Consider the following 115,343-nt stretch of genomic DNA (forward strand, 5'->3'; position numbering starts at 1 on the left):
TAAATTTCTATTTCTAGTCACCAATGATTCTTATATTCATTGGTAACAATCAACAAAAATCCACACAAGTTGTTCTTCATTGCTTTTAATGATTTACTTAGTGACTCGTCATCAGTAAGCTAGGTCGGCTATATTACTCTCTTCTTCGAAGAAGTCAAGCAGTTGTGCTAATTATTTTTCCTCATCTCTAAACTTACTCTTAAACTATAAAGTTCGTCTCTAAAACCAACTCAATAACCCAAGCTATTGTTTATCAACAAGTTTTATCTAACAGCACCGCCGATGGATTCGCATTATAAACCATTCCCAACCCAACGCAACCCCTTTTTTTAATTATTCATCTCGCTTGGTCAGTTACTGTGCGTTTTAAGCCAATTTATGTGTTTTTTGATTAATTTATCTGCGTTAAAAGCAAATTTATTGCTTAAAATAAAAAAAAGCCAAAGTTTCCTTTGGCTTTTTTTATTTGAAAAGCTGCTTTTAATCTGCTGCAACTGCTGGCTTTTTAGCAAAGAACGTTGTTACGAACCCTGATGCAACATAAATTAAGCACACCACCAAAATTCCAACAGGAATATTATATGTAATCGCTGCAAGCACCAAAACAACAGGTAACATGACTATAAAAGGAACTCGTTTACGGTCAACCTGTTTAAACGAATAATATTTCATGTTTGAGATCATCAAAATACCTGTTACCACCATGTAAATAGCATATGCAATTTGGGCAGTTTGGTCTTTGGTATTAAAGAAATGTGGGTAATCTTTACTGACCCATATTAAACAGACCACTAAGATTGCACCAAGTGGGCTAGCAATCCCAATAAAATAGCGTTTGTCAACTGAACCAATTTGCACATTAAATCGTGCCAAGCGGAATGCTGCACAGGCGGTATAAACAAAACAACAAGCTAAACCAATACGCCCTAAGCCATGTAAGCTAAAGCTATACATTAATATGGCTGGTGCTAAACCAAATGCAATCAGATCCGAGAGTGAGTCAAGCTGCTCTCCAAATGGACTTTGCGCACCAATTGCCCTTGCAACACGCCCATCTAATCCGTCTAAACAGGCAGACAAAAAGATGGCATAAATTGCATGCAAATAATGTCCATCCATACTGGCAATAATGGAATAAAAGCCTGACAGTAATGCTGCTGTAGTGATTAAGTTCGGCCACAAGTAAATGCCACGGCGTTGTACACGCTGACCTTCTTGTGTGTCTTCCTCTTCAATGACCTCAAAAGTTAACCCATCATGCATGTCATCTGAATAGTCATGATCTTGCTTTGATGTCTTACTCATACATATCCCCATGTATTGATGAATTATTCGCCAACCAGCCATTTAACTGTGGTTGAGCCACCTAAGTCATGCATTTTCAACTCAGGCGCAAGCCATTTCAGTGACTCGGCAGCTTGTTCTGCAAATTTCCATGGTGGATTAATCACAAGTAATCCACACCCATTTAATCCAACAGGTGTGTCATCTGGCCATACACAAATTTCACAAACCAACTGACGGCGGATGCCTGTTTTACTCATTTTCTTTAAGAATCGGTCAATCATGGCACGGTCTTTAATTGGATACCATACTGCAAAAACGCCTGTAGGCCATTTTTTATGGGCACTTTGCAAAAGTTCAACCAATTGCGGAAAATCTTTACGCTCAATTTCATAAGGTGGATCAATCATCACCAAACCGCGTTTTTCTTTGGGTGGAATAACGCCAAGTAAGCCTTCATAGGCATCACGTTGATGTAATCCTGCTCTTTTATCATAGATATGATGATCAAGCTGTTGAAAAACTTCAGGCTGTACTTCAAAGATCGTGGCTGTATCAACCTCACGCATTTCTTGAAGAGCAAACCAAGGAGAACCTGGATAAGCCCCTTTTCCTTCTTGCTCTCTGAGCTTTTCAACCAATTCTAAATAATGACGTACACCTTCAGGTGCCGTCTTTTTTTGCTGTGCAGATAATTGTGCAAGGCGATGAATTCCAGACAGAAACTCACCTGACTTTTGTGCTGGTGCTTCTGATAAATTGTATTTTCCTGCCCCGCCATGGGTATCGATATAGCGATATGGCTTGTCTTTTAAATTCAAACGGCTAAGCAGTTGAAGCAATAATGTATGCTTCATCACATCAGCAAAGTTTCCAGCATGGAAGTGGTGACGGTAGTTCATAAGTCTATAAATTCCTCATTTCAATCGCCATATTAACATGAAAAAAAAGATCTATGCTGAATCTCAAATTGTTCTAAAATGAGTTCCTTTTGTTTATTGCTGTTTTTTTTATATCTCATGACAGATCACTTAACAACCCATTTAGATACAAATTACATGATAAATCAACTAGATGATTTAGGTTTTGTGATTCTAGATCATGTCTATCATCTTGATTACTTGAAGAATTTATATATTGAATGTGTGCATGGATTAGATCAATTTCGTAAGGCTGCAATTCAAGATGGTATTGCACGCGATATTCGAAGTGACCATATTTTGTGGTTAACTGATACACAAGTTCAAGCACAACAGCATATAGCCATGTTGGCTGAGTTGTCTCAACTATTAAATCAAGCCTTCTTTTTTGGCTTAAACGATATTGAAGCACATTTTGCCTGTTATAACGCAGGCGAAGCCTATGCACTGCATCGTGACAACCCTCAGCAAAAAAACCATCGCGTCATCTCAAGTGTCTTTTATCTTCATCAAACATGGCAACCACATGATGGTGGTGAATTACGGCTACAAGATCGCTCCAATCAATGGCATATGATTCAGCCCCTACCCAATCGCTTGGTAATTTTTGATAGCCATTTATTACATGAAGTGTTGCAGTCACATCAACAACGCTTGTCAATTACTGCATGGCTTAGAAATGATAAAAGCGTATGGTCTTAATGCGTCTTGTTACATTGTTATGCTTTAAATTATTTAAAACCCCCTCATATTAAATAGATTGAGCTGAGAAGGATGCAAAATGAGTCGTGATATTATCGAAAGAATTGGTGCAACAGATCAGTTATATTTAGAAGAAAATTCAGCTGAACTTGCACTAGAGCGTGGCGAATTGCGCTTAGAATTGGTGCTTTTAAGTCAAAATAAACAAGAACAAACTTACTTTTTACATGAAGCTATTGCTATTTTAGAGCAAGCTCGTATTGAGTTTGAAGAGATTGCTGTTCAGCTTTATATTCAAATTTCATTAGAATTAGTGCGTGCTTATATGTTGTATTATGAAATTTCAAAAGAGATTCGATTTGCAACAATTACACAGCAGATCTTAAAACCCATTTCGCATTTACAAGATGCTCATGTTTATTTCATGTTGGCTTATGCACATGCTGTTAAAGACGAAGTTGCTATGACACGCCATTGGCTCAACAAGTACTCAACAACTGATGCTTTTGACCTCCAAGGTGTTAAGCAGCATCCTGCTTTTCAAAAAATGAAAGATTTAACGTGGTTTCAAACATTATTACAGCAAAAAATGCATTAAAAAAAACACCTCAATTTGAGGTGTTTTTTTATGCCAACTTAGCTTAGTTTAATAAATGTGCAATCGCTGCGCGCTCTTCTTCAAGCTCTTGTAAGGTAATATTCATACGCTCACGGCTAAATTCATCAATTTCCAAACCTTCAATGCGTGTATATTCACCATCTTGGCAGGTCACTGGCACACCATAAATCACGCCTTCTGGAATACCATATGAACCATCTGATGGAATACCCATGGTTACCCACTGACCATTTGTCCCTAAAGCCCAATCATGGATGTGGTCAATAGCCGCATTGGCTGCTGAAGCTGCTGAAGATAAACCACGTGCATTAATTATTGCTGCACCGCGCTTACCTACAGTTGGCAAGAAATCATCTTTATTCCATGCAGCATCATTAATTTTATCTTTTAAGCTTTCACCATGTACGATAGCAAAACGATAATCTGCATACATGGTTGGTGAGTGATTTCCCCATACCACAAGCTTTTCAATATCTGCCACTTGAACATTTGCTTTTTGAGCAAGTTGGGTCAATGCACGGTTATGGTCTAAACGAAGCATTGCTGTAAAGTTTTTTGCAGGTAAATCAGGTGCAGATTTCATAGCAATATATGCATTGGTATTTGCAGGATTTCCAACAACCAGTACTTTTACATCACGACTTGCATGATCATTGAGCGCTTTACCTTGTACAGTAAAGATTTTGGCATTTTCTTGTAAGAGATCAGCACGCTCCATACCTGGTCCACGCGGACGTGCACCCACGAGCAATGCATAGTCTGCATCTTTAAAAGCAACATTTGGATCATCTGTACAAATAATATCGGCTAATAATGGAAAGGCACAGTCATCTAATTCCATTTTTACACCTTGCAGTGCTTGCTGTGCTTTTTCAACTGGGATTTCGAGTAATTGTAAAATCACTGGCTGATCTTTCCCTAGCATTTCGCCACTTGCAATACGGAATAATAAACTATATCCAATTTGACCTGCAGCGCCAGTAACGGCAACACGAACGGGTTGCTTCATGTAACTATCTCCAATTGACTTCATTAATCTCATTAAATCAGAACCATATTGTGATTTTCTTGCAAATCACAAACGCAAACAATTGTACTCCAAACTGACTGATGATGTCGTTTTAATCACAATTTTTCACGGATCATTCGCTCATTATTTTAATATGTGCCTTGCACGTTAAAATTATTTGGACAGCTTGAGGCTAAAACACTCTCTGGGCAGTTTTTAAACTGTCCATTGGTTTTATAACACACACTAATATGCGTTAAAAACGTAGATCTGCCCTCTTTTTGACATGTCATATGAATACCTCGTTCAGGTAGTCCATGATTTAGACTTAAAAATTGATTTTCTAAACTTTGCTTTGAAATGCTATGTGATGTGCTATCTGTTAATACAGCAGGTATTTTTAAATTTTGTGCATAGTTAATAATGGTTCTAAAATACTGCGATGCATTCATTTGCATACACCCACCAACGGTTCGCCATAGTTGTGTCCGATATGGCTCATCAGGAATCACATTTGCAACAACTTTGGCTTGTAACGGCGGTAACGTTGGTGATGTTGTGGTCGCACACTCACTGTCCATATTTTCAGGGACTAAACTTCCAATGGTTAATGAATAACCCTCTAAACATTTTCTTTGTTTTTGCTGAGTTGCATCTAATGCACATACTGCAGGTGTCATTTGAATATGCAGAATATATCCTAGTGGTGGTGTTTTTGCTGCCTGTGTATTTACACTTAAACAGCATACCAATGTACCACCGAACAGGATCACCACTTGAAATACCCATGACTGAGAATATTGTTTCTTAATCATTCAGCTCACCTGCCACTCTTTTTCACCTGATAAAGCCACGCTCTGTCCATTTGCTTTACTGCTGTTGTTCAGTGCGTAATGGAATCATTTTCATCCATTTGCTTAAATATTGTTTGCCCTGTCCAAGGACAGCACCATAATGAATTGTATTGGTCATGACATTCTTTACATAATTTCGTGTTTCATCAATCGGAATGCTCTCAACATATTGATCAGCAACAAGGTTTTGATCACTAGGTTGCCATCTGAGCGCACGATTTGGGCCTGCGTTATATCCTGCGGTTGCAAGCACAGCATTATTACTCAGTTGTGACTGAATCATTGACAAATAGTATGTGCCATAGCGCACATTGGTATTCATATCACTGAGTGCAGCAGGGTTATATGTTTCACCCATTTGCCGTGCCACAAGTTTTGCCGTGTTTGGCATAATTTGCATTAAGCCGCCTGCCCCCACATTCGACCGTGCTGTTGTCACAAAGCGACTTTCTTGGCGCATTAGCCCATATGCCCAAGCAGGATCTAATCCAACATTTCCACTGTGTAATACCACCGCAGTTTGGTGAGGTGTTAAATAGCGAAGCGCATAATTGTGTTTATTGACTGTACGTTCTGCAGCATATATTGCGCGATCATACCAACCCATTGCAGCAGCTTTTTGTGCCGCAGCAAGTAATAAACCATCATTTTGCTTTAGATAAGCTTGTCTAACAGCCCAATTCCACTCACGGTTGCTATAAAGCGCAGGTGCCGAAATCGCTTTCAATGCAAATGCGCGGTTAAAATTGATGTCTGCATTCAGCATACTGACATCACTTGGTGTGGGTTGTGCTTGATCAAATCGGCTATAGGTTTCACCTACATGCTCTTGTGCCAATAAGTTGTGATAGTCATCACCACTTTGGGCAAGCGTCTGATAAATGCCTTTGGCTTGCTGCTTTGATGCATCATCTTGACGTTGTTCATAAGCACGTGCTAACCAATATTGCCAACGATCTTCACGTTGCTGATCCACCCCCATCACTGAAATTGCTCGAATTAAACTTTCCCAAGCCCCAAAACGAATGGCCTGTCTTGCATAAATTTCAGCTTCTTCTTGACTAAATGGTATACCATAACTTGAATCAAAATAGTTCAATATAATGCGATTAAAGTTGTTTTTTAATACAGTTGTGCCACCAATATAAGCTACGGTTCGGTATAAATATTTTTGTACATCTGCTGGCACCCCTTCTGCTGCTCGGTTCACAGCACCTAAACCTGCAGTTAAATCACTGTCAGATAGCCGACCTAAAGCAAAAATTAAATAGGCATAATCTGCAGCATTATTTTTTGGCGCAGACCATAGATAACCAAGTGGATTAGCTTGAATTTGAGTTAACTGAGCAATGGTAATATTGACACCCAAATTTTGTGCAACCGAAGTTGCTAATCCAATTTGTCCCGCACGAAGCTGTGTCCATAAACGCTGTTGTTTATCTTCTGTGGTCATTAAAGGACTATTAAGCATCATACGTGTTAAGCCCAAGCATAAATCAGGCATGCTATTGGTGCTTAACCACAAGTCTCGATATTCTGCAAAAACAAGCGGGTCACCTGTTTGCGCACGGGTTTGTGCAACAGCACAGCTTTCTGAACGATCAGGATTGGTAACATAAGGCAGTACAGGCACTGCATCTGCAAACATCATGACCTTGGCTTTTTCTTCCACATAATCTGCTGCTAGTTTTTCTGCCATAGCCGACTGCGGATATTTTTGAGCAAATTGAATAATGCTATTTGGTGACTGCATCACCAAATCAGCATTTAATTTAAAATATTCAGGATAATAGCCCAAGACATCATTTTGCATTGCCAATGCATACTGATCGAGTAATGCCGTGTTTCCACTATTTGAGGCAGTTAAAGCATCTTTGAACTGATCATTTGAAGCAAAAGATACAGTAGCCAATGAACAACCTAACGATAAACCAAAGATCATGGCATTCAGAGGGCATTTATGCTTTTTCTGACGATGTTTTACCTGTAAATTGCTCATAAAAACAAAAATATCCGATCATCAATTTGACCTCATCAGTGTAATCTTTGTGCCCACTTTATTATTGTTATGTTGTGTAATTATTTACAAATTTACAGGCTTATTTACCTGCAATGAACGCGTTACACTACTCGTTTATACAGAAAAATGCTAGTATGCGTGCTCTTTTTTTGCTGTTGTGTGAAGCCATGAGCTTCCCTGCTTAACCTTTGTATTTAGGAGCCTACATGACGGTTCAAACTTTTATTCCTTCGCGTGCCGAAGCTGCCTCAGACAACACTGTTCACCAGCCTTTGCATCCTCATGACGTTTCAATGGTTAAAAAACTTTACATTGAAACACAAGGATGCCAAATGAATGAATATGACAGTCATCGTATGGCCGACCTTTTGGGCGACTCGCATGGATATGTATTAACCAGCAACCCAGAAGATGCTGATATTTTACTGATGAACACCTGTTCAATCCGTGAAAAAGCACAAGAAAAAGTATTTAGCCAATTGGGACGTTGGAGAAAGCTTAAAAATAAAAATCCAGATCTTGTGATTGGTGTTGGTGGTTGTGTTGCGTCGCAAGAAGGTGACAATATCCAAAAACGTGCACCTTATGTTGACATGGTATTTGGCCCGCAAACATTACATCGCTTGCCACAAATGCTTGATCAGCATGAAGAGCAATTGGCTGCGCCCAAAAAACAAAAAATTAAATTGGTTGATATTTCATTTCCAGATATTGAGAAATTTGATTTTTTACCTGAACCCCGTGTAGAAGGTCATAAAGCATTTGTTTCAATTATGGAAGGCTGCTCAAAATATTGTTCTTTTTGTGTGGTGCCTTACACCCGAGGTGAAGAAGTCTCTCGCCCATTAGATGATGTGTTATCTGAAATTGCAACACTTGCAGAAAAAGGCGTACGCGAAGTATCGCTATTGGGTCAAAACGTCAATGGCTATCGTGGTGAAACCTTTGATGGTGGAATTTGTACCTTCCCTGAGCTGTTACGCTTGGTTGCAGAGATTCCTGGCATTGGTCGTTTACGTTATACCACATCGCATCCGCTTGAATTTTCAGATGAGCTGATTGATTGTTATCGTGACCTGCCACAAATGGTTTCGCACTTACACTTGCCAGTACAAAGCGGCTCAAATGACGTGTTACAAGGCATGAAGCGTAACCATACCATTGATGTTTACATTGATAAAATTGCAAAACTACGTCAAGTTCGCCCTGATATGCATTTATCAAGTGATTTTATTATTGGCTTCCCAGGCGAAACAGATGTTCATTTTCAAGAGACATTAGATTTCATTCATGCTCTCGACTTTGACCACTCATACAGCTTTATTTACTCAAAACGTCCAGGTACACCTGCCGCTGAGCTTGAAGATACTTTGCCTGAACTGATTAAAAAAGCTCGTTTGGCTCAAGTTCAAAAAGTCATTAAACAATCGAGTATTGAAAAAACTGATGCCATGCTTGGTACCAAACAACGCGTTTTGGTTGAAGGCATATCTAAAAATGATCCAACGATGCTCACAGGTACGGCGGACAATACCCGTTATGTGACATTTGAAGGCGATGTATCATTAATTGGGCAGTTTGTAGAGGTCGAAGTGATTGAAATTCAAACCTTGAATTTAGTTACTGCGAAACTCTTGAATGTTGAGGCTAACGTGGCGTAATGTAGGGGTATCACTTCATCACCTAATAAAGGGATACTTTTGACTACATCGATTAGACGTACAGTCGCTTTTCCTGGCATTTCAATTGAACATTTAAAAATTATGCTTGGCGCGTATAACAGCCATTTAAAACAAATAGAACAACGCTTAGATGTAAATATTATTCATAGAGGCGATTCGTTTTATGTCGATGGTGACTTAGATACTGTTGCACGTGCTGAGTCTTTATTGAATAAATTATATGAAGAGTCTGAATCATCAAAACAAGTGACTGCAGACCAAATTCACTTATTAATTCAGGCAAGTCAAACTGACGTTGATTTAAGCGAGGACCCTAACCAAGAGCATACAGGCCTTGACGATGTATGGTTACAAACACGTAAAGGTCGCATTACGCCACGTGGTTTAAACCAAAAACGTTATGTCCAACGCATTTTACAAAGTGATATTTCTTTTGGTATTGGTCCTGCCGGAACAGGTAAAACATATTTGGCTGTGGCTGCAGCAACAGATATGCTTGAGCGTAATGAAATACAGCGTATTTTATTGGTTCGTCCTGCGGTTGAAGCTGGTGAAAAACTCGGCTTCTTACCTGGCGATTTAACGCAAAAAATTGACCCTTATTTACGTCCACTTTATGACGCTTTATATGAAATGCTTGGCTTTGAAAAAGTTGCAAAACTGATTGAACGTCAAGTGATTGAGGTTGCACCACTTGCTTATATGCGTGGTCGCACACTGAACCACTCATTTGTCATTTTAGATGAGGCGCAAAATACTACGCCTGAGCAAATGAAAATGTTCCTCACACGCTTAGGTTTTGGTTCACGTGCGGTCATTACAGGTGACATTACTCAGGTCGATTTACCACGCGGCCAACAATCTGGTTTAGCACATGCTTTACGTGTACTTGAACCTGTAAAAGAAATTCACATCACTCGTTTCCATTCTCGTGATGTTGTGCGTCATCAATTGGTTCAAAAAATTGTTGAAGCCTATGAGGGTTGGGACAGTGAACAACAGCGAATTGGTTCCGAAGAACGTGCTGCACGCAAAGCACGTCAAGAAGCATTGATTCGAGAAAATGATGTTGCTGCAGACCATCAACATCAAACCACTTAGGATTGAAATTGAAACTTGAATTAACCTTACAACAAAATGTTTTAGCACCAACTTTGGTGCTAAAACGTGCCTATATTAAAAAAGTCATTGAAACCACACTGCGCTATCTTGAACTTAAAAAAGATTATGAAGTAGGTATTGCTTGTGTGGATGAAGAAGAAAGTCATTCATATAATTTACAATATCGCCAAAAAGACAAACCCACCAACGTGTTGTCTTTTCCAAGCGATTTACCTGATGAATTGCTTGATGTATTAGAGCAAGTTCCTCTTGGTGACTTAGTCATTTGTATTCCTGTAGTCTTAGAAGAAGCAAATACACAACGCAAAACGCCCCTTGCCCACTTTACTCATATGCTGGTGCACGGCGTTTTACACTTGATTGGTTATGACCATGAACTCAGTGAAGAAGATGCTGAAGAAATGGAATACATCGAAATTCAAATTTTACAAAAACTTGATCTTCCGAACCCTTACGATGCCTCTTTTTCAATAGATATGGAATAATTTACTGATTTGCTGCTTTTTAAGCCACAAGTTGAAGTATAATCGCATGGGGTTATGCTTCAATCCTTATAAATTTAATATTAATTGCTTAAAGCAACTGCATATTCAGCCAATTCAAATAGTCAAAATATATAGATTAAGCTGTCTTTTTTTGTTCTAATTCAAATAAATTGTGCGTCATATGACAGTTATTGCGGAATACTTATGTCAACGTTTATTACAAATATTTCTAACTATATACAAGATGTATATCGCAAAGCAGGAGGTTTCATTGAGGACGAACGAGAGTTTGCAGTCTCTCAAGTATTCTTAAATGCAACATTTAAACGCTTTGTTACAGACAATGTCGGCTTACTCAAAGACCTACATGCAGATTTACATGATGATTGGTTACGTTTGTATGCCACAATTGATGTACAAGGCTTACACACCACACTTTCTGTAGACTTAAAAGTCTTAAAAATGGAAATGAACAAAACAACGCAGCTCATTGTGTTTGAACAAATTAGTCAAACCCAAGTCATAGATGCAACATATAAAAATATTCTACAAAAGTGGGCTGTTCAGTCTGCACTCTTTTTCTACCAAAAAGTACTCAAAAAAGATCCGCTTGGCATGATTTTACAGCGCTTTGATGTACTCAAAGTAAAAGATGAATTACTACATTTAGATTTAAATAAATGGCTTGGAAAAAACCAATCAGTTTTAGAGACCTTAAACAAAGTCCGTGTCAAACATGCTGTACTGCGTGAAGCAGAACTTGTCGTCATGGGTAATTTAAATTTAGCTGCACTCATGAATAAAGCGCCTGTAGATGCGAAAGCAGATCCCCAAGATCCGGTTTAAGCTACACTTTCTGCACACTTAGACGCTGAAATTTAAACTTAATTATGAAATGATAATAAAACGGTTATTCCTTTTTATTGGAGTTTTTTGGTTATGGCAGTTAAAACCTATTTTCATACTGGCTTTCTTGCAACGATGCTCATGGCGTCTGCATCCGCATTTGCAATTACTCCATTCCAAGCCACGTATCAATTTTCTTATAATGGGAAAAATATCAGCACTGCCACTCGCGAACTCAAGCAACAAGGTGACCAACGCTGGATTTATACCTTTAATGCCAAAGCAGGATTTATTGCATCTGCTAGCGAAACAAGTGAATTCCATGTCAATAAAGACCAAGTTATTTCTGATCGCTTTAACCGTGCAACAAACTATATTGGTATTTCAGACAGTTTAAAAATCAACTATGACCATAACAGCAACATGGTTTCCACCAATAAAAGTGGTAAAGCACGTTCTTTCAAATTAGAAAATAACCCATTAGACGAGCTGAATGCAGAAATTCAGATTCGTGAAGATCTGAAAAAGAATCAATTAAAATCTGTCTATTACATTACCGATGCCAAAGGCATTGACGCGCGTAAATTTGTCAAATTGGGCGAAGAAACCGTCAAAACCCCTTATGGCAACATCAAAAGCTTAAAATTCAAACTAGAGCATGGCAAACCTGAGCGTAATACACTGTTTTGGCTTGCACCTCAGCTTGACTACTTACCTGTAAAAGTGGCGCATAATGATGGTGGTAGCTCTTATGCCATCTCATTGATTCAATACAAGTGATAACAAATTCATCACTTTTCAAGATTAGGACTTGCATTTTTTATTATGCTTTTTAAAATATCTTCTCGCTTAAAAAGCATTCAATATGTCGAGGTTTCACACCGTGCAAGCACTAGAACAGAAAATCCTCACCGAAGGTATCGTTCTATCCAACCATGTCTTGAAAGTTGATGCGTTTTTAAACCATCAAATTGATCCTGTGTTAATGCAGCAAATTGGTCAAGAATTTGCTGCGCGTTTTAAAGATCAAGGCATCACAAAGATCATTACCATTGAAGCATCAGGCATTGCCCCTGCAGTAATGGCAGGCCTTGAATTGGGTGTCCCTGTTATTTTTGCACGCAAGTATCAATCATTAACCCTTAAAGATGATTTATACCGCTCAAAAGTATTTTCATTCACCAAGCAAACTGAAAGTACTATTGCGATTTCAAATAAGCATATTCATAGTACAGACAAAGTACTTGTGATTGATGATTTTCTTGCCAATGGTCAAGCAGCACTTGGTTTAATTGATCTGATTCATCAAGCCAATGCTGAAATTGTTGGCGTGGGTATTGTGATTGAAAAATCGTTTCAAACAGGTCGAGCACTATTACTTGAAAAAGGATACCGTGTTGAATCTTTGGCACGCGTTGAATCACTCGAGAATAATCAGGTCACTTTTGTTAGATAACACTAAAAAAGACCGCCAAGCGGTCTTTTTTATTTTAACTGACTTGTCCAATCATCAAACATATCATCGACACAATCAAAGCTTGCATGTCCATTTTGCATACTGAGCATTCTTTGTTTTAGATTTTTACAACTTTTATGAAAATCGATACACTGTTTGCATACACAATTATTCATATTAGAAAAATTAGGCGAAGATAGATGCTTCAATACTTAAAAAAACTGCCCTTTTATGAGAAAACATGGTTTCAATTTATTTTATTTGTGATTTCTCGTTTTGAATCAGACCGCTGCCGTGATAAAGCAGCATCTTTAACTTATACCACGCTATTTGCAGTGGTCCCCATGTTAACGGTTTTTTTGGTGATTATCTCATCGATCAAAGCCTTAGAACCTGCACGGCAACAACTCCAGCAATTAATTTATAGTAATTTTTTACCAAAAAGCTCGATTGCATTTGACAAGGCCCTGAGCTCATTTACCGATAAATCTAGCAACTTAACAGTGATTGGTATTTTGTTCTTATTTATTACATCCGTAATGATGCTAAACAGCATTGAAGATGTATTTAATCGAATTTGGCGAATTAAAGAAAAGCGAAGCGGCATTGTTGGCTTCATGCGCTATTGGACCATTATTTCTTTAGGTCCTATTTTATTGGGTACAGCGTTTGTTATTTCATCAGCTGTCACATCATTAAATGTATTAAATAACAACTTTAGTGGCTATCAAATTGACAGCACATTTTTTCTTGCATTAATTTCCTACTCACTCATTGTACTTGGCTTTTTCTTTATTTATTGGACCATTCCAAACCGCTCTATTCCATTAAAATCCGCGTTAACAGCTGCAATTTTTAGCGGTACAGTGTTTCAGCTTCTAAAAACCTTTTTTGGTTATATCATGTCTAACTTCACAAGTTATGAGCTGATTTATGGTGCCTTTGCTGCCATACCTATTTTTCTCCTGTGGATTTATTTATCTTGGAACATTATTTTATTGGGTGTTGAAATCAGCTTTGCACTGACTTCATTTAATACAGGTAAAATCGAAACGCGCCACCCACTTGTAATGATGCTTGATATCTTAGAGCTGTTTTATAAAAAACAAATCGTTGGGGAAACTGTTAGTGAAAAGGACGGTTTAACCGTTTTAGGACGTGGTGAAGTCGGTCGATGGCCAGCCTATATACAAATTTTAGAGCAGCAACAATTTATTAAATCCACCAATAATGATGAATATGTGCTTATTCGTAATTTATCACACATCGATTTTTGGAGTTTTTATAAAGAGCTGCCCTTCACTCTGCCAACCAATGAAGAAATTGGTCATATCCACCCAGATGATGAATGGATGAAACGTTTAGGTCCAAAGTTAATTCAATCTAATCATTATCTTGCTGAAGAATTAGCTATTCCAATGTCTTCTCTTTTTGAAGACAAAAAAGAAGATTAAGGTTACTTGAAACAAAAAAAGCCACATTATTGTGGCTTTTTTTGTTTCATAATCGCTATGCTACATGTGTTTGCCAAGTAAATGTTTGTTCTTGTCCAAATAATATCATGTCTAATTGATCACCATGTTGCAGTGCACCAACGCCTGCAGGTGTACCTGTCATAATTACATCACCTTCATTTAATGTAAATGCTTGGCTAATATCACAAATTAACTCTGCAATTGAGAATAATAGCAGTGCTGTATCACCTTGCTGACGGGTTTCTCCATTAACCTTGAATTGAAAATGAATCTGATCCCAATGTGGTAATAATTGCGGTGCAACCCATTCGCCCAAAATACATGAGCCATCATATGCCTTAGCACGCTCCCATGGCTGACCTTGCGTTTTCATGGCTGTTTGTACATCTCTTAATGTCAAATCTAAGCCTAAAGTCACTCCACCAATCGCTGCCAATGCCAAAGTAGGATCTGTGACTTGGCTTAACGGCGTTTTAATTTGAATAACAAGTTCACATTCATAATGACAACTGCCCAAAGCGGTGTTCCAACGCACACCCTGTGCAAGGCTAGCTAAACTGCTTGGCGGCTTGATAAACAATACAGGTTGTGTAGGTACTGCATTGCCAAGCTCTTTAGCATGCGCGGCATAACTGCGTCCAACACAAACAATTTTTGAGGGTTGAGCGGTCATTTTCTTTCCTTGAATTATTTTTTGAATGTATTTACAAATGCTGCGACTTGATGTGGTTCTGTCATAACACGTTTAGGTACAATGATGACAACGCGTGTTTTTAGTTCAATCACATAAGTCAGCTTCCCTTCTGCGAAATGCTTCACTTCAGAATAAGTATATGTTTTTTGACGACCGTTAGATATGACTTCAAAATAATGCTGAAACAATAAAATAGTCTGTTGATTTTTTCCCAATTGATACTTCACAAATTGACGTTTAAAAATCATGGGTAAAACCACATAACGAACAGCCAATTGCAATGTTAGAAATACCGCGCCTAAACCCACATAATAACGTCCAATTCCTGCAAAGCCTAAATAAAAACCCCACACAATTAAACCGACACTAATTAATGGAGTAATCCATTGTGTAAGCTGCTTTTTCCCTAAAGTCATTAATTTAAAGCCATCTTGCGACTCATCTAAATTTAACAAGTAATCCAAAGACAGTGCAGGTTTTTGTTCAGACATAGTTTCGTTTTCAATCGAGAGTTTAATATGGATAAGAGCATAATGTGGAATACTTAAAATGAACATGATTAATCTTATTTTTATAAGACAATCTCAACATTCATATACAGCATGATCACATGATGTTTTTACAGACACAAAAAAACCGCACAATATGCGGTTTCTTTGTTTCGAATTTGGTGCGCTCAGAGAGATTCGAACTCCCGACCCCTTAGTTCGTAGCCAAGTGCTCTATCCAGCTGAGCTATGAGCGCAGGTATTATTTTATTGACTTCATTGTCATCGTTACATAACATACTTGGTGCGCTCAGAGAGATTCGAACTCCCGACCCCTTAGTTCGTAGCCAAGTGCTCTATCCAGCTGAGCTATGAGCGCGTTAAGTATGTTGGCGGTGAGAGAGGGATTCGAACCCTCGATACAGTTACCCGTATGCGTCCTTAGCAGGGACGTGGTTTCAGCCACTCACCCATCTCACCGTAACGAGACGCAATAATACAAACTTCGTACCCGATACGCAAGCGATGAACGCAATAAATTTAAAAATATTGGTTCAGTTACTTACTTTTTAAACAATTTCACTTAATCTGTTCTTTTTATACACAATAACAGCCAAGTGAAATAGATTAACTGCATAAACTGTATAGAAATTTACAGGTATCCCGTGCAGTCTGAGTCGCTATGACTTATGCTTATCCTATCTCGTAATAAGAAGACAAAGATATGATTAAAAATTGGGTGGACCCTGAAGCTAAAGCTGAATCTGAACGTTATGACAATCCTATTCCAAGTCGTACCCTCATTCTTGAAACGATTAACCAGTCTAAACAACCTTTTTCACATGCTGAATTTGTGGACCATTTTCAAATCCAAGATCAAAAAAGTATTGAAGCACTTAACCATCGTTTAAGTGCCATGGTACGTGATGGTCAATTGGGTAAAGAAGGCATGAAATTTTCTATCTTGCCAGAACAACCTGCTCATGACGCCACGGTTTATATTAATAATAAAGGACTCGGTTCAGCACATATTGATGGTGAAGATGCACTGTTGTTGGCTGAACGCGAATTACGCTTAATCTTTAACGGCGACCGCGTCAAAGTCCGTAAAACGTCAGTAGATCGTAAAGGCAAAGCGTGGGGTTTTATTGAAAGTGTTGAACAACATCGCGTAAAGCAGTTAATTGGTAAAATTTGTGAACATGAAGGCGAATACTTCGTACAGCCTGCAGCGCCTAACCAGCATCAGCCGATTACACTTGAAAAAGAGCTGATTGATCATGCCGGTGCTCAAGTTGGCGACTCTATTCGTATTGCAATTGATGACTATCCAACACGGGAAACCTTCGCAACTGGCCATATTGTGCAGTCGATGGCAGACAAAGCGGATACTGAAATTATTATCCCACAAACGATTTTAGAATTTGGCTTACCGTATGAGTTTCCAGAAGAAGTTATTCAAGATGCTGAGCGTTTTAAAGAACCAACCGCAGCAGATCGTAAAAATCGGGTAGATTTACGCGAACTCCCTTTAGTGACTATTGATGGTGAAGATGCGCGCGACTTTGATGATGCTGTGTTTGCAGAAAAACGCCCAGGTGGTGGTTTCCGTGTTGTGGTGGCAATCGCGGATGTCAGTCATTATGTTCGTCCAGACAAGCCCTTAGATGATGAAGCCAAAGAGCGCGGTACATCAGTTTATTTTCCACATTATGTTTTACCAATGTTGCCTGAAGCTTTATCGAATGGTTTATGCTCGCTCAACCCACACGTTGACCGTTTATGTATGGTCTGTGACTTAACACTATCTCGCTTAGGTCGTGTGACAGGCTATACATTTTATCCTGCTGTGATGCACTCAAAAGCACGTTTAACCTATACCCAAGTGGGTCAGTATTTTGATGGCGACTCACAAGCGATTCCGAATGATCGTGATGTTCAAAAGTCATTAAATACTTTATTTCAGCTCTATGGCATCTTAAAAGATTTACGAGCAAAGCGTCATGCCATGGAATTTGAAACCACAGAAACCTATATGACATTTGATGATTTAGGCGGCATTAAAGAAATCATTCCTAGACAACGTAATAATGCCCATAAATTAATTGAAGAATGTATGTTGCTTGCCAACGTTGCTGCTGCTGAATATGCACTGCAACATGAAGTACCGATGTTGTACCGTGTACATGAAGCACCTGAGCACACAAAAATTCAAAAAGTGCGCGACTTTGTAAAACTGCTTGGACTTCAATTCCCAGAAAATCCAACTCAAGCAGATTATCAAAAAGTCATCGAAGCCACCAAAGACCGTATTGATGCACAAAGTATTCACTCTGTATTGTTACGCTCAATGATGCAAGCCTATTACGGTGCAAAAAATGCAGGTCACTTTGGTTTAGCATATGATGCTTATACCCATTTTACCTCACCAATTCGTCGTTATCCTGATTTACTTTTACACCGTGCAATTAAAGCCCATTTAAATGAACGCCCGGCTCCAATCTCAGGACAAGCATTAGATGATGCAGGTGAACAGTTCTCAAGAACAGAACGCCGTGCAGATGAAGCATCACGTAATGTGACATCATGGCTTAAATGTCACTATATGAAACAGCATTTAGGTGATGAGTTTATCGGTCATATTACCACGGTGACTGAGTTTGGTCTTTTCGTCACACTCAAAGATCTTTATGTCGATGGTATGATTCATATCAGTCAATTGGGAGATGACTTCTTTGTTTATGACATGGCAAGCCAAACCTTAATTGGTCAAAACCATGGTCAAATTTTTGGCTTAGGTGATGAAGTTAAAATTAAAGTGGCAGGTGTGAGCTTAGAAGAGCGAAAAATTGATTTTGAATTGATTAAACAAGTGAGTCATGCTGGTCGTTTGGTTCGTGAGCGTGCACCGCGCCGTAATAGCAAACCTCAAGCACAGCGAGAGGACGTCTTTACACCCACACGAAAAACCACCTCGTCTGAGCATAAAGAGTCCACCGTGATTGATCATACCGCAGCCAAAAAACCACGATCAGCCAAAAAACCGCAAGGCCAAAATAAAAAGTCACATGCAGGAGAAAAGGCAGATAAAGATAAAAAGGCTACGAAAATCTCAAGCAAAGAAAAAAAGAAAAAAATTAAGAAAAAGAAAAAATCAAATGCAAAAACTAAACAGGATTAACTGTTTTAAATGCATGAGACTATTCTAAAGTAATTGAGTGACCCTGATTATAGTGTGTTTAGCTTCTGCTGCCACACTATGATCATAGCCTTCTACTAAAAACCTGCTCGTTAGACCTTCAATCAAGTTATAAGCTAACTCAGCTACATTGACAGAATAACCTTGTTGTTTACAAACTTCATGAATAAAGTTTCGCATCCAAATTTTATGGATCTTTGCTTGTATTGAAATATCCTCTTCAGACTCTGAAGACTCGCCAACAGCACGAACAAATAAACAACCTTTAAAATCCTTCGACTGGAACCATTCAAAATGCCAATCGAATATTGCAATTAGTGCATCCTCCCAATCATGTTTACGAACATATGCTTGCAACTCTTCACGAAAGCGACGATCCCTTAAAATTAAAACTTGCCGAATCAACTCATTTTTATTTTTAAAATGAGTATACAATGTTGTTTTAGAGCACCCCGATTGATCACGGATCAAGTCCACGCCAACACGTGTGAACCCAAGCTGATTAAATAAAAATTCAGCGGTCTCTAAAATTTTTAATGCAGATTTTGACACATTTTCCCCTAGTTGATGTAGATTTTCGAGTTAAAAATCATACACCTTTAAAAAAGTACAAATTTGTACTATAAAATAAATAGCGCATCTGCATGCCATATTTAAAGGAACATAAATATGCTAAATTTAATAAACGGTCAAGAAAAACTCCCTCCAAAAGTACCGCTAAAAGAAATTATGTTGGCATTTTTTGGCGGGTCAATCTGTATTTTATGCCTGTTGTTGCTCACACAATGGAGCCACCATGTCATGATCATGGCACCATTTGGCGCCACTTGTGTTTTACTCTATGCAGCCCCGATGTCACCACTTGCACAGCCTAGAAACATTATCTTGGGGCATTTTATTTCTGCATTCATTGGACTTCTGTTCTTAAAAACCATTGGGGCATCCCTTATCAGCATGTCACTTGCTGTCGGACTTGCCATTGCTTGTATGCAATATTTTCAATGTGTCCATCCACCTGCTGGGGCAAATCCATTGGTATTGCTTTTAACTGCGCATACCACGAGCTATGATTGGTCGTTTTTATTTACTCCTGTACTCTCCGGCTCAATCCTACTTGTCATCATAACTGCTTTTGTTTACGGTATTTTTTCTAAACGCAAATGGCCTTTGTATTGGTTTGCTTTACTCAAAACTTCAGCAAATGACCAGACAACATCAAAAGAACAGAAATAAATTACTATTTTGCCTTGATTTCACGGTGTGGAAGACTTACATCTATCTATAGCACTTCATTATTTTATCAACATAGGTAGACATTCAATGACACAACAAGCAGCTACACTGCCTATTATCGATTTTTCTCAAGTTCAAGTTTCTGAACTTAAAACACAAATTGAACATATTATTCAAAATGGACAATCATTTTTAGATCAGCTCCATGCTGTACCTGAACACTCAACACAACAACTTGATGTCATTACCCAGCTTGATCTTTTCACTAATGACCTAGACAAATCATGGGGAACACTGTCACATTTAAACGCAGTAATGAGCAATGCTGAGACACGTGAAGTTTACCAATCGGTACTACCTAACCTTAGCCAATTCTATACTCAAATTGGGCAACATACCGTATTATTTCAGACCTATCAGCACATTTATGATAGCGAAATTTTAACAACGCTCTCAGATGCACAACAAAGTGCGATTCGACTGTCATTACGTGATTTTAAATTGTCAGGTGTAGCACTAGAGGGTGAAAAAAAGAAACGTTTTGCAGATATTTCTGCACGTCTTTCACAGCTTTCTTCTGATTTTTCGAATCATGTATTAGACGCAACACAAGCCTATGTATTGCCATTAAATGAAGATCAGCTAAAAGGATTACCTCAGAGCGCTGTTGAATTGCTGACCCAGTATGGTGAACAGCATAAGCTTACTCAGCCTGCGGCCACCTTAGAGTTTCCATCTTACCTTGCGATTATGACGTATGCTGAAGATCGTGAATTAAGAGAGGCTTTATACCGTGCTTATAGCACGAAAGCCTCTGATCAAGGCAATGCACCTGAATTCGATAATACCGAAATCATGGAAGAAATTTTGCAATTACGGCAAGAAAAAGCCAAGTTGCTTGGTTTTAAGCATTATGCTGACCTCTCTTTAGCCAGCAAAATGGCACCTGATGTCAATACCGTGCATCAGTTCCTATTTGATTTAGCAGAACACGCACGAGCACCTGCACAACGTGAAATTGCAGAACTTAAAGCGATTGCGAGTCAGGATGGAATCACAGATTTGCAACCATGGGATACGACATATTATTCAGAAAAGCTCAAGCAACAACAATTTAATTTGTCACAAGAAGCTCTTAAGCCTTATTTTCCTGCGCCTAAAGTGGTTGATGGGTTATTCAGTATCGTAAAGCAAATTTATAATGTGAATATTGTTGAACGTGAAGCGCCTGTTTGGCATAAAGATGTCAAATACTATGAGATTGAAGATCATGGACAAGTGATTGCTGCATTTTACTTTGATTTATATGCTAGAAGTGGAAAACGCGGTGGCGCATGGATGAATGGTGCTTTGTCACGTATGCAAACTCAAGCAGGGTTGCAAAAACCGATGTGTTATATGGTATGTAATTTTACACCGCCAGTGGCCAACCAACCTGCGCTTTTAACACATGATGAAGTACTGACATTATTTCACGAGTTTGGACATGGCTTGCATCATATGCTCACTGAAGTTGACAATATTTCGGTTGCAGGTGTCAATGGTGTGGCATGGGATGCTGTAGAATTACCAAGCCAATTTATGGAGTTTTGGAGTTGGGATAAAACTGCACTTGACCAACTTACAGCACATGTCACAACACAAGATACCTTGCCTCAAGAATTGCTTGATGCGCTTTTAAATGCACGATTCTTTCAGTCTGGTATGCAAACGCTTCGTCAACTTGAATTCGCCTTATTCGATCTTACCATTCATATGCAAGACAAAGCATTAGATCGTGATGAAATTCAAACGCAATTAAATGAAATTCGCGCTCAGATTTCTGTGCTACCGACTGTACCGTATAACCGCTTCCAGCATGGCTTTAGCCATATATTTGCAGGCGGATATGCTGCAGGCTATTACTCATATAAATGGGCTGAAGTATTAGCAAGTGATGCTTTTGAACGATTTGAGCAAGAAGGTGTATTTAATCAAAAGACGGGTCAATCTTTTAGGTCATGTATTTTAGCTGTAGGCGGTAAAGATGAAGCCTTAGATGCATTTATTAATTTCCGAGGAAGAGCACCAAAAATTGATGCCCTACTTAAACACCAAGGCTGGACCACCACGAGTTCTGTTTAACTTAAAATTTTCAATGAGCATCATGGTATGAAAAAAAGATTTATTGCAGGCGTAAAATGCCCTAAATGTAATGCGATTGATCGTATTGTGATGTTCACTGATGATGGTGGAAATGAGCATATTGAATGTATTGAATGTGATTACAATGATAAGCGACCAACATTTGCTGATGTTACCTCAGCGGTAGCGGTTCAGCATACTGCAGATGATATTGGTGTCATTCAATTTAAACCTAAATCTCGTTAATACAATTTGGCATAGACTTTCATCTTACGATAATCACAAGCTGACAATTGATCTTTCCAAATGACTTGTGAGCGAGCAAATATGCCTGTCTCAAAGTAAAATACAAAATATAGATGGTGATCAATAATCTGTGTGACGTTGTAACGCTCAACACAATCATCTTCATACAAAAAAGTCCATGTATGATGTTCTAACATGGCACATGAAAGCATGTGCCTTTGTTTCTTTAAATGATAATACATCGCTAGACTGAAAATGACGGCAAGTAAAATAAGATACGGCCATGGCAAAATATGTAATGCAATCCATTCTATCGTTATGATGAAAAACATATGCATCGCCAATTGCCAATAACTCAATTTACGTTGACACTGAATTTCAGTTGGCTTATCCATGGACATAATGTTTTAATTTTTGGATTAGCATTTTATAGTTAATTGATGGTGGTTCAGCTGCCTCCATAAACCAATCTAATAAATCTGGATCTTCTTCTGCAATTAAGTCTTTAAACACAGCCTGTTCATCTAAATCTGCATGCACATAATGATGTTTTACATAAGGATCGAAATAAATATCTAGTTCTTTTAAACCGCGTCTTGCACGATAAATGACTTGTCTTTGTTCTAATGTCAAATCCATTTTTTAACTCTGCTGTGGCTATCAACCTATAATACCGTTTTGAAGACAATAAAAAAGGCCGGAAAACCGGCCTTTTTTATTTAATTCATTTATTCTGCAGAAGTTGTTACTTCACGCTCTACAAGCTCAACATAAGCCATCGGTGCTGCATCTCCAGCACGGAAGCCTGCTTTAAGCACGCGAGTATAGCCGCCATTACGTTCTTTGTAACGAGGGCCTAGAACGGTAAATAATTTACCAACAATTGCTGCATTACGAGTACGAGCAAACGCAATACGACGGTTTGCTACTGTATCGTTTTTAGCTAAAGTGATTAAAGGCTCAGCAACACGACGAAGTTCTTTCGCCTTAGGTAAAGTTGTTTTAATTAGCTCATGCTCAACAAGTGCATTTGCTAAATTTTGAAACAACGCCTTACGGTGGCTGCTTGTACGGCCTAATTTCACACCACTATTACGATGACGCATGGTGATAGTCCTACTTAATTAACGGCTACGATAGGCAAAACGGTCATCTAAACGAAGACTAGCTGGTGGCCAGTTTTCAAGACGCATACCTAGTTGTAAGCCTTTCGATGCCAACACATCTTTGATCTCTGTTAACGATTTTTTACCTAAGTTAGGAGTTTTTAATAACTCAACTTCAGTACGTTGAACAAGATCGCCAATGTAATAAATATTTTCTGCTTTTAAACAATTCGCAGAACGAACAGTAAGCTCTAGATCATCTACTGGACGAAGCAAGATTGGATCAACTTCTTCACGAGGTTCTTGAGCAACTGGAGTTTGATCTTTTTGAAGGTCAACAAAAATTGCAATTTGTTGTTGCAAGATTGTTGCCGCTTTGCGGATTGCTTCTTCAGGATCAACTGTACCATTTGTTTCAAGATCAATGACAAGCTTATCAAGGTCAGTACGTTGTTCAACACGCGCGTTTTCAACGGTGTATGAAATACGTTTGATAGGGCTATAACTTGCATCTAACTGTAGGCGACCTACAGGACGTGTTTCACCTTCCGGGAAACGCGAGTCAGATGTTTCATAACCACGACCTTGAGCCACTTTCAAACGCATTTTTAACGCGCCTGTAGCACTCAATGTACCAATCACATGTTCAGGGTTAACCAACTCAACATTATGAGGTAAACGAAGGTCTGCCGCAGTTACATCGCCAGGACCTTGCTTTTCTAATGTTAAATATGCTTCATTTTGATCGAACAGCTTGATCGACAATCCTTTAAGGTTCAGCAAGAGCTCGACGATGTCCTGCTGCAAGCCTTCTAAAGTACTGTACTCGTGCTCAACGCCTTCTATTTCAACTTCAACCACAGCAGCGCCAGGTAAAGAAGATAATAAAATGCGACGTAGAGCATTACCAAGAGTATGGCCAAAGCCACGTTCTAATGGTTCAAGAATCACTTTTGCCGAGGTCCCGCTTGCCGCTTCGACCTTGATCGCTTGCGGAGTTAGAAACTCGTTTGCAGTACGCGTCATTATTGCTACCTCAAGGATTATTTAGAATACAATTCTACAATCAAGCTTTCGTTGATTTCAGCAGGTAGATCAGAACGATCTGGTGCAGCTTTAAACGTACCTTCCATTTTAGAATGATCAATCTCAATCCAAGTTGGTAAGCCACGTTGAGTCGCTAGTTCAACTGCGTTTTTAATACGAAGTTGTTGTTTAGCACCTTCATGTACAGCAATGACGTCGCCAGCTTTAACTTGAATAGACGCAATGTTTACACGACGGCCATTTAAAGTGATTGAGCGGTGACTGACAAGCTGACGAGCTTCTGCACGTGTAGAACCAAAGCCCATGCGATACACAACGTTATCTAAGCGGCTTTCAAGCAACTGTAGTAAGTTTTCGCCTGTAGCGCCTTTAACACGAGCAGCTTCTTTATAGTAATTACTAAATTGACGCTCTAACACACCGTACATACGACGTACTTTTTGTTTTTCACGTAATTGTAGTGAATACTCTGATTGTTTTGCACGAGACTGACCATGTTGGCCAGGAGCTTTCGCATGTTTTTTTGTTTTGACATCAAATGGTTTGACGCCAGATTTCAACTGCAGGTCTGTCCCTTCGCGGCGAGAGAGTTTGCATTTTGGACCAATATAACGAGCCATGAATGTTTCTCCTTATACGCGACGTTTTTTGGGTGGACGACAACCGTTGTGAGGAATTGGTGTCACATCGGTAATACTGCTAATTTTATAACCCACTGCGCCTAATGCACGAACCGCAGACTCACGACCAGGACCTGGGCCTTTTACAAGGACTTCCAAGTTTTTCAAACCGTAATCCAAAGCTGCTTTACCAGCAACTTCAGCAGCTACCTGAGCAGCAAACGGAGTTGATTTACGTGAACCACGGAAGCCTTGTCCACCTGAGGTAGCCCAAGCCAATGCATTACCTTGACGATCGGTAATCGTTACAATGGTGTTATTAAAAGAAGCGTGAATGTGTGCAACACCTTCAGAGACGGTACGAGTGACCTTCTTGCGTGCGCGTGTATCTTTAGCCATCTTTTAGCTTCCAGAATCTTACTTTTTAATCGGTTTGCGCGGACCTTTACGGGTACGTGCGTTAGTTTTCGTGCGTTGACCGCGGACAGGCAAGCTACGACGATGACGAAGACCGCGGTAGCAGCCTAGATCCATTAAACGTTTAATGTTCATGGAAATTTCACGACGTAAGTCACCTTCGGTAGGAACCTTGGCAACTTCTGCGCGAATCGCATCAAGCTGTGCATCATCCAACTCACGTACTTTAGTGGTCAAGCCAATACCAGCAGCTGCAAGAATATTCTTTGCAGTGTGGCGACCAACACCAAAAATGTAAGTGAGGGAGATAACAGCGTGCTTGTTATCCGGGATATTTACGCCGGCAATACGAGCCATTCACTTTCTCCAAAAAGGCGGTCGAATCTAGTAACCGCCCATTAAATTTCTTAAGGAGCGGATATTAACTCAATTCACCTACTTAAATCAACAGTCTAAGTTAGATTATTAACCTTGACGCTGTTTATGACGAGGTTCTGCGTTACAAATTACGCGGATAACCCCATTACGACGGATAACTTTACAGCTACCACAGATTTTCTTTACAGAAGCTTGTACTTTCATGATGAAACCTCTAAGTGCGCTTATCCCTTAGGATGAGCTGTCGTTTTTTTCATCAATGTTTGATTGTCATATTGGTGAGATGTTAAATGCGATTGTAATTGAGCCATGAAATCCATCACAACAACCACAACAATTAACAATGATGTTCCACCAACATCCATTGTCATGCCAAAAATATTTTGTAATAGCATTGGCATTAAACAAATGATGGTAATATAAATTGCACCAATAAACGTCAAACGATTGAGAATATGATCTAAATAACGAGCTGTTTGCTCCCCTGGGCGTATACCAGGCACATACGCTCCACTACGTTTTAAATTCTCTGAAACTTCTTTTGGGCTAAACATGAGCGCAGTATAAAAGTAACAAAAGAAAATAATTAAAGCAGCAAAGAGTATTAAATACAAACTATGTCCAGGCGATAAAACCAGCGCTAAATCTTGTAATGCACGCTTAACAAAGCCAGCATTAGGATCTGCACTGCCAACCCACTGTCCTAAACTCGCAGGAAATAATAAAAGCGAGCTTGCAAAAATAGCAGGGATCACACCTGCCATATTAATCTTTAACGGTAAGTGTGTTTGCTGTGCAGTAAATACACGACGACCCTGTTGTTTTTGCGCATAATTTACAGCAATACGACGTTGTGCTTTTTCAATAAACACAATCGCCACTAATACTGCGAGTGCAATTAAAACCATTGCAACAAGTCCAATCAAGCTTGTTTGACCATTTTCAATTCCAGAGAATGATTGCAATACCAAGTTTGGTAAATTTGCAACAATCCCTGCAAAAATAATCATTGAGATACCATTACCAACACCACGTTCGGTAATTTGTTCTCCAAGCCACATTAGGAACATTGTTCCTGCAATTAAAGAGGTCACAGCAGGAATATAAAATGCCAAACCAGAAGTCAGGGTAATACCCTGACCTATTAATCCAGCACACATCCCTGTTGCTTGCACAATGGCTAATACCAAGGTGCCTTGACGTGTATATTGATTAATTTTACGCTTACCCTGCTCGCCTTCTTTTTTCAAAGCTTCGAGTGAAGGAATCACTGTCGACATTAACTGCACGATAATTGATGCAGAGATATACGGCATAATTCCTAAAGCAAGAATAGACATTCTTTGCAATGCACCACCTGAGAATGTATTAAACAAACCGAGAATAGTACCTTGGTTTGCGTTAAACAGTTGCTCAAGTGCTGCATTATTAATGCCAGGTACGGGAATATGCGATCCTAGTCGAAAAACCAATAACGCACAGATCAGAAAGACCATGCGACGAATGATTTCACGATATTTCACATGAAACGGTTGGTTTTTCATCATGTGGACATGACTTGAAGAACTAGGAGACATAGACACTCGTATTTACTCCTCGACTTTACCGCCAGCAGCTTCAACAGCAGCTTTAGCGCCTTTAGTCAAAGCAACACCTTTGACAGTGAATGCACGAGTAACTTCACCAGAAAGCACAATGCGCGCGCGTGTTTTATCACGACGTACAACGTTAGCTGCTTTCAAAGTTTCTAGGCTAACAATGTCGCCTTCCACTTTATTTAATTCAGAAACACGAACTTCAGCAGTTTTTAGAGCCAATTGACTTGTAAAACCGAATTTAGGTAAACGACGATAAATCGCTGTTTGACCACCTTCAAAGCCTGGGCGTACGCCACCGCTTTTACGTGATTTTTGACCTTTTACACCGCGACCACCAGTCTTACCAACACCAGAACCAATACCACGGCCCAAGCGACGGTGTTCACGTTTTGCACCTTCTGCAGGTGATAATTCATTTAAACGCAGAGTCATGGTTTATTCCTCTACACTAACCATATAGTAGACTTGATTGATCATACCACGGTTAGAAGGAGTATCTTGCACTTCTACAGTATGACCGATACGACGCAGACCTAGACCTTGTAGGCAAAGTTTGTGATTTTTCAAACGATGCGAAGAAGATTTAGTCTGGGTAACTTTAATCGTTTTCATGATTGATTACCCTTGAATTTCTGCTACTGTTTTACCACGTTTCGCAGCGACTTTCTCAGGAGAAGTCATATCACGCAGACCATTAAAAGTCGCGTTAACTACGTTAGCAGCATTAGTAGAACCATAACATTTAGCAAGTACGTTGTGTACACCTGCAGCTTCTAAAACAGCGCGCATTGCACCACCGGCAATAACACCTGTACCTTCAGAGGCAGGTTGCATGTAAACACGGCTTGCACCATGACGAGCATTCACAGGGTGTTGTAATGTATTTCCACTAAGATCTACAGTAATCATGTTACGACGAGCAGCTTCCAAAGCTTTAGAGATTGCAGCTGGAACTTCACGTGCTTTACCACGACCAAAACCCACGCGACCGTTACCATCACCTACCACAGTTAATGCTGTGAAAGAGAAAATACGACCACCTTTTACAACTTTGGCTACACGATCAACGGCAACCAGCTTCTCAACGAGACCTTCGTTTTGTTCAACTTTCGCCATGATTAGAACTCCAAGCCGCTTTCACGAGCAGCATCAGCTAAAGCTTTGATACGACCATGATATTTAAAACCAGAACGATCAAATGCAACTTTAGTTACACCAGCCGCTTTAGCGCGTTCTGCAATCAAAGCACCAACTGCGGTCGCTGCTTTAATATTACCTGTTGTATCGCTACGTAAAGAGGCATCTAAAGTAGAAGCTTGCGCTAATACTTTGCCACCATCTGCAGAGATAACTTGAGCATAGATGTGACGCGGTGTGCGGTTGACACACAGGCGAGTCGCACCCAATGCACGAATGTGCAAACGTGTGCTTTTTGCACGACGTAAACGGGATTGTTTCTTTTCGTTCATAAGAACCTCGCGCCCTATTTCTTCTTAGCTTCTTTACGAAGAATAACTTCATCCGAATAGCGAACACCTTTACCTTTATATGGTTCAGGAGAACGGTATGCACGAATGTTAGCAGCCACTTGACCTAACAGTTGTTTGTTTGCTGATTTCAGCAAAATTTCTGTTGGCGTTGGTGTTTCTGCAGTTACACCTTCAGGTAATGGGTAGTCAATTGGATGTGAAAAACCTAAGTTTAAGTTCACAACATTGCCTTTAATGGCAGCTTTATAACCAACACCTACTAATTGTAGTTTGCGTTCAAAGCCGTCACTAACACCCTTAACAAGATTATTTAATACAGCGCGAGCAGTACCAGCTTGCATCCAAGCATCTTGCGAGTTTTTAACTGGAGCAAGTTGAAGTTTACCTTCTTCCTGTTTTAGCTCGACCAGCGCATGCAGGGTGAAAGACAAAGTACCTTTAGTGCCTTTCACTTCGACCTGCCGGCCGTTCTGAGTAACTGCTACACCATTAGGTACAGTTACTGGGGCTTTAGCCACACGAGACATGAGGAATCACCTATTAAGAAACAAAAGCAATAACTTCACCACCGATGCCCGCAGCACGTGCAGCGCGATCAGTCATGATGCCTTTGCTTGTAGAAACAATTGCAATACCTAAACCTTGCTTAACGCTAGGTAGTTTATCTTTACCACGATACTGACGTAGACCTGGACGGCTTACGCGTTTCACAGTTTCGATAACTGGTTTGCCTTCAAAATATTTTAGGGTAATAGTCAAAGTAGCTTTGCCTTCATTATCAGCAACTTCTACATTTGAAACATAACCTTCTTGCTCTAAAACGTTTGCAATCGAAACTTTTAAATTAGAGCTTGGCATAGACACAGTGTGTTTTTTTGCCATTTGTGCGTTACGAACACGTGTTAGCATGTCGGCAACGGTATCTTGCATACTCATATAGTCGCCCCTTACCAGCTAGCTTTCACAACGCCAGGTACATCACCTTGCATTACTGTATCACGTAATTTGTTACGGCTTAGACCGAACTTACGGAAGTAACCATGAGGGCGACCTGTTAAACCACAACGGTTGCGAAGACGTACTGGAGATGCATTACGTGGCAATGCTTGTAATTTTAGCATTGCTTCGAAACGTTCTTCGTCACTTGCGTTTACATTTGCAATTACTGCCTTTAATTCAGCACGTTTTGCAGCAAACTTAGCAACTGTTTTTTCGCGTTTTAATTCGCGATTAACCATACCTTTCTTAGCCATATCGACCTCTTATTTGAACGGAAAGCCAAATGAACGCATAAGCGCACGGCCTTCGTCATCGGTGCGAGCAGTCGTAGTAACAGTAATATCCATACCACGAATACGATCAATCTTGTCAAAATCGATTTCAGGGAAAACGATTTGCTCTTTCAAGCCCAAAGAATAGTTTCCACGACCATCAAATGATTTTGAAGAAAAACCACGGAAGTCACGAATACGAGGGATTGCAATAGAGATCAAACGGTCTAAGAATTCGTACATTTGCTCGCCACGTAATGTAACTTTACATCCGATCGGCCAACCATCACGGATTTTAAAACCAGCGATTGATTTGCGAGCAAGCGTAAGTACTGGTTTCTGACCTGCAATAAGTTGCATATCAGAAAGTGCGCCATCTAATAATTTCTTATCAGCAGCAGCAGCACCTACACCCATATTGAGCGTAATTTTAGTAATGCGTGGAATTTCCATCACATTTTTTAGACCAAGTTCTTCTTGTAACTTTGCCTTGAGCTCTTCATTGTAGCGTGTTTTAAGTCTGGCCATAGCCTGTGTCAACCTATTACTTTGCTGCCGCCACTGATTCACCGTTTGACTTGTAAACACGCGTTTTCACGCCGTTTTCGTCATACTGGTAACCAATACGGTCAGCCTTTTGGGTTGTAGCGTTTAATATTGCCACGTTAGAAATATGAAGCGCAGCCTCTTGAGTCACGATACCACCTTCGGTACCAGTTGCTCGGTTTGGCTTTTGATGCTTCTTCACTAAATTAAGGCCTTCAACCTTAATGCGGTCTTCTGAAACAGACAAAACAGTGCCCTGTTTGCCTTTTTCTTTACCTGCGATCACAACAATTTGATCGCCTTTTCTGATTTTAGCCATGATTGCCTCTTTATAGAACTTCAGGAGCTAATGAAATAATCTTCATAAACTGTTCAGTACGAAGTTCACGAGTCACTGGTCCAAAGATACGAGTCGCAATCGGTGCTTTATTGTTGTTCAACAAAACAGCAGCATTGTCATCAAAACGGATCACAGAACCATCTTGGCGACGAATACCAAACTTTGTACGTACAACAACTGCATTCATCACGTCGCCTTTTTTAACACGACCACGTGGGATTGCTTCTTTTACAGTAACTTTAATTATATCGCCAACTGAAGCATAACGACGGTGTGAACCACCAAGTACTTTAATACATTGTACGCGGCGTGCACCACTGTTGTCTGCTACGTCAAGCATAGTTTCGGTTTGAATCATTGCCCTACTCCAAAACCGAGCATCACCGGTCACAATTTCGAAAGACGCATAGCGTACTTGAAATTGACCGATGATGCAACAAGAACGTCTATTTACTCAACAGCTGCTTCAACTACTTCCACTAAAGTCCATGCTTTAGTTTTAGAAATTGGGCGGCTTTCTTTAATGGTTACAACATCGCCAACTTTAGCAACATTGTTCTCATCATGAGCGTGTAATTTTGTTGAACGGCGGATTGATTTGCCATACAACGGGTGTTGAACGCGGCGTTCGATAAGCACAACAATAGATTTTTCCATTTTGTCGCTTACAACCTTGCCGGTTAACGTGCGGACTATATTTTCACTCATTGTCCGTTCCCCTGTTTTTCGGTGAGGAGTGTCTTAACACGAGCAACTGTTTTACGAGCAACTTGCACTTCGTGCGTTTTGCCCAGTTGACCGGTTGCTTTTGCCATACGAAGACGGAATTGATTAAGCTGTGTTTCATCAAGAATAGCTTGCAATTCCTCTACCGATTTTTCGCGTAGATCATTAGTTTTCATTACATCACCGTCCGATTCACGATAGCAGTTTTAAACGGAAGTTTAGCTGCTGCTAAAGCAAATGCTTCACGCGCTAATTCTTCGCTTACACCTTCCATCTCGTAAAGGATCTTACCTGGTTTGATTTCACAAACCCAATATTCCACACTACCTTTACCTTTACCCATACGCACTTCTAAAGGCTTTTGAGTAATTGGTTTGTCTGGGAATACACGGATAAAGATTTTACCACCACGTTTTACGCGACGGCTAATTGTACGACGTGCAGCTTCAATTTGACGCGCAGTCATACGACCACGTTCAACTGATTTAAGTGCAATCGTACCAAATGATACAGTACTTCCGCGGTGTGCAAGACCTGTGTTACGGCCTTTTTGCAGTTTACGGAATTTTGTACGTTTCGGTTGCAACATGAATTATTCTCCTTTAGCAGTAGAACGATCATTGCGACGACCACGACGCTCTTGACCTTCACCGCCACGACCACGACCGCGTTTCGCTGGACGATCTTCTTGTGGTGCTGGGTTCATGACTTGCTTCATGCCGCCCAAGATTTCACCACGGAAAATCCAAACTTTAACACCAATCGTACCGTAAGTCGTTTCAGCACGTACAGGAGCATAATCGATGTCCGCACGTAATGTATGTAAAGGTACACGACCTTCACGATACCATTCTGTACGAGCGATTTCAGCGCCACCTAGACGGCCAGAAACTTCAACTTTGATCCCTTTCGCACCAGCACGCATTGAGTTTTGAACTGCACGCTTCATTGCACGACGGAACATTACACGCTTTTCAAGTTGAGATGCAATTGCATCAGCAACTAAACGAGCGTCTAAGTCTGGACGATCAATTTCGTTGATGCTGACTTGCGCAGGAATACCCATGATTGCAGTTAATTCGCGCTGTAATTTCTCAATATCTTCGCCTTTCTTACCAATAACGATACCTGGGCGAGCAGTGCTAATAGTCACTTTTGCTGCGCCTGTAGGGCGTTCGATAAGAATTTTGCTGATCATCGCGCTTTTAAGTTTTTTATTTAAAAACTCACGAACTTGAAGATCTTTTAATAAATATTCAGAATATTGTTTCGGACTCGCATACCAATTAGCGTTATGACGTTTCACAACACCTAGGCGGATACCGATTGGATGAACCTTCTGACCCATATCAAACTCCTACCTTAACAGTGATGTGACAAGTACGCTTAGTGATACGATCCGCACGACCTTTCGCACGTGGCATAATACGTTTCAGGCTCACACCTTCATCAACATAGATTGTTGATACTTTTAAGTCGTCAACATCTAAGCTGTTATTATGCTCAGCATTTGCAATTGCAGACTCAAGCGCTTTTTTCACTAAAACTGCAGCTTTTTTGTTGCTGAAGTTTAAGATATCAAGTGCACGTGCAACTGATTTGCCACGGATTAGATCAGCCACTAAACGTGTCTTTTGTGCCGAGATAGCGGCACCGCGTAGTTTTGCAGTAACTTCCATCATAGCACCCTTAACGTTTAGACTTCTTGTCAACACCGTGACCACGATAGGTACGGGTTGGCGCGAATTCACCGAGTTTGTGACCAACCATATGCTCAGAAATAATTACTGGAACATGGTTACGGCCATTATGAACAGAAATTGTTAAACCAACAAAGTCTGGGAGGATCATCGAACGACGAGACCAAGTTTTAATCGGCTTGCGAGTATTATTTGCAACAGCCGCTTCAATCTTAGCGAACAAGTGCGCATCGACGAATGGGCCTTTTTTCAATGAACGAGGCATTAGTCAGATTCCTTTACTTGTTACTTAACGCGACGGTCGCGAATAATCATCTTAGTCGTACGCTTATTGGTACGTGTTTTGTACCCTTTCGCTTTTTGACCCCATGGGCTTACAGGTTGAATACCTTTATTACGCCCTTCACCACCACCATGTGGGTGGTCAACTGGGTTCATTGCCATACCACGTACGGTAGGACGAACACCACGCCAGCGTGAAGCACCAGCTTTACCAAGTGAGCGTAGGTTGCTTTCTTGGTTAGATACTTCACCAATTACAGCACGACATTCAACATGAACTTTACGCATCTCGCCTGAACGAAGACGAAGAATTGCATAAGAACCGTCACGACCCAATAACTGAACTGAAGTACCTGCAGAACGAGCTAATTGCGCGCCTTTGCCGATTTTCAATTCAATATTATGTAGTGTTGAACCGATTGGCATGTTACGTAACGGTAAGCAGTTACCTGGACGAATTGGTGCATCGTTACCAGATTGTACTTTATCGCCAGCACGCAAGCCTTTAGGCGCAATAATGTATCGACGTTCACCGTCAGCATATTTCAATAAAGCAATATGCGCTGTACGGTTAGGATCGTACTCAATACGTTCTACAGTTGCAGGAACACTATCTTTATTACGTTTGAAATCGATAATACGATAGTTTTGTTTATGACCACCGCCTACATGGCGAGTAGTAATATGACCATTGTTATTACGGCCACCTGTTCTTTTTTTACTTTCTACCAACGCAGCAAAAGGGCGGCCTTTGTACAAGTGATCATGAACCACTTTCTCTACAAAGCGACGTCCTGGAGACGTTGGCTTACATTTTTGAATAGGCATAATTCTCGTCCTTATTCCGCTGTGCTTTCAGCGGTATCGCCCAAGTCAGCCATTTCTACATCTTGGCCAGCTTTCAGGGTGACGTATGCTTTTTTAACATCAGAACGACGTCCTAATGTTTTACCAAAGCGTTTAGATTTACCTTTAGTGATTGTTGTATTTACTTTCACAACATCAACACCAAAAAGTTGTTCAACTGCTTTTTTGATTTCAAGCTTAGTCGCATTGATATCAACTTTAAACACTTGAACACCAGCAGTTTCGCCTAAAACTTGTGCTTTTTCTGAAAAAACTGGTCCACGAAGGATTTGATAGATACGTTCGTTGTTCATCCGAGTTCTACCTCAATTTTCTTAGCAGCAGCCACAGACATCACAACTTTATCAAACGCAATCAAACTTACAGGATCGATTGTGCCTGCATCAACCACAGCAACGTGTGGAATGTTGCGTGCTGCAAGATACAAGTTTTCTTCAACCGCATCAGTCACGATTAATGCACGTGGTGCATTTAATTCGCCAAGCTTTGCAATCAATTCTTTCGTTTTTGGTGCAGATACTTGAACATCTTCAACCAAAATTAAACGATCTTGGCGAACAAGTTCAGCTAAGATACATTGCATTGCACCGCGATACATTTTACGGTTAACTTTTTGAGACCAATCTTGTGGGCGAGCAGCAAAAGTTTTACCACCACCTACCCAGATTGGGCTACGAATAGAGCCTGCACGAGCACGGCCAGTACCTTTTTGACGGAATGGTTTAATACCACCACCAGATACATCAGCACGTGATTTTTGAGCACGAGAACCTTGACGACCACCTGCTAAATACGCAGTGACCACTTGGTGTACAAGTGCTTCATTGAATTCGCGTCCGAAAGCAACTTCAGATAATTCAACAGCAGAGCCGGAAACAGTAGTTAAATTCACGTTATTTCCCCTCAAGCCTTGATAGTAGGACGAAGAATCACGTCACCACCAGTTGCGCCAGGGATTGCACCTTTAACAACTACGATAGAACGTTCAGCATCGATAGATACAACTTCAAGACCTTGAACTGTAACGCGATCATCACCTAAGTGACCAGGCATTTTTTTGCCTTTAAATACGCGTCCAGGTGTTTGGTTTTGACCAGTAGAACCTACTGCACGGTGAGACAAAGAGTTACCATGAGTTGCGTCTTGCGTACGGAAATTCCAACGCTTAACACCACCTTGGAAACCTTTACCTTTTGATTGTCCAGTAATGTCAAGAATTTGACCTACTGTGAACAAATCTACTCCGATAGTTCCGCCAATTTCGCGACCTTCAAGCTCAGCTTCCGTTACACGGAATTCTTTCACTAAGCGACCAGCAGCAACGCTAGCTTTTGCAAAGTGACCTTTTTGAGCATTTGTAACGCGTGATTCACGACGTTCGCCAGTAGTTACTTGAACAGCTTGATAACCATCAGTTTCAAGTGTTTTGATTTGAGTGATACGATTTGGATCAACTTCAATCACTGTAACTGGCACAGAAACGCCGGCTTCTGTAAAGATACGGGTCATACCGCACTTACGACCGACTAAACCAATAGCCATGTGTGTAAACCTCTTAAAATGCGGCTTGATTAACAACGTTAATCAACCGACAAGCCTTATCCCAATGCGATCTGAACGTCAACACCAGCTGCTAAATCTAATTTCATCAATGCATCAACAGTTTTGTCTGTTGGTTGAACAATGTCGATTAAACGCTTGTAGGTGCGGATTTCATACTGATCACGCGCATCTTTGTTTACGTGCGGTGAAGTCAGAACGTTGAAGCGTTCGATGCGAGTAGGCATCGGGATTGGACCACACACTTGTGCACCAGTACGCTTTGCTGTTTCTACGATCTCTTGAGCAGATTGATCAATCAGACGATGATCAAAAGACTTAAGACGGATACGGATTCTCTGGTTAGACATACCAGTAAACTCCAAGCCAAATATGTAAAGAATCACCCATGACGCATCTCACCTATAGTTGGTAAGTGTCAAGGGTAGTGAAAATCACTAAGGTCATGATCGATGCCACGACTGTAACGATATGGGAGTATATATAATATTACTCACCACCCCTCTTATTCGAGGGTCACTTAGTATAACCGCTGTTTAATGCTTAAGCAAATTTTTTTAAGCGATTTGACCATAAGTTTTTGTATATTTATTCATCAGCATCTCTATCGCATCATTTCACGTACTATCTGGGGTGAATGCGCTACAACATAGCATTCACCGACTAATCCAGAATAAAATGAATTATTTAAATACACAAAATCCATTTGATTCTAAATCATCATCCATGCTTAGATTCAATCTACAATTCCACACTATGAAATCATTTCAATTATCTTAAAACAAATTCAATAGCTTTCACTAACAGGTCGTTATTTCTTAAAAATGACTCTTTTGCCAATAAAGACTGATAGTCAAATTGAGTTAAATAATCTTCGGCACTATTTTGATGCTCTTCTAAATAGCGATTCAAGTGTTCTGGCGTCATTTCAGGACAAAATTGAAAACCTAAAATATTATTTTTCAGCTGATAGGCTTGGTTTGCACTATCATTACTCATTGCCAAATGAATTGCACCTTTAGGAATATCGAAAGTTTCACCACCATACCACGACATTACATCAATCGATGGCGGAACCTGAAAACAATGCGATGGCAAGCCATTCACACCATGTACTTTCACCCAATTTGGTCCAATACGATCTTGTGGTTTTACCACAGCTGAACCCAAAGCACTTGCAACCAACTGCCCGCCCGCACCTAAGCCAATTAGTGGCTTATTGGCAGCCAAATAACGTCTAATCCAACGTTTTTCAATTTTTAACCAAGGCAAATTAGCCTCATCTTCTACATTTAATTGGCTTCCCATGACCATCAACAAGTCAACATCTGTAGGCAGAGGCAGTGCATCTATTTCAATTTCAGCATCTTGAGGCAAAGCAAAAAATTCCGTAGTGGTGATATGTGCACCATGACGCAACAAATAATCATGCGAGCTAATCGCGCCATCATATATGGCATGTTGAAAACAATGTACCCTTAAATTCTGTTTCATTTTAATTCTGCATAAAACCCTGTTGATGGTATTACCTGCAAAATTAAAGCCAAGTTTTGATCAGTTCAGCGTTTTTTTACAAGTTTGTACAATATGCGATGTCGTGATAACGCTTGAATTCTTTATTATTTTCAATAATTTTTAAATTTAACAATATGCAAAACAGCATTTTCAATCAATAACTTCAAAATTAGTTAAGTTCACCTATAACGAGTTATTCAAAGACAGCATTCACATACAATATAACCACTCTAATCATTCGCTATTTTGCTGGATGAATCTAAATTTTCAGTAATTGCACGATTTGCTTTATACTATGGCAAACCTGTTATTCGTTGTGAATTGTATATGCATCGTTATGCGAAATCTAAAGACACCAAAGCCAAACTTGCACCAAAGCAAAAAATTAGCTATGAGAAACAGCCTGACCCTGCTTTGACAGCATATGCATCGCAAAGTTTAAATTGGCTACGTAGTGCTGAATTTTTAATGAGCGCACCAAAGCTAAGTTTGTGTGTTGAAGATACAGGCTATGAAATTGCTTTTGCTGGCCGCTCAAATGCAGGCAAGTCAAGCGCAATTAATGCTTTAACCAACCAACGACAGCTTGCACGTGCCTCAAAGAGACCTGGGCGCACACAAATGCTCAACTTTTTTAGCTTGGGTAATCCTGATCAACGTCTTGTGGATTTACCGGGTTATGGTTATGCAGCTGTACCTGAGGAAATGAAGCGCGTATGGCAAAAAGAATTAGAAAACTATCTTATTCAACGCCAAAGCCTTCAAGGCTTAGTCCTATTAATGGACATTCGCCACCCCTTACAGCACTTTGACTTGATGATGCTCGAATGGGCATACTCTAGACAGCTTTTTGTACACATTTTACTGACCAAATCAGATAAGTTAAATCGTGGACCTGCCAATCAAGCATTACTTGATGTTAAGCAACGATTAAAGAAAATGAATTTAAATTTTTCAATTCAATTGTTCTCATCTCTAAATAAGCAGGGCTTAGAAGAATTGGCAAGCGTTATGGCAGGTCGATTAAACTATACTTTAGATCAAACATTAGATGGCGTTAAGCTATCCGATATTCCTGAAGCATCTGCTGACGACGAACAATAAAAAAAGGCATGTATATATACATGCCTTTTTATCATGGTTGTGTTTTAGAAGACGACTGTTTTTGTGCCATCTACAATAATACGGTCTTCTAAATGCCAACGCACAGCACGTGCCAAGACATTACGCTCGACATCCTGACCCAATTCACGAAGTTGGTCTACATTATATTCATGCCCAACACGCTCGACATCTTGCTCAATAATTGGACCTTGGTCTAAGTCGGCTGTCACATAATGTGCAGTTGCGCCAATCAGCTTTACACCTTTTTCATATGCTTGTTTATATGGATTAGCACCAACAAACGCAGGCAAGAATGAGTGATGGATATTAATCACTTTCATTGGCCATTTTGACACAAAATCTTCACTCAAAATTTGCATATAGCGAGCAAGCACCAATAAATCATTGCCATCCATAATGCGTTGAATTTCTGCCTCTGCTTCTTCTTTATTGTCTTTTGTTACTTTGACAACGGTAAAAGGTAGACCAAACTGCTCTACTGCTGAACGCAATGTTTCATGATTCGATACAACATGGGTAATTTCACAAGGCAATAAGCCACGTGCATAGCGCCATAGTAGCTCGTACAAGGCATGATCAACCTTAGATACCAAAATTCCGACTTTCTTTAGGTCGCCAACAAATGTTAAATGCCATTGCATTTGGTATCGTGTTGCAACATTACTTTCAAAGGTTTGCAACAATGTATCTTTTCGATTTTGCAAATGCTCAAGCTCGAATTCCACACGCATGAAATATTGTCCGCCCTGCGCTTCTGTTGCATATTGATCAAGCGCAGTAATGTTTGCGCCATGATGGTATAAAAAGCTTGATACGGCTTGTACAATACCTGGCTTATCTTCACATGTAATCAAAAGGCGAGCTGTGTTTGCGGTACTAGTATTCATGTCAATGGATATCACTTATTCATACAAAAAAGTTAGCCGGGTATATTACCCCTTTTTAATCATATTCACACATCATTTTTGTTGTCTGTCATTAACCCATCATTCATGAACCATACATTTTCATCAAAAGAAGCTAAAAATTGCTGATAGGTTTTTTGACTCTCACCAAGTAAATATGGTGACTCTAAGATCACAAGCTGTTTTAACGCAAGCATCGACCACTTTTCTTGTAAATGATTACTGTCATTCAGATGACCTGACATAAATAAGAAGTTGGTCCAATTGGTTAAGATAATCCAAATATTAATAATTAAAGCTTCCATTTCAATAGAAGTCAGCTTCATTAACCCCGCTTGAACAAAGGCCTGATAAAGCTTTTGCACTTTATGCATCACACGCTTAGCAAAATCTGCATAATCTTGATTGAAATGTTGATCTCGCTCAACCAAATGAAATACATCACGATGTAAAAAACGGTATGACCACAATTGATCACTTAGTGCTTTAAAATAAATTATTTTGTCATTTGCTGTGACCGACCGATCATTGGGCAACTCAAGCATCTTTAAGGTCTGTTCTTGATATCGGTCAGTTAATGCTTTAATGATTTCTTGTTTATTGCTGTAATGGTAGTATAAATTTCCAGGGCTCATATCAAGTGCAGCAGCAATATGGTTGGTTGTAACAGCGCGCTCTCCTTTTTCGTTAAATAACGTTAAACTCATATTTAAAATTCGTTGCTTAGTATTTAACTTTTTACCCGCCACCATCCAACTACACCTTCATCAAAGACTGACCTATTATCTATAAAATAGCACCATATATCTAGAGCCTTTACTCTAATTTAACAGTTATATTTAGATAGAATGTAGGAATCATTAAATTCAGACTACAAAAGCTAAAAAGTTTCAGCTATAATTTGCGATCACAAGATTTTTACTTTAAGAGTTCGGTGTTTTTATCCCTGCGCTTAAAGTAATGTAGCATCTCCTAAATTCCGTTATGCCAAGCAACACATCGTTTTAGGACAGTTTATTTAGATGGGATTCACCTGCTTTTTTGAGTTTTAAATAACGAAATAAGCCAGATTGAATCGCCTGTCTAATACCAATAAACCAAGCTACAAGAAATGATCAAGGCATGAGCTATTACGTTGCGTAATACGCTTTTTTATGCAAATTTGCTTGTCTTTTAAGCGCATTTTTGATATAAAACGCCCCTTGAATAAATTCAATCTGTTTGTTTTATGACTGGCCACAGGTTTGCTGTTGGCTAAATCAATGGAGTTCCACCATGTCTAAGGTTTGCCAAGTTACCGGCAAGCGTCCAGTCGTTGGTAACAACGTCTCACACGCAAACAACAAAACCAAGCGCCGGTTCGAGCCGAACCTGCATCACCACCGTTTTTGGTTAGAAAGCGAAAAGCGTTTCGTACGTCTTCGTTTGACAACTAAAGGTATGCGTATTATCGACAAATTGGGCATTGAAAAGGTTATCGCTGATCTTCGTGCTCAAGGCCAAAAGATCTAAGGAGTCATTGCCATGCGTGACAAAATTCGCCTAGTTTCTTCTGCGGGTACAGGTTATTTCTACACGACGACGAAGAACAAACGTACTATGCCGGAAAAAATGGAAATCAAAAAATTTGATCCAAAAATCCGTCAGCACGTGATTTTCAAAGAAGCTAAAATCAAATAATTTTAGTTTTGAAAAAAAGCGACTCATTAAAGAGTCGTTTTTTTTGTCTTTTTATTCTGTAATTGCCCACCTATCCCCTATACTTACAATTCATTTACGTTTGCCAAGGAACCAATCTCATGCCACATAATGTCGACTTGATTGTTTTATTGGCTGTTGGTTTCGGACTTGCCTTATTTTTTGGCTATCTTGCTGCACGATTGAGACTGCCACCATTGGTAGGTTATTTAATTGCGGGAATTGTCATTAGCCCCAATACACCAGGTATTGTTGGTGAAATTACCCTTGCCAATCAGCTTGCTGAATTGGGAGTGATGTTTTTAATGTTTGGTGTTGGTATGCACTTTTCATTAAAAGACTTACTTGAAGTTAAACGAATCGCTGTACCAGGTGCTATTTTACAAATTAGTGTGGCTAGCATGTTGGGTGTTGCAATCACCATGTTATGGGGCTGGTCTTTTGGATCTGCTTTGGTATTTGGTATTTGTTTATCTTGTGCCAGTACCGTGGTTTTGCTTAAAGCCTTAGGTGACCGTGGGTTACTCACTTCTGTGAATGGTAAAATTGCCGTCGGCTGGCTGTTGGTTGAAGATTTAGTCATGGTCTTGGTGCTGGTATTATTACCTGCTGTTGCAGTCTTATTGGGTGGAAAACCTATTGTTGGTCATGAACCAAACCAAGCCATTTGGCTAACTATTGTCATGACACTGCTTAAAGTGTCAGGCTTCATTGCGTTCATGCTGATTATTGGTAAACGAGTAATTCCACTCATTATTCAGTTTGTTGCACGGCTTGGGTCTCGTGAACTATTTACCCTGACAGTGGTTGCTGCTGCAGTGTCTGTCGCATATGGTGCGTATGCAGTGTTTGGGGTCTCTATGGCATTGGGCGCCTTCTTTGCAGGTATGGTGGTCAAAGAGTCTGATTTTAGTCACCGCGCAGAAGAAGAAACGCTGCCGTTAAGAGAGATTTTTTCAATATTATTCTTTGTATCGGTGGGCATGTTATTTGACCCACAAATATTACTTTCTAAACCAATCGAAATTATAGAAGTCATTGCTGTGATTGTCATTGGTAAAACTATTGCGGCTATGGCACTTGTCTTATGCTTTCGCTACCCTCTCAACACTGCATTAACTGTTGGGGCAAGTCTTGCTCAAATTGGTGAATTTTCATTTATTCTGGCCGCAGTTGGAGTCTCACTTGGCTTACTGACTATCGAAGCACAAAATTTAATTTTAGCAGGCGCATTATTTGCCATCACTTTAAATTCATTCATGTTTAAAGCCATTGAACCTGTGCAACAGTGGATTCGACAGCGTTCATACTTAGCTCGGTATTTTGAGCGCAGCAGTGACCCACTTGCAATGTTACCAGATGAAGTCGATCAAGATTACTTACGCGATCAGGTCGTGATTATTGGTCATGGCGAAGTAGGACGCCGTGTCATGCAAACACTCATGCAAAAAAACATTAAAGTGGTGGTGGCTGAGGAAAACCGTGAGATTGTTGAAGAGTTACGAGACAAAGGCATTGCAGCTGTTTGTGGTATTGCGACAGAACCAGGCGTACTCATTCAAGCACATATTCAGCATGCTAGACTTTTGGTCATCTCGCCAATGGATATCATTGATATTCACAGAATAGTAGATATTTCAAAGCAGCTTAATTCAAGAATTCAAGTGTTGGTCTGTGCAGAAAATAAAGAAGAAGCAGAAGCAATTCGAGCAGATCATATTGGTGATGTGTTTTATGCCAAAGAACAAATGGCAATCAACATGAGTCAGCATATTCTTGATCAAATTGATAAGGCACATCATAAAACCGCTTAAAAATACGCTGTGACGTATTTTTAAGCACAGCAAGTGTACTTAAAGCATCAGTAAGCTTTAGCTAAGATACTTTGGTTGCTCATCTACAATTTCAGCATCAATTTGGTTCATTTGCTTTTCAAGCAAACCAAGTAATGCCGCTTGCACCATATTTTGAGCGATAAGGCCAGTTTGATCACCAAGCAACGCTTTGACTTCATCATTAAACTGAATGGTCATTAGAGGTGCTTTTTCTGAATCTGCATTACGTAATGCAAGCTCACCGCTTTCAAGCTGTACCAACTCAAGTACGGCTTCTTGACTACCGAATAAATCTTTTAGTTGCTGTTGGATAGACATCTAACCTCCATATGCACCATAGATGGATGCAATTCTTAACTCTTAGACTAACTTATATTTAGTCATAAATGCAAAATTCAAGTGTGATGAAACGTAATTCTTTTATTAAAATTCAACCATCTCAGCTCTAAAGCTTTCTATCAAATAAGAAAGTTGTTGATGCCAATCACGTAAAATTTCAGTATCTGGCAACCAAGACTGTGGACCTTGGGTTACCTTAATAATTAATTTTGAGGATGTATCTTGCTCAGCTTCAGTCGCCACAGGTTCAGGCGCATATTGGCACATGCGATAAGCACGATTTAGCTCAGCCAAAAAATTGTCTTTTGATAATTGTTTTAATATTGAAATTTCAGGTGAGACTTGACCTTTATCGCTCATGCGTTGTTCTATGGATTTTAAACTGGGTTCAGCATCATGTAAACGATAGTACCGCACCAGTTCTTGTAAAAACGCAAGTACCGCACCTTGTAAATGAAATACAGCAGCTTCTCGGTGCGCTTGAGCTTTTTGCAGATGTGCATCATTTTGTTCAGCATCCACACATGCAAGACGTGCAAAATATAACTTTTGATTGGTTCGATCTGCATGGTAACGCGCAACTCGAGACATGGCTGTTCCTTAGAGGTCAAGTGTGAATTTGGGTATTTTCAATCCAATACATTATTTTTCTGTATCTTCTGCCATTTTGACACGAATTCCAATCCCTTTCACGCGATAGGTGTTTAAACCTTTAATTGCTTTCACAGCTTCACGACCATTTGGCATTTCAACAAAACCAAAACCTTTCGATTTACCTGTCGCTTGATCTTTAACTAAAGTACAGTCACTAACTTGTCCAAAAGGTTTAAACAAATCAAACAACTCTTGCTCTGTAATTGATCGCTCTAGGTTTCTTACTAATATTTTCATCGTTTCACTCAATCATCATAAACAGTATCATCACTGTCTATTTTTTAAAGGTTGCACAGTTTAATCTAAATCTAAACCAAAAGTGATTCTTTTGACTTTAGGCGTTGTATTTTGTCGCGAATATGATCTGATTTATTCACGTTGATGAATTTGTATATCCACCAATGCAGTTGGTAAATCATTTAAAAAGTATTGACTGATTTTACGACCCTGCTCATCGACTTGATCAATACTCCATTGGACAAATTGGTGCTTAGTCAAAATCAATTCATTTTGTGCACGGGTCAAGGCAACATATAATACACGGCGCTCTTCTTCGACAGCATCAAAATCACCTTGAGCACGTGCATGTGGATATTGTCCAACGCTCAGATGAGGCACATAGCAGACCTTTTGCTCCGTACCTTTTGCAGAATGGATGGTGATAATAGTAACATGATCTTGGCTGGTTGCTTGCTGTACTTCCGAAATAGACACCGGCTCTAAAATGTACTCTTCTAAAAATGTTGCAACATGATTATGTTTTGCAGCCAACTGTTTCACCAATTCAACATCTTTTGCTCGGCGCTGCCAATCTTGATTATGATAATTTTTTTCAAGTTGTGGCGCCATCACCTCAAACGCAATACTTAAACATGCAACGACTTCCGTCTCTAATACCGTCAGTTGTTTCATTGCTAACACAACCGATGCAGGAATTTTAGTAACGTGCTGCTCAAGATAATCACAACAGGCCATTAAATCGTTTTGTGCCAATAATGCTGTGGTAATTTTGCTTGCACCGACATCACCAATACCATCCCACAGCGTTAAAAAGCGCATCCATGCAATATCATCTGTTGAGTTGACCACAACCCGTAATACACTGAGTAAGTCTTTCACATGAGCTGCTTCAAGTAGCTTGGTACCACCAATAAAACGATAAGGGATAGACATTTTAATTAGTGCGCTCTCTACATGTCGTGCAGCATAACTTGAGCGTACCAAAATCATATGATCGGCATACTCTGCTTGCTGCTCTTCATGGCGCTGTTTCAAATCTGTTGCTATCCAATGTGCCTCTTCAAACTCATTCGCAAAAATATGCAAGATCGGCACACTCTGCACTTGGCGATGGGCGGTTAATTGTTTGTCATAATGGATAGGACTGCTTTTTAACAGCCAATTGGATACATCTAAAATACCTTGTGTTGAACGATAATTATGTTCTAACCGAAATACAGTGGCGTCTGGAACATGTGTCGTAAATTGATGGATATTTTTAAAATCTGCCCCGCGAAATCCATAAATAGATTGAGCATCATCTCCAACACAAAATAATTGGATTTTTGCAAGTAATGGTGACAATAACGACCACTGTAACGGGTTGGTATCTTGCATTTCATCGACAAGAAATATTGGACTTAACTTGGCAACCCACTGACAAAGTTGCTCTGATGCCTGAAGATGCGCAGCTACAATTGCTAAAATATCATCATAATCTAAAAAACCACGTGCTTGCTTTCTTGATTCATAAGCTTGCATGACCGATTTAATTTCTTCTTTATAATCGATTGCATCAGGTAATATTCTAACAATCGCATCAGATAATTTAGACTGCGTGTTACGGGCAAATGAATAAATATCCGCAAGCTGTGCTGCTTTAGGCAGCACACTATCTCGTCCTTTCCCTCTTAACAACCGAAACATCAACAATTGGTCATCTCGGTCAATAATACTAAACTGCTCTAAGCCAAATGCTTGACGATTTCGTCTGAGTAAATAAATACAAAAGGTATGAAAGGTAGATGCTCTTAAGCCTTTGGCTTGATCTCCTAAATACTGTTCAACACGAGTCACAATTTCATGAGCAGCACGACGAGTAAACGTCAAAATTTGAATTTGGCTTGCAGGCACACCTTGAGAAATTAAATAAGCTGCACGTGCGACGATGGTTTTGGTTTTACCACAGCCTGCACCTGCCAAAACAAGGCTATGCTGAGCATCTGTGGTGGCTGCTTGTTTTTGCTGCTCATTTAACTCAGAAATTAATGACTGTAAACTCATATTGACGCCATGTGAAAGCTATTCTCCTTAGTGTATCAAAATCGTTTCAACTGAATGTAGCGTCTAGTAAAACAATGCATTAGTGCTTAAGTTTAGTTCCACCAATGCGTTGAAATCCAACCTACTTCTTTTGCAGTCTCATCATTTATGACGGTACGCTGTAAATTTCGTGGCATTACACTTTTTTGTTCTGTGATGGGAATATAACCTGCCATCAACTCTGCACGATGTTGTGGTAATAACGGAGATTGCGTTGGATTCGCATAACCTTGCGGATAAATAGGTTGCCCTGTCTTGAGGTCATATTTATCTTTCGCACCAAAAGCATGTAATAATTCATGTGTAATGATCACATTATTTTGTGGCTCTTGTTCTGCATTGGCAAAAATATTGGCAATGCCAATTCGCCCTCGCTCAAGTGCTGTTGAATGTTTTAATGATTTGGTGGCACTTGAATCATAATAATTCAAATACAAAGTCACTGTAGAGTAACCATCAGCGGCTTTTTCTTGCTGCCAAGCGTAATAGCGAAACTTTAAACTCCACAAGATGGTATCAAACACATTGGCATTGGCTTCAACCTTTGGTGGTGCTTCCTCTAGCGTACGACCTAAGACCATCATAAAATCGCCTTTTTTTTGATATCGCTTCGCGGTTTGTGCTAAATAATCACGTATTTCATAAAATTCTGGGGCGCTGAGGTTTTGAATATAAGCAGCTGTTGTTGCACGACCATCTGCATTAATCGGATGTAATAGCACAACTACAGGCTTGTCCCAATTTTGATTGGAATCTTGCCAAGCTTGGAATGCAACATATCCAAGTATAAATAATAAAATAATGACCCTAATTTTCTTCCACATTGCCTTGTCCCAATACATGAAAGCAAAAAAAGCTGGTCATTAACCAGCTTTTATACGATATAGGCCAAGATTAACTCTCAGCCCATTTTCCATCGGTATAAATCAAACTCCACTTGGTCGGTTTGCCTTCTGCATTTTCTGAACCAATATATTGCACTTGGTTCTTACGGCTAAATCGAACAATGGTTTGATTACCTTCTGGATCGCGATCTGGTGCTTCTAATAAAAATTGATATTTTGTGTCGAGTTGATCCGCCACAGTCCGTAATTCTGCCACTTTCGGTGCTCGAGTTTCTCTGACTTTCGGGAACTTGCTGGCTGCCAAAAACAATCCAGCTGCGCCATCTCTCAACACAAAATAATCATCATGCTTGGTTGAGCGAACATGTTCCATCTTAATCGGATCAACACGAGGCGGTGCTGGTTGCCCATTTTTTAATACTTTACGTGTATTTTCACACGCAGTACACGCAAAATATGGACCAAAACGCCCCGTCTTTAACTGCATTTCTGCATCACATTTGTCACATGGGATGCTTGGGCCATCATAGCCTTTAATTTTAAACTCGCCTTCTTCTACTTCAAATCCATCACAATCTGGATTATTACCACAGATATGAAGTTTTCGACCACCATCAATGACATAACTGTCCATTGCAGTAGAACATTTTGGACATCGACGACGAGACATTAAATCTGCGGTTTCTGCACCATCATCATCAGACAATACTGCCAATGATTCCACAGGTGCTAAGTTCAAGGTTCCTTTACAACGTTCTTTGGGTGGTAAGTTATAACCTGAACATCCTAAAAATACCCCAGTCGTGCCCGTTCGAATTTGCATTGGACGATCACATTCAGGGCAATGGACTTCTGCCACTTCAACAGGTTGGTTACGGCGCATGCCATTTTCACCCTGTGCAGTCACTAATCTATTTTTAAAGTCACCATAAAAACTGTCTAATAAATCTTTCCAGTTTTGCTCACCCACCGCAACTTTATCAAGCTGGCTTTCTAAATTGGCAGTAAACGCATAGTTCATCAAGTTATTAAAACTCTCACCTAAACGTTCAGTGACAATTTCACCCATTTTTTCTGCAAATAAACGGCGATTTTCTAACTTAACATAGCCACGATCTTGAATGGTGGAGATAATCGCAGCATAAGTTGATGGACGACCAATACCTTGTTTTTCAAGCTCTTTAACCAAAGATGCTTCGGTAAAACGTGCAGGCGGTTTGGTAAAGTGTTGGCTTGGGTCTAGCTTCTCAAGGGTTAATCGTTCGCCCACTTGAATATTTGGTAACAATACATCGTCATCCGACTTATTGGCACCACGAACTTTAGTGAAACCGTCAAATACCAAGGTACGACCTTTCGCTTTTAAATCCACCTCACCTGCATTAACATGCAAAGTTGATGATAAATATTCGACAGGTGTCATTTGGCATGCAACAAATTGGCGCCAAATTAAGTCATATAAACGTTGCGCGTCACGTTCAGCACCAGGCAACTGATCACCTTTTAAAGCCACATTCGATGGACGAATCGCTTCATGTGCCTCTTGTGCACCCGCTTTATTACCATAACGCACAGGTTGTTCAGGTAAATAACGTGCACCATGCTCTGATTGAATATAATCACGCACCATGTTGACAGCATCATCACTTAAATACGTTGAATCTGTACGCATATAAGTGATAAAACCAGCTTCATAAAGGCGCTGAGCCAAGGTCATGGTTTTCTTCACCGAAAAACCAAGTCGTGTACTTGCTGCTTGCTGCAAAGTAGATGTGATGTAAGGCGCACTTGGACTAACTTTAGTGGGTTTGTCCTCACGTTGTACTACTTTATACTCGACATTTGTTAAAGTTTGAAGAATTTTATCTGTTTCTGCTTTGTTTTTAAGCTTAAGTGTTTTACCTAAGTGTTTTACCGCTTCTAATCGAATTTTAGTATCATCTTTGGCAGTGTCTGCAAATATTTGCCAATATTCATCTGGAATAAATGCTCGAATTTCTTTTTCACGTTCAACTACAAGCTTCACTGCAACAGACTGTACTCGACCTGCTGATAACCCACGTGCAATTTTTTCCCACAGAAGTGGAGAAATCATAAAGCCAACCACACGGTCTAAAAAACGACGTGCTTGCTGTGCATTAACACGGTCTAAATCTAAACGGGTTGGTTTTTTAAATGCATCTTGAATTGAATTTTTAGTGATTTCATTAAACACCACACGGCGATAACGAGAGGCATCACCACCAATCACTTCACGCAAATGCCAAGCAATCGCTTCACCTTCACGGTCCAAATCCGTTGCAAGATAAATTTCATCAGCTTGTGCTGCTAGTTTTTTCAATTCAGCAACAACATTTTCTTTACCAGGTAAAATTTGATATTGCGCTTTCCAATCATGCTCTGGGTCAACACCCATCCGATTAACTAAAGCCTGCTGTGCTTTTAATTTTTTTTCTTCTTCTGTCAATTTCACGCGTGAAATTGGTTTTTTTTCTGCTGTTTTCGATACAGAGCCACCTGTCGGTAAGTCACGCACATGACCTACAGAAGATTTAACAATATATTCAGAGCCTAAATATTTATTTATTGTTTTTGCTTTAGCAGGCGACTCTACAATCACTAAAGCACGTTTTTTCGCAGCCGCTTCAGCCTGAACTGTTGTGCTGTTTGAAGTAGATCGAGACGCATTCGCCATAATCTTATATTTTTCCTATCGCTAAATTAAACTTTTGCTAAAGAAATTAAAAAGGATTTAATGTCTTCTAGCTGGCTTGCCTGCAAATTTGTTTCTTCATCCCAATACATACCAATGCTATTTGCCTGCATATCGATGGCATATACACCTGTGAATGTGACAGGATAGTGTTGGAATTTTTCAGCACCATATACCACATCAAACTGTCCATCTACAATGATGGCACGCATTAATGGCAATGTTGCTTTGGGCAACAGTACACTATAATAAGCCACCATACTGGCTCGATTCTCAGTCATTTTTGGTATCTTTGTCCAGTCTGGTGCAGCAACCAAACGTGGATACAACCCAATCCGCCGTGATAAATCACGCATTTCACCCAGTGCTTTTTCTCTTGGACTGACCCGTAACCCAAAGATCGAACCGACAACAAATACAACAATTAGTGCAATAATCCAAAAACCCATTGCTTGTATTTTCTCCTGTACACACCATTAGAGTGACATGATCTCTATAAAAAAGGCAAATTTTGCGATAAATGTGTAAAGCCTATAGCAAATGCTGTGTATAGTAATGTTGTATTTTAAATTTTCAATATTTATTATGCTTAATAATGCGGTGGTCTATTGGTCATAGGGTCAAATGTGGCAATACCTTCTGATAAATCAGCTGCATCTACACGATGATATAACAGTTGCATTTGTTTTTTTAAATCTGCAATTTCTTGGCTTTGATGAACCAATTGCGTATTTAACTGCTCAACTAAATCATCTAAAAATGCAATTCTGACTTGCAAATCTTCAATAGGTGCGGACAATGGCGTGTGATAATCATCATATGGTGGTTTTGTCATGGTAAGCACTCCTCAACTTTGAGACTTTAGGAAACACGATGGCCTATATTACTTTAAGGGATGTCCAACTTGCATTTGGTGGACCTGCCCTCCTCGACGGCGCAAATTTCACATTAGAACGTGGCGAGCGAGTATGTTTGATTGGGCGTAATGGTGAAGGTAAGTCTACTTTACTTAAGCTGATTGAAGGAAGCCTTCATGCAGATCAAGGCGAAATTTTAATACAAAACGGTTTAACTGTATCCATGCTCACCCAAGATGTACCGATGGATTCAGGCAAAGTGGCTGATATTGTTGCTAGCGGTGCAGGTGAAGCAGCTGACGTGCTTAGAGAGTATAATATTGCCAGTGATGCCTGTGTACTTGGCGACATGGCAGCTTGTGAACACATGGGTGATTTACAACACAAATTGGATCAATTAGATGGCTGGTCACTTGAAAATAAAGTGAATACCATTTTAGGAAAAATGGGCTTAGACCCAAATGTTGACTTGGCAGAACTGTCAGGTGGACGAAAACGCCGTGTTTTATTGGCACGTGCCTTATTAATGCAACCTGATATTCTATTGCTTGATGAGCCAACCAACCATTTGGATGTTGAAAGCATCGAATGGTTAGAAAAGTTTCTTCTTGAGCAAAATAATTTAACGCTTTTATTTATTTCGCATGACCGTTCATTTGTCGATCAAGTGGCGACACGAATTATTGAACTTGACCGCGGTCAGCTCAGAAGCTATGAAGGCAACTACTCACGTTACCTTGAATTAAAAGCGCAGCAGCTTGAAGCTGAAGAGAAACAAAATGCGTTATTTGATAAAAAACTAGCTGAAGAAGAAGCATGGATTCGTCAAGGTATTAAAGCGCGTCGTACCCGTAATGAGGGTCGTGTTCGTGATTTAAAAGCACTTCGCGAAGAATCAAAAGCACGCCGTTCACAACAAGGTAAAGTAAACATGGGCGTACAAGCCAGTCAGCGTTCTGGTAAATTGGTGTTTGATATTGAAAACCTCAATGTCAGTTATGGCGATACTTTGCTTATTCGTGACTTTTCAAGCGTGGTTATCCGTGGTGACCGTATTGGACTTGTCGGCGACAATGGTGTTGGTAAAACTACACTCGTTAAAGCCATCTTAGGTCAAATTGAATATACAGGTAGCGTAAAAACAGGTACACAGCTTGAAATTGCTTACTTTGACCAACTTCGCAATCAACTTGATCTTGAAAAATCAGTGTCTGATAACGTGTCAGAAGGGTCTGATTTTGTCGATGTGAATGGTCAACGCCGTCATATTTTAAGTTACTTACAAGATTTCTTATTTTCTCCAGAACGTGCAAGAACACCTGTTAAAGCACTCTCGGGTGGGGAAAGAAACCGTATTTTACTTGCTAAATTATTGCTTAAGCCATCAAATTTAATTGTGATGGATGAGCCAACCAATGATTTAGATATGGTGACTTTAGAGCTACTTGAAGATATGCTCTCACAATACAAAGGAACCTTGTTGCTGATTAGCCATGACCGTGCATTTATGGACAATGTAGTGACATCTACATGGGTATTTGATGGCAAAGGTCGAGTTGATGAGTATGTTGGCGGTTACCAAGACTATTTAGACCAACGTCCAACTGAACTACGTCAAGACACTGTCAAAAAGGATAAACAAGACAAAGCTTCAAGCAATCCTGTGGCGAAAAAAGTCAAGCTCAGCTATAAAGATCAGCGTGCTTTAGAACAGTTGCCTCAAGAAATTGAAGCTTTAGAACAAGAGCAAGCGACTTTAACTGAAAAGTTAGCCGATGGCTCTTGGTTTGTAAAAGATGCAGATGCAGCAACGAGTGCTAGCGAACGTTTAGCAGAAATTGAAGATGCATTACTTGAGAAGTTAGAACGTTGGGATGAGTTAGAAAACTTAACCAAAGGATAGGTTTTCTAATGTTTTAAAAGGCCACAGCTCATCTGTGGCCTTTTTAATGAAGGCAGGTAAATGCGATCAATTCAGCTTTATTAGATAGACATATTTTAGAAATGATATTAATTAAAAGTGGCAAAAAAAGACTAAAATGTACAAGACCATGTTTATCTAACATTGCTGCTAATGATTCAGTACAAGTACATCTGACCTTTAGTCAACTGCAAATATTTTACTTTGCTAAAATGATTGAATGATGAATTTAATTTTTTATATTAAATGTAACATTCTAAATTTATTATAAAAATACTTTCATATAAAATGATTTGACTCATTTAACACAACTCTATTATGACCTTTTTCAATGCGATTGGTTTGTCTTCAGTATGGTCTCTTATATATTGCACTCTTTTACTATTGGGTATTCGTTTTCTTTTGCAATCTTCTGAATTGCCAACACGAGAAAAAAACTTTCTTTTCAGCCTATTTAGAAGCTCAAGCATCACGGTGCTTATGCTCATGGTATCTATTTTATTATCCAAAGTCTTTCCCCAAAATAGTTTCGTTGACCTCAGCTTTTTTATTCATTGTATTAATGTGGTCTTCACGATATATGTTGTTATCTTGATTTTTATCAACCCTATTCGAATTATTACATTTTTTGATAATAATCAAATATTTAAAAAAGTTTTATATATTATCTTGTCTATTATTACCATCTCGATAATACGGGTCCTTTTTTCTAAGGACAAACTAGGCACTTTGTTTGAAATTGCATACTTGTTCATCATACTAATGCCCTATTTAGCACTATGGCCTGTATTATTATTAACCAAGTTAGAGAAAAACCGTTTATTAAAATATTTTCTTCGTATCCACATCTGTCTTGGCTTCATTACAAGCCTAGTTTTTCTCGGTGATTGTCTAGGTCCTCAAGGAGAGATGGGGCCAGGAATCATAATACTACCTTTTTTATTACCTGCAATTTCAATGGGTTCTTTAATAGCTTATCTTGCCTATATCACTACCTTTTTCGTTGTATTAAAATTATTACACAAGCTATTCAAGCTTAAAGTTTTATATGCACTATGTTCACTTACATTACTATCTTGTTTATATTTTCAATATATTTGGTGGACTGATTATTATACCCCTGTTTCAATTCCAAGACGCGTTTATGGCTGGAATATTATCACGGCGGTTTTTCCATGGTTGGCTGTTGTTTTTGCCATTATTATTGCAAAATATAAAGAAAAAATAATCTTTAAAGCCAAATGTACAATGGTAAATGATGGGGTTTAGAATTGAAATTACTCTTAGCATCAGATCATGCTAGACTATATCTAATTTAATACCACCATTTACAAACCCATGAGCAGTACGCCATTTCGCTATATTCCTGGCCAATTTTATTGGTCTTTTTTACTTCCTAAGTATTGGATGCTTTGGATTGCGATTCTGCTGCTTATGTTGCTTGCCATATTACCATGGGCAATTCAACGGCGTTTAGCTCATATACTCGCCAATATCTGCTGGAAATATCTCAAATCACGGCGTAAAACCACCCTCAAAAATTTAAAAGTTTGCTTTCCAGAGTGGACAGTTGCAAAAAGAGAACAACAAGGAAAACAGGTATTTCATGACATGATGCTTGGCATCTTTGAAACGCTTAATGCATGGTACTGTCCATCTTGGTTTAAACACCGTGTCACCATTGAAGGACTTGAGCATATTACACAGGCTCAACAACAAGGCATGGGCATCCTTCTGATGGGGACACACAGTACACTCCTTGATGCCGGTGGATATATTTGTGCTCAGTTTTTTGATCCAAGTGTCGTTTATCGACCGCAAAACAACCCATTATTAGATATGTTGGTCTATCGCTGCCGAGCCACCATTTATCAGCATCAGATTGACCATGACGATATGCGTGGCCTGATTAAAAATTTAAAAGCAGGGCAAGCCATTTGGTACAGTCCTGACCAGGATTTTGGTTTAAAGCAAGGTGTGATGGCGCCTTTTTTTGGTACGCCTGCTGCAACCGTTACAGCACATCGTCGCTTACTTAAAATTTCAAAAGCTGTAGCTATTCCGTTATACTTTTATCGTCATGGTGATGAATCTGATCCACGGTATACCATTTTAATTGAGCCTATCATTCCAAACCTGCCATCAGATGATGAACTTGATGATGCAACACGGATGAATCAAATTATAGCGCAACAATTGCGTATTGCACCCACGCAATACATGTGGTTCCATCGCCGTTTTAAAACACGCCCTGAGGGTTATGACGACATTTATTAAACTCGATATTTTAAACTGAGCCCTTTATTATGAAAGTGATGCAACTTCTTCCAGAACTCAATAGCGGTGGTGTAGAACGTGGCACACTTGAAATTGCACATGCTTTAGTGAATCAAGGCCATCAATCTGTGGTTGTTTCGCATGGTGGACGTCTAGTACCACAACTTGAGGCTGAGGGTTCAAAACATGTTCAGCTCGCAATTCATAAAAAATCTCTCTCGAGCTTATTGCAAATCCGACCGCTTCGACAACTCATTATTCAAGAACAACCAGATATTCTTCATGTGCGCTCACGTGTTCCTGCATGGCTTACCCACTTTGCATTAAAAGGGATACTCAAATCAAAACGTCCACATTTGGTCAGCACTGTTCATGGTTTTTATTCTGTGAATCGCTATAGTGCGATTATGACGCAAGCTGAAAACGTGATTGCTGTTTCAGACAGTGTCGTTTCATATATCAAAGACAATTATCCTGAATGGCCGAATCGCGAAATTACCCGTATTTATCGAGGTATTGACCCGAAAGCATTTCCACATAATTATCAGCCTTCGGCTGAATGGCTTCAGCAGGTATACCTCGACTACCCTCAACTTGAGAACAAACTACTCATTTGCTTACCAGGACGGATCACCCGCTTAAAAGGTCATGAAACACTACTTCGCATCATGGCACATTTAAAGCAGGCATACCCTCATGTCCATGCCGTGGTAGTCGGCGGTGCAGACATGAAAAAACAAGCTTATTTAAGAGAGCTTGAACAATCTGTGCAGGATCAAGACTTGGTAGATCAGGTAACGTTTGTTGGTCACCGTTCAGATATTCGAAAATGGCTGGCATTGAGTGATCTTGTTTTATCATTATCAAGTCAAGCAGAAACCTTCGGTCGAACCACCTTAGAAGCCCTGTCATTAGGCACACCTGTTATTGGTTGGAACCGTGGTGGAGTTGCTGAAATTTTATCGGTGCTTTATCCAAAAGGCCTCATTGATGTCAATGATCAAACGCATTTAATTCAATGCATTGAAGAACATATTCAGTCAAGACACTCTGTCCCTGTGGTCAATCAGTTTAGTTTAGACGATATGTGTCAGCAAACCATTCAGCTATATCAGAAAATTATAAAATAAATATCAGTTTGTTGGGCGAAAGTACTACTTGCAGTTCATCTAAGGTTTGGTACACTCTTAGTTCATTTTTATTTTTAACACACCGAGGCACAATGACATGAAAGTAGGTCTGGTCGGTTGGCGTGGGATGGTTGGTTCTGTCCTCATGCAACGTATGGTTGAAGAAAACGATTTTGCTCACTTTGAGCCATTTTATTTTTCTACCAGTAACGCAGGTGGTGAAGCCCCTGCTTTTGGCGGTAAAACCGCCCCAGCACTTATGGACGCAGCAGACATTAATAGTCTAAAGCAAATGGATGTCATTATTACCTGTCAAGGTGGCGATTATACATCTTCTGTATATGGCAAACTTAAAGAAACGGGTTGGTCAGGTTTTTGGATTGATGCTGCATCGACATTAAGAATGTCAGATGATGCAGTCATCGTACTCGATCCTGTGAATCAGCAGCATATTCAGACTGCTCTCACCCAAGGAATCACAACCTATGTGGGTGGTAACTGTACAGTTTCATTGATGCTCATGGGCTTAGGTTCGCTATTTCAAAATAACTTGGTTGAATGGATGAGTGCCATGACCTATCAAGCTGCATCAGGTGCAGGCGCGCAAAATATGCGTGAATTGATTTCAGGTATGGGTTACTTATACAACAATACCAAAACTTTACTAGATGATCCGAAATCTGCCATTTTAGACATTGACCGTGAAGTTGCAGCATTACAACGCGGTGAGGGTTTTCCTAAAGATCACTTTGGCGTACCACTTGCAGGCTCATTGATTCCATATATCGACAAACAATTGGAAAATGGGCAGTCTAAAGAAGAATGGAAAGCGCAAGCAGAAACCAACAAAATTTTAGGCAACACAACGATTGTGCCAATTGATGGCCATTGTGTTCGTATTGGGGCAATGCGTTGTCACTCACAAGCATTAACGCTGAAATTAAAGCAAGATGTTCCTTTAGATGAAATTGAAGATATGATTCGTCAATCAAATCCATGGGCAAAAGTTATACCAAACACCCGTGAAGCATCAATGCATGAACTCTCGCCTGTGGCTGTAACAGGGACACTTTCTGTACCTGTTGGTCGTTTACGTAAACTCAATATGGGTAAAGAGTATTTAGGTGCTTTCACCGTTGGTGACCAATTGCTTTGGGGTGCAGCTGAACCTTTACGCCGTATGTTACGTATTTTAATTGATTACAAATCTTAAAATGATCATTTAAATTCAAAAAGCCAATCAAATTGATTGGCTTTTTGTATAAAAAATTTACAAATGCAAAACATCTCGCTACATTAGAGCTTGTCTTTACTTTTATTAAATCAGTGCAATGACCTCTATAATAAAACTTTCTGCTTCTACGCTGTTTTTTTGTTGCTTAGCTCAATTCAGTCATGCATTAATTTTGGGTCAACCGTCTATTCCGAGCACAAAAGAACGCATATTATATATGGAGCTGCCATATACAGAGGCTGTCAACAGCAAGTCCATTCAAGCAGGTTTAGCGGATGGTGAAGACGTTTCTACATTAGGCATTAAAAATAAAGATTTAAATTTTACAGTTCGAAAAACCACGACTAGTCGTGGCGTCATTATCATTACATCCTCAAAACCAATTCGCCATGACCGTGTTAACTTTGTCATTCGAGTGAAAGAGCTAGATACACCTTATTTCAAACGAATTGATGTTCCATTTAAAACGATTCAAGCAAATAAAAATGAAGAACATAGCTTGACGCCAATTAAAATTAGAAGCGAACAGGAAATTTCATCAAACTTACATTCAACTCAAAAAACAGCTGTTGTTGAAAAAGCAGAGACGGTCAAAAGTACCACACCCGCTAAAAAAAACACTTTATTGAGCTACCCAGTTCAATCGGATGAAACTTTATGGTCTATTGCATCTAAAATTTCAGTACAGACCAACCAACCTATTTTTAAAATTTTAAAAACCATCAAGTCAAATAATGTTGATGCATTTACAGAACTTGGTGGTAATGAACTTAAAGAACACACTGTTCTCAATATTCCACGCAGCTATTTTAATAAAAAACAAATTCGTGAAATTGAAAAAAGACAGCAAAATTTTTCTGCACAAGTAAAATCAACAAGTAAAGACACAGCATCATCAGAACCTGCTACAACAAGTGACTCATCTGCATTTGTTACAAAAAATCAATCAGCGGTACAACCAAGCCATTCCAAAATAACGAAAAAAACCAAACCTGTACCAACTGTACGCCAAGAAGTCAGACAAATTAAAGTAAGGATGGAATCACTCGAGCGGGAAATCACTCATTTGGAGCGTGAACTTAAACAAAAAGATGCTAAACTAGATATAATTAATGTCAGATTAGCGCAACTTCGCAAACAGCTTAGAAAATTAAACAGCAGAATTGCGACTTAAGAGACACACTTTTTTTTTATTTCACAACGCTTCTAGCGTGGGGTGCCCATATGTTGACTTACATCCTCCCTCTTGTACTTCTTTTGCTCATAGCCATTGTTGTGGTGATGAAAAAACGTGGTAATACGCAAAAACCTCAAAAAGGTAAAGCGAAAGAGGCTTCATCTTCTGCAGCAAAAGCTGAAGAAACTCAAGCTGTTGAAAAACAGCAAAAAGAAGATGCAGCAATTCAAAAGGAAAATGAAAAGCAATTTCAAACCATTCAAAGTTTGATGGCGCAAGAACAGTTTTATGATGCAGAAGCATTAATTAATCAATCTTTAAATCGTGATCACAAGCAAGGGCATTTATATTCGCTACTACTTGAGATTTATCAAAAGCAAGATAATCAATTGGCAATTAATCAAATTCTGAATGACTTACGTACATTACAGATGTTTGATACATTGCGTGAAATTGAAAATAAAATTGCAGCAAAAAAAGCAGCTGAAGAAAAAGAAGCTCAGCAAAAAGCAGTTCAAGCAGCAAAAGAAAAACAACAAGCTGAGAAAGAACAAGCTGAACGTAAACGTGCTCAAAAAGCAGCTGAACCTGCACCTGTAGTTGCGCCGGTCGTAGAGCAAACAGCGCCTGCTGAATCAAAACCTGATACTGAAAAATCAGTTGAAGAAACCTCAGCAAGTGAAAAACAAGCTGTTCAAGAGAAAACCACTGAACAAGAACGTTCGTCAAATTTTGAGCCTTTAGAGTTTCCATCAAGCTCGAATACGACGACTGCTTCAGAACTAGAATCACATTCGTCTTCTGAAAAACAAGCTGAGAAAGAAGCACCCGCAGCACAACAACATGATCAAGAACACGTGCTTGAATTTGAGTTTGATGCACCAAAAGCAGAAACCAAACCTCAAGCGCAACCAGCACCTGTTGCAGCTGAACCGAAAAAAGATGAACAAGACGCGCACTTTATTGATTTTGATTTCGGCGGTCAAAGCCAATCAGAGAAAAAAGATGCTGAAGTTGAACAACCTGTAAAAACTGAGACAACCAGCCATGGTCAAAGCTTTGAACTTCAATTTGACCAGCCTGCAGAAGCTGCACCAACAGCATCAGTAACGCCACCAGCTGAAAATGAAAAAGCAGATGAATCTCCTGCAATCACACCTGCAGAAACAGATCATTTGTTCTTAGCATTCCCAGAGTTGTCAGAAGTCAGTGAAAATGCACTCAATATTAAGCTTGCAAAGCAATATATTGATATGGGTGAATTTGCTCGTGCATCTGACTTATTAACTGATCCACATCAATCATTTACAGCAGAAGAGCAAACGGAAGTTGATCAATTGCTGAATAAAATTGCATCTTAATTTGACTCAACTTATGATGAAGATTATTTAACTGTATTCTTCATTTAGCATGTCAAACATTGCAATCATTTATATGGGCGGTACATTGGGCTGTGTGGGTTCTCCCCTCAGTCCTATGCCTGAAGCCCAGTTTATCCCCCATTTAAAATCAATTCTTACCCTACATAGCAATTTAGCTGTGGACTGCTTTGCAGCACCAGAAATTATTGACAGCAGTGCTTGCACTGCCAAATCATGGCTATTGCTCATTCAATTAATTCAAAACCTTCAAACACAGCATTATCAAAAGTTTATTATTATTCATGGTACAGACACTTTAAGTTATGCCAGTGCGGTTTTAGCACGATTTTTAAGTCATTCTTGCTGTGTGATTTTAACAGGTAGCCAACATCCTTTACTTGATGAAGCAGGACTGACAGTACGGCAAAATACGGATGCTTTAGACAACTTATTATTTACACTTCAAGAAATACAACAACAAATCTCTGGTGTGTATTTAAGCTTTGCCAATCGCCTTTATCATGCACGCAGCGTGATTAAATGCCATACCACGCAAAATCACGCCTTTGAAGGCATTTCTGCATATGCCCCACTTCTTGATCTTGCACTTAAACCAACTTTAGTTCATCAAGAGCATATAGAACAGGCACAACAACTTAAAATTTTTAATTTTATGCTCCAGCCACTTGAGCTGACATCATGTGAACAACTCTTAAAAAGTATCTTGTCTGATCCGCCACATTTTTTAATACTACAAGGGTTCGGAACAGGCAATGTGCCAGTCAACGCTAAAATCATTCATCAATTACAACAACTAAAACAGCAAGGTTGCTTAAGCGTTATTACAACACAAGTTACCTTTGGTGCAATTGATCAACGTTATGCAGTGAGTGCATGGATTAAAGATGCACAAATTATTGCCACACATACCTTAGGCCATGCGGATTTATATGCCAAAATACTGCAATTGTATTTACAATACCCCGATGTAAACCAATGGTATACACATTGGTTTGATGATCAAATCTGAGGTGATTATGCAGCGCTATGCGATTGGAATTGAGTTTTGTGGCACAAATTATCGTGGTTGGCAAACTCAACAAGCAGGCATTTTGAGTATTCAAGAGACGCTCGAACACAGTTTAAGTAAAGTTGCCAATCATCCTGTGGTTTTGCATGGTGCAGGACGTACCGATGCAGGTGTTCATGCCACAAATATGGTTGCTCATTTTGACAGTGCTTCAGAGCGTTCAGATTATGGCTGGATACGTGGCACCAACAGCCAACTCCCTGATGATATTTCTATTCAATGGATTCAACGCATGGACATGGCGTTTCATGCACGGTTTAAAGCGACAGCACGACGTTATCGGTATGTTATCTACCAAGCAGCACAAAAACCTGCATTATTATACCGACAAGTCACCCATGTTCGTCATCCTTTAGATATTAAAGCGATGCAACACGCTGCGCTTAAATTTGAAGGTACACATAATTTTGAAAGTTTTCGTGCTGCAGCATGTCAATCAAATCAGCCTGTACGCCATGTTAAACACTGCCGATTCACTGCGCATGGTCCTTTTTTGGTCTTAGATATTGAAGCAGATGGCTTTTTACATCATATGGTTAGAAATATTGTGGGCTGCTTATTGGATGTTGGTCAAGGTGTGCATGACATTGATCATATTGATCAGATCTTTGCGGCAGAAGATCGTAAAGCTGCAGGCATTACAGCCCCTGCCGATGGATTATATTTCATTCAAGCCACTTATCCTGAACATTTTCAACTACCACAAGTCATGCTCGGTCCGCAGTGGTTAAATTGGCCAAATTAATTGGACATGTAACCTTTAAAATGCATTTTAATTGCTCCAATATCAGTTTAAGAAAATGATTTACAGCCTCTTTATTTAAAGCCAAGCAATTTTTACAAGAACTGCCGATTTAGACGACAGCTATTTTCAGAACTAGGGTGCTTGATCTTGTGTTTTAAGTTTATTTTGTATATAATTTGCGCCTAATTATTTATTCTTTTAGGTAGGCTATGGCCAATAAAGAGGAACTGATCGAGTTCGAAGGCGTTGTCACCGAAACGCTTCCTAATACCATGTTCCGTGTTCGTTTAGAAAATGGGCATGAAGTCATTGCGCACATCTCAGGTAAAATGCGTAAGCACTACATTCGTATTTTAACTGGCGATAATGTAAAAGTAGAAATGACGCCTTATGACTTAACGAAAGGTCGTATTACTTATCGCGCACGCTAATCTATAGCGCAAGCGAGAAGCCACTTTACAGTGGCTTTTTTTCGTTTGATGCTTTTTAAAAACACCCATAAAAAAAGCTGGCCATGGCCAGCTTTTTTTATGTTTAAAATTAAGTATTCAATGCATTAACGATGGCTTGACCCATTTCTTCTGTACCCACTTGTGTTAAACCTTCAGCATAGATATCTGCTGTGCGTAAACCTAAGTCTAAAACATGCCCTACAGCATGCTCAATCGCGACTGCAGCTTGTTCTTCTTTAAAGCTATAACGTAACATCATTGCAACCGATAAAATGGTTGCCAATGGGTTTGCAATATTTTGTCCTGCAATATCAGGCGCTGAACCATGACATGGCTCATACATACCCTTGCCATGCTCGTCTAAAGATGCTGACGGCAACATGCCAATCGACCCTGTGAGCATCGCTGCTTCATCTGATAAAATATCACCAAACAAATTGCCTGTGACAATCACATCAAACTGTTTTGGTGCACGAACCAATTGCATTGCAGCATTATCAACATACATATGTGACAAAGCTACATCTTGATAGTCATTTTGATGAAGCTCAGTTACTGTTTGCTTCCAAAGCTCAGTCACTTCAAGCACATTGGCTTTATCAACTGAACATACTTTACTACCGCGTAATTTTGCTAACTCAAAAGCAACTTTAGCAATACGGCGAATTTCTGACTCTGAATATACATCCGTGTTATAGCCCTGCTTTTCGCCATTCTCAAGTTCACGTATACCACGAGGCTGACCAAAATAAATACCGCCTGTTAGCTCTCTCACAATCAAGATATCCAAGCCTGATACAATTTCTGGTTTTAAGCTAGATGCATCTGCCAACTGCGGATATAAAATTGCAGGACGTAAATTGGCAAATAAATTAAGTTCACTACGAATTTTTAATAGTCCACGTTCAGGGCGAATTGATCGTTCAATACCATCCCACTTTGGACCACCTACTGCACCCAATAAAATCGCATCTGCTTGTTTCGCTTGTGCGCTTGTTACATCAGGGTAAGGCTGACCATGTACATCAATCGCAGCACCACCAAGCAAACCATGCTCCCATGTTAAACCTAAGCTAAATTTTTGGTTAATGGTCGAAAGTACGCTTTCAGCAGCACGAATAATTTCAGGACCAATGCCGTCACCGGCTAAAATGAGAATATGTTTTGACATACAGCTTCCATGATCTGGTTAAATAATTGTTTCAATATAGCTTAGTTTTTTTGCTCTACAAACTCACCAAGCCCGGTTAGTACATTATAAGGTTTGCAAAAACGACGTACGACACGTTTCTCTTCCATGACTTTGACACATAAAGGGTCAGGAACAGCCGCATTTAATAGATTATTAGCACGCTTTACTCGGTCTCTATACATGGTGAATGTATAGGCTTTATTTGCTTTAAACGGGTGAATCACATGTATGGTTTCTGCACGGTCAATTGAAATTGGATAAAAACGAACCACAACTTCATATTGTTGAGCAGGCACCGTCAAATATAGTGCATTTGACTGTAAGGTTGAGCTTGCTTTTAACCGTACAAAACCCTTTTGAATCGCTTCATTGCTCACCAAATGCGTGGTATCACTGACCACAGGAACATTTCCAATTCGTTCAAATTCACAAGTATTGGTACCAGAACAAAATATCTTGACCGTTGCTTCTGCATTTGGTGTTAATGCTGCATATCGAATTTGTGCCGTTTTAATTGCATGTTGCGTATTTTGGCATGCGCTTAATCCAATAAGACACATGCCCACCAACACACTTTGACCAATAACCTTTTGCATAGATTTTATTCAACCTAGAAACAGTATGCCTTAAATAACAGACTGCATATTATCAAATAGTTGACATTATGTTCTATGTTTTGGTGATGATTATCAGCGTGAAAGCGTTTGAAAAATCCATGGCTTTGATTGTTTTATCCGTTCTTCATAGCTTTCAATCAAATCACTGTCTTGCAAAGTTAAACCAATATCGTCTAAACCATTCAATAAGCAGTGCTTTCTAAATGGATCAACATCAAAGGTAAATATTTGACCTGAAGCCAATCTGACTTCTTGCGATGCCAAATCTACAACCAATTGATAACCCTCTTCAGCCTGACACTCTTTAAAGATGGTATCGACTTCTTCTTCAGTTAAAATAACGGGTAACATGCCGTTTTTAAAGCTGTTGTTAAAGAAAATGTCGGCATAGCTTGGTGCAATCACTGTACGAAAACCATATTCGCTTAACGCCCAAGGCGCATGTTCACGACTTGAACCGCAACCAAAGTTTTTGCGTGTCACCAAAATAGTTGCACCTTGATAACGTGCTTGATTAAGCACAAAATCTGGGTTTTTAGGTCGAATGCTATTGTCTTGACCTGGGTAACCTTCATCTAAATAACGAAGCTCATCAAATAAATTGTCACCAAAGCCTGTTCGTTTAATTGATTTTAAAAATTGTTTTGGAATAATTAAGTCGGTATCTACATTGGCACGATCTAAAGGTGCAACAATACCGGTTTCAACTGTATAGGCTTGCATATTTTGACTCCTAAAAGGTTCGTACATCAACAAAATGACCTGCAATTGCAGCTGCTGCTGCCATCGCTGGACTCACTAAGTGTGTACGCCCACCATTTCCTTGACGACCTTCAAAATTACGGTTAGATGTTGATGCACAATGTTCACCTGACTGTAATTTATCTGCATTCATGGCAAGACACATTGAGCAGCCCGGCTCGCGCCATTCAAAACCTGCATCAATAAAGATTTGATCTAATCCTTCTTTTTCTGCTTGAGATTTGACTAAACCTGATCCTGGCACCACCATGGCTTGTTTAATACTAGCAGCAACTTTACGACCACGAACCACTTCAGCCGCAGCGCGAATATCTTCAATACGTGAATTGGTACATGAACCAATAAAGACTCGGTCTAAATGAATATCTTTAAGTGCTTGGCCTGCGGTTAAACCCATGTACTGATATGAGCGAATCCAATCATTACGTTGTACGTCATCTTTTGCTTGTTCTAATGTGGGTACAGCATGAGAGACTGGAATGACCATTTCAGGTGATGTACCCCAAGATACTTGTGGTTCAATCTCTTCACCTTTTAACACAACCACAGTATCAAAATGTGCATCTTCATCTGAATGCAACGTATTCCAATACTCAACCGCTTTGTTCCAAGCATCGCCTGTAGGTGCATACGGACGGTGTTCAACATACTCAATGGTTTTTTCATCGACAGCCACTAACCCAACACGTGCGCCTGCTTCAATGGCCATGTTACATACAGTCATCCGCCCTTCCATCGACATATCACGGAAAACTTGTCCGCCAAATTCAATGGCATGACCTGTCCCACCTGCTGTGCCAATTTGACCAATAATAGCCAACACCACATCTTTAGATGTCACACCTTGGCCAAGCTGTCCGTCAACACGTACCAACATGTTTTTCATTTTCTTTTGAACTAAACACTGTGTTGCAAGAACATGTTCAACTTCTGATGTACCAATACCATGTGCCAAACAACCAAATGCACCATGTGTTGCAGTATGCGAATCGCCACAAACCACCGTCATGCCAGGCAAAGTTAAACCTTGCTCAGGACCCACAACATGCACAATTCCTTGGCGAATATCATTGATTCCAAATTGAACCACATTGAAGGTTTTGCAGTTGTCATCTAATGTTTGAACTTGAATACGTGATGTTTTATCTTCAATGCCTGCAATTCCCTGATCACGTTCTTTTTTAGAAGTTGGTACATTATGGTCAGGTGTTGCAATATTGGCACTTAAACGCCATGGCTGACGGCCTGCAAGTGCAAGCCCCTCAAATGCTTGAGGAGAAGTTACTTCATGTAATAATTGACGATCAATATAAATTAAGCTCGAACCATCATCACGCTGTTTGACTAAATGGTCATCCCATAATTTGTCATATAAAGTCTTGCCTGCCATGTCGTTATACTCCATTGGACTGGGTGTATTTTTAAATTGGTCTCATTCGATTATATAACGAATGTATTATAAATCTAATTTATCATTTTTATATGTATGTAAACTTTTTGGAATACGTGTGGCAAACATACAAAAAAAAGAACTCAATTCTGTTTAAGTCAGTTAATATACGCGATACAGCGCAATTTTTAATAAGAAATGATTCAAAATACTAATATTACTAAAACGATTACATTAAAAGAGACGTTAATATGAATCTTGCAGCCTTTGAAGCATTTGTAAAAGTGATGGAAATGGGGTCAATTTCCTTGGCAGCAGATCAACTTTTTATTACTCAGCCCGCAGTTACCAAACGTATTCATAGCATTGAAGAGTATTTTAATGTCAGTTTATTTGAATCTGCTGGTCGTGGTATTCAGCCGACACCTGTCGCGCAAGAATTACTACCGAAAGTAAAAAGTTGGTTAAATGAATTGGGTGATATTCACCACAATTTAAGCCACCAACATCAAACTGTACAAGGGTCTCTCAAACTCGGCACCAGTCACCATATCGGTTTACACCATTTGCCATCGTATTTGAAAAACTATGTGCAAACTTACCCACAGGTGTCTTTAGATGTCAAATTTGTTGACTCAGAGCAAGCCCATGAACATGTGTTAAATGGTGATTTGTCAATTGCCTTTTTAACGCTCCCTCCCCACCTTGATGAGCGATTGTCGTATATTGCGATGTGGGAAGATCCATTGGTTTTTGTGGCAGCGCCTTTTCATCCTTTAGCAAAAATGAAAAATTTAACTTTAAGCCAATTGTTGCTACATACTGGCTTATTGCCTGCGGCAAAAACGTATACCAGTCAAATTACTTTAGCTGAATTTGAAAAACATGGTTTACGTCCTAAATTTAGTATGAGTACTAACCCGCTTGAGTCTATTCGCATGCTCACATCCATTGGTTTAGGGTGGTCAGTATTGCCAAAAACCCTGATTAATCAAGATTTAAAGCCACTAGATATTGATATCGAACTCAAACGAACATTAGGTATGGTTTGGCATCCTGGTCGTAGCCAATCTAAAGCTGCCGAAACACTCATTCAATTTGTCCAAGCAGGCAATATATAAATTGATGCTTGGACAAAGCGATTAAATTGACCAATCCACAATATCCCAACCTTTTGATGTCGCCAATTGCTGTAATCTTTCATCTGGATTAACAGCAGTTGCATGGCTTGCATAGTCAAGTAAAAAGCGGTCGTTATACGAATCAGAATAGGCCCAGCTTTCTTCAACAGTTCGCCCATCTAACCATTCATCTAAACGAATTAATTTGCCATTTTGGAAACTTGGTGTACCAAGAACTTTACCTGTGTATTTTCCATTAACCTGCTCTGCAGTTGTGGCAATCACATTAGTGACACCAAAAGCATGAAAAATAGGTGTAGTAATAAAATCATTGGTTGCAGTAATGCCTAGTATTTCATGTCCCAATGCTTGGTGATGCTGAACGGCTTCAAATCCTTTTGGACGTAATTGTGGACGTATCACATTTTCCATAAATTGCTGATGATATTCTGCAAGTGTGTTTTGATCATTTTCAACTAAAAACTCAAAAACAAACTCATTATAAGCAATCGAATCAAGTTGACCCTCTTGATAATCTTGATAAAACTGATCATTCATTTTTTTATGTCGAACCGTGTCAACTAAATTATGTTGGATTAAAAACTCACCCCATGCATGGTCTGAGTCAATATTTAAAAGCGTGTGATCTAAGTCAAATAAAGCCAGTTTCATGAAAGTTCTCGTTTAATTTGAAAAATAAAGAAAAAAAATGTAAATCAATCACCGCTAAAGGCAATAAATTCGTTAAGATCATAGCAATTTTTAACAATATTCTGCGGTCTTTTTTTAACGAAGGTCGAATATGAAAATATTCTAGAACGCAAGATCGCATGAGATAATAGATTAAGGTAGCCAAATGATCGACTCAGAAGGTTTCCGACCCAATGTCGGGATCATTTTGGCAAACGACAATGGACAAGTTTTATGGGCAAAACGCATTGGACACAATGCATGGCAATTTCCACAAGGCGGCATTCAGTATGGAGAAACACCTGAAGATGCGCTGTATCGAGAGTTACGTGAGGAGGTTGGTTTATTGCCTGAGCATGTGGAAATCATTGCTCAAACCAAAGGTTGGTTGCGTTATCGTTTGCCACACCGATACATTCGTTCAGGACCTGAACCCATTTGTATTGGTCAAAAACAAAAATGGTTTTTATTGAAGCTTAAAGCATCAACAAAACATATACAGCTCAATTTATCCAACCCGCCAGAGTTCGATCAATGGCAATGGGTAAGTTACTGGTATCCTTTAGGTCAAGTTGTGAATTTTAAAAGAGATGTTTATCGACGTGCCATGGTTGAACTCTCCATCCAACTCTCCTTTTGAATACGTTATCAATGGATCAAGACGGATTATACTGATCTGATCAATACCACCATGGCTTAACTAGCAAAGGAGTATGCATGAATGTCTAATATGCAATTAGATACATTAAGGCGCATTGTGCAGGAAATTAACGCATCCAATGGCCTCCATGAATCATTAGATATCATGGTGAAACAAGTATCTGAAGCAATGGATGTTGATGTATGTTCAATTTATTTGCTAGATGAGCGCAACCAATGCTATTTGCTCATGGCAAGCAAAGGATTAAATCCTGAATCTGTAGGAAATGTTTCATTACAGCTTGGTGAAGGCTTGGTGGGCTTGGTTGGACAACGCGAAGAAATTGTCAACCTTGAAAATGCATCTCAGCATGAGCGTTATGCTTATTTTCCTGAAACAGGAGAAGAGTTATATCATTCATTCTTAGGTGTCCCTGTCATGTACCGCCGTAAAGTAATGGGCGTTTTAGTGGTACAAAAAAGACAACCTCAAGACTTTAGCGAAGCTGCTGAATCTTTTTTAGTCACGTTGTGTGCCCAATTGTCGGGTGTGATTGCACATGCTCATGCTGTAGGCAGCAGTGATTTATTTCGTAAAGTTGCCAATTTATCCAATTACAAGACCTTTCAAGGGGTTGCAGGCTCTGGTGGCATTGCGCTTGGTCGTGCCATTATCTTGTATCCGCCTGCCGATTTATCAGCAGTGCCTGACCGTGAAGCAGAAGATATTAGTGAGCAGTTAGAGTTACTTGAACAAGCGATTGAATCTGTACGTGCTGAAATTCAATTACTTGATGAAAAGATGCAAAACTCACTCATGTCAGATGAACGCGCCCTCTTTAGTGTCTTTTTACGCATGCTTGATGAACATGCGTTGCCACTTGAAATCCAAGATGAAATTCGTGCAGGAAGTTGGGCACAAGGTGCCGTTAAACGTGTCATTGATAAACATATTGCGCATTTTGCCCAAATGGAAGATGACTATTTACGTGAACGAGTATCAGATTTAAAAGATTTAGGACGACGTATCTTAGCATGTTTACAAGAGGCAGACTCAAGCCATAAAGAACTTAGCTCAGACAGTATTATTGTTGGTGATGAAATCAGTACAGCAGCCCTTGTTGAATTACCTGTTGATAAAATTGCAGCCATTGTTACCAGTGAAGGTGCTGCCAATTCCCATATGGTCATTGTTGCACGTGCACTAGGTATTCCAACTGTAGTTGGCGTCACTGAATTACCTGTCAACACCCTTGATGATGTTGAAATGATTGTTGATGCCTATCAAGGCAAAGTGACCATCAATCCGCCGCGACGTTTACGCCAACGGTATAAAGAGATTCAAAAAGAAGAAGAACAAATTGCTAAAGATTTAAAGCAATATGAAACCAAAGATGCCATTACGCCAGATGGTACAGCGGTTCAATTGTTTGTGAATACAGGGCTCATGATCGATGTGGTTCGTGGCGTACAACGTGGCGCGAAAGGTGTTGGGCTATATCGCAGTGAAATTCCATTTATGCTGCGTGATCGTTTTCCAGGTGAAGAAGAACAGCGGGTTATTTACCGTCAGCAGTTGAGCCACTTTGCCAATAAACCTGTCATTATGCGAACATTAGATATTGGTGCTGATAAAGAGCTGCCTTATTTCACCATTGAAGAGACCAATTCAGCTTTAGGCTGGCGAGGTATTCGTTTTACGCTTGATCATCCTGAAATCTTTTCATCGCAAATTCGTGCCATGTTAAAAGCGAGTATTGGCTTAAACAATTTACATATCTTATTGCCGATGGTTACCAATGTCAGTGAAGTTGAAGAAGTTCTTTACTTACTTGAACGTGATTGGAATGCAGTGCAAGAAGAAGAACAGGTCAAAATCAATAAACCTAAAATTGGTATTATGATTGAAGTTCCAAGTGTATTATTTCAAATAGAAGAATTTTCTGAATTGGTCGATTTCTTCTCGGTTGGCTCCAATGACCTTATTCAATATTTATTGGCCGTAGACAGAAATAATGCCCATGTGTCGAGTGTCTACTCACACTTTCATCCTTCCATTTTGCGTGCGTTATCGCAGCTCAAAAAAGAATGTGAAAAATATAATAAACCCGTCAGCGTCTGTGGTGAAATGGCAGGCGACCCGCTTTCAGCGATTTTACTTATGGCGATGGGTTTTAGTACCCTATCTATGAGCTCAAGCAATATTTTACGGGTAAGAAAGGCAATTTGTCATATTCCAATGCAAGATGCTGAAAAACTGTTAGCCCATGTATTAAAACTCAATAATCCACTGCTGATTAAAAGCTGGCTTGAAAACCATTTTAAAAATAATGGCCTTGCTGATATGGTCAAAACGAATCGTTTAATTACAAGTTAAATAGATATTTAGTTGAGTCAAATTCAGAAACCGATGCTGAGGTCAGTAGCTTGAGCATGGTCAATATTTAGACTAATTACATCAAACACAGATGATATTAAACATAAACTACTTTTATTTAATAAATTATTAGAAAGTGAGATTTATAAAAACACATTTTTATATTTTATTATTTGAAACAATGTGAATAAACTTGGATGTTCATAAGGTGAAAGAGAAGTTTTTAGATGAGTTTTCATCTTTTTTATTTAAGTTAAACAACAATACAAATGAATGGTATTTATCTGATTTTATTGACGTCTCAATTAAACCACTCTCAGCAATGACTTCATTTGAACTTGTGTCTGAGGTTATGTCTATGATTATAGATTTGAATATTCATCGTGAAGATTGCTTTTATGATGCAATATACATTCTTAATGAATTATACCAACACGCAAACACGACAGAACGTCCCTCATTTTTGGTTGAAAATCCAAACTTTTTTACAAAACTAGTCGATCAAACGCATCATCAAGATACAGTTGAATTAGTCAAAAACACTGCCAAGCAATTTCATTTCTAGCATTTCACTTTATAAAAAATGATTAATTTATTGAAAAATTCGGATCTCAATTTTTAACATATCACACAACAATAAAAACCCCAGCTCGGCTGGGGTTTTTATTTATTCAATTATGCTTTGATATCAAAACGATCTGCATTCATGACTTTCGTCCATGCTGCAATAAAGTCTCGGGCAAATTTTTCTTTGTTGTCATACTGACCATACACTTCAGCATATGAACGAAGAATTGAATTTGAACCAAATACCAAGTCAACTCGTGTTGCTGTCCATTTCACAGCACCTGTTTCACGATCACGAATTTCGTATGAGTTTTTACCTGTTGGCTTCCATGTGTTATTCATGTCAGTTAAATGAATAAAGAAGTCATTGGTCAATACGCCTTCACGATCAGTGAATACCCCATGTTTGGTATTGCCATGGTTGGTACCAAGTACACGCATACCACCAATGAGTACTGTCATTTCAGGTGCAGTTAAACCAAGCAATTGAGCACGGTCAAGTAACATTTCTTCAGGCTGAACAACATAATCTGATTTGATCCAGTTACGGAAACCATCATGCTTTGGTTCAAGCTCTTGGAATGAGTATTCATCTGTTTGCTCTTGCAAAGCATCGCCACGACCAGGTGTAAATGGTGCATCAATATCAAAGCCTGCATCTTGTGCTGCTTTTTCTACAGCCGCTGTACCACCTAAAACAATCAAATCTGCAATGCTGACTTTCTTGTCTAATGATGCTTGAATTTCTTCAATTTTGGCCAAGACTTTCGCTAAACGCTCAGGCTCATTACCTGCCCAGTCTTTTTGTGGAGCTAAACGAATACGCGCACCATTGGCACCACCACGATAATCCGAACCACGATAAGTACGGGCGCTGTCCCATGCAGTATTAATTAATTCAGCTGAAGTTAAACCACTTTCAAGTAATTTAGCTTTTAATACCTGGATTTCAGCTTCACTTAATGTGTAATCCACAGCTGGAATCGGATCTTGCCAAATTAAATCTTCACTTGGGTAGGCTTCACCTAAATATCTTGATTTAGGCCCTAAATCACGGTGAGTCAGTTTATACCATGCACGTGCAAACACTTCAGAGAAGTAAGCTTGATCATGATAGAAGCGCTCAGAAATCTTACGATATTCTGGATCCATTTTAAGTGCCATATCCGCATCTGTCATAATTGGATTACGACGAACATTCGGGTTATGGGCATCAATTGGTTTGTCTTCTTCTTTAATATCAATTGGTTCCCACTGCGTTGCACCCGCTGGGCTTTTTCTCAATTCCCATTCATAAGTGAAAAGCAAGTAGAAAAACTCATTGTCCCATTTGGTTGGGTTTGTGGTCCAAGCACCTTCAATACCACTGACCATGGTGTTGGCGCCATTGCCTGTGCCTTCTGAATTATGCCAGCCAAGCCCTTGAAACTCGACATCAGCCGCTTCAGTATCTGCACCGATGTTATCACCACGACCATTACCATGTGCTTTACCGACAGTATGACCACCTGCAGTTAATGCCACAGTTTCTTCATCATTCATCGCCATGCGGTCAAATGTTGTACGCATGTCTTGTGCTGTTTTTAATGGATCAGATTTACCATCAACCCCTTCAGGATTGACATAAATTAAGCCCATTTGTACAGCAGCAAGTGGATTTTCAAGTGATGTTCTGTCTTGATCATCTTCATAACGGTTTTTGGTCACATCTAACCATTGGCGCTCTTCACCCCAATAAATGTCTTTTTCAGGATGCCAAATATCTTTACGACCACCTGCAAATCCATAGGTCTTTAAGCCTGCAACATCATAAGCCACAGTTCCTGCAAGTACGATTAAATCGCCCCATGAAATTTGATTACCATACTTTTGCTTAATTGGCCAAAGTAAACGACGTCCTTTATCTGTGTTAACATTATCAGGCCAACTATTTAACGGCGCAAAACGTTGATTACCTGTGTTCGCACCACCACGACCATCCTGCTTACGGTAAGTTCCTGCCAAATGCCATGCTGTACGCACAAACATCCCAATATAGCTGCCCCAATCTGCAGGCCACCATGCTTGACTGGTATTCATGAGTGCACGAATATCTTTTTTAACAGCATCTAAATCTAATGCATTAAATGCTTTTTCATAATCAAAGTCTGGATCCATTGGATTCGTTTTTTTATCATGCTGCGATAAAATGTCTAAGTTCAATGCATTCGGCCACCAATCTGTATTTGAGCTGGCTACATTGGTATTTGTCCCATTGTCATGAAAAGGACATTTCCCTACATTGGCTTGCGTATCGTTTGACATGTTCACACTCCCATTTTTAAATTTTTGCTATCAGCGAATCATCTATATTGACTAAACTAGACGCTTTGTCTTTAAATTGAAATCAGGATTTATGAATAAAAACAATAGTAAAAGCCAATCACCTTTTTTTGATGATTTCATTGGAACTTAACATGGCTACATTTGTTGGCAATTTATTACCAAGACTTGAAGGCAGTATGATTTATTGCTTCAATCAAACATGAACAACAATCAACGTTCTGTAACATACCACATACTATAATAGGGTTGCTCTTACGCATATCATGCGTAAAATTTAGACGATAAATATATAAATTCGAATTCTTATAACTAATTACAAGTAACAGCAAGCCCGTATCAGGAGTAAGCCATGAGTAAGTGCCCATATCATCAAACAACAACAGCGGGTTCACCAGTCGCTGATAATCAAAACAGCGTTACAGTCGGTCCAAGAGGCCCACTTTTAATTCAAGATTGGCAATTAATTGAAAAATTAGCACATCAAAACCGTGAAAGAATTCCAGAACGTACAGTACATGCCAAAGGTTGGGGTGCTTTTGGTACATTAACTATCACAAAAGATTTATCTGAATATACACGCGCTAAAGTTTTTCATGGTGTAAATAAACAGATTCCAATGCTTGCTCGTTTCTCAACTGTTGCTGGTGAACATGGTGCAGCAGATGCTGAGCGTGATGTTCGTGGTTTCTCTTTAAAGTTTTATACAGAAGAAGGTAACTGGGACTTGGTTGGTAACAATACACCCGTGTTCTTTGTCCGTGACCCATTAAAATTCCCTGACTTCATTCATACACAAAAACGCCATCCAAGAACAAACCTGCGTTCACCAACTGCAATGTGGGATTTTTGGTCATTGTCACCTGAAAGCTTACACCAAGTGACTATTTTAATGTCTGATCGTGGCTTACCAACTGATGTGCGTCATATCAATGGTTATGGCTCACATACATTCTCTTTTTGGAATGATAAAAACGAGCGTTTTTGGGTTAAATTCCATTTTAAAACACAGCAAGGCCATCGTCATTGGACCAATGAAGAATCATTCGAAAAAGTGGGTCAAAGCCGTGAAACCACACAAGAAGATCTATTCTACAGCATTGAAAATGGTGACTTCCCTCGTTGGACTCTTCAAGTTCAAATCATGCCTGAGCTTGATGCAGAAAAAACCTCTTACAACCCATTTGATTTAACCAAAGTATGGCCACATAGCGAATATCCGCCAATTGAAGTCGGCTTCTTTGAATTAAACCGCAATGCTGACAACTATTTTGCACAAATTGAACAAGCTGCATTCTCTCCATCAAATGTTGTACCAGGTATTGGTTTTTCTCCTGACCGCATGTTACAGGCGCGTATTTTCAGCTATGCAGATGCGCATCGTCATCGTTTAGGGACGCATTATGAAAATATTCCTGTGAATCGTCCACATGTGCCAGTACATACATATCACAAAGATGGTTTCATGAATATTCAAGAAGAATTTCCAAATCCTGATGCATATTATGAACCGAATTCATTTGGTGGCCCAGTACAAGCCCCTGAATTTAAAGAACCGCCTTTAAAGTTAAATCAAAGTGTAGTTGACCGTTTTGATCATCGTCAAGACGAAGGCAATAATGACTATATTCAAGTTACTGCATTATTTAATTTATTTGATGATGGTGAAAAATCTCGCCTATTTAACAACATTGCAGGTGCAATGGCAGGTGTACCAAAAGAAATTATTGAACGCCAATTAACACATTTTGGCCGTGTACATCCAGATTATGAAGCGGGTGTTCGTGCAGAATTAAAAGCAACAGGTCACAGCGATTACCAATAAATCGCTCTTATAAAAAAGCCCTCAATTTGAGGGCTTTTTTTATACAATCAGTTTTCGACCTTCATGAATACAATAAAATGGATTCATTAATTTAGATGCTTGAGAGATCGACTCTTCAAGCACTTCTTCTGGTGCTAAACGACCTTCATCTGTTAACTGAAAAGTTCGATAATGTAATGCCACAGAACGATGTGATTGTAAGTCCATATGCGCTTTTAAAGCATCATCTGGGTCCATATGCAGATACTTCATAATTTTTCGTGGTGCATAAGCACCAATCGGCAGTAAAGCCACCCTTGGAGCCCCAAATTTGGCATAAATTTCTTTGAAGTGTGGTGAGTAACCTGTATCACCTGCAAAATAAACATATTGCTCATCTTGCCGCACACAAAAGCCCCCCCACAATGCTGCATTTTGGTCTCGAATACCTCGCCCAGAACCATGCTGTGCTGGGGTATATACAATTTCAAAATCTTTGAACATGGCAGATTGCCACCAATCAAGTTCAATCACATTAAAATGATTTGGTAAATAATGTCCATTACCAAGACCTGTATAAATAGGCATTTTAAAGGCATCATCTAGCCATTCTAATGTGGCAATATCCATATGATCATAATGGTTATGACTGAGTAATACACCATGGATTTCTGGTAAGTTTTCTAAAGCAATCCCTGCAGGACAAACACGGCGTGGTCCAGTTCCAGGCCTTGGACCTGCATGATCAGACCACATCGGATCTGTCAAAAAGTTATACGGCCCTATCTGAATTAATACAGTGGCATGCCCTACAAACCAAACACGCCATTGTGGCTGATCACCTTCATTGGTATGTAAAGTGGTTGGAACTTCATGATCTTGTGCTAAAAAGTTTTTAAACTCCTGATCAATATCTACATTCCATGAATTGTTTTTACGACTCATCAGCCATTTTAAAATTTTGATTCTGCTGTGTTTAATATCTGGCGCATGCTCATTATGAAACCTCCCATTTCGAAAATGAGCAGATGTTTCAAAGGATTGATTTGCTTTTGTTAACGTATGAAACCATGTGTTTTTTACTGGAATTTCATAACTCAATCGCTTATTAGATGTTGTCATATGTTCTTCTTTTATTTCTTATCTGACTCAAGGCGAATCACGTTAGAATGGCTATCTATCTGTGTGTTAAAATGTATAGTACCATCAAGTTTTAAGATTTGTATTATGTATTTTATACAACTACATTTCTGCTACAACATTTATTTTTCAGATTTAAATGAAACAGTTAGTTTCTATTTGATCATCTCTTTTAAATTGTAAGTTTAAACCATACTCGGTAAAACTATAACCATATAAAATAAAACATAATTTAATATTAGGTACTTTAAGCTATACTAGCATTACCTAGTTTTCATCACCGTCGGACAGATATTATGGAACTACGTCACTTGCGATATTTTATAGCTGTCGCAGAAGAATTAAATTTCAGTAAAGCAGCACTTCGACTTTACACGGCTCAACCCTCGTTAAGCCAACAAATTAAAGACTTAGAAGAAGAAATTGGTGTAAAACTTTTTCATAGAACCAAACGTAAAGTTGAACTGACCGAAGAAGGTGCTGTGTTTTTAGAACAGGCGCGTCTCACCATTGCCCAAGCAGATCGTGCAGTTCATTTAACCCAACAAGCCCACTTATCCAAACAACGAATTTTAAAAATTGGATTCTTAACAGCAGCAGAGATTCGGATTTTTCCGACTATTTTGCCAAGTTTCCGTGTGCAATATCCACATTTTAAGATTGAATTTTCTTTGCTTGGTGATGCAGAACAGCATCAGGCATTAAAAAATGCTGAACTTGATATTATTTTTACACGTCAAAAAGTCAATCATAAAACCGTGGTTGATCAAGTGATTTTTAAAGATGAGTTGTCTTTAATCTTACCTAAAAATCACCCTTTGGCACAGCGTGAAACTATTCCACTTGAAGCATTAAAGACCTTGGATTTTATTATGCCAACGTCACCGACATTTTTAATCATGAATCAAGTGGTGCACGAGTTTACCCAAAGCCATCAGATCAATTTAAATGTGCAAAAATATGCAAAAACCATTATTGATAGTTTGACGTTAATTAATTCGGGTGAAGGCTGTTCAATTCTACCGAAATATGTCGATCCTTTTGGTAGCTTACCTAATGTGACTGTTCGACCTTTTGATGTTGAATTGCCAACTTTAGATATTGTAATGAGCTACCGTCAAGATGACACATCGACTGCATTAAAAAGCTTTTTAACTATGCTGAATTCAATTTTAGATCAGCATACTTTGTAGTGAATGAAAGATTAACGCTTCGTCTGAACATGTTGTATTAAATAGTCATGTAAATCTGTTAATGACTGTGCAATATATATAGGTTCATATGACATCAGTTCTTCTACAGCATGTACTCCATAACTGACGCCTATGCGCTTCATGCCGATACGCTGTGCCATCTCTAAATCATATGTGGTATCTCCCACCATCACAGCATGATTCACATCAATTCCTGTATGCTGAAGAATTTCTTCTAGCATGAGAGGATGGGGTTTAGATTTGGTTTCGCTTGCAGCACGGGTGACTGTAAACAGATCATGACTTGCTGTTGTGGTTAAAACACGGTCTAGTCCACGACGACTTTTACCTGTTGCAACCGCTAAAATAATGCCTTGCTGCTTTAAATCATGCAGCATTTCATGCACCCCCACAAACCACTGATCATGCGATGAATGTGCCACATAATGGGTGGCATAGCTCTCTAAAATGGCATCATGCAACTCAGGTACTTGAGGGAATAACGTCTGCATTACCTCAGGCAACCCAAGTCCAATAATATGCGCTGCATCTTCAGCCGTTAAAGGCTGTTGATGCTGTTGTGCAGCAAATTGTAAGCTATCTACAATCTGCCCTGCTGAATCAAATAATGTGCCATCCCAATCAAAGATGACCAACTTAATTGAAGACATTATTTCTCCTTTGCAAGTTGATTTAACACGTCTTGCATATCATCGGGAAGTGGTGCTTCAATCGCAGCATAACCCGGAATCTCTAACCGCATGGCATGCAAGCATAATCGTCTTGGTTTTGGACCTGAATAATTGACGTTATGACCATATTTATCATCGCCTAACAAAGGATGACCAATACTTAAACCATGAACACGGATTTGGTGAGTACGGCCAGATAACGGTGATGCATAAACAAGCGTTGCAGATTTAAAGCGCTGCTCAACCGTCCAAATGGTTTGACTCGATTTACCTTCTTTTGATACCGAAACACGGCGCTCGCCATTGGCAAGCTCATAACGTAATAACGGTGCATCAATTTTTTGTTGGTCTAACAAAACATTGCCTTTTACAATCGCAGCATAAGTTTTTTGAATATCATGCTGTCTTAATAACTCTTGTAAATGTTTTAATGTGCTACGTTTCTTACTAATCATCACAAGGCCTGATGTATCACGGTCAATACGATGAATCAATTCAAGGTATTTTTTGCCTGTAGCAGCACGCAAAGCTTCAATTAAGCCATAGGCAATACCACTGCCGCCATGTACAGCAATACCTGATGGCTTGTTCACCACCAACAACCCCTCATCCTCATACACAATACGGCTTAACAAACCTTGAGCCACGTGTTCACTCATAGGAATGTCTGTGTCTTGCTTTTGCTCATAACGAATGGGTGCTACACGAACTTGATCGCCCGATTGTAAGCGTGTCTCAGCTTTGACACGTTTTTTATTCACTCGGACTTGGCCTTCTCGAATCAAACGATAAATACGACTTTTAGGCACACCTTTTAAGCGTGACATTAAAAAATTATCAATTCTTTGATCGGCTTGATGTTCATTGACATCGAACCAAGTCACACTTTGCCATTGCTGATTGGAATTCATACAGCTGTTTCAACCTTAATTTGATAATTTTGAATAAAATATAAACACTCAGACTATTTATTTCACTATAAACAACCGTTCAACCCATAGGCAGATGCCTCAAGGTTTGCTATAGTCAGCGCACGGATACCCCCGTAAATGAGACCTTGCATTAAAAGCATTCTATCGTTTTAACCGATGAATCTTGCAAGTCATGCTCTCATCGTAAGCTCGGAACGGTCCCAAAAGAATATGCCGACGCCGAAGGCTTTAGTATATCGGCAAATGAGTAGGCTGTTGTGTTAATTCATGCTTTCGCATAAAAAACAGTCTACAACCCAAATATATGTGGCCAACTTAGGTTGGTTTATTAATGTAAACTGAAATGCATCGATGAGTCATTCGCTACGATTTATTAGATTTAAATTGTGATGTCTATACATGCTATTGTTAGTTTAAGTATCTGATACGATGCGTATTTTCCGTATTTGACTTGGCTGAACAAAGATCAACAAGCTGAATTAACAGTAAATTTATCTTAGCAAAATAACAGAACAGAACGACTAATAAATCATTCAGGTGAATTTAACTGATTTCGTAAGATAAATACACCTGTATAAGTAAACGTAAGCATGTATTGTAACCATAAACGAATGTGGAAAATATAATCTCTTAATTGCATACAAGAAGTTAAAAGATTAGTACATGGAGTGCTTAAGTTTACGCCGTCAAGACTGACTGATCGTTGTAATTCAATGATTAGGTATTCACCCATGAAACGTATGCTGATTAATGCGACACATGCTGAAGAAGTACGTGTTGCACTTGTCACAGGTCATCGTCTATATGACTTCGACCTTGAAAACCGTACTCGCGAACAAAAAAAATCAAATATTTATAAAGGCCATGTCACTCGCGTTGAGCCTTCTTTAGAAGCTGTATTTGTTGAATATGGCGCACAACGTCAAGGTTTCTTGTCGATGCGAGAAATTGCACGTAGCTACTTAAATAGTAACCGTGACACATCAAATATCCGTGAACTGATCACAGAAGGTACTGAGCTTTTAGTCCAAGTTGAAAAAGAAGAGCGTGGCAATAAAGGCGCTGCTCTATCGACTTATATTTCACTTGCCGGGCGTTATTTGGTCCTGATGCCAAACAATCCAAAAGGTGGCGGAATCAGTCGACAAATTTCAGGCAGCGTTCGTGAAGAACTCAAAGAAATGTTGGCATCATTAAACATGCCACGTGGTATGAGTGTGATTGTCCGCACTGCAGGTATTGGTCGTAGCCAAGAAGAATTACAGCAAGATTTACAACACTTGCTTGACCTATGGGCACAAATCCAAAGCACCTGCAATTCAGGTCCATCACCGATGCTTGTTCATCAAGAAGCGGGCGTTGTTACACGTGCAATTCGTGATTATTTACGTGATGATGTTTCTGAAATTTTAATTGATAATGAGCAAGCATTTAATGAAGCATATAACTTTGTTAAAGTGGTCATGCCGCGTCAATTGGAAAAACTTAAAACATATACACAAAATGAGCCATTATTTGCACATTTTGGTGTTGAAAGCCAAATTCAAACTGCCTATGAACGTGAAGTAAAATTGCCATCAGGTGGATCAATTGTCATTGACCAAACTGAAGCATTGGTTGCGATTGATATTAACTCAGCCAAATCAACACGCGGTCAAGATGTAGAAGACACTGCATTAAATACCAATTTAGAAGCTGCAGAAGAAATTGCTCGTCAATTGCGTTTACGCGATATTGGTGGCTTGGTTGTCATTGATTTTATCGACATGAGCAAAGACCGTAACCAACGTATGGTTGAAGCTAAATTGCGTGAAGCGACACAAAGTGATCGTGCACGTATCCAATTTGGTCAATTGTCTCGCTTTGGTTTAATGGAAATGAGCCGTCAACGCTTACGTCCATCATTAGAAGAATCGACAGGTTATGTGTGCCCGCGCTGTCATGGCACAGGCATGGTACGTGATGTACGTTCACTGTCGTTATCAATCATGCGTAAAGTAGAAGAAATTGCATTACAAGAGCGTCAAGGTGAAGTTCAAATTGAAGTCCCTGTCGAAATTGCAGCTTTCTTATTGAATGAAAAACGCCATAGCCTTGTCTACTTAGAGCAAAGCTCAAATGTACGTATTACTGTATTGCCTCACCCGCATTTAGAAACACCGCATTACCAAATCCAATATAATCCTGAAGGTTTTGCGCCAACCAGTTATGAACGTACCGAAGCAACACGTTCAAGTGAAGCAGAACTTGGTTACCAATCTTCAGAATGGCATTTAGATGAAGCTGAAAAACCAGCACATGTTGCTCAAGCACAACCTGCCAAGTTGGCTACACAAGCAACACCTGCATCGCAACAGCAAGCAATTAAAGCTCAACCTGCGTCAAGCAGTGCATGTGCATGGTTAGAAAACTTGTTTACCCAAAAGCAAGCACAAACTGTTGATCAAACCCGTACAGCAAACCATGCTGCACAAGCCATTGAACAAATGGTAAATAGTGGTTCTGTGAGCAAAGGTCAATTTGGTTCAATCACAACACCTGTAGAAACAGTGCCTGCAGCTGTAACAACATCACAAAATGCGTATACCGAATCACGGACGCAACAAGCAGCGCCTGCACAAGCAAAAAATGAAAAACGTGAAGAGCGTGAAGAACGTCCTCAACGTAACAATAAAAAGCAGCGCAATAATAAATATAAAGAACAGCGTGAGCCACAAGCTGTAGAGCAAAACACAGCACAAGTTGCTGAGCAAAATGTACAATCACACGCTGCTGTACATGAAGAGGTTGTTCAAGCACCTCGTCAAGAACGTGATGGACGTCGTCAACAAAAACGTCAGCACTCTGAGCGTCAGCAACAGCCTGAGCAAAACACTCGTCATGAACAAACGGATGCTGTACAAGAGCAAAATGCTGCTGTACCACGCCGTGATCGTAATCAACAGCGTCCACAACGCCCACAACGTCAGCGCGATCAAAGTGTATTGCAAGAGCAGTCCCCTGCTGCTACACCTGCCAAAGAAAAAGCTGTGGCAGCAGAACGCAATGATGTACAAGTGAATGTGATTGATGTGCCACGTCATGAAGACTTGCCAACTGCACTTGTTGTCAATATCGATCAAGAAACGCGTGATATTGTTGCGATTAATCCACAGGCACCTGCAACTCCAGCGGTTGTGTCAGCAAAGCCTGCTCCACAACAACAGCCAAAGCCACAAGCGACTGCCCATGAAAAAGTAAAAAATACTGATCATGTGGCAGCAAAAACGCCTGCACCTGCTGTTAAGGAAACAAAAGCTGCTGTTGAAAAAACAGAAGTTGAGACCAAACCAAGCAACCATCGTGCAAGCAATGATCCACGCTCAAACCGTCGTCAGAAGCAAGCACAGCAAGCAAAACAACAGCCTGTTGTGAATAAAATCAGTCCAACAGAAAACCCAGCTTTAAAGCAATACAACATTGGCAGTTTAATTCGTCATGTGTATGGCGAAGATTGTACGGTGTTGATTGAGCAGTTTGGTTTAATTCCGACATTTAACCGTGCTTTAGTGAAGTTCACAGAAAGTTATGTGGCATCATTAAATGAAACTCCACGTGTTCAAGCTGATACCAAACAGCCAATCACACGTGATGTTCAAGTGCCAGTTAAAGCCAATCAGGATCAAGTGACCACTGAAGCATTATCACTTGTACCACCAAAAAGTGAGCAAGTGCGTGTTGCCAATGATCCACGTGAGCGTCGTCGCTTGGCTAAATTGGCTGCAAGCCAAGCCTTAGAGCAAGCAAAAGCGCAGCACATCAAAGAAGAAGCCGTGTCTGCTGAGCCTGTTCAAAATGAAACTGCTGAATCACAAGCAGAAGCCGCTGAACCTGTCGTGACTGAACAAACCACCTCACCTGTGGTTCACTCAGAAACAGAAACTGTAAGCAATGAAACTGTAACTCCAGAAGCAGCAACACCCCCTGCAGCTGAAGCTACAGTCACAAGCTCATCAGCAGAAACAGATGAAAGCGCTTCTGAGCAGACAGCTACAAATACACCTGCTGCTAAAAAATCTAGCGCGACTAAAAAGGCAGAAGCAACTTCTGATGAGCATCGTTCAACAGAAGAAGCACCTGTAGCCGATGCAGGAGATAAAACGTCTGCAGCAAAAACAGCAGCAGAGAAAAAAGAAGCCAAAGAGAAAGCAGCAGACAGTAGCAGTGAAAAAGCAGCTCGTCCCCGCCGCCCTCGTGGTCGTCCACCTAAAAAAGCGGTAACGCCAAAAGCTGAATAACAGCGTTATAAAAGCCACCTTTTAAGGTGGCTTTTATTTTGTTTTATCTTAATAAACAAGCCAATGAGCAATAATAAAAATTTGAATAATCAAAAAATTAACTAAAAAAACCCTTACTTTTTTCAATCTAGTGTATGTTTTTTGATAGATTGTCACCAATTTGTAGTTTTTATAATCAAATGCTTCACTTTTTAAGAATTACCCCTTGTCATGGTCAAATAAATTGCTACAATACGCTCCATCAAGAAAAGATGGGTCGTTAGCTCAGTTGGTAGAGCAGTGGACTTTTAATCCATTGGTCCCGCGTTCGAGTCGCGGACGACCCACCACTCTTTCTTTGATCATTATGGGTCGTTAGCTCAGTTGGTAGAGCAGTGGACTTTTAATCCATTGGTCCCGCGTTCGAGTCGCGGACGACCCACCAGATTCAAAAAAGCCTCTTACACTAAATGTGAAGAGGCTTTTTTTTATGTACCCTTTTTATTCAGGTACACGTTTTAAATAATAGTTTTGCGATGCAAATGGATATCCAGCACGATAGGCTTTTAAATTCACAAGCTTATTACGAGATGTATCCATCAACAGTGAATGATTCGGTTCAACACGATAAAAAACACGCATACCGGTCGAATAAGAGATCACCACATATTTGCTTTGATTAATTTGTGTAATGCCCCAATGATCACGGAAATAGTGTGGTGAATTACGAGAGTCTAATTTGATTGCCCCTAAACCCTTAATAAAACGGTAAACAGTGCCATTCGGCAATAAATTCAAAATAAAATCGACAGAACCTTTTTCGTTTTCTGTACAACGTGCAATAGGGTCTTTACAAGAAATAGTCACTTTATAACGCCCCACCAGCGTTTTTTCTTCTTGATTTAAAATACGACCAATTGGTTTTTCATCTAAAACTTTGGGTGCAGTCGCTTTTCCTGCAATGCTTAATAAATTACCGCTATGCTCAGATGGTACAGGCGCAGGCAAATCACTTTGATTCACAGGTTTAATTTCATGATTTTTTAATTGTTCATTTGAATTACTACAACCGATTAGACCAACTGTACTCAAGAGCAATACATGCAGCACATATTGGGAGCGATATAATCTAAACTGATGCATGACTTACCTCTAATAATAATTACTGACGACAAAGAAAGTAAGTTTTAATCAAGTGACCACTTTTAATGCGAATCTAGCTTTATCGAGCATTAAAAAATACTGACGTATTTTAATAATAAACGCCTTATATTTCGTACAAAATTTACATAATTTAACGCTTTATCTTGCCGAAACTCATTTAAAATTTTTGTCTACCCCCAATCTTATTTAATAAGAACGAATTGTTTGCAATGTGCACTGTAAAGGAGGTTTTCATGGCAAATTTAGGTTTATATCGCTCGCGTAAGCACAATATGATCGCAGGTGTCATGGGCGGTGTCGCAGAACGTTTTGGATGGAATGCCAATTTATTACGCGTCATTTTTGTGATTGTGTCAGTTGCGAGTGCTGCGTTCCCAGGTATTTTAGTTTATCTTTTATTATGGCTTGTTATGCCAAAACAAGATGCTCAACTTAATGCCCCAAGCCAATAAAATTTTAAAATACCTAAATTGAATGGTTAAAGCAACGCTTAAAAAAAGATGCTCTATACTTAGGGCATCTTTTTTATGGTTGTACTAAAACTCAGCAGGCTTTGTTATTTTCTTCATCAATATGCTTTGCCTCAGATTCGTAAAATCCTTATACTGATGGCAATTTTCTTATAATTTAATGGATGCTACATGAGTCGCGCCATCTCTCATATCGATACCTTTCAGGGCCTTATTCTTGCCCTTCAAAACTATTGGGCCGAACAAGGCTGTGTCATCTTACAACCTTATGATATGGAAATGGGTGCAGGCACCTATCATACGGCAACCTTTTTACGTGCATTAGGACCTGAGACTTGGAATGCTGCTTATGTACAGCCGTCTCGTCGTCCTAAAGATGGTCGTTATGGTGAAAACCCAAACCGCTTACAACATTACTACCAGTTTCAAGTGGCTTTAAAGCCGAATCCAAGCAACATTCAGCAGCTTTATCTTGATTCATTAAAGGCCATTGGTATTGATACCCTTGTTCATGATGTTCGTTTTGTCGAAGATAATTGGGAATCACCCACTTTAGGTGCATGGGGTCTTGGTTGGGAAGTTTGGCTCAATGGTATGGAAGTGACTCAGTTCACGTACTTCCAGCAAGTCGGTGGGCTTGAATGCTATCCTGTAACCGGTGAAATCACTTATGGACTTGAACGCCTTGCAATGTATTTACAAGGTGTAGACTCTGTTTACGATTTAGTATGGACCAAAGGTCAATTTGGTACTGTAACCTATGGCGATGTTTTCCACCAAAATGAAGTCGAACAATCCACATATAATTTTGAATACGCACCTGTAGATAAACTGTTTGAGCTGTTTGACTTTTATGAAGCAGAAGCAAATCGTTTAACTGATGCAGACCTGCCCTTACCTGCTTATGAGCAAGTGATTAAAGCATCACATACATTTAACTTATTAGATGCTCGCGGCGCAATTTCAGTGACTGAACGTCAGCGTTATATTTTACGTGTTCGCACACTTTCTCGTGCAATTGCTCAAAGCTATGTTGCAGCACGCGCCAAACTTGGCTTTCCTATGGCTGATGCGACTTTACGTGAAGAAGTCCTTGCCAGTATGCAACTTGAGCAAGATGCCAAAACACAGGCGGAGAAAAAATAATGAATCAACATACTGTCTTATTTGAGCTCGGCTGTGAAGAACTTCCGCCTAAAAGCCTAAAAACATTACGTGACGCATTGGTTGCAGAAACTAAAAAAGGACTTGAGTCTGCAGGGCTTCAATTTGCACATATTGATGGCTATGCAGCACCAAGACGATTGGCTATTAAAATTACTAATGTTGATGCAGCACAATCTGATACTGAAAAACGTGTTGATGGCCCAGCCAAACAAGCGGCTTTTGATGCTGAGGGCAAACCAACCCGTGCACTTGAAGGTTTTATGCGTGGACAAGGTGTCACTGTAGACCAGTTGCAAACTTTTGTTGCAGGTAAAGTCGAAAAAGTATGCTATTACAAGCAGATTCAAGGTCAACCTTTAGAGCAACTTTTACCTGAAATTTTGCAGCAGGCATTAAATCAATTGCCAATTGCAAAAAGAATGCGCTCTGCAGCCAGCCACACTGAATTTGTACGTCCTGTGCAATGGGCAGTATTGCTTAAAGATACCGATATCATTGAAGCGACAATTCAAGATCAACAAACATCAAATATCACTTTTGGACATCGCTTCCATGCCCCAGAAGCAATTAAGCTTGATCATGCCAATGATTATCTAAGCAAATTAGAACAAGCTTATGTGATTGCAGATTTTGAACAACGTCAGACCATTATTCAAAAGCAAATTCAAACTTTAGCTGATGAAGTTAATGCAATAGCCATTACACCTCACAATTTATTGAATGAAGTGACTGCATTGGTTGAATGGCCAGTGGCACTTCGTGCAACATTTGAAGCACGTTATTTGGCTGTACCGCAAGAAGCATTAATTACCACCATGCAAGACAACCAAAAATACTTTTGTTTGGTCGATCATGCAAATAAATTACAACCTTACTTTATTACCATTGCCAATATTGAGTCAAAAGACCCTCAACAAATTATTGAAGGTAATGAAAAAGTTGTTCGTCCACGTTTAAGTGATGCTGAGTTTTTCTTTTTACAAGATCAGAAACAACCTTTGGCATCTCGTTCTAGTAAACTTGCCAACATGGTATTCCAAGCTCAACTTGGTACCTTATGGGATAAATCTGAACGTATTGCACAATTGGCTGTGGCATTGGCTCCAATTACAGCAGCGAATCCAGAACAAGTTAAACGTGCAGCTTATCTTGCCAAATGTGATTTAACATCTGAATTGGTGGGTGAGTTTCCTGAGCTACAAGGCATTGCAGGGACTTACTATGCGCGTATTGAAGGTGAAGATGAAGAAGTTGCAGCATCGCTTGCTGAACAATATTTACCGAAGTTTGCAGGTGATGTATTACCTGCCACCAAAACAGGAACAACCATTGCCCTTGCCGATCGTTTAGATACCCTAGTTGGTATCTTTGGCATTGGACAAGCCCCAACAGGCTCAAAAGATCCATTTGCACTACGCCGTTCAGCGATTGGTATTTTGCGTTTAATTATTGAAAATCAGCTGAATACTTCATTAGACACTTTGATTCAACTTGCAATTCAAGGTTATGGCGACATTATTAAACAGCCTGCTGAGACACTCAAAGATGCCACTGCATTTTTAGAGGGTCGTTATCGTGCTAAATATGAAGACCAAGGCGTGGCGATAGATGTTTTACAAGCTGTACAAGCGCTATCACCAAGTTCACCGCTTGATTTTGATCGCCGTATTAATGCTGTCAATCATTTCCGTACCCTGCCTGAAGCCACAGCACTTGCTGCAGCAAACAAACGTGTTGCCAATATTTTGGCAAAATCACATGTTGATGGTGAAGTAGAAGCTCAGCACTTGGTTGAAGATGCAGAAAAAGCGCTTTATCAAGCCATTCAAGAGATCACACCTCAAGTGACGCCATTACTCAATGCGCAGGACTATACCGCAGCACTTACGCAGTTGGCGGCATTACGTGCACCAATCGATCACTTCTTTGATCATGTCATGGTCATGGCAGATGATGAAACTTTAAAAGCCAATCGACTTAAATTATTGGCTGCATTAAATGCTTTATTTACAGCTGTAGCCGATATTTCGGTGTTACAAGCATAAATTTAAAAGCCCTCAATTTTGAGGGCTTTTTTAGCTTAAACTAAAATAAAATGCGTACTGTCATCTGCCGCAGTGTCAATAAAATGACATACACCATGATCATCGCTACTCAGCGCAAGCCCTTTGTAACTGATCACATAATAATGTTCGTGCTTTTTTAAGACCAAAGGCGTCATATCTAATGACAATGGATCATGTTCTTTAAATAATTTCATCACATGACGGTCATTCATTGCCACCAAATATCTCTCATGGTTAATTTCAACTTTAACCAAACCGCTTGATTTCACTAAAAGCGGAATTAAATATTTGTCATTTAGTCGAATTGAATCTTGTGAGTAGCTTTCAATCTTACTGCTAATCATATTAAAGATTAAAAAGCCTGCATGCTGATCTTGTAGCTGTAAACGAGATTCCTGTGGCAAACTGACTTTAATACCAAGCTTTTGTAAATCTTGTTCAGTCACTTGGCGACGACTCAGCATGACACGGGTAATAAGCTGTTTTAATGTCGGATCTAAATATTGAGCATCAAGCTGTAAATCATTATTTTTTAGAATAAGTCCTAATGCTTTACTGTGACGTGACATCAATTGACTAATCACAGTTCGATAATAAAATTTACTGTTCTTTTTCACCGCACGCATTTGTGCATAAAAATATTGCTCATCTAAATCATGACGGATAAAGTCATTTAATAAACTTGAGCTTGCTAAAACAGACAATGCCTCATGCCCAGTAAAAGGCAGCTTTAAGGTCAAAAGATTGGGAATAAGCGCTTTAATTTTTAAATAATGTTCACGATCATTTGCATAATATGGATCATAAACGATGACATATTCTGTGGTAGCAGATACATCTTCAGCTGCAACGCGCATATCACGGTGCAAGCTCATATCAAAAAACTCCGCATAACGGCGATCTTCGACATCTTGCGGGTCAATACTATATTGCGGCACAAATGCAATCGCACGGGTCATACGAAGCAGCTTAGCGTATTTGAGGACAGCATATCCTCCCATAGAACCGCCATAACCAATGATCTGTTTGTACTGTGCCAAATAAGGCTCAATCGCAGATAACATATTGATAATGCTTTCTAAAGGAAACCATGATTTTTCTTTTGGCATAATGCCAATCACATTATAATCATATTTAATTAACGATTTTTCAGCGTTAATACTCAAGCCTTTCGCACGAGTAATTAAATCACCAAAAGATAAAACCAACTCATCGGAATGACCTGCTAAAAAAATAACTCTGATTTGCTCATCTTCAAAAACTATTTGCTTATCCATTCCACACCAAGGTTTAAATAAATCGTTATCTCAAATTTTAAATCATTGAAATAAGATAAAAAATAATGTCATTGTTGGTTTAAATTAAAATAAATATTTATCAAAGAAAATATAACATGCATCATCTAACTTAATCTGATAAAAAACCAACGCATAATTAAAGCTTCTAGAAAAAAACCATAAAAAATGAATAGTTAATCAATTAATCCCATGTATTAACTTCATGAAATTGTCATATATATTTGTAACAGTATACGCGGAAAAACGATTATTTACCTCTTTATTGGAATTTGGGGAATGCATTACATTAAAACGCCTGAAGGGATCACGGCATTGCAAACGCGTGATCGAATTTTATCCACTAAACAGCGCCAACTTCTTATTTTAATCGGTTGTAATGAATTTGAGAAGTTGTCCGATATTCTCAAAGAAAAACTCTGTACGTCAGATCTCATAGAGAGTTTGTTATCTCTTGGATTTATTAAAAGAGATAGTTTTTCAAATCAAAGTGCTACGCCATCTCAAGCAACTGAGGTGGTGAGCAAAGCAGATGTGGCTGAAATTATTAACCATGTTACTGCGGCTGAACCTGAGGCTACGCCTCTTGTCAAAGAGGCTATTGCCCCTGCTGCACCTGAAGTCAAAACCTATGATGACATTGAGTATAGCTTAGACAACATGAAATCAATGATTTCTACAGCACTCAATACCTATTGTGGTCTTATGGCGCGTGCCCATGCACGTAATGTCAGCAATTGTGCAAGCGTTTCAGAACTCAAGCGCTCACATATGATTTCAATCACCTTACTACAAGAGAGCAATATACCCAAATCAGAGTTGCTCGACTTAACAAAAATTCTAAAAATATTTTATGAAAATAACTAATTAAAATTACCTGTACTACAACATTAAAACCAATTTATACCTCATTGTATAAATTGGTTTTAATTTTTTATCATTTGCATTAATCAAGCGATATCAGTTAGAAATACTCAAAATTAATTTATACCTTAACAAGATATAATTAATGCCCAACTTAATCGCATTGCTGCACGAATAAAAAATGATTTATGATTATTTTAATCTATTAATTCATTTGTAATGATTCATGCAATGTCTACGCAATACAGGTATAGCCTACTTTCATCATCTTTGCATACGCAATATATGGCCATTTAGCATTGTGTGTCTGATTGCGCTTAGTGCTTGTACAAAGCAGCCTCCTGCCGATGCCTTAGAGGCACATTCACACCCACATACTCATGAAGTCGAAACACCTATGCTTCATACTGCATCACCAGCGCGTGATGATTTAATACAATTACAATCCTTTGTGGTTGAATTTAAAGTATTGACTGAACACACAGCAGAAGAAATTCAAGCCCTTAAGCAGCAAAATATGCTTGCACCTGCTTATATTACCCAGCAGCAAGCTACTCAGGCATTGGCAGCCGTCAATATGTTAAATGATCTTGAATTACAAACAAAAAGAGGACAATCCATACAAGCGTTATTATTAGAATATTGGTCGCATCAAGCAATGTATTTTAAACAGCAAGTGAATGAGCATACTGTCGATAGCCAAGCGTATCGACTACCTGCCAATAAAGAGATTTTAGTCAGAGCACATCAAGAAATTTCTACGTGGGAAGCGACACTAAAACCTTAAATTAACTGACTTTAATTCGGCATAACCACGAGTCAGTGGGCTCCATGTCTTTTTCCCATGCACGGGCATGGATTAATTCGATGGCTTCTTCCCCTTCTTTGATGGCTTCGAATTGATATATTTTTTCAGCATTTTGACCAAGCATCGGGTGATCTGCATTGGCATGATGCTTGGCTTTTTGCTCGTATTGATCAACTTGAAACAGTTGCAATGGTTTTGCCACACTCCATGTGTACCCAGTACTCACATTCTCAGGCGCATGAAACATAAGGCTCTGTCCGACTTTCATTTTGAAAAGTACAGGGCATTTTCGCTTTAAGGTAAAAACATGCGTTTTGCCATCTATAGATTGATTGCCGCTATAGCAATTCATCAAAGTTAAAGCACCGATCAATACGCCTATTCTGAATATTAACTTCATACTCAAGCCCACTCATTCAATCGAGTTGATGTAGATACGGGGTTAAAAACATTTATTTTCTCAATATTGCATGAATTAAATATTTGATTTTTCTATCCATTGAATAGAATGAACTCTGAATAACTCGCATCCACCTTCGCCACCATCAGTATTGGTCAGAGATGAACGCCAAACCATGTTACCATCTTTCACCTGAACAAGTTCACCTGTTAGTCGAATCAAATCACCACGACTTGCGCGCTGAATTTGTTTAGCGATTTCAGGGTTCGCAGGAATGATGTGCATATTTGACACCATTTGCATGGCAATTTTTGGTGGTACAGGCAGCTGATTCATTTGCCAATTCAAAAAACGGTCGTATTGACGTACATGAATGTTTTTTGCAATGCTTGGATCTGCAAATAACCCCCAACTGACTGCATAGTCAATGGGTGAAAATTTTGCTTGAATGTCATTTGTATATGACTTGGTGCTTAAAATTCTAAACTCACCTTCAAATGGCTTTAAGGTATCAATGGATTGACCTTGTGCCAAAATTGGTAATCCTCGGGCAACATTGTAAGTTACATCGAGTTGTGATGCAAAAACCTGACTAGTAAAACCAAACAAAAAAATGAAACTTAATAATATACGTTGCATAAAAAACCTTTATTCATACAACCAAGAATAATATCTATAGTATACAGATAAACCAAAAACTAGGTAACAATGGCTTTATTTTAAGTAGTGGTTCTGTACAACACGATCAAGTTATTCTCATTTTCTGAGATTACAACTCGATCCGAACTGTTTCAAAACGTACACGCCCTGCTTGAATGGCATAAGCAATTGCTTTTTGACCTGCTGTTAGTTTGGCATGACCACTTTTAATATCAATAAAAATGACTTCAATATCATCAATGGTACCCACACCATCACGGAACTCGGTATATCCATTAAATACCACATAATCGATAGGATCGCCCATAAATTTTGCATCAGCCGGTAAATATTCAAATTCAGGAAACATCGGTGCAAATTGTTCGGCAAGCTTACCTTTTAAAATGGCTCGGCTAGCATTCACACTGCGCTTTTGTGCCATTTCTAAATCCTGCTCATGTTCTAGCTGAAGCTGAGCAATATAGTGCTCGTACTCTGCTTTAATTTTCCCATTTCGTGTGTGTGAAAGGATCCATGTACTGATCAAGCCACCAAAACATAACCCGATTATAAAAATCATCCAGCCTGACATAAGTTTTCCAAATAATGACGTTGAATCTATTGAATAAAACAATTCATGATGATAGACACATTAGTATATTTTAGACATATAAAAATGTTACAGTGTAAAAAGCATAAACCACTCAGATACCTCATGAAAACAATATTGATCGCGAACCAAAAAGGTGGCTGTGGCAAAACAAATACCGCCATTACGGTAGCTACTGCTTTAGCAGCCAAAGGCTACCAAGTTGCCATTGCCGATGCAGACAACCAAAAGTCGACGTTACATTGGACCAAGCAACGGCCATCGACTGCGTTTAAAATCATGACGTTAGATTGGCGTAATGAAAAATCAATTGGCGAAGCACCAAGCCATATTGATTATTTGGTCATCGATGCTCCAGGCGCTGTTTCAGGTGAACATGCGGAACAGCTCATTAGTGAAAGCCATGCTATTATTACCCCATTACAGCCTTCATTTTTTGATTTACACAGCACCAAATCATTCCTTAAACGCCTAAAAGATATTAAACGTATTCGTAAAGGCAAGGTCGAAATTTTGTTGGTTGCAAACCGTGTAAAATATAACAGTGCTAAATCGCCTGAATTTCAAGAATTCTTCAAAAAAATTGAGCAAGAACCCGTGGTTTGGATTTCTGAACGTAGTGCCTACGGACAATTGGCAATGCAAGGTTTGAGTATTTTTGATCAACATCAAAAGCGTTATCTTGACATTCAAAAACAATGGCAACCTCTTTTAGATGCTATTATTGAAGATGAAACCAAGTGGTTTTAAATAACCATGATCCTCAATAATAATGACATGAAACAATTATACGTTTTTTGGCTCAAACCATCAGGATATTAAGACGACCGTGCAACGCTATATTCCAGGATTACTGCATCGTATTTTATTGCTCAGTTTGATACTGATACTCATCTATTTAAGTTTTAGTGTCTTAAAATATTTTATTATTCCCGTGGTTTGGGCAATCATTATTGCATATATGACATGGCCAATTTATGAGTGGATCCGAAAGAAATGTGGTCCACAGCGTCATACATTAAATGCATCTATCATGCTGTTACTGATCATTTTTACGATTGGGTTACCAATTGCATTCGGTATTATTACAGTGCAGCAAGAGGGACAAAACCTCTATTTCCAAGTTAAAAATCAAATTATGTCAGGCAATTTAAGCCTACCTGATTATATTTTGCATTTGCCAGTCATCGGCCCTGAAGCAGAAAAAATTCTTACTAATTTTAATAGTAATCCTGAGAGTCTCACGCAAAATATTTTTGCTTGGTTGCAAAGTCATTTAAATTATGGACGGTTCGTTGTCGGTGAAATCAGCCGTAATATTGTGAAATTAAGTTTCACCTTATTGTGTTTATTTTTCTTTTACCGCGATGGGAAATCATTATTAAACCAATTTCACTTTGCATTACAAAAAGTTATTGGTACACGAATCAATCATTATATTGAAACCATTTCTGATACCACACGCGCTGTGGTGTACGGGATTGGCTTGACGGCCTTAGTACAAGCTATTTTGGCAGGACTGAGTTATTTTGTCGCAGGTGTACCTAACCCTGTGGTCATTACTTTAGTCACTTTTGTTTTGGCACTGATCCCATTTGGTACACCAATTTCTTATTGCAGTGTTGCATTATGGCTATTTTCACAAGGCCGCGTAGTTGCAGCCATTGCTGTATTGGTATGGGGCTTCGGCATTGTCAGTACTTCAGACAATGTTATTCGTCCGATTGTGATTTCAGGTAAAACAAAAATACCATTTTTATTGATCATGTTTGGTGTTCTTGGTGGAATTACCAGTTTTGGTTTAATTGGGGTCTTTATTGGTCCTGTCATTTTGGCTATTGTGCTTGCAATTTGGCGTGAATGGATTAATGAACCTGAATCTCAGCCGTATCAACCACCTGAATCATAAACCGATATTTGTCATTGAATGTAACAAAGTTATTACACTCTCATGCTTATATTTTTTTAAATAAAAACATATGCTCATGAAGGTAAAGCACATTAAATAAAATACGGAAAATGACTAATAATGAATAATATATTAAAACTCGCGGGACTATGCGGTTTAAGCGGTCTGCTCTTTACAGGCTGTTCAACCATTCATGAACATTACCAAAAACTATCTCATCACAACCATAAAGAACATGTTGCTGTGTATGCTGTATCAGCGCAAGGTGTTGGTGAAAAAATTGGTACAGTCACCCTAGAAGACACCCCACGCGGCTTACAACTTAGCACGGACTTGAAAAAGATTCCGGCAGGTCCACATGGATTCCATATCCATGAATTCGCATCATGCGAATCAACTGCAAAAAATGGTCAAGTTGGTCCTGCACTTGCCGCAGGCAGTCACTTGAATACCAATCATGCAGAACATCATGGTACGCCACTGAGTGGGCATTTAGGTGATCTTCCATACTTAACTGCCAACCAAGCAGGCTATGTCAAAGAAACATCCATTGCACCGCGCTTAAAACTTGCTGATGTCAAAGGCCATGCCATTGTAGTGCATGCAGGTGGTGACAACTATTCAGACACACCAAGCCCACTTGGCGGTGGCGGTGGTCGTTTGGCTTGTGGCGTAATTAAATAATTTGATTCATAAAAAAAGAGGCACATAGCCTCTTTTTTTACATCCAAATTTTATACTGAAGATGTATTTGATTCTGCCAATTCACGCTTTTGCATTTCTTGGATTAATGCACGGCGCGGGAAAGTAAACCACGTTAAAATAATAACAATGCTCGCGACAATATAAGCTGCTATATGGAAATGGCTATATAAAACACGAACAATCTCAATGCCTGAGAAAAAACACAGCATATTTAGCATCGACATAGATGCAGCCACTGTACCTTTAGGACGGTCTGAAGATGAAAACGCCGTACGGAACACCACTGATACAGCAATCCCCTCACCAAAACTAATTAAAGTTAAGCCAATTAACAATAAAGGCAATAACAATGATGGAATGAACAAGCCCACTGCTGCAATCAATGCACCTGCCAACATAATTGGAAAGCCTGCAAAAATAGTTTTACCTAGCGGATAACGATCCACAATTTTAATTAAAACAATATTGCCTAGAATCAATCCTGCAAATACAGGAATTTGGAATAAGCCATATTGTAGGCTAGTTAAACCTAGCTCATCCACCAAGATAATCGGAGAAATCGCAATCCATAACATCAATGGCAACACCACCATTGGCAATGCAATCGCTAAACTTAAAAAGTGATGATCTGCATAAACAGCTTTAAAGCCTTTAAACAATTCAAGCAAAGATTGTGATTGATGTGATGGCGGGATTTCAGGCATGGCACGTTTTAAACCATACCAACTGATTAATGACATAATGGCAATAAAAATGAAGCCCCAATGCCATGAAATATGGTCAATTAGGAAAGCGCCGAGTACAGGGCCGAGTAATGGTGCAAGCAATGAAATATTAGTCATTAACGCCATAACTTTTACAGCATCACGCTCTTGAAATGACTCTTGTACTGCAGCATATCCCACTGCTGAAACAATGGTTAATCCCACGCCTTGTAAAAACCGCAGCAACAAGAACTGTGTCATGCTTTGAGTAAATAGAATTAAAATACAGCAGACTGTAAAAAACAGTACGCCTGACAGCAAGACTTTTTTACGACCAAAACGGTCAGATAGTGGTCCAAATAACCATGCAACACATGCGCCCCCCAGCAAATAAAGTGACATTGCTGAAGGTGCAAGCGTAGTACTTACGCCAAAATGCTGCGTAATTGGTAACATGGCAGGTTGAATTAAATCATTACAGATATATGTTGCCAGCTCAAAGAGAACCAAAGCCAGTGGAAACATTAATGTGCTTCGATTTAATGTTTTTGCGTAAGTATTTTGCATGTTTATCTAAAATAACTAAGGTACAGAGCATGCTTTAATTGATGATCGATCAAAAAAACACATGTGTTGTACATGATTATGGGGACATCTGATCTTGAAACATCACAATATGCCTCAATCTTTAAATTAAGTGCATTGATGCTGAGGTCAATGAACAGACAATGCTATATAGGCATAATAAAGTGCGAAACATAGCATATTTCCACGCAAAGATCGAATCTAGACATTCTTTTAAAGATCAACCTTTTTTCGGCAAAGGACACAAATCACCTACTTGCTGAGATTAGACGAATGAAAAATATCGGTGTATCTTATTGAAATAACGATCGAATGATAAAGTGACTATCAAGCAAAATCATGTTAATTATAATTAATCATTTTATTTTTTAATGCTGACCAAATCAGCGATTCACAGAATTTAGGGTAAAGGTTGATTTTTATGACACAAGTACGATCTACCAATGAAAAAATAAAACAACTCCGCGAGCAAATGACATCGCATCATATCGCGGCTTATATTGTACCAAGTGCAGACCCGCATTTATCAGAGTATTTACCTGAGCATTGGCAAGCACGCGAATGGCTCAGTGGTTTTACCGGTTCAGCAGGTACCTTGGTTGTCACAGAAGAAGAAGCGGGTTTATGGGTGGATGCACGCTATTGGATCCAAGCAGAAAAAGAATTACAAGGCACAGATATTGCTGTTAAAAAGCTCACTTCAGAGCCTGAATCAAATTATATTTCTTGGCTAACACATAAACTTAATAGTAACGATATTGTCTCTATTGATGGGCGTGCTTTATCACTGTCACAGTTTAATAGCTTATCTACAGCGCTTCGAGAATATGACATTGCTTTGCACACCATTAAAGACTTAATTACTCCGATTTGGTCAGACCGCCCTCCTCTGCCTAATGCGCCTATTTATGCGATGGAAGATGGTCTAAATGCCTTATCACGTAAAGACAAAATCACTAAGGTCAGTGGTTATCTCAATGAACACGGTATTGATGGCCATTTTATTTCAAGCTTAGACGATATCGCTTGGATTCTAAATTTCCGTGGTCAAGATGTCGATTACAACCCTGTGTTTTTAGCACATCTTTATATAGCTAATGATAAAACCACAACCATTTTTATTGATGATGAGAAAATCACAGCTGAAGTCAGAGAGTTGCTAGATCAAGAACGTATCGAAATCCGTCCTTATGAGGATACAGGTCGTTTTCTTGCCCAATTGGAAATTAGCCGTATTTTGATCGACCCTGCACGCGTCACCATTTACCATGGCCATGCAATTGCAGATAATGTAGAAATTGTTGAAGAAATTAATCCAAGCACGCTGTTTAAAGCACGTAAAGAGCCAAGTGAAATTGATCACATCCGCAATGCCATGAAAAAAGATGGTATTGCACTGAGCCACTTTTTTGCTTGGTTAGAAAAAGCACTTGCCAATCATGAAGCGATCAGTGAATTGACCATTGATGAGAAAATCACGCAATTTCGTGCACAACAAGATGGCTTCAACGGCCCAAGCTTTCCAACTATTGCAGGTTTTAATGCCAATGGTGCCTTACCGCATTACCGTGCAACAGAAAACGACTATGCAGATATTCAAGGCAACGGTTTATTATTAATTGACTCAGGCGGTCAATATAATGACGGTACTACAGACATTACGCGTGTCGTCCCTGTGGGTGATGTGACTGAAGAGCAAAAATTTGATTATACACTGGTATTAAAAAGTCATATTGCCTTGGCAGAAGCTGCATTCCCTGAAGGCATTGCTGCACCGCTTCTAGATCCAATTGCACGCCAACCACTATGGCAACATCAATTAGATTACCGTCATGGTACTGGGCACGGCGTAGGCTTTGCACTTAATGTTCATGAAGGACCGCAAAGCATTACACATTATGCACCAATCAGTGCCAATGTAGGTATGTATGAAGGTATGGTCACATCCAATGAGCCTGGACTTTACCGCGAAGAAGAATGGGGTATTCGAATTGAAAACCTTGTGGTGAATGTCTATGCAGGTGGTGATGAATATAGCTATGGTAAATTTTTAAAATTCGAAAATTTAACTTTATGCCCAATTGACACACGTTGCATCTTGGTCGATTTACTCGATGCGTCTGAACGTAAATGGTTAAATGCATACCACGCGCAAGTCAGAACAGCACTTGAAGATGAACTTGAAGGCGATGCAAAAGCATGGCTCATTCAGCGTACTGAAGCAATTTAAGCATATAACATTAAGAATAAAAAAGAGCGACGACAGTCGCTCTTTTTTATTTAGTTAAATATCGAATAATTTACCCGGATTCATAATTAAATTGGGATCAAAAATTTGCTTTAATGCTTTCATATATTCAATTTCTTCAGCACTGCGTGTGATATGTAAATAGGGTTTTTTAGTCATCCCAACACCGTGTTCCGCAGAAATAGAACCATTGTATTTTTTAACTGTATTAAATACATGCTCATTAACAACTTGGCATTTAGCAAAAAACTCTTCTTTTGATAAATCATGCGGTTTTAAAATATTTAAATGAAGATTTCCATCACCAATATGACCAAACCAACAAATTTCGAAATCAGGATAGTTACTTTGTACAATCTCCTCAATCTCTTTGATAAAGGCAGGTACATGCGTAATGAGTACTGAAATATCATTTTTATATGGTGTATAAGGTGCAATTGATTCAGAAATGTCTTCACGTAAACGCCATAGACTTTCTACTTGCTCTAAACTTTGACTGAGTACGCCATCAAGTACCCATTCTTGCTCCATACAATGCTCAAAAATCTCCATGGCTTGATCCATAATTGGCTCATAAGGCGCCTCAAACTCAAGCAAAACATAGTATGGACATTCTGTATCAAATGGGCGCTGTACATGACCATGGTCAAGTACTTTTTGCATCGCCAATTCACCAAAAAACTCAAAGGCAGTTAAATCAATTTTACTTTGGAATGCATGCAGAATTGGCATGACTGCATCAAAATCAGGAACACCTAATACCATCACTTGTAAATCATGTGGTTTACGCTCAAGCTTAATTTCGGCTTCCGTAATAATACCTAACGTACCTTCACCACCAATAAATAAATGCTGTAATGCATAACCAGTTGCATTTTTAATCATGCCTTTATTAATATGAAGAATATCCCCTTTCCCTGTCACAACCGTCAGACCCAGCACCCAATTACGTGTCATACCATATTTAATGACTTTAATTCCGCCTGCATTGGTGGCAATATTTCCACCCATTTGGCTTGATCCAGCAGATGCAAAATCTACTGGATAATACATGTCTTGTTCTTCTGCATAACGTTGCAACTGCTCAGTAACCACACCTGCTTGAATACGCACCATCCGATCTGCAGGATAAAAATCTAAAATTTGATTCATTTTATCCAAGCTCAGCACAATTTCACCTTGGCTTGCTACAGCACCTGCAGATAATCCAGTTCGACCACCTGAGGGAGTAATGGCAATATGATGTTGATTGGCAAACTGAACGAGGGCTTGAACTTGCTCAGTGCTTGATGGAAAAACAATCACTGATGGATTCGGTTCAAAGTGCTTGGTGTAATCACTCCCCCAACTTTGCAAACTGGTAGTATCAGTTTTTATTCGATTTTCACCAACAATATTGGTGAGTTCATGGAGTAAATCGGACGATAATTGTACGGCAGTATTCATCTTGGCAAATCCAGCAAGAAATAAACAAGTTGTTACGCAATATGTTATCATACTGCGACCAACATTTGGCCTTTCTAGCGGAGCCGTAATGAGCCAACATCTCTCTCTCGATAAAGATAAAATTCGCTTTTTGTTACTTGAAGGCATTCATCAAAACGCAATTGATGCACTCCATGCTGCAGGTTATACCAACATTGAAACGCATAAAACTGCACTTGAAGGCGATGCCTTAAAAGATGCTGTTAAAGATGCGCATTTCATTGGTATACGCTCTCGTACTCAACTGACTGAAGAGATTTTTGAGGCTGCACCAAAACTAATTGCTGTTGGTTGCTTTTGTATTGGAACCAACCAAGTTGACTTAGATGCAGCCATGAACCGTGGTATCCCTGTATTTAATGCACCATTTTCAAACACACGTTCTGTGGCTGAATTGGTTTTGGCTGAATCTATTCTTTTACTGCGCGGCGTTCCTGAAAAATCAATGCAGTGTCATCGTGGCGGCTGGCAAAAAACAGCCGTTGGCTCATTTGAGACACGTGGTAAAACTTTAGGTATTGTCGGTTATGGATCAATTGGCTCTCAATTGTCTGTACTTGCAGAAAACCTAGGCATGCATGTCATTTATTATGACACAGTGACTAAATTACCAATGGGTAATGCACGCCAAGTTGGTTCACTTGATGAATTACTTGGTGAAGCAGATGTCGTTACTTTGCATGTGCCTGATTTACCATCTACACGTAACTTCTTTACCAAAGCACAGTTCGATCAAATGAAACCAGGTGCCATTTTCTTAAATGCAGCACGCGGTACATGTGTTGTGATTGAAGATTTGGCCGATGCTTTAAAATCAGGTCATTTGGCGGGTGCTGCAATTGATGTATTTCCAAAAGAGCCAAAAGGTAATAATGAAGAATTTATCTCTCCATTACGCGGTTTAGACAATGTTATCTTGACTCCGCATGTGGGTGGTTCAACCATGGAAGCGCAAGCTAACATTGGTTTTGAAGTAGCAGATAAATTTATTGCATATTCAGATAAAGGGATGACGTTATCTGCTGTGAATTTTCCTGAAATTGCAATGCCACTTGCGGCAGGTAAACATCGTTTACTGCATATTCATAAAAATATACCAGGCGTATTATCAAAAATTAATACCCTATTTGCTGAACAACATATCAACATTTCAGGTCAGTCTTTAATGACCAAAGGTGATGTAGGCTACTTAGTGGTTGACGTTGATGCATCAGCATCAAAAGAAGCACTTGATATGCTACATCAAGTTGTTGGTACAATTCGTGTTCGTGTATTGTTCTAATAAATAAGCTATATCTAAACTTAAAGCTAAGCGATAATTACCATATAATCGCTTAGCTTTTTTAATTTGTACCCTGTCTAGTCAAATTTATAAGTTAAGCTAACCCATAACTGAAGCACTTAATCATCCAAAGTAACTCTTTAGTTATTCAGTAAATATATTCATGTCATAATAAGTGAATTAACTTTCATCACTTTGTTTTAAATGATTCATTTTGATTGCTGCATGCATCCAATGTGTTGATGATTGTACATGATTGGCTCTCACGTACTTTGCTACATTTTGAGCAAAATCATCGTAATGGAAAGCATTTATATTTCTAATCACAATACCTTCTTGGCCCGCTTTAACCACTTGATTAGAAATTTCATTTAATATAGTTGATAACCCTGTTCCTATATTTAATTGTTTAATGATTGGCACATGAGTAATACCTAGTAAATCAAACCAATCTTTCGTTGTTTTAACATCTAAACAGATATTATTTTCATCCCAAATAGAAAAACCATAGAAATAAGATGCCAAGTTATCGTAAGAAATAGAATGTGTAGCAAACATATTTTCCCCACAAATCCGCCATCCATCAGGGATATTGTGTGCTATTTCAGCATGAAATCGTTTTAACCAATCCCGTGTTGGATGATAATTACTATCCAGACTACGCGCATGCATATAATTGCGAGCGAGCGTAGAACATTCCCCATCTAATTTTTCAGTGACAAGAATATCTGTGTTTAAAAAATAACTATTAAACTGTTGCTCTGTCAGCATTTTATCATCTGACGTGGCACCAGGACTAAACGGCATATGCCGTGTTCGAGGATACTTATACTTTTTACTTACAATCACAATATACGACCTAAATTAGTTTTCAATTTGAGTCACCCATTTGTTAGAAGTGCTCATGTGTATAATTCATAATATGTTTTTAAAATTAGTGGATTAAATATGTGACCTGATGTGCTTCTGATTGAGTAGGAAGCTGAAAACGTTGAATTTGTTGATCAACAATATGATCAGGCACAGGCATTGCTCTTTTTTTGTTTTGCAAGCGAATGGTAGATTCATATTTTAAGATCACTACAATGTTCACAAAGACATGATAGTTCAAAGCAACATTGATCAATTTATCTCGAAAATCTTTTCTTGTATTCGTTGCATCCCAAATCACATCTTTATTCTCTCTTAAAGCCTGTAATAATCGTTCATTCGCAATAATAAGTACTTTTTTGTTTTGTGATTGATCCGCTCTAAAAGAAACTTCTGCACGAATATCATCTAAACTTATCACCACTGTATTTTTAGTTTTAATTCCTGAAATATAAGTTGACTTACCACTCCCAATAACACCACATAATAATGTTAAAGAGCCTGGACGATTGGTAAACTTATACCGAGATGTAAACTCACTCACATGTGTGACATACCCTTCACATAAACCAAAACGACCTTTCAACATCGATAATTCATCGACCTCAATATCTTGTTGCTGACTTTCCATCAAGCTGTGGCAAATAGCTTTAAATTCCTCTAAATACATCAATTGTAAGTCTAAATCATCACAAATTCTGCCTTTCATATCTGCAACTTCTAAGTAATACAGCTGCATAAAATCACAGTCTCTTATCAACTTATAATAATGTTGATGTGCAAGATTACGAATAACAAGAAACTTTGGCTTTTGATGTTGGCCTACAAGTTCAAGAATTTCTAAATAAACAGATTGATCTAAATTCAATTCAAGCAATCGAAAGACTAAGTAAATTTTTCCAGCTTGTTCATGATTCGGAGATTTAATCCGATTTGTTTCAGAACACGTTATTGTTGTCGCAGGCTTACCAATATCATGTAACAATGCGCCTAAAATCAATGCTTGGCGCTTTTGTGGTGAAAGCGGATGTGTACTTAATAATTGATATACTTCTGACAAGACCCATGCCGTATGAATAGCAACATTCCCTTCTGCATGCCATTTTGGATCTTGTGGGGTCTCTTCTAACTTATAAAGTGCTGGAAAATATGGACCTAATACATCAAGACATTCTTCAAAAGAAGGCGTTGCTGTATACTTTAAATGATCAAGCCACTGCTCAATATTCATTTTAATACTCTACCCAAGAAAGCGTTTAACAGAGTCTACGCTTGAAAATAACTATCACTCTATGAACATCAGTCGGCTGTTTTTTATCTATAAACAACTAATAATTGATTTAATTTTTTGATTTAAATACCCAGTTGAATGAAAAATTCACTAAATTTGAGATCATCTCATTTCAAAATATACGTCTAGTCTCAACATAAAAGTTTTATGCGAATGATGTGATGGCATACACTAAGTACAATGCCTATCCATCCGTGACCAAAGTATCATGCATATGCTAAGGCGCTCTGATGAGCTGATTGTAAATATGCCAAAACAACAAAATTTTCTTACTATCACAATTCACACTGCTGTTGAGCAGCCATTTTAATGACTATACTCAAATATAAATTGAATTATATCACACTTATTTATTATTTATCTATATTTATCACACTTTATAGAGGCTAATATAGGTCACATTGGTATATCAACCATATTGATCATTCAATTATTTAATAGCAAACACTCAAAAAGTATTAATTCGTCGAAGTGAACATACTAGGACTTGTTTTAAAAATATATTTCCTGTGGGTAACTCGATATTAATATGTACTTTTCAGCTATTGTTTTAATTTTGCTCCATTAAAACCTTTATTACATTACCAAAGTTTCAAATTTCTAGTAAAAAGCTTTAGTATCTCTTGTGAAAGATTTTGCCGCTTTAATCATTTATGCAACGTACAATAGATTGCTATAAAGTGGACGAAATATACCTAACCACTCATCTTCTCAATAAATTTGAAGAAAGTTACTTATGCCCAATACATACTTTATGGCAGTGTTCTGTATGCTGTTATCTATGGTGTCTTACCAACTCAGTGCATCCATGGCAAAACAACTGATCGAACAATTAGATCCCATTACTGTTACTATTCTTCGGCTTGGTTTTGCAGCAATTATTGTTGGAATTATTTTTAAATCTTGGCGTATTTTATCGCAACTCTCGCAGTTGAAATGGCGTGATTTATTATGCTATAGCTTTGCACTCGGCTTAATGAATACCCTATTTTATGTTTCATTAGGAAAATTACCTCAAGGCATTGCTGTTGGTTTGGAATTTATTGGTCCTTTAGGATTGGCTTTTTTATCCATAAAACACAAAAATGATTTGTTTTGGGTTTTGCTTGCATGCATGGGTATTGCATTGATGGTGCCTTGGACCATGCTTAATCAACTTGAATTCTCTTTTTTTGGCGCCTCCTGTGCACTTGGTGCAGGATTATGTTGGGCATTATATATTTACTTTGGTCAGCGTGTTGTACAACAAAATATTGGTATGCATGCACTCACTATTGCCATCAGTTTATCTGTGTTGTTTTTATTACCAATTGGCATTGGCCATCATCCTCAAGCACTCATCCAAATTCAATTTTGGCCTCAAGCACTGCTGATCGCAATTTTAGCCACAGCCATTCCCTACTCACTTGATCTGCTCGCTTTAAAACAATTATCAAGCATGAGTTATGGCACACTTTCAAGTTTATCGCCTGTGCTTGCTGCATTGTCTGGTTTTATCTTTTTAAATGAATATTTAACGCTACTACAATGGCTGTCTTTATTTTTAATTATGATGGCCTCTATTGGAATTACATTAAAAGAACATCGACAACAAAAAATGGCTGAATAAATCAGCCATTTTTTTTCGTTATCCAGCAAATGTTTGATAACCGATGCGACAAATAAGCACTGTGACGAGTACTAAAAAGATTTTTCTTACAAAACCGCTTCCATACTTTAACGCCACTCGGACACCAACAACTGAGCCAATAACATTTGCAACAGCCATCATTAAACCAATACCAACCAATACATGTCCTGTTGGTATTAGAAAGCTAAGCGCTGCTAAGTTGGTCATGAAGTTACCAATTTTAGATAAAGCTGATGCATGTAAAAAATCAACACCTAAAACACGAATAAAAAAGAAAATAAAAAAACTGCCTGTCCCTGGTCCAAAAATTCCATCATAAAAACCAATCAATAGACTGCCAATCCCAGCAAAAATAAGCAACTTGGTGGTGATTTCCAATTGTGCATGGACCTGACCAAAATCCTTTTTTGCAAAGGTATAAATTGCAATCACAATCAACATCACTAAAACAAAAGGACGTAAAATTGACTGTGGAATCATAGATAAGCAAGCTGCACCTGCAAATGAACTAATTAAGGCACAAATTGCAATTACGGTAAGTAATTTCCACTGCAAAGATACTTTTTTTAGAAATGTATATGCTGCAGATGCTGTACCAAAAATTGATGACAGCTTATTGGTTCCAATGACTGTTGCGGTCTGCATTTGAGGAAAAGTACTCATTAAACCAGGGATCTGAATTAATCCACCACCACCCACAGCAGCATCAATTGCCCCTGCCGTAAATGCAAATCCAATTAAAGTTACAAGGGTCCATATATCCATATTTGATCACTTATTTTAAATTGAGAACGCGTTTAGGTACTAAACGCTTTTTATCCGTAATTTCCGCCAACCCAAGGCACAGCTCGCCATCAAATACCAAAACCTGTTCTGCTGCCGCATGGTCGATATTGCTTTCTAATCCATTTGAAAAGTAACTTGCTCGTCCTTCTGGTATTTGTACTTGTGTAAAATACGAAATAGGTTCAAATACTGGTAACAATAATGCTTCACGCTCAAGCTCAGTTAAACTTTCTAAATATTCAAGTGTATATTCGGGTATTAAATCAAAATGTCCTGTTGCAGTACGGTGTAAAGCTGTGAGATGTCCACCACAACCTAAAGCATCGCCAATATCCTCACCTAAAACACGAATATAAGTGCCTTTAGAGCATGTCACATCAAGTGTCAGACTATTCGCGGTAAATGAGAGCAGCTTTAATTGAAATATAGTGATGGGACGTGCAATTCGCTCGACATCAATGCCTTGGCGTGCAAGTTCATAGAGTGGACGACCATTTCTTTTTAATGCTGAATACATTGGTGGGATTTGTTCAATATCGCCTCTGAATTTTTCTAATACAGATTCAATCAATGCCTCATTTAAATCAGGTATAACTTGCGTTGCAACCACTTCACCCTCAGCATCTCCTGTGGCTGTGGTAACGCCCAACTTTACCGTTGTTTGATAACGTTTTACTGAGTCAAGTAAGTAATGCGAAAATTTGGTTGCTTCTCCTAAACATATAGGAAGTAGCCCTGTCGCTAAAGGATCTAATGCACCGGTATGTCCTGCTTTTTCTGCCCGAAATAAACGACGAACTTTTTGTAATGCAGTATTTGAGCTTAAACCTAATGGTTTATTCAGTAAAAATACACCATGAATTCGGCGGCGTTGCACTTTTTTTTGTACAGCAGACATACTTGATACCACGATAAAAAGACGAATTATATTAACAAATCACTGCATAAGGATTGAATGAATTTAATGGTTTTTATTAATAAGTCAATTTATCACCATCATTTTAAAGCATTCTTAAAAACAAAAAAAATGCGCTTAACTCAGCGCATTTTTTTCTTCTTACTCGAAAAAGCTTATTTTGCTTTACGAGCAGGTAATTTTTCGCGAATACGCGCAGCTTTACCAGACAACTCACGTAAGTAGTACAATTTAGCACGGCGAACATCACCACGACGTTTCACTTCAACACGTGCAACGATTGGAGAATGCGTTTGGAACACACGCTCAACACCGATACCGCTTGAAATTTTACGTACTGTGAACGCTGAATTCAAACCACGATTTTTCTTCGCAATCACAACACCTTCAAATGCTTGAAGACGCTCACGATCACCTTCTTTTACTTTAACTTGTACAATTACTGTGTCACCTGGTGCAAATGCAGGAATATCTGATCTTAATTGTGCATTTTCAACAGCTTGAACTAAAGGATGTTTACCACTCATTGTGGGAATCTCCAAGAATACGGTTGAGATTTAACTCAATGACCGCTGGGGATAGAGGCTATGGCGCATATCAACCCGTTTATCTTCCCCTTTATCATTCTTCTTGATTAAAAGAATGCATAAAGAGCCTATATCATGAACTTAAATAAATTTAAGTATTTAAATCTTTCAGCCATTTTTTTTGCTGCGGGCTCAACTCAACTTGTTCCACCAGTTCAGGGCGGCGTTCAAGTGTACGCTGATATCGCTGTAAAAAACGCCATTTTTCAATATTGCCATGATGTCCTGACTTTAATACATCAGGCACAGCTAAACCTTCAAAATGGTCAGGCTTAGTGTATTGTGGGCAATCTAATAAACCATCCACAAAAGAGTCTTGCACAGCCGATTGTTCATCAGACATCACATTGGGCAAACGCCGAATTAAACTGTCTAATAACACCATCGCAGGAAGCTCACCACCAGATAAAACGTAATCACCAATTGACCATTCCTGATCGACATACGATTGGATTAAACGCTCATCAACACCTTCATAACGTCCACAAAGTACAATGAGACCATCATATTCAATCAAGCCATGTACTTCATTTTCATGAAGTGTCTTACCTTGTGGAGACATATACACCACAGGTGAGTTGATACAACCTGCTTGCTTTGCAAGCGTTTTGGCATGCAGGATTGCTTTCGCCAATGGCTCAGCCATCATGACCATACCTGGACCACCACCATAGGGACGTTCATCCACTCTTTGGTAGCTGCCCTCAGCAAAATCACGTGGATTGATACAGTGAATCTGCACAATCTCGCGTTTTACCGCACGTCCACTGATGCCATGTGCACTAATCGCTTCAAACATTTCTGGAAAAAGTGTAATGACTGCAAAAAACATTACAGATTCCTCAATTTCCAATTACTTGTTTTAAAAAGATTAATAATCTACGCCCCAATTAACGTAAATTCGACCAGCATCTAAATCAACGTGTTGTACAACATCTTTATGCCACGGAATCATTCGCTCTTCAGAATCAACGCTATCTGGGGTTGCATGAACCACCATCACATCGTTTGCTCCTGTCTCAAACAACTCATAAATGACGCCAAGATTAATATCTTGTTCTTGCTCATCAAGACTTAAAACGGTTAATCCGGTTAAATCTGACCAGTAATATTCATCTACGCCTGCTTTTGGAAGTTGCGACTTTGAAATCCAAACATTTGCACCGACTAAACCATCTGCTGCTGTGCGATCACTCACACCTTTTAGCGAAACAACCAAGCCTTTACCATGTGGTTTCCAACGTTTGACATCCATGACTTGCCAACCATCTTTGGTTTCTACATACCAAGGCAGATAGTCAAACAAATTGCTCATGGGCTCTGTATTTGAATACACCCAAAGCCACCCATTTAAGCCATAAGCTGAACGTAGCTGTCCAATCTGAATGCGATCTTCTGGTACATTCTGTGCTGGTTTCATGGGCAATTTACCACTTATGCTGAAGCAACAGCTTTTTTAGCTTGAGTCGCTAAAGCAGCAACACGCTCAGAAGGTTGAGCACCTTGAGCAACCCAGTGTGCATAGCGATCAACATCTAAACGAAGTTTCTCTGCTTGACCTTGAGCTGTTGGGTTGAAAAAACCAATACGTTCGATGAAACGACCGTCACGTGCATTGCGGCTATCAGCAATGACAACTTGATAAAACGGACGTTTTTTAGCACCACCGCGTGCTAGACGAATTACGACCATGTTCATACTCTCACATGTTAATGAAGCTCTTTAGATTCGGCTGAACCTAAAAGGCGAACATTTTACGACATATTCACAGGAAGTGAAAGATGAATATGTCGCTTATTCTGTAAAAACAATTTAGAAACCTAATTGTCCCATGTTGATGTTGAGCTTAAAGTACAGACTCCTACACCTTTTTGCCAAAACTTTTGCCCTAAATTATCTAAGCACACTACACCATCTCCATCTTGACGCCCTCTTGCAATTGGAGTTGCCGTCAAAGTATAAGACGTTGCTGTAGTCACAGCTAACTCTATGGTATACAAAGGCGTGCCTTGACGTGGATAATTTGATCTATTATTCCCCGTAGCCACTGATGTAATTTGTCCATTAGAATTAAGAGAAGCACCACTAAAAGAATGATTAACTTGTTGATAGGATGTCAACTTTGATGCTATCTGAGTCAACTCAACTTTTACATCTTCACGATTAGCACTTACCATATAGTTCGCATATGAGGGATAAGCAATTCCAACCAGAACCCCAATTATCCCGATCACAACCAACATTTCGATTAAAGTGAACCCTTGATCTTTTACCATGTTTCTCCTCCTGTACCACAATCTGTTTTCGTGATATTAGCAAACGCAGTATTTTTACAACGCACACCTTTATTGGTTATCAGCATAGAAGCTTGTCGTGTATCAGATGTTGTATTTTGAGCAATCAATGACCAAGTTGATCCTGTGCTAGCTGCATTATTTAAGGCATTTCCTTGGTCATCAGTCAGAATTAAGTTATACCCTTGAGGTGCAACTAATACTTCATTAAAACCTTGATAGGTAAAATTTCTTGCCTTATACCGCTCCAGCAGCAAGCTAACCTGTTGTATAGACTGTATAGCACGGCTTTCATTGTTTTGACGTGCAGATTGCTGAAAACTTGGGATAGCAATTGCCATAAATATGGCAATAATTACTACAACAACGATCAATTCAATCAATGTAAATCCTTTCTGATAATTCATTATTAATCACCTTAAGGATTAACTTCACGCCAAGCTTTAATAAAGAATTTATTATTTCTATTATAAGCTTGATTTAAGAATACCCGACTACCAGAACCACCAGTCACAGTACTTCCATTTGTTTCAGTATTCGTTGGATCACCAGTCACTGATGCTGTAACTAAACCAGCACCAATTAAAGTTTCTTCTGAGTCATAGTTATTAGATAGTGAACATTTCCCATAAGGCATGCAAAATGAAGTGACTCTACTTTGTCCTTGAACACCCCCACCACAAGCCCCAGCAATACCTGATGCAGCACTATTAAATGTAGGTACAAATAAATCATTACTTACAACAATTGGCATTTGAATAACTTTTACGCTCTGCAAGCCATTAGTCGGACTTTTCCAAGCATAATACCAGCCACCTGATGCTGATGTATTTGCATCTTTGAATGGCACCATTTTAGTTGCAGCATTTGAACTTTTTAAACTAATATCTTGACTAACCATGGTTTTAGCAGCAGCAGAATACGTATATGTAGATGAACCCTCAGATTTCACCGTATCAAATAAATTACTACGTGCAACATCTCGGTCAAAAATATTATAAATACTGTCGTCTAAGTAACTAGAATTCGTTGTGGTAAATAACGGTGAGCTACGATTTCCAGAGCCTACAGATATTGCTGCAAATACTGAGCTATTAGCAGCTCTATAAATAGAAAAGGCAGGCATTTCATAGAAGCGTGGACTATATTGACGATTATTTAAGTTTAATAATCTTACCGGCTCCTTAGCAAATAAATCCAATGAAGGCGCACTATTATTTAAATCAATACGCCAAACTTGGCCACCTAAATCACCAAAATATAAATGGTCAACTAATCCATCTAAATTACGATCTACCGTTCTAATTTGGCTAACCACACTATATTCCATATTAGGTGCTGTCGTATATTTTACATTTGCACTAGTATTGTCTTTGGTTGCATTTGCGCCTGTCCACCACAGCAATTGCCCTGTGATTGCATCGAACATATATACCCCAGCACCTTTTTTATTGGTCTGATTATATGTTGCAGATTCATAGCCCTCATAACGCTTTTCTTCCCCCTCAAGAACTCCATTACCATCACTTCCACCCGCATCATAGCCACCACCAAGGAACATGACCAAGCGTTTTTCATTATTCCATCGAATCCAGTTGACTGATGGCTTAGACCAGCTTTGCCCCATATATTGTAATTCAGGGTAAAGTGTTCCAAATACATCAGTATTTTTTGAGTAAATACGCTGTGTTTGTGGATCAATATGAAATAAAATTGACGGATTATTCATATCTGAAAGGTTGAGCGCATAATAACTTCTTCCTCCCATACGCAGCCCACCATATACATATTGCTTGCCCTGAGTGTTATTTTCACCTGTACCGACCGTCACTTCGCCTGTAGAGCTATTTTTGGTCACATATTCTGTATAATTCGTCCATGGTGCATCGATGCCATAAAATAGATTACTTATTCCACCATTTACCATTTCATTAAACAAAAAAGCTTTTTTCTGTGAATTCATCATTTCATTCGGTAAAAATGCAAATTTCTCAATACCTGTTCCTGCATCTACTACATGTAACAAACCCTGTGTTGTTCCAAACAAAACGTAATCTTCTCGATTTGATGTAGTAACTTTACCTGAGCTTACCTGCACTTTTCCTTGATTGGTTAACAAAATAGGTGATGAGTGGAGTAATGCACCCATTTGTCTTAATTCTGCGACCTGTTTAAGCTGTGCCAAATTTTTTGGTAACCCATTCAAATCAACTGCAAAACCTAGTGCAGATAATAGGTAACCTCGATCAGGATCACTTGTTGCACCTGATGAGTTGGTTACAAGTGTTAGATTTAATTTTCTTAAACTCGTTTCGTCCGTCTTCACACCTTCTGCTGTAATAGCTCGATCTGTCCAAATTGTTCGATTCAAATTGTCGCCAGTTAGTCTCAAAGGAAGATTCTTTGCTGTACCACCCACAGCATCTCTCTCGCTTTCTGCCCATTCATCATATTGATTTATAATTAAACCATCTTTCAAAACATCTAAATTATTTTTTGTTTTCAAAACACCATTTGTAACTTTGTAAAGTTTTAGATTCCCAAGCCATAGTTGAAAATTTTTATCAGGCGTTGGTATAAACTGAGAAAAATATGCTTTATTGACCAAAGCCAATGGGTTTAAGTTGTCAGACGGTACAGTTGCTGCACCTGTAGTCACGGGTGGAATTGGATCCACTTCATTAACAAATGCTTTAAAACTATCAACTACATCCTTTGAGTTTGTACCAGAATACCACCGCCCTTTAGCATATATTCCCCATTTTGCAGTATTTTTTACATTTACACTTCCCGTAGATGCATCAATTGACGCAATATTGAAGGCTTCACTCTTGCCTTTATCGTATGATGGAATTGATTGAAAATCTTTACCAAAACCAACAACTGCTGTTTTAATTTGACGACCTAGCGGATTTTTATTTTTATCTAGTAATAACTGAGAAAAGTCTGCTATACACAACCACGCACTTGTATCACTAGTACCTGCTGACAACAGTGAAGAAGTACAAGTTAAACCTGATTGCTTACTGCCTAAAGCAGGTTGCATAATGTTTCTTGCAAGCGCTGTACTTGAGTTATTTGGCTCACCATCAGTTAATACATAAATACCTTGACTTGAACATGATGCATTATCTGCACTTAATGAGGCTGGTTTAACGTAGTTTGTACCACTTCTTGTATTTGAAGCAGAAGAGGTAAAACCGCTATATGTTGCACCTACAGTTGTAGTACCCATTAAATAAGCAGCAGTTTCAGCATATGCATGTGCTGTCGGTGTGCCACCTCGTGCCACTAAATTCGCAACTGCTGTTAATAACGTATCCCTTTGTGTAATTGTTTGTCGACCATTCGTACTGACGACATCATCTAAACGTCTCGCAGGAACACTCACATAGCCTCGCCGACCATCTGCATTATAAGAAAAATTAGACAAACCAATCACTTTTTCATCAGATAAAGGTGTTATGGAATCTGATCCTTGTAACAAATCATACATCCCATCCTTTACTTTAGTGATACGGTCATAAATTTTTTCAGGTGTTGTTTCATCAAGATAATAATATGTCGTGTTGACTAAATTTACGGTGCCAGTAGACGTAAATTTATAAGGTCGTAAATTTGGTGTACGTGTTAAAACAATCTTACAATCTTCAATTAAAGTTGATCGACCTGTAACTCCGCACTGATAATAGATGGGTGGGCCATCAGCGTATAATAATCCAAAAAAACCTCTGTAATACTTTTGCTCAACTTTAATGTAATAGTTTCTTTGTAGTGTTGTGGTTTCTCCCTGACAATATACTCTTACATAAGGACGCTCTGTTGTTCCACTTTCTTGATATATATTTGTATCGGTGCTGCTGATACGATAACCTGTTGGTGGATCACATGCATCGGTACCTACTTGATATGCGCTCATACTGCCAGAAATATCAAGCATCATCATTAATGTTGGTATACTTTCCGCAGTTTTATAAATTTCAATATCACTACTATGTACAGCAACTGATGGTATCATCAACAAACTTAATGGTAGAACTTTGACACACAATGTTATCTTCTTAGATTGAGAAGATAAGTTTTTATACGAACTTAAATAAGATAACAATCTCATATCAAGCCCCCCCCGCTTTTTGGAATTCATCTTGAATAAGAAGAAAATCACTAGTTAAAGTGACAAATGGAACCGCTAATACATTCAAACATTGAGAAATTGTTTGTTCAGTACTTACTTGAGATGTCGATGAGTCAGGATTAATCGGATTATTCATAC

General features: G+C 39.1%; 121 protein-coding genes, 5 tRNA genes and 1 pseudogene (1 of these 127 running past the window's edge). 47 read left to right on the forward strand and 80 right to left on the reverse strand.

Annotation, left to right across the window (positions count from 1 at the left end; translation table 11 throughout):
- Positions 1-480 precede the first annotated feature (480 nt).
- Both pssA and CFY84_RS06460 read right to left on the reverse strand, forming a co-directional pair.
- A complete protein-coding gene (gene pssA, locus CFY84_RS06455; RefSeq protein WP_088823412.1) occupies positions 481-1,305 on the reverse strand; it encodes a CDP-diacylglycerol--serine O-phosphatidyltransferase in 825 nt (274 codons plus the stop codon).
- 23 nt (positions 1,306-1,328) lie between these two features.
- Entirely contained in the window at positions 1,329-2,186 is an 858-nt protein-coding gene (locus CFY84_RS06460) for a 23S rRNA (adenine(2030)-N(6))-methyltransferase RlmJ (RefSeq protein WP_088823413.1), read from the reverse strand.
- 156 nt (positions 2,187-2,342) lie between these two features.
- Here CFY84_RS06460 and CFY84_RS06465 point away from each other — a divergent pair, with 156 nt between their 5' ends.
- Positions 2,343-2,906, forward strand: coding sequence for a 2OG-Fe(II) oxygenase (locus CFY84_RS06465; RefSeq protein ID WP_407640201.1), 564 nt, complete (start codon positions 2,343-2,345; stop codon positions 2,904-2,906).
- A gap of 79 nt (positions 2,907-2,985) precedes the next feature.
- On the forward strand, positions 2,986-3,504 hold the full coding sequence (locus tag CFY84_RS06470) for a hypothetical protein (protein ID WP_088823415.1): 519 nt from the start codon (positions 2,986-2,988) through the stop codon (positions 3,502-3,504).
- A 43-nt stretch (positions 3,505-3,547) separates the two neighbouring features.
- Here CFY84_RS06470 and CFY84_RS06475 read toward each other — a convergent pair whose 3' ends face one another.
- From CFY84_RS06475 to CFY84_RS06485, 3 genes are all read right to left on the reverse strand, one after another.
- The gene (locus CFY84_RS06475) at positions 3,548-4,534 is read right to left on the reverse strand and encodes a malate dehydrogenase (RefSeq protein ID WP_088823416.1); all 987 of its coding nucleotides are present in this window, start codon (positions 4,532-4,534) and stop codon (positions 3,548-3,550) included.
- 149 nt (positions 4,535-4,683) lie between these two features.
- Positions 4,684-5,349 carry a ribonuclease T2 family protein gene (locus CFY84_RS06480; RefSeq protein ID WP_088823417.1) on the reverse strand — a complete coding sequence of 222 codons (666 nt, stop codon included), beginning with the start codon at positions 5,347-5,349 and terminating at the stop codon, positions 4,684-4,686.
- Between the two features lie 55 nt (positions 5,350-5,404).
- Entirely contained in the window at positions 5,405-7,330 is a 1,926-nt protein-coding gene (locus CFY84_RS06485; RefSeq protein ID WP_228149622.1) for a lytic transglycosylase domain-containing protein, read from the reverse strand.
- Positions 7,331-7,614: 284 nt separating this feature from the next.
- Between CFY84_RS06485 and miaB the strand changes: the two genes are divergently transcribed.
- The 7 genes from miaB (at position 7,615) to CFY84_RS06520 (ending at position 14,453) form a co-directional block, all read left to right on the forward strand.
- The gene (miaB, locus tag CFY84_RS06490) at positions 7,615-9,069 is read left to right on the forward strand and encodes a tRNA (N6-isopentenyl adenosine(37)-C2)-methylthiotransferase MiaB (protein WP_088823419.1); all 1,455 of its coding nucleotides are present in this window, start codon (positions 7,615-7,617) and stop codon (positions 9,067-9,069) included.
- Between the two features lie 39 nt (positions 9,070-9,108).
- Positions 9,109-10,191 (forward strand): PhoH family protein, encoded by a 1,083-nt coding sequence (locus tag CFY84_RS06495; protein WP_088823420.1) that lies wholly within the window; start codon positions 9,109-9,111, stop codon positions 10,189-10,191.
- Between the two features lie 8 nt (positions 10,192-10,199).
- The gene (ybeY, locus tag CFY84_RS06500; protein ID WP_088823421.1) at positions 10,200-10,697 is read left to right on the forward strand and encodes an rRNA maturation RNase YbeY; all 498 of its coding nucleotides are present in this window, start codon (positions 10,200-10,202) and stop codon (positions 10,695-10,697) included.
- 204 nt (positions 10,698-10,901) lie between these two features.
- A complete protein-coding gene (locus tag CFY84_RS06505) occupies positions 10,902-11,543 on the forward strand; it encodes a hypothetical protein (RefSeq protein ID WP_088823422.1) in 642 nt (213 codons plus the stop codon).
- 93 nt (positions 11,544-11,636) lie between these two features.
- Positions 11,637-12,323, forward strand: coding sequence for a DUF3108 domain-containing protein (locus tag CFY84_RS06510; protein ID WP_088823423.1), 687 nt, complete (start codon positions 11,637-11,639; stop codon positions 12,321-12,323).
- 103 nt (positions 12,324-12,426) lie between these two features.
- Positions 12,427-12,999, forward strand: a complete 573-nt coding sequence (locus CFY84_RS06515) for a xanthine phosphoribosyltransferase (protein WP_088823424.1) — start codon at positions 12,427-12,429, stop codon at positions 12,997-12,999.
- A gap of 200 nt (positions 13,000-13,199) precedes the next feature.
- Positions 13,200-14,453 carry a YhjD/YihY/BrkB family envelope integrity protein gene (locus CFY84_RS06520; RefSeq protein WP_088823425.1) on the forward strand — a complete coding sequence of 418 codons (1,254 nt, stop codon included), beginning with the start codon at positions 13,200-13,202 and terminating at the stop codon, positions 14,451-14,453.
- A gap of 55 nt (positions 14,454-14,508) precedes the next feature.
- Here the strand turns inward: CFY84_RS06520 and CFY84_RS06525 are convergent, their stop codons facing one another.
- From CFY84_RS06525 to CFY84_RS06545, 5 genes are all read right to left on the reverse strand, one after another.
- Positions 14,509-15,147, reverse strand: coding sequence for a fumarylacetoacetate hydrolase family protein (locus tag CFY84_RS06525; protein ID WP_088823426.1), 639 nt, complete (start codon positions 15,145-15,147; stop codon positions 14,509-14,511).
- Positions 15,148-15,161: 14 nt separating this feature from the next.
- Positions 15,162-15,659: a YcxB family protein gene (locus tag CFY84_RS06530; protein WP_088823718.1), complete on the reverse strand. Its 498-nt coding sequence runs from the start codon at positions 15,657-15,659 to the stop codon at positions 15,162-15,164.
- Positions 15,660-15,836: 177 nt separating this feature from the next.
- Positions 15,837-15,913, reverse strand: a tRNA-Arg gene (locus tag CFY84_RS06535).
- A gap of 45 nt (positions 15,914-15,958) precedes the next feature.
- Positions 15,959-16,035: transfer RNA gene (locus tag CFY84_RS06540), tRNA-Arg, on the reverse strand.
- 11 nt (positions 16,036-16,046) lie between these two features.
- A tRNA-Ser gene (locus CFY84_RS06545) sits at positions 16,047-16,136 on the reverse strand.
- A gap of 244 nt (positions 16,137-16,380) precedes the next feature.
- Here CFY84_RS06545 and rnr point away from each other — a divergent pair.
- Positions 16,381-18,837, forward strand: coding sequence for a ribonuclease R (gene rnr / locus CFY84_RS06550; protein ID WP_088823427.1), 2,457 nt, complete (start codon positions 16,381-16,383; stop codon positions 18,835-18,837).
- A 24-nt stretch (positions 18,838-18,861) separates the two neighbouring features.
- On the opposite strand, the gene CFY84_RS06555 is transcribed toward rnr, so the two are convergent.
- Positions 18,862-19,407 carry a TetR/AcrR family transcriptional regulator gene (locus CFY84_RS06555; protein ID WP_088823428.1) on the reverse strand — a complete coding sequence of 182 codons (546 nt, stop codon included), beginning with the start codon at positions 19,405-19,407 and terminating at the stop codon, positions 18,862-18,864.
- Positions 19,408-19,524: 117 nt separating this feature from the next.
- On the opposite strand from CFY84_RS06555, the gene CFY84_RS06560 reads away from it, so the two are divergent.
- The 3 genes from CFY84_RS06560 to CFY84_RS06570 all read left to right on the forward strand — a co-directional run bounded on the left by CFY84_RS06560 (position 19,525) and on the right by CFY84_RS06570 (position 22,458).
- Positions 19,525-20,088: an HPP family protein gene (locus tag CFY84_RS06560; protein ID WP_088823429.1), complete on the forward strand. Its 564-nt coding sequence runs from the start codon at positions 19,525-19,527 to the stop codon at positions 20,086-20,088.
- Positions 20,089-20,175: 87 nt separating this feature from the next.
- Complete coding sequence (locus CFY84_RS06565) at positions 20,176-22,212, forward strand: M3 family metallopeptidase (protein WP_088823430.1); 2,037 nt, start codon at positions 20,176-20,178, stop codon at positions 22,210-22,212.
- Positions 22,213-22,239: 27 nt separating this feature from the next.
- Positions 22,240-22,458, forward strand: a complete 219-nt coding sequence (locus tag CFY84_RS06570) for a YheV family putative zinc ribbon protein (protein WP_088823431.1) — start codon at positions 22,240-22,242, stop codon at positions 22,456-22,458.
- Here the strand turns inward: CFY84_RS06570 and CFY84_RS06575 are convergent.
- The 31 genes from CFY84_RS06575 to CFY84_RS06725 form a co-directional block, all read right to left on the reverse strand.
- Positions 22,455-22,853 (reverse strand): hypothetical protein, encoded by a 399-nt coding sequence (locus CFY84_RS06575; RefSeq protein ID WP_088823432.1) that lies wholly within the window; start codon positions 22,851-22,853, stop codon positions 22,455-22,457. The two genes, CFY84_RS06570 and CFY84_RS06575, sit on opposite strands and share 4 nt — an antisense overlap.
- Complete coding sequence (locus CFY84_RS06580; RefSeq protein ID WP_088823433.1) at positions 22,846-23,097, reverse strand: FAD assembly factor SdhE; 252 nt, start codon at positions 23,095-23,097, stop codon at positions 22,846-22,848. The genes CFY84_RS06575 and CFY84_RS06580 overlap by 8 nt, the downstream gene beginning before the upstream one ends.
- Before the next feature lie 89 nt (positions 23,098-23,186).
- Positions 23,187-23,564 carry a 50S ribosomal protein L17 gene (gene rplQ, locus CFY84_RS06585; protein ID WP_088823434.1) on the reverse strand — a complete coding sequence of 126 codons (378 nt, stop codon included), beginning with the start codon at positions 23,562-23,564 and terminating at the stop codon, positions 23,187-23,189.
- 18 nt (positions 23,565-23,582) lie between these two features.
- Positions 23,583-24,590, reverse strand: a complete 1,008-nt coding sequence (locus CFY84_RS06590; protein WP_088823435.1) for a DNA-directed RNA polymerase subunit alpha — start codon at positions 24,588-24,590, stop codon at positions 23,583-23,585.
- A 17-nt stretch (positions 24,591-24,607) separates the two neighbouring features.
- Positions 24,608-25,231 (reverse strand): 30S ribosomal protein S4, encoded by a 624-nt coding sequence (gene rpsD / locus CFY84_RS06595; RefSeq protein WP_088823436.1) that lies wholly within the window; start codon positions 25,229-25,231, stop codon positions 24,608-24,610.
- A gap of 12 nt (positions 25,232-25,243) precedes the next feature.
- Positions 25,244-25,630: a 30S ribosomal protein S11 gene (gene rpsK / locus CFY84_RS06600; RefSeq protein ID WP_088823437.1), complete on the reverse strand. Its 387-nt coding sequence runs from the start codon at positions 25,628-25,630 to the stop codon at positions 25,244-25,246.
- Positions 25,631-25,648: 18 nt separating this feature from the next.
- Positions 25,649-26,005, reverse strand: a complete 357-nt coding sequence (gene rpsM, locus CFY84_RS06605; RefSeq protein ID WP_088823438.1) for a 30S ribosomal protein S13 — start codon at positions 26,003-26,005, stop codon at positions 25,649-25,651.
- A gap of 108 nt (positions 26,006-26,113) precedes the next feature.
- The gene (rpmJ, locus tag CFY84_RS06610) at positions 26,114-26,230 is read right to left on the reverse strand and encodes a 50S ribosomal protein L36 (RefSeq protein WP_017395330.1); all 117 of its coding nucleotides are present in this window, start codon (positions 26,228-26,230) and stop codon (positions 26,114-26,116) included.
- A gap of 20 nt (positions 26,231-26,250) precedes the next feature.
- Positions 26,251-27,570 (reverse strand): preprotein translocase subunit SecY, encoded by a 1,320-nt coding sequence (gene secY, locus CFY84_RS06615; protein ID WP_171289064.1) that lies wholly within the window; start codon positions 27,568-27,570, stop codon positions 26,251-26,253.
- Between the two features lie 45 nt (positions 27,571-27,615).
- On the reverse strand, positions 27,616-28,056 hold the full coding sequence (gene rplO, locus CFY84_RS06620; protein WP_088823440.1) for a 50S ribosomal protein L15: 441 nt from the start codon (positions 28,054-28,056) through the stop codon (positions 27,616-27,618).
- 3 nt (positions 28,057-28,059) lie between these two features.
- A complete protein-coding gene (gene rpmD / locus CFY84_RS06625; RefSeq protein WP_088823441.1) occupies positions 28,060-28,236 on the reverse strand; it encodes a 50S ribosomal protein L30 in 177 nt (58 codons plus the stop codon).
- Positions 28,237-28,242: 6 nt separating this feature from the next.
- Positions 28,243-28,740, reverse strand: a complete 498-nt coding sequence (rpsE, locus tag CFY84_RS06630) for a 30S ribosomal protein S5 (RefSeq protein WP_088823442.1) — start codon at positions 28,738-28,740, stop codon at positions 28,243-28,245.
- Positions 28,741-28,742: 2 nt separating this feature from the next.
- On the reverse strand, positions 28,743-29,093 hold the full coding sequence (gene rplR, locus CFY84_RS06635; protein ID WP_088823443.1) for a 50S ribosomal protein L18: 351 nt from the start codon (positions 29,091-29,093) through the stop codon (positions 28,743-28,745).
- 14 nt (positions 29,094-29,107) lie between these two features.
- Positions 29,108-29,641, reverse strand: coding sequence for a 50S ribosomal protein L6 (gene rplF / locus CFY84_RS06640; RefSeq protein ID WP_088823444.1), 534 nt, complete (start codon positions 29,639-29,641; stop codon positions 29,108-29,110).
- A 13-nt stretch (positions 29,642-29,654) separates the two neighbouring features.
- Positions 29,655-30,050 (reverse strand): 30S ribosomal protein S8, encoded by a 396-nt coding sequence (rpsH, locus tag CFY84_RS06645; RefSeq protein WP_088823445.1) that lies wholly within the window; start codon positions 30,048-30,050, stop codon positions 29,655-29,657.
- Positions 30,051-30,061: 11 nt separating this feature from the next.
- A complete protein-coding gene (gene rpsN, locus CFY84_RS06650) occupies positions 30,062-30,367 on the reverse strand; it encodes a 30S ribosomal protein S14 (protein ID WP_088823446.1) in 306 nt (101 codons plus the stop codon).
- 9 nt (positions 30,368-30,376) lie between these two features.
- Entirely contained in the window at positions 30,377-30,913 is a 537-nt protein-coding gene (gene rplE, locus CFY84_RS06655) for a 50S ribosomal protein L5 (RefSeq protein ID WP_088823447.1), read from the reverse strand.
- Between the two features lie 16 nt (positions 30,914-30,929).
- Positions 30,930-31,250 carry a 50S ribosomal protein L24 gene (gene rplX / locus CFY84_RS06660; protein ID WP_088823448.1) on the reverse strand — a complete coding sequence of 107 codons (321 nt, stop codon included), beginning with the start codon at positions 31,248-31,250 and terminating at the stop codon, positions 30,930-30,932.
- Between the two features lie 10 nt (positions 31,251-31,260).
- A complete protein-coding gene (gene rplN / locus CFY84_RS06665; protein WP_088823449.1) occupies positions 31,261-31,629 on the reverse strand; it encodes a 50S ribosomal protein L14 in 369 nt (122 codons plus the stop codon).
- Positions 31,630-31,721: 92 nt separating this feature from the next.
- Positions 31,722-31,979: a 30S ribosomal protein S17 gene (gene rpsQ, locus CFY84_RS06670; protein ID WP_088823450.1), complete on the reverse strand. Its 258-nt coding sequence runs from the start codon at positions 31,977-31,979 to the stop codon at positions 31,722-31,724.
- Positions 31,976-32,173 carry a 50S ribosomal protein L29 gene (rpmC, locus tag CFY84_RS06675; protein ID WP_088823451.1) on the reverse strand — a complete coding sequence of 66 codons (198 nt, stop codon included), beginning with the start codon at positions 32,171-32,173 and terminating at the stop codon, positions 31,976-31,978. The genes rpsQ and rpmC overlap by 4 nt, the downstream gene beginning before the upstream one ends.
- Positions 32,173-32,586 (reverse strand): 50S ribosomal protein L16, encoded by a 414-nt coding sequence (rplP, locus tag CFY84_RS06680; RefSeq protein WP_088823452.1) that lies wholly within the window; start codon positions 32,584-32,586, stop codon positions 32,173-32,175. The genes rpmC and rplP overlap by 1 nt, the downstream gene beginning before the upstream one ends.
- A gap of 3 nt (positions 32,587-32,589) precedes the next feature.
- Entirely contained in the window at positions 32,590-33,345 is a 756-nt protein-coding gene (gene rpsC / locus CFY84_RS06685) for a 30S ribosomal protein S3 (RefSeq protein WP_088823453.1), read from the reverse strand.
- Position 33,346: 1 nt separating this feature from the next.
- Positions 33,347-33,676 (reverse strand): 50S ribosomal protein L22, encoded by a 330-nt coding sequence (rplV, locus tag CFY84_RS06690; protein ID WP_088823454.1) that lies wholly within the window; start codon positions 33,674-33,676, stop codon positions 33,347-33,349.
- Positions 33,677-33,686: 10 nt separating this feature from the next.
- Complete coding sequence (rpsS, locus tag CFY84_RS06695) at positions 33,687-33,962, reverse strand: 30S ribosomal protein S19 (protein ID WP_088823455.1); 276 nt, start codon at positions 33,960-33,962, stop codon at positions 33,687-33,689.
- A 20-nt stretch (positions 33,963-33,982) separates the two neighbouring features.
- Complete coding sequence (gene rplB / locus CFY84_RS06700; RefSeq protein ID WP_088823456.1) at positions 33,983-34,807, reverse strand: 50S ribosomal protein L2; 825 nt, start codon at positions 34,805-34,807, stop codon at positions 33,983-33,985.
- 11 nt (positions 34,808-34,818) lie between these two features.
- Positions 34,819-35,139, reverse strand: coding sequence for a 50S ribosomal protein L23 (rplW, locus tag CFY84_RS06705; RefSeq protein WP_088823457.1), 321 nt, complete (start codon positions 35,137-35,139; stop codon positions 34,819-34,821).
- On the reverse strand, positions 35,136-35,738 hold the full coding sequence (gene rplD, locus CFY84_RS06710) for a 50S ribosomal protein L4 (RefSeq protein ID WP_088823458.1): 603 nt from the start codon (positions 35,736-35,738) through the stop codon (positions 35,136-35,138). Before rplD ends, rplW begins: the two co-directional genes overlap by 4 nt.
- Positions 35,739-35,749: 11 nt before the next feature.
- Complete coding sequence (gene rplC, locus CFY84_RS06715) at positions 35,750-36,388, reverse strand: 50S ribosomal protein L3 (protein WP_088823459.1); 639 nt, start codon at positions 36,386-36,388, stop codon at positions 35,750-35,752.
- A gap of 56 nt (positions 36,389-36,444) precedes the next feature.
- On the reverse strand, positions 36,445-36,756 hold the full coding sequence (rpsJ, locus tag CFY84_RS06720) for a 30S ribosomal protein S10 (protein ID WP_000070912.1): 312 nt from the start codon (positions 36,754-36,756) through the stop codon (positions 36,445-36,447).
- 421 nt (positions 36,757-37,177) lie between these two features.
- Positions 37,178-37,900 carry a type 1 glutamine amidotransferase gene (locus tag CFY84_RS06725; RefSeq protein WP_088823460.1) on the reverse strand — a complete coding sequence of 241 codons (723 nt, stop codon included), beginning with the start codon at positions 37,898-37,900 and terminating at the stop codon, positions 37,178-37,180.
- A gap of 348 nt (positions 37,901-38,248) precedes the next feature.
- On the opposite strand from CFY84_RS06725, the gene yihA reads away from it, so the two are divergent.
- Positions 38,249-39,025 carry a ribosome biogenesis GTP-binding protein YihA/YsxC gene (yihA, locus tag CFY84_RS06730; RefSeq protein ID WP_088823719.1) on the forward strand — a complete coding sequence of 259 codons (777 nt, stop codon included), beginning with the start codon at positions 38,249-38,251 and terminating at the stop codon, positions 39,023-39,025.
- Between the two features lie 44 nt (positions 39,026-39,069).
- Here the strand turns inward: yihA and purU are convergent, their stop codons facing one another.
- Together purU and CFY84_RS06740 are read right to left on the reverse strand one after the other, a co-directional pair.
- Complete coding sequence (gene purU / locus CFY84_RS06735) at positions 39,070-39,933, reverse strand: formyltetrahydrofolate deformylase (RefSeq protein ID WP_088823461.1); 864 nt, start codon at positions 39,931-39,933, stop codon at positions 39,070-39,072.
- A gap of 65 nt (positions 39,934-39,998) precedes the next feature.
- Positions 39,999-40,703, reverse strand: a complete 705-nt coding sequence (locus CFY84_RS06740; protein WP_088823462.1) for a TetR/AcrR family transcriptional regulator — start codon at positions 40,701-40,703, stop codon at positions 39,999-40,001.
- 523 nt (positions 40,704-41,226) lie between these two features.
- Here CFY84_RS06740 and rpmB point away from each other — a divergent pair.
- The 3 genes from rpmB (at position 41,227) to CFY84_RS06755 (ending at position 43,463) form a co-directional block, all read left to right on the forward strand.
- Entirely contained in the window at positions 41,227-41,463 is a 237-nt protein-coding gene (gene rpmB / locus CFY84_RS06745; RefSeq protein WP_031952295.1) for a 50S ribosomal protein L28, read from the forward strand.
- A 12-nt stretch (positions 41,464-41,475) separates the two neighbouring features.
- Positions 41,476-41,631 carry a 50S ribosomal protein L33 gene (rpmG, locus tag CFY84_RS06750; protein ID WP_001205031.1) on the forward strand — a complete coding sequence of 52 codons (156 nt, stop codon included), beginning with the start codon at positions 41,476-41,478 and terminating at the stop codon, positions 41,629-41,631.
- 119 nt (positions 41,632-41,750) lie between these two features.
- Positions 41,751-43,463 carry a cation:proton antiporter gene (locus CFY84_RS06755; protein ID WP_088823463.1) on the forward strand — a complete coding sequence of 571 codons (1,713 nt, stop codon included), beginning with the start codon at positions 41,751-41,753 and terminating at the stop codon, positions 43,461-43,463.
- 57 nt (positions 43,464-43,520) lie between these two features.
- On the opposite strand, the gene CFY84_RS06760 is transcribed toward CFY84_RS06755, so the two are convergent.
- The 8 genes and pseudogenes from CFY84_RS06760 to CFY84_RS06795 form a co-directional block, all read right to left on the reverse strand.
- Complete coding sequence (locus tag CFY84_RS06760; RefSeq protein ID WP_088823464.1) at positions 43,521-43,802, reverse strand: hypothetical protein; 282 nt, start codon at positions 43,800-43,802, stop codon at positions 43,521-43,523.
- 105 nt (positions 43,803-43,907) lie between these two features.
- Positions 43,908-44,414 carry a DUF6586 family protein gene (locus CFY84_RS06765; protein WP_088823465.1) on the reverse strand — a complete coding sequence of 169 codons (507 nt, stop codon included), beginning with the start codon at positions 44,412-44,414 and terminating at the stop codon, positions 43,908-43,910.
- Between the two features lie 51 nt (positions 44,415-44,465).
- Positions 44,466-44,714, reverse strand: coding sequence for an RNA recognition motif domain-containing protein (locus CFY84_RS06770; protein ID WP_088823466.1), 249 nt, complete (start codon positions 44,712-44,714; stop codon positions 44,466-44,468).
- Positions 44,715-44,774: 60 nt separating this feature from the next.
- Positions 44,775-46,760 (reverse strand): annotated as a pseudogene (locus CFY84_RS06775) (ATP-dependent helicase).
- Between the two features lie 92 nt (positions 46,761-46,852).
- A complete protein-coding gene (locus CFY84_RS06780; RefSeq protein ID WP_088823468.1) occupies positions 46,853-47,623 on the reverse strand; it encodes a hypothetical protein in 771 nt (256 codons plus the stop codon).
- A gap of 70 nt (positions 47,624-47,693) precedes the next feature.
- Positions 47,694-50,339, reverse strand: a complete 2,646-nt coding sequence (gene topA / locus CFY84_RS06785) for a type I DNA topoisomerase (protein ID WP_088823469.1) — start codon at positions 50,337-50,339, stop codon at positions 47,694-47,696.
- Between the two features lie 26 nt (positions 50,340-50,365).
- The gene (locus tag CFY84_RS06790) at positions 50,366-50,815 is read right to left on the reverse strand and encodes a hypothetical protein (protein WP_088823470.1); all 450 of its coding nucleotides are present in this window, start codon (positions 50,813-50,815) and stop codon (positions 50,366-50,368) included.
- 131 nt (positions 50,816-50,946) lie between these two features.
- Positions 50,947-51,192, reverse strand: a complete 246-nt coding sequence (locus CFY84_RS06795) for a SlyX family protein (protein ID WP_088823471.1) — start codon at positions 51,190-51,192, stop codon at positions 50,947-50,949.
- A gap of 38 nt (positions 51,193-51,230) precedes the next feature.
- Between CFY84_RS06795 and CFY84_RS06800 the strand changes: the two genes are divergently transcribed.
- The 10 genes from CFY84_RS06800 to infA all read left to right on the forward strand — a co-directional run bounded on the left by CFY84_RS06800 (position 51,231) and on the right by infA (position 62,580).
- Positions 51,231-53,117 (forward strand): ATP-binding cassette domain-containing protein, encoded by a 1,887-nt coding sequence (locus tag CFY84_RS06800; protein ID WP_088823472.1) that lies wholly within the window; start codon positions 51,231-51,233, stop codon positions 53,115-53,117.
- Between the two features lie 747 nt (positions 53,118-53,864).
- A complete protein-coding gene (locus CFY84_RS06805) occupies positions 53,865-54,404 on the forward strand; it encodes a hypothetical protein (protein ID WP_143218771.1) in 540 nt (179 codons plus the stop codon).
- A 69-nt stretch (positions 54,405-54,473) separates the two neighbouring features.
- The gene (locus CFY84_RS06810; RefSeq protein WP_088823474.1) at positions 54,474-55,412 is read left to right on the forward strand and encodes an LpxL/LpxP family acyltransferase; all 939 of its coding nucleotides are present in this window, start codon (positions 54,474-54,476) and stop codon (positions 55,410-55,412) included.
- Between the two features lie 29 nt (positions 55,413-55,441).
- Positions 55,442-56,542 carry a glycosyltransferase gene (locus CFY84_RS06815; protein ID WP_088823475.1) on the forward strand — a complete coding sequence of 367 codons (1,101 nt, stop codon included), beginning with the start codon at positions 55,442-55,444 and terminating at the stop codon, positions 56,540-56,542.
- Positions 56,543-56,639: 97 nt separating this feature from the next.
- Positions 56,640-57,755 carry an aspartate-semialdehyde dehydrogenase gene (gene asd, locus CFY84_RS06820; protein WP_088823476.1) on the forward strand — a complete coding sequence of 372 codons (1,116 nt, stop codon included), beginning with the start codon at positions 56,640-56,642 and terminating at the stop codon, positions 57,753-57,755.
- Between the two features lie 118 nt (positions 57,756-57,873).
- Positions 57,874-58,950 carry a type IV pilus assembly protein FimV gene (locus CFY84_RS06825; RefSeq protein ID WP_456049142.1) on the forward strand — a complete coding sequence of 359 codons (1,077 nt, stop codon included), beginning with the start codon at positions 57,874-57,876 and terminating at the stop codon, positions 58,948-58,950.
- 50 nt (positions 58,951-59,000) lie between these two features.
- Entirely contained in the window at positions 59,001-60,314 is a 1,314-nt protein-coding gene (locus CFY84_RS06830) for a prolipoprotein diacylglyceryl transferase (RefSeq protein WP_143218772.1), read from the forward strand.
- A gap of 49 nt (positions 60,315-60,363) precedes the next feature.
- Complete coding sequence (locus tag CFY84_RS06835; protein ID WP_088823479.1) at positions 60,364-61,344, forward strand: asparaginase domain-containing protein; 981 nt, start codon at positions 60,364-60,366, stop codon at positions 61,342-61,344.
- A 7-nt stretch (positions 61,345-61,351) separates the two neighbouring features.
- Positions 61,352-62,149, forward strand: a complete 798-nt coding sequence (truA, locus tag CFY84_RS06840; RefSeq protein ID WP_088823720.1) for a tRNA pseudouridine(38-40) synthase TruA — start codon at positions 61,352-61,354, stop codon at positions 62,147-62,149.
- A gap of 209 nt (positions 62,150-62,358) precedes the next feature.
- Entirely contained in the window at positions 62,359-62,580 is a 222-nt protein-coding gene (gene infA / locus CFY84_RS06845; protein ID WP_004718087.1) for a translation initiation factor IF-1, read from the forward strand.
- Between the two features lie 109 nt (positions 62,581-62,689).
- Here infA and leuB read toward each other — a convergent pair whose 3' ends face one another.
- From leuB to leuC, 4 genes are all read right to left on the reverse strand, one after another.
- Positions 62,690-63,772 carry a 3-isopropylmalate dehydrogenase gene (leuB, locus tag CFY84_RS06850; protein WP_088823480.1) on the reverse strand — a complete coding sequence of 361 codons (1,083 nt, stop codon included), beginning with the start codon at positions 63,770-63,772 and terminating at the stop codon, positions 62,690-62,692.
- A gap of 41 nt (positions 63,773-63,813) precedes the next feature.
- Positions 63,814-64,389, reverse strand: coding sequence for a hypothetical protein (locus tag CFY84_RS06855; RefSeq protein ID WP_088823481.1), 576 nt, complete (start codon positions 64,387-64,389; stop codon positions 63,814-63,816).
- Positions 64,390-64,482: 93 nt separating this feature from the next.
- A complete protein-coding gene (leuD, locus tag CFY84_RS06860; RefSeq protein ID WP_088823482.1) occupies positions 64,483-65,133 on the reverse strand; it encodes a 3-isopropylmalate dehydratase small subunit in 651 nt (216 codons plus the stop codon).
- Between the two features lie 10 nt (positions 65,134-65,143).
- Positions 65,144-66,562, reverse strand: coding sequence for a 3-isopropylmalate dehydratase large subunit (gene leuC / locus CFY84_RS06865; RefSeq protein WP_088823483.1), 1,419 nt, complete (start codon positions 66,560-66,562; stop codon positions 65,144-65,146).
- 251 nt (positions 66,563-66,813) lie between these two features.
- Here leuC and CFY84_RS06870 point away from each other — a divergent pair, with 251 nt between their 5' ends.
- Entirely contained in the window at positions 66,814-67,683 is an 870-nt protein-coding gene (locus CFY84_RS06870) for a LysR family transcriptional regulator (protein ID WP_088823484.1), read from the forward strand.
- 21 nt (positions 67,684-67,704) lie between these two features.
- Here the strand turns inward: CFY84_RS06870 and CFY84_RS06875 are convergent, their stop codons facing one another.
- Positions 67,705-68,355 carry an HAD family hydrolase gene (locus tag CFY84_RS06875; RefSeq protein WP_088823485.1) on the reverse strand — a complete coding sequence of 217 codons (651 nt, stop codon included), beginning with the start codon at positions 68,353-68,355 and terminating at the stop codon, positions 67,705-67,707.
- A 184-nt stretch (positions 68,356-68,539) separates the two neighbouring features.
- On the opposite strand from CFY84_RS06875, the gene CFY84_RS06880 reads away from it, so the two are divergent.
- From CFY84_RS06880 to CFY84_RS06890, 3 genes are all read left to right on the forward strand, one after another.
- A complete protein-coding gene (locus CFY84_RS06880) occupies positions 68,540-69,013 on the forward strand; it encodes an RNA pyrophosphohydrolase (RefSeq protein WP_088823486.1) in 474 nt (157 codons plus the stop codon).
- Between the two features lie 81 nt (positions 69,014-69,094).
- Positions 69,095-71,389 carry a phosphoenolpyruvate--protein phosphotransferase gene (gene ptsP / locus CFY84_RS06885; protein ID WP_088823487.1) on the forward strand — a complete coding sequence of 765 codons (2,295 nt, stop codon included), beginning with the start codon at positions 69,095-69,097 and terminating at the stop codon, positions 71,387-71,389.
- Positions 71,390-71,597: 208 nt separating this feature from the next.
- Complete coding sequence (locus tag CFY84_RS06890; RefSeq protein WP_088823488.1) at positions 71,598-71,954, forward strand: hypothetical protein; 357 nt, start codon at positions 71,598-71,600, stop codon at positions 71,952-71,954.
- A gap of 110 nt (positions 71,955-72,064) precedes the next feature.
- Here the strand turns inward: CFY84_RS06890 and katG are convergent, their stop codons facing one another.
- Entirely contained in the window at positions 72,065-74,260 is a 2,196-nt protein-coding gene (gene katG, locus CFY84_RS06895; protein ID WP_088823489.1) for a catalase/peroxidase HPI, read from the reverse strand.
- A 370-nt stretch (positions 74,261-74,630) separates the two neighbouring features.
- Here katG and CFY84_RS06900 point away from each other — a divergent pair, with 370 nt between their 5' ends.
- Positions 74,631-76,103, forward strand: coding sequence for a catalase (locus tag CFY84_RS06900; RefSeq protein WP_088823490.1), 1,473 nt, complete (start codon positions 74,631-74,633; stop codon positions 76,101-76,103).
- Positions 76,104-76,142: 39 nt separating this feature from the next.
- Here CFY84_RS06900 and CFY84_RS06905 read toward each other — a convergent pair whose 3' ends face one another.
- Positions 76,143-77,204 (reverse strand): MBL fold metallo-hydrolase, encoded by a 1,062-nt coding sequence (locus CFY84_RS06905; protein ID WP_088823491.1) that lies wholly within the window; start codon positions 77,202-77,204, stop codon positions 76,143-76,145.
- 314 nt (positions 77,205-77,518) lie between these two features.
- On the opposite strand from CFY84_RS06905, the gene CFY84_RS06910 reads away from it, so the two are divergent.
- Positions 77,519-78,415, forward strand: coding sequence for a LysR substrate-binding domain-containing protein (locus CFY84_RS06910; RefSeq protein WP_088823492.1), 897 nt, complete (start codon positions 77,519-77,521; stop codon positions 78,413-78,415).
- 11 nt (positions 78,416-78,426) lie between these two features.
- Here CFY84_RS06910 and CFY84_RS06915 read toward each other — a convergent pair whose 3' ends face one another.
- Together CFY84_RS06915 and CFY84_RS06920 are read right to left on the reverse strand one after the other, a co-directional pair.
- Positions 78,427-79,089, reverse strand: a complete 663-nt coding sequence (locus tag CFY84_RS06915; RefSeq protein WP_171289065.1) for an HAD-IIIA family hydrolase — start codon at positions 79,087-79,089, stop codon at positions 78,427-78,429.
- On the reverse strand, positions 79,086-80,018 hold the full coding sequence (locus tag CFY84_RS06920) for an RluA family pseudouridine synthase (RefSeq protein WP_088823494.1): 933 nt from the start codon (positions 80,016-80,018) through the stop codon (positions 79,086-79,088). Before CFY84_RS06920 ends, CFY84_RS06915 begins: the two co-directional genes overlap by 4 nt.
- 752 nt (positions 80,019-80,770) lie before the next feature.
- Here CFY84_RS06920 and CFY84_RS06930 point away from each other — a divergent pair.
- The 3 genes from CFY84_RS06930 to CFY84_RS06940 all read left to right on the forward strand — a co-directional run bounded on the left by CFY84_RS06930 (position 80,771) and on the right by CFY84_RS06940 (position 84,740).
- Positions 80,771-84,316: an Rne/Rng family ribonuclease gene (locus tag CFY84_RS06930; RefSeq protein ID WP_088823495.1), complete on the forward strand. Its 3,546-nt coding sequence runs from the start codon at positions 80,771-80,773 to the stop codon at positions 84,314-84,316.
- A gap of 253 nt (positions 84,317-84,569) precedes the next feature.
- Positions 84,570-84,645 (forward strand) — tRNA-Lys (locus CFY84_RS06935).
- A gap of 19 nt (positions 84,646-84,664) precedes the next feature.
- A tRNA-Lys gene (locus tag CFY84_RS06940) sits at positions 84,665-84,740 on the forward strand.
- A gap of 56 nt (positions 84,741-84,796) precedes the next feature.
- Here CFY84_RS06940 and CFY84_RS06945 read toward each other — a convergent pair.
- Positions 84,797-85,438, reverse strand: a complete 642-nt coding sequence (locus CFY84_RS06945) for a hypothetical protein (RefSeq protein ID WP_088823496.1) — start codon at positions 85,436-85,438, stop codon at positions 84,797-84,799.
- A gap of 254 nt (positions 85,439-85,692) precedes the next feature.
- Between CFY84_RS06945 and CFY84_RS06950 the strand changes: the two genes are divergently transcribed.
- The 3 genes from CFY84_RS06950 (at position 85,693) to glyS (ending at position 89,141) form a co-directional block, all read left to right on the forward strand.
- Positions 85,693-85,911: a PspC domain-containing protein gene (locus CFY84_RS06950; RefSeq protein ID WP_088823497.1), complete on the forward strand. Its 219-nt coding sequence runs from the start codon at positions 85,693-85,695 to the stop codon at positions 85,909-85,911.
- A gap of 189 nt (positions 85,912-86,100) precedes the next feature.
- The gene (gene glyQ, locus CFY84_RS06955) at positions 86,101-87,075 is read left to right on the forward strand and encodes a glycine--tRNA ligase subunit alpha (RefSeq protein ID WP_088823498.1); all 975 of its coding nucleotides are present in this window, start codon (positions 86,101-86,103) and stop codon (positions 87,073-87,075) included.
- A complete protein-coding gene (gene glyS / locus CFY84_RS06960; RefSeq protein ID WP_088823499.1) occupies positions 87,075-89,141 on the forward strand; it encodes a glycine--tRNA ligase subunit beta in 2,067 nt (688 codons plus the stop codon). Before glyQ ends, glyS begins: the two co-directional genes overlap by 1 nt.
- 35 nt (positions 89,142-89,176) lie before the next feature.
- Here the strand turns inward: glyS and CFY84_RS06965 are convergent, their stop codons facing one another.
- Positions 89,177-90,439 carry a hypothetical protein gene (locus CFY84_RS06965; RefSeq protein WP_088823500.1) on the reverse strand — a complete coding sequence of 421 codons (1,263 nt, stop codon included), beginning with the start codon at positions 90,437-90,439 and terminating at the stop codon, positions 89,177-89,179.
- A 297-nt stretch (positions 90,440-90,736) separates the two neighbouring features.
- Between CFY84_RS06965 and CFY84_RS06970 the strand changes: the two genes are divergently transcribed.
- Both CFY84_RS06970 and CFY84_RS06975 read left to right on the forward strand, forming a co-directional pair.
- The gene (locus CFY84_RS06970) at positions 90,737-91,324 is read left to right on the forward strand and encodes a hypothetical protein (protein WP_088823501.1); all 588 of its coding nucleotides are present in this window, start codon (positions 90,737-90,739) and stop codon (positions 91,322-91,324) included.
- 298 nt (positions 91,325-91,622) lie between these two features.
- Positions 91,623-92,108 (forward strand): hypothetical protein, encoded by a 486-nt coding sequence (locus CFY84_RS06975; protein WP_088823502.1) that lies wholly within the window; start codon positions 91,623-91,625, stop codon positions 92,106-92,108.
- Between the two features lies 1 nt (position 92,109).
- On the opposite strand, the gene CFY84_RS06980 is transcribed toward CFY84_RS06975, so the two are convergent.
- The 3 genes from CFY84_RS06980 to CFY84_RS06990 form a co-directional block, all read right to left on the reverse strand.
- Positions 92,110-92,529 (reverse strand): protease inhibitor I42 family protein, encoded by a 420-nt coding sequence (locus tag CFY84_RS06980; RefSeq protein WP_088823503.1) that lies wholly within the window; start codon positions 92,527-92,529, stop codon positions 92,110-92,112.
- A 75-nt stretch (positions 92,530-92,604) separates the two neighbouring features.
- Positions 92,605-93,168 (reverse strand): hypothetical protein, encoded by a 564-nt coding sequence (locus CFY84_RS06985; RefSeq protein ID WP_088823504.1) that lies wholly within the window; start codon positions 93,166-93,168, stop codon positions 92,605-92,607.
- Positions 93,169-93,298: 130 nt separating this feature from the next.
- On the reverse strand, positions 93,299-93,760 hold the full coding sequence (locus CFY84_RS06990; protein ID WP_088823505.1) for a Holliday junction resolvase-like protein: 462 nt from the start codon (positions 93,758-93,760) through the stop codon (positions 93,299-93,301).
- 123 nt (positions 93,761-93,883) lie between these two features.
- Here CFY84_RS06990 and CFY84_RS06995 point away from each other — a divergent pair, with 123 nt between their 5' ends.
- The 3 genes from CFY84_RS06995 (at position 93,884) to CFY84_RS07005 (ending at position 96,371) form a co-directional block, all read left to right on the forward strand.
- Complete coding sequence (locus CFY84_RS06995) at positions 93,884-94,528, forward strand: ParA family protein (RefSeq protein WP_088823506.1); 645 nt, start codon at positions 93,884-93,886, stop codon at positions 94,526-94,528.
- A gap of 79 nt (positions 94,529-94,607) precedes the next feature.
- Positions 94,608-95,687, forward strand: coding sequence for an AI-2E family transporter (locus CFY84_RS07000; RefSeq protein ID WP_088823507.1), 1,080 nt, complete (start codon positions 94,608-94,610; stop codon positions 95,685-95,687).
- Between the two features lie 120 nt (positions 95,688-95,807).
- Entirely contained in the window at positions 95,808-96,371 is a 564-nt protein-coding gene (locus tag CFY84_RS07005; protein WP_088823508.1) for a superoxide dismutase family protein, read from the forward strand.
- Positions 96,372-96,421: 50 nt separating this feature from the next.
- Here the strand turns inward: CFY84_RS07005 and CFY84_RS07010 are convergent, their stop codons facing one another.
- A complete protein-coding gene (locus tag CFY84_RS07010) occupies positions 96,422-97,663 on the reverse strand; it encodes an MFS transporter (RefSeq protein ID WP_088823509.1) in 1,242 nt (413 codons plus the stop codon).
- 439 nt (positions 97,664-98,102) lie between these two features.
- Between CFY84_RS07010 and CFY84_RS07015 the strand changes: the two genes are divergently transcribed.
- Positions 98,103-99,911 (forward strand): aminopeptidase P family protein, encoded by a 1,809-nt coding sequence (locus CFY84_RS07015; RefSeq protein ID WP_088823510.1) that lies wholly within the window; start codon positions 98,103-98,105, stop codon positions 99,909-99,911.
- 54 nt (positions 99,912-99,965) lie between these two features.
- Here CFY84_RS07015 and CFY84_RS07020 read toward each other — a convergent pair whose 3' ends face one another.
- A complete protein-coding gene (locus tag CFY84_RS07020; RefSeq protein WP_088823511.1) occupies positions 99,966-101,375 on the reverse strand; it encodes an FAD-binding oxidoreductase in 1,410 nt (469 codons plus the stop codon).
- A gap of 88 nt (positions 101,376-101,463) precedes the next feature.
- Between CFY84_RS07020 and serA the strand changes: the two genes are divergently transcribed.
- Positions 101,464-102,696 (forward strand): phosphoglycerate dehydrogenase, encoded by a 1,233-nt coding sequence (gene serA / locus CFY84_RS07025; RefSeq protein WP_088823721.1) that lies wholly within the window; start codon positions 101,464-101,466, stop codon positions 102,694-102,696.
- A 180-nt stretch (positions 102,697-102,876) separates the two neighbouring features.
- On the opposite strand, the gene CFY84_RS07030 is transcribed toward serA, so the two are convergent.
- The gene (locus CFY84_RS07030; protein WP_088823512.1) at positions 102,877-103,503 is read right to left on the reverse strand and encodes an RNA ligase family protein; all 627 of its coding nucleotides are present in this window, start codon (positions 103,501-103,503) and stop codon (positions 102,877-102,879) included.
- Positions 103,504-103,630: 127 nt separating this feature from the next.
- On the reverse strand, positions 103,631-104,797 hold the full coding sequence (locus tag CFY84_RS07035; protein WP_088823513.1) for an AAA family ATPase: 1,167 nt from the start codon (positions 104,795-104,797) through the stop codon (positions 103,631-103,633).
- Between the two features lie 796 nt (positions 104,798-105,593).
- Between CFY84_RS07035 and CFY84_RS07040 the strand changes: the two genes are divergently transcribed.
- Positions 105,594-106,466 carry an EamA family transporter gene (locus tag CFY84_RS07040; protein WP_088823514.1) on the forward strand — a complete coding sequence of 291 codons (873 nt, stop codon included), beginning with the start codon at positions 105,594-105,596 and terminating at the stop codon, positions 106,464-106,466.
- Between the two features lie 18 nt (positions 106,467-106,484).
- On the opposite strand, the gene CFY84_RS07045 is transcribed toward CFY84_RS07040, so the two are convergent.
- The 10 genes from CFY84_RS07045 to CFY84_RS07090 all read right to left on the reverse strand — a co-directional run.
- The gene (locus tag CFY84_RS07045) at positions 106,485-107,252 is read right to left on the reverse strand and encodes a sulfite exporter TauE/SafE family protein (protein WP_088823515.1); all 768 of its coding nucleotides are present in this window, start codon (positions 107,250-107,252) and stop codon (positions 106,485-106,487) included.
- Positions 107,253-107,262: 10 nt separating this feature from the next.
- Entirely contained in the window at positions 107,263-108,171 is a 909-nt protein-coding gene (gene truB, locus CFY84_RS07050) for a tRNA pseudouridine(55) synthase TruB (RefSeq protein ID WP_088823516.1), read from the reverse strand.
- Positions 108,172-108,344: 173 nt separating this feature from the next.
- Positions 108,345-108,716, reverse strand: coding sequence for a 50S ribosomal protein L19 (rplS, locus tag CFY84_RS07055; protein WP_088823517.1), 372 nt, complete (start codon positions 108,714-108,716; stop codon positions 108,345-108,347).
- A 151-nt stretch (positions 108,717-108,867) separates the two neighbouring features.
- Positions 108,868-109,608, reverse strand: coding sequence for a tRNA (guanosine(37)-N1)-methyltransferase TrmD (trmD, locus tag CFY84_RS07060; protein WP_088823518.1), 741 nt, complete (start codon positions 109,606-109,608; stop codon positions 108,868-108,870).
- A 39-nt stretch (positions 109,609-109,647) separates the two neighbouring features.
- Positions 109,648-110,196: a ribosome maturation factor RimM gene (gene rimM / locus CFY84_RS07065; protein ID WP_088823519.1), complete on the reverse strand. Its 549-nt coding sequence runs from the start codon at positions 110,194-110,196 to the stop codon at positions 109,648-109,650.
- 14 nt (positions 110,197-110,210) lie between these two features.
- Positions 110,211-110,468, reverse strand: a complete 258-nt coding sequence (gene rpsP / locus CFY84_RS07070; protein WP_088823520.1) for a 30S ribosomal protein S16 — start codon at positions 110,466-110,468, stop codon at positions 110,211-110,213.
- Between the two features lie 128 nt (positions 110,469-110,596).
- The gene (locus CFY84_RS07075) at positions 110,597-111,052 is read right to left on the reverse strand and encodes a type IV pilin protein (RefSeq protein ID WP_088823521.1); all 456 of its coding nucleotides are present in this window, start codon (positions 111,050-111,052) and stop codon (positions 110,597-110,599) included.
- Complete coding sequence (locus tag CFY84_RS11375; RefSeq protein ID WP_088823522.1) at positions 111,046-111,477, reverse strand: prepilin-type N-terminal cleavage/methylation domain-containing protein; 432 nt, start codon at positions 111,475-111,477, stop codon at positions 111,046-111,048. Before CFY84_RS11375 ends, CFY84_RS07075 begins: the two co-directional genes overlap by 7 nt.
- 11 nt (positions 111,478-111,488) lie before the next feature.
- Positions 111,489-115,088, reverse strand: a complete 3,600-nt coding sequence (locus tag CFY84_RS07085; RefSeq protein WP_171289057.1) for a pilus assembly protein — start codon at positions 115,086-115,088, stop codon at positions 111,489-111,491.
- 97 nt (positions 115,089-115,185) lie between these two features.
- Positions 115,186-115,343 carry the 3' portion of a pilus assembly PilX family protein gene (locus tag CFY84_RS07090; protein WP_088823524.1) on the reverse strand. It continues 640 nt past the right edge of the window, so 158 of the gene's 798 nt are visible here — the last part of the coding sequence; its start codon lies off the right edge, out of view; the stop codon is at positions 115,186-115,188.

The organism is Acinetobacter apis, assembly GCF_900197575.1.
In the GTDB taxonomy this organism is placed as follows: Bacteria; Pseudomonadota; Gammaproteobacteria; order Pseudomonadales; family Moraxellaceae; genus Acinetobacter; species Acinetobacter apis.

What these genes read in the sequence shown, in the direction of transcription:
- rplB (WP_088823456.1), bottom strand. Translation starts at nt 34,807, where the DNA reads ATGCCTATTCAAAAATGTAAGCCAACGTCTCCAGGACGTCGCTTTGTA.
- CFY84_RS06870 (WP_088823484.1), top strand. Translation starts at nt 66,814, where the DNA reads ATGAATCTTGCAGCCTTTGAAGCATTTGTAAAAGTGATGGAAATGGGG.
- CFY84_RS06590 (WP_088823435.1), bottom strand. Translation starts at nt 24,590, where the DNA reads ATGACGCGTACTGCAAACGAGTTTCTAACTCCGCAAGCGATCAAGGTC.
- rpsD (WP_088823436.1), bottom strand. Translation starts at nt 25,231, where the DNA reads ATGGCTCGTTATATTGGTCCAAAATGCAAACTCTCTCGCCGCGAAGGG.
- glyQ (WP_088823498.1), top strand. Translation starts at nt 86,101, where the DNA reads ATGAGTCGCGCCATCTCTCATATCGATACCTTTCAGGGCCTTATTCTT.
- CFY84_RS06560 (WP_088823429.1), top strand. Translation starts at nt 19,525, where the DNA reads ATGCTAAATTTAATAAACGGTCAAGAAAAACTCCCTCCAAAAGTACCG.
- rpmD (WP_088823441.1), bottom strand. Translation starts at nt 28,236, where the DNA reads ATGAAAACGATTAAAGTTACCCAGACTAAATCTTCTTCGCATCGTTTG.
- yihA (WP_088823719.1), top strand. Translation starts at nt 38,249, where the DNA reads ATGCATCGTTATGCGAAATCTAAAGACACCAAAGCCAAACTTGCACCA.
- CFY84_RS06900 (WP_088823490.1), top strand. Translation starts at nt 74,631, where the DNA reads ATGAGTAAGTGCCCATATCATCAAACAACAACAGCGGGTTCACCAGTC.
- rimM (WP_088823519.1), bottom strand. Translation starts at nt 110,196, where the DNA reads ATGAAACCAGCACAGAATGTACCAGAAGATCGCATTCAGATTGGACAG.
- rpmJ (WP_017395330.1), bottom strand. Translation starts at nt 26,230, where the DNA reads ATGAAAGTACAAGCTTCTGTAAAGAAAATCTGTGGTAGCTGTAAAGTT.
- CFY84_RS11375 (WP_088823522.1), bottom strand. Translation starts at nt 111,477, where the DNA reads ATGAATTATCAGAAAGGATTTACATTGATTGAATTGATCGTTGTTGTA.
- CFY84_RS06985 (WP_088823504.1), bottom strand. Translation starts at nt 93,168, where the DNA reads ATGCAACGTATATTATTAAGTTTCATTTTTTTGTTTGGTTTTACTAGT.
- CFY84_RS06755 (WP_088823463.1), top strand. Translation starts at nt 41,751, where the DNA reads ATGCCACATAATGTCGACTTGATTGTTTTATTGGCTGTTGGTTTCGGA.
- CFY84_RS06505 (WP_088823422.1), top strand. Translation starts at nt 10,902, where the DNA reads ATGTCAACGTTTATTACAAATATTTCTAACTATATACAAGATGTATAT.
- rpsE (WP_088823442.1), bottom strand. Translation starts at nt 28,740, where the DNA reads ATGGCGAAAGTTGAACAAAACGAAGGTCTCGTTGAGAAGCTGGTTGCC.
- CFY84_RS06480 (WP_088823417.1), bottom strand. Translation starts at nt 5,349, where the DNA reads ATGATTAAGAAACAATATTCTCAGTCATGGGTATTTCAAGTGGTGATC.
- ptsP (WP_088823487.1), top strand. Translation starts at nt 69,095, where the DNA reads ATGTCTAATATGCAATTAGATACATTAAGGCGCATTGTGCAGGAAATT.
- rpsS (WP_088823455.1), bottom strand. Translation starts at nt 33,962, where the DNA reads ATGCCTCGTTCATTGAAAAAAGGCCCATTCGTCGATGCGCACTTGTTC.
- rplQ (WP_088823434.1), bottom strand. Translation starts at nt 23,564, where the DNA reads ATGCGTCATCGTAATAGTGGTGTGAAATTAGGCCGTACAAGCAGCCAC.
- CFY84_RS06765 (WP_088823465.1), bottom strand. Translation starts at nt 44,414, where the DNA reads ATGTCTCGAGTTGCGCGTTACCATGCAGATCGAACCAATCAAAAGTTA.
- rplS (WP_088823517.1), bottom strand. Translation starts at nt 108,716, where the DNA reads ATGAGTGGTAAACATCCTTTAGTTCAAGCTGTTGAAAATGCACAATTA.
- CFY84_RS06815 (WP_088823475.1), top strand. Translation starts at nt 55,442, where the DNA reads ATGAAAGTGATGCAACTTCTTCCAGAACTCAATAGCGGTGGTGTAGAA.
- rplE (WP_088823447.1), bottom strand. Translation starts at nt 30,913, where the DNA reads ATGGCCAGACTTAAAACACGCTACAATGAAGAGCTCAAGGCAAAGTTA.
- CFY84_RS06570 (WP_088823431.1), top strand. Translation starts at nt 22,240, where the DNA reads ATGAAAAAAAGATTTATTGCAGGCGTAAAATGCCCTAAATGTAATGCG.
- CFY84_RS06465 (WP_407640201.1), top strand. Translation starts at nt 2,343, where the DNA reads ATGATAAATCAACTAGATGATTTAGGTTTTGTGATTCTAGATCATGTC.
- rpsC (WP_088823453.1), bottom strand. Translation starts at nt 33,345, where the DNA reads ATGGGTCAGAAGGTTCATCCAATCGGTATCCGCCTAGGTGTTGTGAAA.
- CFY84_RS06725 (WP_088823460.1), bottom strand. Translation starts at nt 37,900, where the DNA reads ATGAAACAGAATTTAAGGGTACATTGTTTTCAACATGCCATATATGAT.
- CFY84_RS06920 (WP_088823494.1), bottom strand. Translation starts at nt 80,018, where the DNA reads ATGAATTCCAATCAGCAATGGCAAAGTGTGACTTGGTTCGATGTCAAT.
- CFY84_RS07045 (WP_088823515.1), bottom strand. Translation starts at nt 107,252, where the DNA reads ATGGATATATGGACCCTTGTAACTTTAATTGGATTTGCATTTACGGCA.
- rplV (WP_088823454.1), bottom strand. Translation starts at nt 33,676, where the DNA reads ATGGAAGTTACTGCAAAACTACGCGGTGCCGCTATCTCGGCACAAAAG.
- CFY84_RS06880 (WP_088823486.1), top strand. Translation starts at nt 68,540, where the DNA reads ATGATCGACTCAGAAGGTTTCCGACCCAATGTCGGGATCATTTTGGCA.
- trmD (WP_088823518.1), bottom strand. Translation starts at nt 109,608, where the DNA reads ATGTTTTTTGCAGTCATTACACTTTTTCCAGAAATGTTTGAAGCGATT.
- secY (WP_171289064.1), bottom strand. Translation starts at nt 27,570, where the DNA reads ATGAAAAACCAACCGTTTCATGTGAAATATCGTGAAATCATTCGTCGC.
- CFY84_RS06990 (WP_088823505.1), bottom strand. Translation starts at nt 93,760, where the DNA reads ATGTCAGGCTGGATGATTTTTATAATCGGGTTATGTTTTGGTGGCTTG.
- rpmG (WP_001205031.1), top strand. Translation starts at nt 41,476, where the DNA reads ATGCGTGACAAAATTCGCCTAGTTTCTTCTGCGGGTACAGGTTATTTC.
- rplN (WP_088823449.1), bottom strand. Translation starts at nt 31,629, where the DNA reads ATGATTCAAACCGAAACTATGCTTGACGTAGCAGACAACAGTGGTGCA.
- rpsQ (WP_088823450.1), bottom strand. Translation starts at nt 31,979, where the DNA reads ATGAGTGAAAATATAGTCCGCACGTTAACCGGCAAGGTTGTAAGCGAC.
- rplP (WP_088823452.1), bottom strand. Translation starts at nt 32,586, where the DNA reads ATGTTGCAACCGAAACGTACAAAATTCCGTAAACTGCAAAAAGGCCGT.
- CFY84_RS06950 (WP_088823497.1), top strand. Translation starts at nt 85,693, where the DNA reads ATGGCAAATTTAGGTTTATATCGCTCGCGTAAGCACAATATGATCGCA.
- rpmC (WP_088823451.1), bottom strand. Translation starts at nt 32,173, where the DNA reads ATGAAAACTAATGATCTACGCGAAAAATCGGTAGAGGAATTGCAAGCT.
- CFY84_RS07075 (WP_088823521.1), bottom strand. Translation starts at nt 111,052, where the DNA reads ATGGTAAAAGATCAAGGGTTCACTTTAATCGAAATGTTGGTTGTGATC.
- CFY84_RS06810 (WP_088823474.1), top strand. Translation starts at nt 54,474, where the DNA reads ATGAGCAGTACGCCATTTCGCTATATTCCTGGCCAATTTTATTGGTCT.
- topA (WP_088823469.1), bottom strand. Translation starts at nt 50,339, where the DNA reads ATGGCGAATGCGTCTCGATCTACTTCAAACAGCACAACAGTTCAGGCT.
- CFY84_RS06575 (WP_088823432.1), bottom strand. Translation starts at nt 22,853, where the DNA reads ATGGATAAGCCAACTGAAATTCAGTGTCAACGTAAATTGAGTTATTGG.
- CFY84_RS06530 (WP_088823718.1), bottom strand. Translation starts at nt 15,659, where the DNA reads ATGTCTGAACAAAAACCTGCACTGTCTTTGGATTACTTGTTAAATTTA.
- rpsH (WP_088823445.1), bottom strand. Translation starts at nt 30,050, where the DNA reads ATGAGTATGCAAGATACCGTTGCCGACATGCTAACACGTGTTCGTAAC.
- CFY84_RS06800 (WP_088823472.1), top strand. Translation starts at nt 51,231, where the DNA reads ATGGCCTATATTACTTTAAGGGATGTCCAACTTGCATTTGGTGGACCT.
- CFY84_RS06930 (WP_088823495.1), top strand. Translation starts at nt 80,771, where the DNA reads ATGAAACGTATGCTGATTAATGCGACACATGCTGAAGAAGTACGTGTT.
- rplR (WP_088823443.1), bottom strand. Translation starts at nt 29,093, where the DNA reads ATGAACGAAAAGAAACAATCCCGTTTACGTCGTGCAAAAAGCACACGT.
- CFY84_RS06580 (WP_088823433.1), bottom strand. Translation starts at nt 23,097, where the DNA reads ATGGATTTGACATTAGAACAAAGACAAGTCATTTATCGTGCAAGACGC.
- CFY84_RS06485 (WP_228149622.1), bottom strand. Translation starts at nt 7,330, where the DNA reads ATGATCTTTGGTTTATCGTTAGGTTGTTCATTGGCTACTGTATCTTTT.
- CFY84_RS06995 (WP_088823506.1), top strand. Translation starts at nt 93,884, where the DNA reads ATGAAAACAATATTGATCGCGAACCAAAAAGGTGGCTGTGGCAAAACA.
- leuD (WP_088823482.1), bottom strand. Translation starts at nt 65,133, where the DNA reads ATGCAAGCCTATACAGTTGAAACCGGTATTGTTGCACCTTTAGATCGT.
- CFY84_RS06965 (WP_088823500.1), bottom strand. Translation starts at nt 90,439, where the DNA reads ATGGATAAGCAAATAGTTTTTGAAGATGAGCAAATCAGAGTTATTTTT.
- CFY84_RS06905 (WP_088823491.1), bottom strand. Translation starts at nt 77,204, where the DNA reads ATGACAACATCTAATAAGCGATTGAGTTATGAAATTCCAGTAAAAAAC.
- rpsP (WP_088823520.1), bottom strand. Translation starts at nt 110,468, where the DNA reads ATGGTCGTAATTCGTCTAGCACGCGGTGGTGCTAAAAAACGTCCGTTT.
- rpmB (WP_031952295.1), top strand. Translation starts at nt 41,227, where the DNA reads ATGTCTAAGGTTTGCCAAGTTACCGGCAAGCGTCCAGTCGTTGGTAAC.
- CFY84_RS06780 (WP_088823468.1), bottom strand. Translation starts at nt 47,623, where the DNA reads ATGTGGAAGAAAATTAGGGTCATTATTTTATTATTTATACTTGGATAT.
- CFY84_RS06520 (WP_088823425.1), top strand. Translation starts at nt 13,200, where the DNA reads ATGCTTCAATACTTAAAAAAACTGCCCTTTTATGAGAAAACATGGTTT.
- CFY84_RS06910 (WP_088823492.1), top strand. Translation starts at nt 77,519, where the DNA reads ATGGAACTACGTCACTTGCGATATTTTATAGCTGTCGCAGAAGAATTA.
- asd (WP_088823476.1), top strand. Translation starts at nt 56,640, where the DNA reads ATGAAAGTAGGTCTGGTCGGTTGGCGTGGGATGGTTGGTTCTGTCCTC.
- rplC (WP_088823459.1), bottom strand. Translation starts at nt 36,388, where the DNA reads ATGGCTATTGGTTTAGTCGGTCGTAAGTGCGGTATGACCCGTATCTTT.
- CFY84_RS06795 (WP_088823471.1), bottom strand. Translation starts at nt 51,192, where the DNA reads ATGACAAAACCACCATATGATGATTATCACACGCCATTGTCCGCACCT.
- miaB (WP_088823419.1), top strand. Translation starts at nt 7,615, where the DNA reads ATGACGGTTCAAACTTTTATTCCTTCGCGTGCCGAAGCTGCCTCAGAC.
- rpsK (WP_088823437.1), bottom strand. Translation starts at nt 25,630, where the DNA reads ATGGCTAAAGATACACGCGCACGCAAGAAGGTCACTCGTACCGTCTCT.
- rplX (WP_088823448.1), bottom strand. Translation starts at nt 31,250, where the DNA reads ATGGCTAAAATCAGAAAAGGCGATCAAATTGTTGTGATCGCAGGTAAA.
- truB (WP_088823516.1), bottom strand. Translation starts at nt 108,171, where the DNA reads ATGTCTGCTGTACAAAAAAAAGTGCAACGCCGCCGAATTCATGGTGTA.
- rpsM (WP_088823438.1), bottom strand. Translation starts at nt 26,005, where the DNA reads ATGGCTCGTATTGCCGGCGTAAATATCCCGGATAACAAGCACGCTGTT.
- rplW (WP_088823457.1), bottom strand. Translation starts at nt 35,139, where the DNA reads ATGAACAACGAACGTATCTATCAAATCCTTCGTGGACCAGTTTTTTCA.
- CFY84_RS06460 (WP_088823413.1), bottom strand. Translation starts at nt 2,186, where the DNA reads ATGAACTACCGTCACCACTTCCATGCTGGAAACTTTGCTGATGTGATG.
- CFY84_RS06825 (WP_456049142.1), top strand. Translation starts at nt 57,874, where the DNA reads ATGACCTCTATAATAAAACTTTCTGCTTCTACGCTGTTTTTTTGTTGC.
- CFY84_RS07015 (WP_088823510.1), top strand. Translation starts at nt 98,103, where the DNA reads ATGACACAAGTACGATCTACCAATGAAAAAATAAAACAACTCCGCGAG.
- CFY84_RS06740 (WP_088823462.1), bottom strand. Translation starts at nt 40,703, where the DNA reads ATGGTGGCGGGTAAAAAGTTAAATACTAAGCAACGAATTTTAAATATG.
- CFY84_RS06510 (WP_088823423.1), top strand. Translation starts at nt 11,637, where the DNA reads ATGGCAGTTAAAACCTATTTTCATACTGGCTTTCTTGCAACGATGCTC.
- CFY84_RS07020 (WP_088823511.1), bottom strand. Translation starts at nt 101,375, where the DNA reads ATGAATACTGCCGTACAATTATCGTCCGATTTACTCCATGAACTCACC.
- CFY84_RS06760 (WP_088823464.1), bottom strand. Translation starts at nt 43,802, where the DNA reads ATGTCTATCCAACAGCAACTAAAAGATTTATTCGGTAGTCAAGAAGCC.
- serA (WP_088823721.1), top strand. Translation starts at nt 101,464, where the DNA reads ATGAGCCAACATCTCTCTCTCGATAAAGATAAAATTCGCTTTTTGTTA.
- rplF (WP_088823444.1), bottom strand. Translation starts at nt 29,641, where the DNA reads ATGTCTCGTGTGGCTAAAGCCCCAGTAACTGTACCTAATGGTGTAGCA.
- leuB (WP_088823480.1), bottom strand. Translation starts at nt 63,772, where the DNA reads ATGTCAAAACATATTCTCATTTTAGCCGGTGACGGCATTGGTCCTGAA.
- pssA (WP_088823412.1), bottom strand. Translation starts at nt 1,305, where the DNA reads ATGAGTAAGACATCAAAGCAAGATCATGACTATTCAGATGACATGCAT.
- CFY84_RS06835 (WP_088823479.1), top strand. Translation starts at nt 60,364, where the DNA reads ATGTCAAACATTGCAATCATTTATATGGGCGGTACATTGGGCTGTGTG.
- rpsN (WP_088823446.1), bottom strand. Translation starts at nt 30,367, where the DNA reads ATGGCTAAGAAAGGTATGGTTAATCGCGAATTAAAACGCGAAAAAACA.
- CFY84_RS07040 (WP_088823514.1), top strand. Translation starts at nt 105,594, where the DNA reads ATGCCCAATACATACTTTATGGCAGTGTTCTGTATGCTGTTATCTATG.
- rnr (WP_088823427.1), top strand. Translation starts at nt 16,381, where the DNA reads ATGATTAAAAATTGGGTGGACCCTGAAGCTAAAGCTGAATCTGAACGT.
- infA (WP_004718087.1), top strand. Translation starts at nt 62,359, where the DNA reads ATGGCCAATAAAGAGGAACTGATCGAGTTCGAAGGCGTTGTCACCGAA.
- CFY84_RS06875 (WP_088823485.1), bottom strand. Translation starts at nt 68,355, where the DNA reads ATGAAACTGGCTTTATTTGACTTAGATCACACGCTTTTAAATATTGAC.
- purU (WP_088823461.1), bottom strand. Translation starts at nt 39,933, where the DNA reads ATGAATACTAGTACCGCAAACACAGCTCGCCTTTTGATTACATGTGAA.
- CFY84_RS06945 (WP_088823496.1), bottom strand. Translation starts at nt 85,438, where the DNA reads ATGCATCAGTTTAGATTATATCGCTCCCAATATGTGCTGCATGTATTG.
- CFY84_RS06980 (WP_088823503.1), bottom strand. Translation starts at nt 92,529, where the DNA reads ATGAAGTTAATATTCAGAATAGGCGTATTGATCGGTGCTTTAACTTTG.
- CFY84_RS06475 (WP_088823416.1), bottom strand. Translation starts at nt 4,534, where the DNA reads ATGAAGCAACCCGTTCGTGTTGCCGTTACTGGCGCTGCAGGTCAAATT.
- rplO (WP_088823440.1), bottom strand. Translation starts at nt 28,056, where the DNA reads ATGACTCTGCGTTTAAATGAATTATCACCTGCAGAAGGTGCAAAACGT.
- CFY84_RS07035 (WP_088823513.1), bottom strand. Translation starts at nt 104,797, where the DNA reads ATGAATATTGAGCAGTGGCTTGATCATTTAAAGTATACAGCAACGCCT.
- CFY84_RS07010 (WP_088823509.1), bottom strand. Translation starts at nt 97,663, where the DNA reads ATGCAAAATACTTACGCAAAAACATTAAATCGAAGCACATTAATGTTT.
- CFY84_RS06970 (WP_088823501.1), top strand. Translation starts at nt 90,737, where the DNA reads ATGCATTACATTAAAACGCCTGAAGGGATCACGGCATTGCAAACGCGT.
- CFY84_RS06470 (WP_088823415.1), top strand. Translation starts at nt 2,986, where the DNA reads ATGAGTCGTGATATTATCGAAAGAATTGGTGCAACAGATCAGTTATAT.
- CFY84_RS06525 (WP_088823426.1), bottom strand. Translation starts at nt 15,147, where the DNA reads ATGACCGCTCAACCCTCAAAAATTGTTTGTGTTGGACGCAGTTATGCC.
- leuC (WP_088823483.1), bottom strand. Translation starts at nt 66,562, where the DNA reads ATGGCAGGCAAGACTTTATATGACAAATTATGGGATGACCATTTAGTC.
- glyS (WP_088823499.1), top strand. Translation starts at nt 87,075, where the DNA reads ATGAATCAACATACTGTCTTATTTGAGCTCGGCTGTGAAGAACTTCCG.
- CFY84_RS07085 (WP_171289057.1), bottom strand. Translation starts at nt 115,088, where the DNA reads ATGATACCATCAGTTGCTGTACATAGTAGTGATATTGAAATTTATAAA.
- truA (WP_088823720.1), top strand. Translation starts at nt 61,352, where the DNA reads ATGCAGCGCTATGCGATTGGAATTGAGTTTTGTGGCACAAATTATCGT.
- katG (WP_088823489.1), bottom strand. Translation starts at nt 74,260, where the DNA reads ATGTCAAACGATACGCAAGCCAATGTAGGGAAATGTCCTTTTCATGAC.
- CFY84_RS06855 (WP_088823481.1), bottom strand. Translation starts at nt 64,389, where the DNA reads ATGCAAAAGGTTATTGGTCAAAGTGTGTTGGTGGGCATGTGTCTTATT.
- rpsJ (WP_000070912.1), bottom strand. Translation starts at nt 36,756, where the DNA reads ATGTCTAACCAGAGAATCCGTATCCGTCTTAAGTCTTTTGATCATCGT.
- CFY84_RS06830 (WP_143218772.1), top strand. Translation starts at nt 59,001, where the DNA reads ATGTTGACTTACATCCTCCCTCTTGTACTTCTTTTGCTCATAGCCATT.
- CFY84_RS06770 (WP_088823466.1), bottom strand. Translation starts at nt 44,714, where the DNA reads ATGAAAATATTAGTAAGAAACCTAGAGCGATCAATTACAGAGCAAGAG.
- CFY84_RS07030 (WP_088823512.1), bottom strand. Translation starts at nt 103,503, where the DNA reads ATGCCGTTTAGTCCTGGTGCCACGTCAGATGATAAAATGCTGACAGAG.
- CFY84_RS06565 (WP_088823430.1), top strand. Translation starts at nt 20,176, where the DNA reads ATGACACAACAAGCAGCTACACTGCCTATTATCGATTTTTCTCAAGTT.
- CFY84_RS07005 (WP_088823508.1), top strand. Translation starts at nt 95,808, where the DNA reads ATGAATAATATATTAAAACTCGCGGGACTATGCGGTTTAAGCGGTCTG.